106 protein-coding genes, 2 tRNA genes and 1 pseudogene (1 of these 109 only partly in view) are annotated in these 113625 nt (G+C 66.1%); 74 read left to right on the top strand and 35 right to left on the bottom strand.

All coding sequences use genetic code 11. The features are described 5' to 3' along the window. On the bottom strand, positions 1–822 hold the 5' portion of the coding sequence (locus MSP7336_RS21470; protein WP_069395023.1) for an acyl-CoA dehydrogenase family protein. It extends 327 nt beyond the left edge of the window; 822 of the gene's 1149 nt are visible here — the first part of the coding sequence; it begins with the start codon at positions 820–822; the stop codon falls past the left edge of the window. Between the two features lie 91 nt (positions 823–913). Between MSP7336_RS21470 and MSP7336_RS21465 the strand changes: the two genes are divergently transcribed. Next, complete coding sequence (locus MSP7336_RS21465; protein WP_069395179.1) at positions 914–1780, top strand: oxidoreductase; 867 nt, start codon at positions 914–916, stop codon at positions 1778–1780. A 5-nt stretch (positions 1781–1785) separates the two neighbouring features. On the opposite strand, the gene MSP7336_RS21460 is transcribed toward MSP7336_RS21465, so the two are convergent. The 3 genes from MSP7336_RS21460 to MSP7336_RS21450 form a co-directional block, all read right to left on the bottom strand. Next, positions 1786–3009 carry a glycosyltransferase family 4 protein gene (locus tag MSP7336_RS21460; protein ID WP_069395022.1) on the bottom strand — a complete coding sequence of 408 codons (1224 nt, stop codon included), beginning with the start codon at positions 3007–3009 and terminating at the stop codon, positions 1786–1788. Between the two features lie 94 nt (positions 3010–3103). Beyond that, the gene (locus MSP7336_RS21455) at positions 3104–4672 is read right to left on the bottom strand and encodes a 1,4-alpha-glucan branching protein domain-containing protein (protein ID WP_113964523.1); all 1569 of its coding nucleotides are present in this window, start codon (positions 4670–4672) and stop codon (positions 3104–3106) included. Next, complete coding sequence (locus tag MSP7336_RS21450; protein ID WP_069395020.1) at positions 4669–5460, bottom strand: class I SAM-dependent methyltransferase; 792 nt, start codon at positions 5458–5460, stop codon at positions 4669–4671. Before MSP7336_RS21450 ends, MSP7336_RS21455 begins: the two co-directional genes overlap by 4 nt. A 206-nt stretch (positions 5461–5666) precedes the next feature. Between MSP7336_RS21450 and MSP7336_RS21445 the strand changes: the two genes are divergently transcribed. From MSP7336_RS21445 to MSP7336_RS21435, 3 genes are all read left to right on the top strand, one after another. Beyond that, positions 5667–6467 (top strand): electron transfer flavoprotein subunit beta/FixA family protein, encoded by an 801-nt coding sequence (locus tag MSP7336_RS21445; protein ID WP_113964522.1) that lies wholly within the window; start codon positions 5667–5669, stop codon positions 6465–6467. A gap of 33 nt (positions 6468–6500) precedes the next feature. Next, on the top strand, positions 6501–7457 hold the full coding sequence (locus MSP7336_RS21440) for an electron transfer flavoprotein subunit alpha/FixB family protein (RefSeq protein WP_069395018.1): 957 nt from the start codon (positions 6501–6503) through the stop codon (positions 7455–7457). A 96-nt stretch (positions 7458–7553) separates the two neighbouring features. Beyond that, entirely contained in the window at positions 7554–8297 is a 744-nt protein-coding gene (locus MSP7336_RS21435) for an SDR family oxidoreductase (RefSeq protein WP_113964521.1), read from the top strand. A 7-nt stretch (positions 8298–8304) separates the two neighbouring features. Here MSP7336_RS21435 and MSP7336_RS21430 read toward each other — a convergent pair whose 3' ends face one another. Then, positions 8305–10095: a flavin-containing monooxygenase gene (locus MSP7336_RS21430; protein WP_113964520.1), complete on the bottom strand. Its 1791-nt coding sequence runs from the start codon at positions 10093–10095 to the stop codon at positions 8305–8307. A gap of 149 nt (positions 10096–10244) precedes the next feature. On the opposite strand from MSP7336_RS21430, the gene MSP7336_RS21425 reads away from it, so the two are divergent. Both MSP7336_RS21425 and mnmA read left to right on the top strand, forming a co-directional pair. After that, entirely contained in the window at positions 10245–11426 is a 1182-nt protein-coding gene (locus MSP7336_RS21425) for a cysteine desulfurase family protein (protein WP_113964519.1), read from the top strand. Next, complete coding sequence (mnmA, locus tag MSP7336_RS21420) at positions 11423–12496, top strand: tRNA 2-thiouridine(34) synthase MnmA (RefSeq protein WP_113964518.1); 1074 nt, start codon at positions 11423–11425, stop codon at positions 12494–12496. The genes MSP7336_RS21425 and mnmA overlap by 4 nt, the downstream gene beginning before the upstream one ends. A 13-nt stretch (positions 12497–12509) precedes the next feature. On the opposite strand, the gene MSP7336_RS21415 is transcribed toward mnmA, so the two are convergent. Next, complete coding sequence (locus tag MSP7336_RS21415; RefSeq protein WP_113964517.1) at positions 12510–13136, bottom strand: sensor domain-containing protein; 627 nt, start codon at positions 13134–13136, stop codon at positions 12510–12512. A gap of 205 nt (positions 13137–13341) precedes the next feature. Between MSP7336_RS21415 and MSP7336_RS21410 the strand changes: the two genes are divergently transcribed. The 4 genes from MSP7336_RS21410 (at position 13342) to ligA (ending at position 17336) form a co-directional block, all read left to right on the top strand. After that, positions 13342–14355: a uroporphyrinogen decarboxylase/cobalamine-independent methonine synthase family protein gene (locus MSP7336_RS21410; RefSeq protein ID WP_113965175.1), complete on the top strand. Its 1014-nt coding sequence runs from the start codon at positions 13342–13344 to the stop codon at positions 14353–14355. 66 nt (positions 14356–14421) lie between these two features. After that, positions 14422–14910: an SRPBCC family protein gene (locus tag MSP7336_RS21405; RefSeq protein ID WP_069395011.1), complete on the top strand. Its 489-nt coding sequence runs from the start codon at positions 14422–14424 to the stop codon at positions 14908–14910. Beyond that, positions 14907–15227 carry an ArsR/SmtB family transcription factor gene (locus MSP7336_RS21400; RefSeq protein WP_069395010.1) on the top strand — a complete coding sequence of 107 codons (321 nt, stop codon included), beginning with the start codon at positions 14907–14909 and terminating at the stop codon, positions 15225–15227. Before MSP7336_RS21405 ends, MSP7336_RS21400 begins: the two co-directional genes overlap by 4 nt. 30 nt (positions 15228–15257) lie before the next feature. Continuing rightward, positions 15258–17336, top strand: a complete 2079-nt coding sequence (ligA, locus tag MSP7336_RS21395) for an NAD-dependent DNA ligase LigA (RefSeq protein WP_113964516.1) — start codon at positions 15258–15260, stop codon at positions 17334–17336. On the opposite strand, the gene MSP7336_RS21390 is transcribed toward ligA, so the two are convergent. After that, a complete protein-coding gene (locus MSP7336_RS21390; protein ID WP_113965173.1) occupies positions 17337–17996 on the bottom strand; it encodes an ACT domain-containing protein in 660 nt (219 codons plus the stop codon). It lies immediately after the preceding gene. Positions 17997–18070: 74 nt separating this feature from the next. Here MSP7336_RS21390 and gatC point away from each other — a divergent pair, with 74 nt between their 5' ends. From gatC to gatB, 6 genes are all read left to right on the top strand, one after another. Next, positions 18071–18370: an Asp-tRNA(Asn)/Glu-tRNA(Gln) amidotransferase subunit GatC gene (gene gatC / locus MSP7336_RS21385; RefSeq protein WP_069395008.1), complete on the top strand. Its 300-nt coding sequence runs from the start codon at positions 18071–18073 to the stop codon at positions 18368–18370. Further along, on the top strand, positions 18367–19851 hold the full coding sequence (gatA, locus tag MSP7336_RS21380) for an Asp-tRNA(Asn)/Glu-tRNA(Gln) amidotransferase subunit GatA (protein WP_113964515.1): 1485 nt from the start codon (positions 18367–18369) through the stop codon (positions 19849–19851). The genes gatC and gatA overlap by 4 nt, the downstream gene beginning before the upstream one ends. Positions 19852–19947: 96 nt before the next feature. Beyond that, positions 19948–20979 (top strand): ATP-dependent 6-phosphofructokinase, encoded by a 1032-nt coding sequence (locus tag MSP7336_RS21375; protein WP_069395006.1) that lies wholly within the window; start codon positions 19948–19950, stop codon positions 20977–20979. Positions 20980–21241: 262 nt separating this feature from the next. After that, on the top strand, positions 21242–22249 hold the full coding sequence (locus MSP7336_RS21370) for a MinD/ParA family ATP-binding protein (protein ID WP_244917499.1): 1008 nt from the start codon (positions 21242–21244) through the stop codon (positions 22247–22249). A gap of 79 nt (positions 22250–22328) precedes the next feature. Further along, positions 22329–23045, top strand: a complete 717-nt coding sequence (locus MSP7336_RS21365) for a PAS and ANTAR domain-containing protein (RefSeq protein WP_113964514.1) — start codon at positions 22329–22331, stop codon at positions 23043–23045. Beyond that, on the top strand, positions 23042–24544 hold the full coding sequence (gene gatB, locus MSP7336_RS21360; protein WP_113964513.1) for an Asp-tRNA(Asn)/Glu-tRNA(Gln) amidotransferase subunit GatB: 1503 nt from the start codon (positions 23042–23044) through the stop codon (positions 24542–24544). Before MSP7336_RS21365 ends, gatB begins: the two co-directional genes overlap by 4 nt. Positions 24545–24548: 4 nt before the next feature. On the opposite strand, the gene MSP7336_RS21355 is transcribed toward gatB, so the two are convergent. Next, complete coding sequence (locus MSP7336_RS21355) at positions 24549–25712, bottom strand: hypothetical protein (RefSeq protein WP_113964512.1); 1164 nt, start codon at positions 25710–25712, stop codon at positions 24549–24551. 140 nt (positions 25713–25852) lie between these two features. Beyond that, positions 25853–26836 (bottom strand): outer membrane porin GjpA, encoded by a 984-nt coding sequence (gene gjpA / locus MSP7336_RS21350; RefSeq protein WP_113964511.1) that lies wholly within the window; start codon positions 26834–26836, stop codon positions 25853–25855. A gap of 322 nt (positions 26837–27158) precedes the next feature. On the opposite strand from gjpA, the gene hypF reads away from it, so the two are divergent. The 7 genes from hypF to MSP7336_RS21315 are packed head-to-tail and all read left to right on the top strand — an operon-like array spanning position 27159 to position 33960. After that, positions 27159–29516 carry a carbamoyltransferase HypF gene (gene hypF, locus MSP7336_RS21345; RefSeq protein WP_113965171.1) on the top strand — a complete coding sequence of 786 codons (2358 nt, stop codon included), beginning with the start codon at positions 27159–27161 and terminating at the stop codon, positions 29514–29516. Then, the gene (locus MSP7336_RS21340) at positions 29471–30238 is read left to right on the top strand and encodes a HypC/HybG/HupF family hydrogenase formation chaperone (protein ID WP_113964510.1); all 768 of its coding nucleotides are present in this window, start codon (positions 29471–29473) and stop codon (positions 30236–30238) included. Before hypF ends, MSP7336_RS21340 begins: the two co-directional genes overlap by 46 nt. Beyond that, positions 30231–30893, top strand: a complete 663-nt coding sequence (locus MSP7336_RS21335; protein ID WP_113964509.1) for a D-sedoheptulose-7-phosphate isomerase — start codon at positions 30231–30233, stop codon at positions 30891–30893. Before MSP7336_RS21340 ends, MSP7336_RS21335 begins: the two co-directional genes overlap by 8 nt. Then, positions 30893–32005 (top strand): hydrogenase expression/formation protein HypE, encoded by a 1113-nt coding sequence (gene hypE, locus MSP7336_RS21330; protein ID WP_113964508.1) that lies wholly within the window; start codon positions 30893–30895, stop codon positions 32003–32005. The genes MSP7336_RS21335 and hypE overlap by 1 nt, the downstream gene beginning before the upstream one ends. 18 nt (positions 32006–32023) lie before the next feature. Beyond that, positions 32024–32296, top strand: coding sequence for a HypC/HybG/HupF family hydrogenase formation chaperone (locus tag MSP7336_RS21325; protein ID WP_113964507.1), 273 nt, complete (start codon positions 32024–32026; stop codon positions 32294–32296). A gap of 12 nt (positions 32297–32308) precedes the next feature. Continuing rightward, complete coding sequence (gene hypD, locus MSP7336_RS21320) at positions 32309–33439, top strand: hydrogenase formation protein HypD (protein ID WP_113964506.1); 1131 nt, start codon at positions 32309–32311, stop codon at positions 33437–33439. Positions 33440–33471: 32 nt separating this feature from the next. Beyond that, positions 33472–33960: a flavin reductase family protein gene (locus tag MSP7336_RS21315; protein WP_069395174.1), complete on the top strand. Its 489-nt coding sequence runs from the start codon at positions 33472–33474 to the stop codon at positions 33958–33960. A gap of 4 nt (positions 33961–33964) precedes the next feature. Here MSP7336_RS21315 and MSP7336_RS21310 read toward each other — a convergent pair whose 3' ends face one another. After that, positions 33965–35086, bottom strand: coding sequence for a PQQ-dependent sugar dehydrogenase (locus tag MSP7336_RS21310; RefSeq protein WP_113964505.1), 1122 nt, complete (start codon positions 35084–35086; stop codon positions 33965–33967). Between the two features lie 137 nt (positions 35087–35223). Between MSP7336_RS21310 and MSP7336_RS21305 the strand changes: the two genes are divergently transcribed. After that, a complete protein-coding gene (locus MSP7336_RS21305) occupies positions 35224–36063 on the top strand; it encodes a DoxX family protein (RefSeq protein ID WP_113964504.1) in 840 nt (279 codons plus the stop codon). A 4-nt stretch (positions 36064–36067) separates the two neighbouring features. Here MSP7336_RS21305 and MSP7336_RS21300 read toward each other — a convergent pair whose 3' ends face one another. Continuing rightward, positions 36068–36406, bottom strand: a complete 339-nt coding sequence (locus MSP7336_RS21300; RefSeq protein ID WP_069395173.1) for a PH domain-containing protein — start codon at positions 36404–36406, stop codon at positions 36068–36070. A 356-nt stretch (positions 36407–36762) separates the two neighbouring features. On the opposite strand from MSP7336_RS21300, the gene MSP7336_RS21295 reads away from it, so the two are divergent. The 3 genes from MSP7336_RS21295 (at position 36763) to ilvC (ending at position 40199) form a co-directional block, all read left to right on the top strand. Beyond that, positions 36763–38592, top strand: a complete 1830-nt coding sequence (locus MSP7336_RS21295) for an acetolactate synthase large subunit (protein ID WP_113964503.1) — start codon at positions 36763–36765, stop codon at positions 38590–38592. Then, positions 38592–39110 (top strand): acetolactate synthase small subunit, encoded by a 519-nt coding sequence (gene ilvN, locus MSP7336_RS21290; protein WP_069394994.1) that lies wholly within the window; start codon positions 38592–38594, stop codon positions 39108–39110. Before MSP7336_RS21295 ends, ilvN begins: the two co-directional genes overlap by 1 nt. Before the next feature lie 87 nt (positions 39111–39197). Then, positions 39198–40199, top strand: coding sequence for a ketol-acid reductoisomerase (ilvC, locus tag MSP7336_RS21285; protein WP_113965169.1), 1002 nt, complete (start codon positions 39198–39200; stop codon positions 40197–40199). Positions 40200–40235: 36 nt separating this feature from the next. Here ilvC and MSP7336_RS21280 read toward each other — a convergent pair whose 3' ends face one another. Continuing rightward, positions 40236–41666, bottom strand: a complete 1431-nt coding sequence (locus tag MSP7336_RS21280; RefSeq protein ID WP_113964502.1) for a phytoene desaturase family protein — start codon at positions 41664–41666, stop codon at positions 40236–40238. A gap of 127 nt (positions 41667–41793) precedes the next feature. On the opposite strand from MSP7336_RS21280, the gene serA reads away from it, so the two are divergent. After that, complete coding sequence (serA, locus tag MSP7336_RS21275) at positions 41794–43380, top strand: phosphoglycerate dehydrogenase (protein WP_069394991.1); 1587 nt, start codon at positions 41794–41796, stop codon at positions 43378–43380. Further along, positions 43377–44387 (top strand): 3-isopropylmalate dehydrogenase, encoded by a 1011-nt coding sequence (locus tag MSP7336_RS21270; protein ID WP_113964501.1) that lies wholly within the window; start codon positions 43377–43379, stop codon positions 44385–44387. Before serA ends, MSP7336_RS21270 begins: the two co-directional genes overlap by 4 nt. Positions 44388–44520: 133 nt before the next feature. Here MSP7336_RS21270 and MSP7336_RS21265 read toward each other — a convergent pair. Together MSP7336_RS21265 and MSP7336_RS21260 are read right to left on the bottom strand one after the other, a co-directional pair. Continuing rightward, positions 44521–45537: pseudogene (locus MSP7336_RS21265) on the bottom strand (MFS transporter); the annotation flags it as partial. A 164-nt stretch (positions 45538–45701) separates the two neighbouring features. After that, positions 45702–46859, bottom strand: a complete 1158-nt coding sequence (locus MSP7336_RS21260; protein ID WP_113965167.1) for an oxygenase MpaB family protein — start codon at positions 46857–46859, stop codon at positions 45702–45704. 141 nt (positions 46860–47000) lie between these two features. Here MSP7336_RS21260 and MSP7336_RS21255 point away from each other — a divergent pair, with 141 nt between their 5' ends. The 5 genes from MSP7336_RS21255 (at position 47001) to MSP7336_RS21235 (ending at position 50300) form a co-directional block, all read left to right on the top strand. Further along, positions 47001–47624, top strand: a complete 624-nt coding sequence (locus MSP7336_RS21255; RefSeq protein WP_069394989.1) for a TetR/AcrR family transcriptional regulator — start codon at positions 47001–47003, stop codon at positions 47622–47624. 118 nt (positions 47625–47742) lie between these two features. Continuing rightward, positions 47743–48531 (top strand): fumarylacetoacetate hydrolase family protein, encoded by a 789-nt coding sequence (locus MSP7336_RS21250; RefSeq protein WP_069394988.1) that lies wholly within the window; start codon positions 47743–47745, stop codon positions 48529–48531. Further along, complete coding sequence (gene gltX, locus MSP7336_RS21245; protein WP_069394987.1) at positions 48528–49985, top strand: glutamate--tRNA ligase; 1458 nt, start codon at positions 48528–48530, stop codon at positions 49983–49985. Before MSP7336_RS21250 ends, gltX begins: the two co-directional genes overlap by 4 nt. Before the next feature lie 98 nt (positions 49986–50083). Beyond that, a tRNA-Gln gene (locus tag MSP7336_RS21240) sits at positions 50084–50155 on the top strand. A 72-nt stretch (positions 50156–50227) separates the two neighbouring features. Next, positions 50228–50300: transfer RNA gene (locus MSP7336_RS21235), tRNA-Glu, on the top strand. A gap of 43 nt (positions 50301–50343) precedes the next feature. On the opposite strand, the gene MSP7336_RS21230 is transcribed toward MSP7336_RS21235, so the two are convergent. The 3 genes from MSP7336_RS21230 to MSP7336_RS21220 all read right to left on the bottom strand — a co-directional run bounded on the left by MSP7336_RS21230 (position 50344) and on the right by MSP7336_RS21220 (position 52877). Then, entirely contained in the window at positions 50344–51534 is a 1191-nt protein-coding gene (locus MSP7336_RS21230) for an IS481 family transposase (protein WP_113963298.1), read from the bottom strand. A 94-nt stretch (positions 51535–51628) separates the two neighbouring features. Then, positions 51629–52141: a pyridoxamine 5'-phosphate oxidase family protein gene (locus MSP7336_RS21225; RefSeq protein ID WP_069394986.1), complete on the bottom strand. Its 513-nt coding sequence runs from the start codon at positions 52139–52141 to the stop codon at positions 51629–51631. A 34-nt stretch (positions 52142–52175) separates the two neighbouring features. Further along, positions 52176–52877, bottom strand: a complete 702-nt coding sequence (locus tag MSP7336_RS21220) for an IclR family transcriptional regulator (protein WP_069394985.1) — start codon at positions 52875–52877, stop codon at positions 52176–52178. A gap of 52 nt (positions 52878–52929) precedes the next feature. On the opposite strand from MSP7336_RS21220, the gene leuC reads away from it, so the two are divergent. The 3 genes from leuC (at position 52930) to MSP7336_RS21205 (ending at position 55795) form a co-directional block, all read left to right on the top strand. Continuing rightward, entirely contained in the window at positions 52930–54351 is a 1422-nt protein-coding gene (gene leuC / locus MSP7336_RS21215; RefSeq protein ID WP_069395171.1) for a 3-isopropylmalate dehydratase large subunit, read from the top strand. Positions 54352–54375: 24 nt separating this feature from the next. After that, positions 54376–54969, top strand: coding sequence for a 3-isopropylmalate dehydratase small subunit (leuD, locus tag MSP7336_RS21210; RefSeq protein ID WP_113964500.1), 594 nt, complete (start codon positions 54376–54378; stop codon positions 54967–54969). Positions 54970–55183: 214 nt separating this feature from the next. Then, positions 55184–55795, top strand: coding sequence for an HU family DNA-binding protein (locus tag MSP7336_RS21205; protein WP_069394983.1), 612 nt, complete (start codon positions 55184–55186; stop codon positions 55793–55795). Between the two features lie 66 nt (positions 55796–55861). Here the strand turns inward: MSP7336_RS21205 and mutT1 are convergent, their stop codons facing one another. The 3 genes from mutT1 to cofC all read right to left on the bottom strand — a co-directional run bounded on the left by mutT1 (position 55862) and on the right by cofC (position 59780). Beyond that, positions 55862–56794: an 8-oxo-(d)GTP phosphatase MutT1 gene (gene mutT1 / locus MSP7336_RS21200; protein WP_425325757.1), complete on the bottom strand. Its 933-nt coding sequence runs from the start codon at positions 56792–56794 to the stop codon at positions 55862–55864. A 78-nt stretch (positions 56795–56872) separates the two neighbouring features. Beyond that, on the bottom strand, positions 56873–59083 hold the full coding sequence (locus MSP7336_RS21195; protein WP_113965164.1) for an RNA degradosome polyphosphate kinase: 2211 nt from the start codon (positions 59081–59083) through the stop codon (positions 56873–56875). Positions 59084–59135: 52 nt separating this feature from the next. Further along, on the bottom strand, positions 59136–59780 hold the full coding sequence (cofC, locus tag MSP7336_RS21190) for a 2-phospho-L-lactate guanylyltransferase (RefSeq protein ID WP_069395169.1): 645 nt from the start codon (positions 59778–59780) through the stop codon (positions 59136–59138). A 99-nt stretch (positions 59781–59879) separates the two neighbouring features. On the opposite strand from cofC, the gene MSP7336_RS21185 reads away from it, so the two are divergent. Then, positions 59880–60863, top strand: a complete 984-nt coding sequence (locus tag MSP7336_RS21185) for an NAD(P)H-dependent glycerol-3-phosphate dehydrogenase (RefSeq protein WP_069394981.1) — start codon at positions 59880–59882, stop codon at positions 60861–60863. Between the two features lie 76 nt (positions 60864–60939). Further along, complete coding sequence (locus tag MSP7336_RS21180) at positions 60940–62049, top strand: D-alanine--D-alanine ligase family protein (protein WP_069394980.1); 1110 nt, start codon at positions 60940–60942, stop codon at positions 62047–62049. On the opposite strand, the gene MSP7336_RS21175 is transcribed toward MSP7336_RS21180, so the two are convergent. After that, positions 62046–62573, bottom strand: coding sequence for a DUF3515 domain-containing protein (locus MSP7336_RS21175; RefSeq protein WP_069394979.1), 528 nt, complete (start codon positions 62571–62573; stop codon positions 62046–62048). The genes MSP7336_RS21180 and MSP7336_RS21175 overlap by 4 nt on opposite strands. A 60-nt stretch (positions 62574–62633) precedes the next feature. Between MSP7336_RS21175 and MSP7336_RS21170 the strand changes: the two genes are divergently transcribed. Beyond that, positions 62634–63596, top strand: coding sequence for a thiamine-phosphate kinase (locus tag MSP7336_RS21170; protein WP_069394978.1), 963 nt, complete (start codon positions 62634–62636; stop codon positions 63594–63596). Between the two features lie 58 nt (positions 63597–63654). Next, positions 63655–64338, top strand: coding sequence for a uracil-DNA glycosylase (locus MSP7336_RS21165; RefSeq protein WP_069394977.1), 684 nt, complete (start codon positions 63655–63657; stop codon positions 64336–64338). A gap of 224 nt (positions 64339–64562) precedes the next feature. On the opposite strand, the gene MSP7336_RS23915 is transcribed toward MSP7336_RS21165, so the two are convergent. After that, positions 64563–64757, bottom strand: coding sequence for a hypothetical protein (locus MSP7336_RS23915; RefSeq protein WP_069394976.1), 195 nt, complete (start codon positions 64755–64757; stop codon positions 64563–64565). Positions 64758–65377: 620 nt separating this feature from the next. After that, entirely contained in the window at positions 65378–65572 is a 195-nt protein-coding gene (gene rpmB, locus MSP7336_RS21155; RefSeq protein WP_069394975.1) for a 50S ribosomal protein L28, read from the bottom strand. 179 nt (positions 65573–65751) lie between these two features. On the opposite strand from rpmB, the gene MSP7336_RS21150 reads away from it, so the two are divergent. Genes MSP7336_RS21150 through MSP7336_RS21140 form a run of 3 tightly spaced genes read left to right on the top strand, consistent with a single transcriptional unit; the run spans position 65752 to position 70375 of the window. Then, entirely contained in the window at positions 65752–67440 is a 1689-nt protein-coding gene (locus MSP7336_RS21150) for a DAK2 domain-containing protein (RefSeq protein ID WP_069394974.1), read from the top strand. Positions 67441–67442: 2 nt separating this feature from the next. Continuing rightward, complete coding sequence (recG, locus tag MSP7336_RS21145) at positions 67443–69665, top strand: ATP-dependent DNA helicase RecG (protein WP_069394973.1); 2223 nt, start codon at positions 67443–67445, stop codon at positions 69663–69665. After that, positions 69662–70375 (top strand): HNH endonuclease family protein, encoded by a 714-nt coding sequence (locus MSP7336_RS21140; protein ID WP_069394972.1) that lies wholly within the window; start codon positions 69662–69664, stop codon positions 70373–70375. Before recG ends, MSP7336_RS21140 begins: the two co-directional genes overlap by 4 nt. A gap of 19 nt (positions 70376–70394) precedes the next feature. On the opposite strand, the gene MSP7336_RS21135 is transcribed toward MSP7336_RS21140, so the two are convergent. Together MSP7336_RS21135 and MSP7336_RS21130 are read right to left on the bottom strand one after the other, a co-directional pair. Continuing rightward, positions 70395–71237 carry an aldo/keto reductase gene (locus tag MSP7336_RS21135; RefSeq protein WP_069395168.1) on the bottom strand — a complete coding sequence of 281 codons (843 nt, stop codon included), beginning with the start codon at positions 71235–71237 and terminating at the stop codon, positions 70395–70397. A gap of 5 nt (positions 71238–71242) precedes the next feature. Next, positions 71243–72085, bottom strand: coding sequence for an aldo/keto reductase (locus MSP7336_RS21130; protein WP_069394971.1), 843 nt, complete (start codon positions 72083–72085; stop codon positions 71243–71245). On the opposite strand from MSP7336_RS21130, the gene MSP7336_RS21125 reads away from it, so the two are divergent. The 6 genes from MSP7336_RS21125 to coaD all read left to right on the top strand — a co-directional run bounded on the left by MSP7336_RS21125 (position 72084) and on the right by coaD (position 79201). After that, positions 72084–73205 carry an alpha/beta hydrolase gene (locus MSP7336_RS21125; RefSeq protein ID WP_069394970.1) on the top strand — a complete coding sequence of 374 codons (1122 nt, stop codon included), beginning with the start codon at positions 72084–72086 and terminating at the stop codon, positions 73203–73205. The genes MSP7336_RS21130 and MSP7336_RS21125 overlap by 2 nt on opposite strands. A 55-nt stretch (positions 73206–73260) precedes the next feature. After that, the gene (locus MSP7336_RS21120; protein ID WP_069394969.1) at positions 73261–74016 is read left to right on the top strand and encodes a DsbA family protein; all 756 of its coding nucleotides are present in this window, start codon (positions 73261–73263) and stop codon (positions 74014–74016) included. Further along, complete coding sequence (locus MSP7336_RS21115; protein WP_069394968.1) at positions 74013–74639, top strand: vitamin K epoxide reductase family protein; 627 nt, start codon at positions 74013–74015, stop codon at positions 74637–74639. Before MSP7336_RS21120 ends, MSP7336_RS21115 begins: the two co-directional genes overlap by 4 nt. 19 nt (positions 74640–74658) lie before the next feature. Next, complete coding sequence (locus tag MSP7336_RS21110) at positions 74659–78042, top strand: pyruvate carboxylase (protein ID WP_113964498.1); 3384 nt, start codon at positions 74659–74661, stop codon at positions 78040–78042. A gap of 100 nt (positions 78043–78142) precedes the next feature. After that, positions 78143–78697 carry a 16S rRNA (guanine(966)-N(2))-methyltransferase RsmD gene (gene rsmD / locus MSP7336_RS21100; protein ID WP_069394966.1) on the top strand — a complete coding sequence of 185 codons (555 nt, stop codon included), beginning with the start codon at positions 78143–78145 and terminating at the stop codon, positions 78695–78697. A gap of 24 nt (positions 78698–78721) precedes the next feature. Continuing rightward, a complete protein-coding gene (gene coaD, locus MSP7336_RS21095) occupies positions 78722–79201 on the top strand; it encodes a pantetheine-phosphate adenylyltransferase (RefSeq protein WP_069394965.1) in 480 nt (159 codons plus the stop codon). Here coaD and purU read toward each other — a convergent pair. Together purU and MSP7336_RS21085 are read right to left on the bottom strand one after the other, a co-directional pair. After that, positions 79198–80115, bottom strand: coding sequence for a formyltetrahydrofolate deformylase (purU, locus tag MSP7336_RS21090; RefSeq protein WP_069394964.1), 918 nt, complete (start codon positions 80113–80115; stop codon positions 79198–79200). The genes coaD and purU overlap by 4 nt on opposite strands. Positions 80116–80132: 17 nt before the next feature. Then, the gene (locus tag MSP7336_RS21085) at positions 80133–81317 is read right to left on the bottom strand and encodes a permease (RefSeq protein WP_084226338.1); all 1185 of its coding nucleotides are present in this window, start codon (positions 81315–81317) and stop codon (positions 80133–80135) included. 181 nt (positions 81318–81498) lie between these two features. Between MSP7336_RS21085 and sepIVA the strand changes: the two genes are divergently transcribed. From sepIVA to MSP7336_RS21025, 11 genes are all read left to right on the top strand, one after another. Continuing rightward, on the top strand, positions 81499–82236 hold the full coding sequence (gene sepIVA / locus MSP7336_RS21080) for a cell division protein SepIVA (protein WP_069394962.1): 738 nt from the start codon (positions 81499–81501) through the stop codon (positions 82234–82236). A 137-nt stretch (positions 82237–82373) separates the two neighbouring features. Next, positions 82374–82958: a YceD family protein gene (locus MSP7336_RS21070; protein ID WP_069394961.1), complete on the top strand. Its 585-nt coding sequence runs from the start codon at positions 82374–82376 to the stop codon at positions 82956–82958. Beyond that, a complete protein-coding gene (gene rnc, locus MSP7336_RS21065; protein ID WP_232320952.1) occupies positions 82955–83653 on the top strand; it encodes a ribonuclease III in 699 nt (232 codons plus the stop codon). The genes MSP7336_RS21070 and rnc overlap by 4 nt, the downstream gene beginning before the upstream one ends. A 5-nt stretch (positions 83654–83658) precedes the next feature. Then, a complete protein-coding gene (gene mutM, locus MSP7336_RS21060; RefSeq protein WP_069394960.1) occupies positions 83659–84510 on the top strand; it encodes a DNA-formamidopyrimidine glycosylase in 852 nt (283 codons plus the stop codon). A gap of 138 nt (positions 84511–84648) precedes the next feature. Beyond that, a complete protein-coding gene (locus MSP7336_RS21055) occupies positions 84649–85062 on the top strand; it encodes an OsmC family protein (RefSeq protein ID WP_069394959.1) in 414 nt (137 codons plus the stop codon). Next, positions 85049–85354 (top strand): acylphosphatase, encoded by a 306-nt coding sequence (locus MSP7336_RS21050; RefSeq protein WP_113964497.1) that lies wholly within the window; start codon positions 85049–85051, stop codon positions 85352–85354. Before MSP7336_RS21055 ends, MSP7336_RS21050 begins: the two co-directional genes overlap by 14 nt. Before the next feature lie 10 nt (positions 85355–85364). Further along, positions 85365–88973 carry a chromosome segregation protein SMC gene (gene smc / locus MSP7336_RS21045; protein WP_069394957.1) on the top strand — a complete coding sequence of 1203 codons (3609 nt, stop codon included), beginning with the start codon at positions 85365–85367 and terminating at the stop codon, positions 88971–88973. A gap of 49 nt (positions 88974–89022) precedes the next feature. After that, the gene (gene ftsY, locus MSP7336_RS21040; protein WP_113965162.1) at positions 89023–90336 is read left to right on the top strand and encodes a signal recognition particle-docking protein FtsY; all 1314 of its coding nucleotides are present in this window, start codon (positions 89023–89025) and stop codon (positions 90334–90336) included. A gap of 155 nt (positions 90337–90491) precedes the next feature. Then, positions 90492–92015, top strand: coding sequence for an ammonium transporter (locus MSP7336_RS21035; protein WP_181786876.1), 1524 nt, complete (start codon positions 90492–90494; stop codon positions 92013–92015). Then, positions 91903–92223: a P-II family nitrogen regulator gene (locus MSP7336_RS21030; RefSeq protein WP_232320968.1), complete on the top strand. Its 321-nt coding sequence runs from the start codon at positions 91903–91905 to the stop codon at positions 92221–92223. Before MSP7336_RS21035 ends, MSP7336_RS21030 begins: the two co-directional genes overlap by 113 nt. A gap of 36 nt (positions 92224–92259) precedes the next feature. Further along, complete coding sequence (locus tag MSP7336_RS21025) at positions 92260–94674, top strand: [protein-PII] uridylyltransferase (RefSeq protein WP_113964496.1); 2415 nt, start codon at positions 92260–92262, stop codon at positions 94672–94674. Positions 94675–94689: 15 nt separating this feature from the next. Here MSP7336_RS21025 and MSP7336_RS23590 read toward each other — a convergent pair whose 3' ends face one another. Next, entirely contained in the window at positions 94690–95001 is a 312-nt protein-coding gene (locus MSP7336_RS23590; protein WP_142706824.1) for a hypothetical protein, read from the bottom strand. Between the two features lie 626 nt (positions 95002–95627). Between MSP7336_RS23590 and MSP7336_RS21010 the strand changes: the two genes are divergently transcribed. After that, positions 95628–95936 (top strand): hypothetical protein, encoded by a 309-nt coding sequence (locus MSP7336_RS21010; protein WP_069394954.1) that lies wholly within the window; start codon positions 95628–95630, stop codon positions 95934–95936. 26 nt (positions 95937–95962) lie between these two features. Next, a complete protein-coding gene (locus MSP7336_RS21005) occupies positions 95963–96697 on the top strand; it encodes a hypothetical protein (protein ID WP_069394953.1) in 735 nt (244 codons plus the stop codon). A 9-nt stretch (positions 96698–96706) separates the two neighbouring features. Here the strand turns inward: MSP7336_RS21005 and MSP7336_RS21000 are convergent, their stop codons facing one another. From MSP7336_RS21000 to MSP7336_RS20990, 3 genes are read right to left on the bottom strand one after another with little or no spacing between them, the layout of a single operon-like run. Continuing rightward, positions 96707–96976 (bottom strand): PE family protein, encoded by a 270-nt coding sequence (locus MSP7336_RS21000; RefSeq protein ID WP_069394952.1) that lies wholly within the window; start codon positions 96974–96976, stop codon positions 96707–96709. Continuing rightward, positions 96976–98175, bottom strand: a complete 1200-nt coding sequence (locus tag MSP7336_RS20995; RefSeq protein WP_069394951.1) for a PPE family protein — start codon at positions 98173–98175, stop codon at positions 96976–96978. The genes MSP7336_RS21000 and MSP7336_RS20995 overlap by 1 nt, the downstream gene beginning before the upstream one ends. Before the next feature lie 33 nt (positions 98176–98208). After that, positions 98209–99120, bottom strand: a complete 912-nt coding sequence (locus MSP7336_RS20990) for a PPE family protein, SVP subgroup (protein WP_069394950.1) — start codon at positions 99118–99120, stop codon at positions 98209–98211. Between the two features lie 454 nt (positions 99121–99574). On the opposite strand from MSP7336_RS20990, the gene MSP7336_RS20985 reads away from it, so the two are divergent. Beyond that, a complete protein-coding gene (locus tag MSP7336_RS20985; protein WP_069397821.1) occupies positions 99575–100798 on the top strand; it encodes a class I SAM-dependent methyltransferase in 1224 nt (407 codons plus the stop codon). On the opposite strand, the gene MSP7336_RS20980 is transcribed toward MSP7336_RS20985, so the two are convergent. Beyond that, complete coding sequence (locus tag MSP7336_RS20980) at positions 100795–101598, bottom strand: alpha/beta hydrolase (protein WP_069397820.1); 804 nt, start codon at positions 101596–101598, stop codon at positions 100795–100797. The two genes, MSP7336_RS20985 and MSP7336_RS20980, sit on opposite strands and share 4 nt — an antisense overlap. 170 nt (positions 101599–101768) lie before the next feature. Between MSP7336_RS20980 and ffh the strand changes: the two genes are divergently transcribed. From ffh to MSP7336_RS20955, 5 genes are all read left to right on the top strand, one after another. Then, complete coding sequence (gene ffh / locus MSP7336_RS20975) at positions 101769–103346, top strand: signal recognition particle protein (RefSeq protein WP_113964494.1); 1578 nt, start codon at positions 101769–101771, stop codon at positions 103344–103346. A gap of 4 nt (positions 103347–103350) precedes the next feature. Beyond that, the gene (locus MSP7336_RS20970; RefSeq protein WP_069397818.1) at positions 103351–104418 is read left to right on the top strand and encodes a metal-dependent hydrolase family protein; all 1068 of its coding nucleotides are present in this window, start codon (positions 103351–103353) and stop codon (positions 104416–104418) included. A 39-nt stretch (positions 104419–104457) separates the two neighbouring features. Further along, positions 104458–106074: a serine/threonine-protein kinase gene (locus tag MSP7336_RS20965; protein ID WP_069397817.1), complete on the top strand. Its 1617-nt coding sequence runs from the start codon at positions 104458–104460 to the stop codon at positions 106072–106074. Between the two features lie 76 nt (positions 106075–106150). After that, the gene (locus MSP7336_RS20960; protein WP_113964493.1) at positions 106151–107932 is read left to right on the top strand and encodes an N-acyl-D-amino-acid deacylase family protein; all 1782 of its coding nucleotides are present in this window, start codon (positions 106151–106153) and stop codon (positions 107930–107932) included. 2 nt (positions 107933–107934) lie between these two features. Next, positions 107935–108543 (top strand): TetR/AcrR family transcriptional regulator, encoded by a 609-nt coding sequence (locus tag MSP7336_RS20955; RefSeq protein ID WP_069397815.1) that lies wholly within the window; start codon positions 107935–107937, stop codon positions 108541–108543. Here the strand turns inward: MSP7336_RS20955 and MSP7336_RS20950 are convergent. Both MSP7336_RS20950 and MSP7336_RS20945 read right to left on the bottom strand, forming a co-directional pair. Further along, positions 108540–108905 carry an STAS domain-containing protein gene (locus MSP7336_RS20950; RefSeq protein ID WP_069397827.1) on the bottom strand — a complete coding sequence of 122 codons (366 nt, stop codon included), beginning with the start codon at positions 108903–108905 and terminating at the stop codon, positions 108540–108542. The two genes, MSP7336_RS20955 and MSP7336_RS20950, sit on opposite strands and share 4 nt — an antisense overlap. A gap of 207 nt (positions 108906–109112) precedes the next feature. After that, positions 109113–109982 carry a D-alanyl-D-alanine carboxypeptidase family protein gene (locus MSP7336_RS20945; protein ID WP_069397814.1) on the bottom strand — a complete coding sequence of 290 codons (870 nt, stop codon included), beginning with the start codon at positions 109980–109982 and terminating at the stop codon, positions 109113–109115. A 46-nt stretch (positions 109983–110028) separates the two neighbouring features. Between MSP7336_RS20945 and MSP7336_RS20940 the strand changes: the two genes are divergently transcribed. The 5 genes from MSP7336_RS20940 (at position 110029) to trmD (ending at position 112648) form a co-directional block, all read left to right on the top strand. After that, entirely contained in the window at positions 110029–110448 is a 420-nt protein-coding gene (locus MSP7336_RS20940) for a nuclear transport factor 2 family protein (protein WP_069397813.1), read from the top strand. A 133-nt stretch (positions 110449–110581) separates the two neighbouring features. Then, positions 110582–111145: a 30S ribosomal protein S16 gene (gene rpsP / locus MSP7336_RS20935; RefSeq protein WP_069397812.1), complete on the top strand. Its 564-nt coding sequence runs from the start codon at positions 110582–110584 to the stop codon at positions 111143–111145. 8 nt (positions 111146–111153) lie between these two features. Further along, positions 111154–111396, top strand: a complete 243-nt coding sequence (locus MSP7336_RS20930; RefSeq protein ID WP_003881089.1) for an RNA-binding protein — start codon at positions 111154–111156, stop codon at positions 111394–111396. Between the two features lie 5 nt (positions 111397–111401). Continuing rightward, positions 111402–111938, top strand: a complete 537-nt coding sequence (gene rimM / locus MSP7336_RS20925) for a ribosome maturation factor RimM (protein WP_113964492.1) — start codon at positions 111402–111404, stop codon at positions 111936–111938. Next, on the top strand, positions 111935–112648 hold the full coding sequence (gene trmD, locus MSP7336_RS20920) for a tRNA (guanosine(37)-N1)-methyltransferase TrmD (protein ID WP_069397811.1): 714 nt from the start codon (positions 111935–111937) through the stop codon (positions 112646–112648). The genes rimM and trmD overlap by 4 nt, the downstream gene beginning before the upstream one ends. Here trmD and MSP7336_RS20915 read toward each other — a convergent pair. Then, entirely contained in the window at positions 112645–113589 is a 945-nt protein-coding gene (locus MSP7336_RS20915; RefSeq protein WP_069397810.1) for a serine hydrolase, read from the bottom strand. The genes trmD and MSP7336_RS20915 overlap by 4 nt on opposite strands. Positions 113590–113625: the final 36 nt, after the last annotated feature.

Below are 113625 nucleotides of genomic sequence, written 5' to 3'. Positions count from 1 at the left end.
CGCCGGGCTGGCAGCAAGATCCGGTTCGCTACGCATGAACTCCTGAACGAGCAGGAAGGTGGAGATCCAGCGGTCCGGGCCACCGCGCTCGAACGCGAGCTCGCTGGTGTTCTGCGCCCACCCCTGTCCGATCTCGCCGATCACCCGGTCATCGGGGACGAACACGTCGTCGAGTGTCACTTCGGCGAAGTGGTCGGTGCTGCCGTCCAGATAGGGGATCGGGTTGATCTTTACGCCGGGGCTGCGCATATCGATCAGCAAGCGGCTCAGCCCCTCATGGCGGGCGCCACCGCCGGTGCGGCACAACGCGATCATGAAGTCGGCGCGCATGGCGTTGCTCGTCCACACCTTGGTGCCCGACACGCGCCAACCGCCGTCGTCGGCTACCGCTTTCGTGCGCACCGACGCGAGGTCGCTTCCGGCGTCGGGCTCGCTCATGCCAATGCAAAAGCACAACTTCCCCCGGCAGATCTCAGGCAGCAACCACCGCTTCTGTTCCTCGGTGCCGAAACGCAGCAGCACCGGTGCGATCTGGCGGTCTGCCACCCAGTGGTGCCCAACGGGTGCTCCCCAGCGCAGCAACTCCTCGACGACCACAAACCGGTCCACGGCAGTGGCGTCGCGGCCGCCGTAGCGCGCGGGCACACCCATGCCGACCCATCCGCGTTCGGCGAGCAAGGCCGAAAAATCGGGATCGGCTTGGCTACTCATCCCGAGCCCCGGCTCGAATGTGCGGGCGGGCAGCTCTGTGGACAGGAAAGTGCGCACCTGGTCGCGCAGATTCAATTCCGCGGCGGTCAGCTCAGCAGAGTTAGCGAGCATGCTGGAAGACTACTCACCGGGTTTTGGGTCGCACGCGGGCGAGTTGTCTGATGGGAGCCCCTTTCAGCAAAAAGCGTCTAACGTGCTGAGCATGTCCGAGATCTCGAAAGCGATCCTCGTGACCGGCTGCTCGACAGGAATCGGCCGCGCCACGGCGCAGCGATTGGCCAAGGCCGGCCACGTTGTTTACGCCACTGCGCGCCGCGAGGAGTCCGTCGCGGACCTGCGTGAGCTTGGCGCGCGCACCCTTGCGCTCGATGTCACCGACGAAGCGTCCATGCAGGCAGCGGTGGAGCGCGTCGTCGCCGAACAAGGCGCCGTCGGCGCGCTGGTGAACAATGCCGGCTACTCGCAGTCGGGAGCGCTGGAAACCGTTCCGATGGCCGATCTGCGCCGCCAGTTCGAAACCAATGTTTTCGGTCTGGTGCGGATGTGTCAGCTCGTACTGCCCGGGATGCGTGCACAGCGGTGGGGTCGCATCGTCAATATCAGCTCCATGGGCGGCAACTTCACGTTTCCCGGCGGGGGCGCCTACCACGCCACCAAGTACGCGGTCGAAGCGCTCAGCGACGCGCTGCGTTTCGAGGTCAAAGGCTTCGGGATCGACGTGGTGATCATCCAGCCCGGGCTGATCCACACGGAGTTTGCGGCCACCGCGACTCACGGGCTCAGCGCGCCCAGTGCTACCGAGGGGCCGTACGCGGCGTTCAACGCCGCTGTCGGCACGGCCACCGAAGAGGTTTACAACAATCGTGCACTCGCCAAGCTCGGCGGCGGACCCGACACCGTCGCCAAGGCGGTCGAGAAAGCCATTACCGCGAAACGCCCGCCGGTACGCATGCGGGTCACCCCGTCGGCGCGTCTGCTGATAGGCACGCGGAAGTTGATGAGCGATCGGATGTGGGACCGCTTGATGGCCACCCAGTTCCCGCGCCCGGACGCCAAATCGGCTGTGTGAGCCGCCTACCGATCCGGCAGCGCGTGCTCGACGATCGGCAACCGCGGAAGCGGCTGGCGCTCACGACGTTTGGCGGCAAGATAAACCTGCGCGGTCTCGTCGGCCACAGTGTGCCAGTCGAAGTCGGCGGTGAGCCGTTCTCGTGCGGCGTGCGCGCGAGTTTGGGCGGCCGCGGGATCGTCGAGCACGGCGCAGACGGCCTTGGCAAGCGCGGCCACGTCGCGGGGAGGGCAGGACATCCCGGTCTGACCGTCGATGACCGCTTCGCCCAGCCCGCCGATGTTGGAGGTCACCAGCGGCGTGCCGGCCGCGGCGGCTTCCAGCGCGACGATCCCGAATGGTTCGTAGTGGCTGGGCAGTACCACCACGTCGGCGCGGTGCAGGGCGGCCAACAGTTCCGCGTGGTCGAGGTGACCCACAAACTTCGTGGCCCTGACCACCCGGTGCTTACGGGCTTGCGCGACAAGCCAATCCTGCTGGGTGCCGTCGCCGGCAATGGTCAGTGTGGCGCCCGGGTGGGCTCGCCTGATCCGCGGCAGCGCCGCGATCGCCTCGTGTACACCCTTCTCGTATTCCAACCGGCCCACATACAGCAAATCCGGCGGCCCGGTACGGGTTTGGCGGGCGGCGAAAGGCCAACGGGCCGCGTCGATCCCGTTGCGGATCACCGTGATCTCGGCCAGCCCCGGACCGAACAGTTCGGTGATCTCGTCGCGCATCGACGCCGAACAGGTGATCAACGAATCGGATTCGCGCACCAACCAGGACTCGATGGCGTGCACCTGGCGGCTGAGCCGGCCGGAAATCCAACCGGAGTGACGACCGGCCTCGGTCGCGTGGATGGTGGAAACCATTGGGACGTCGTAAAACTCAGACAGCGCGATGGCGGGATGTGCGACCAGCCAGTCGTGGGCGTGCACGACATCCGGGGTGAAGTCCAGCGCCAGCCCGGCCCGGATCATGGCGTGGCCCATCGCCAGCGTCCAGGCCATCATGTCGTCGGCGAAGTTGAATTCGTGCGGGTCATGCGCGGCCGCGACCACCCGTACGCCCTCCCTGACCTCGTCGCAGGACGGGTGCGTGCTCGGGTCGGTGTCCGACGGGCGGCGGGACAAAACCACAACCTCGTGGCCGGCCGCGGCCAGCGCCGTCGACAAGTGGTGGACATGGCGGCCCAGCCCGCCGACCACGACCGGCGGGTACTCCCACGACACCATCAGGATCTTCATGCGCGCGCCCACCTTTGGCGCGAGCGGGCGCAAAATGCCGCGAGCGGCGGCGTGTCGGCGTGCCGACGCGCCCGCTCGTGGGGGAGGACGGCGGTCATCGGGGCAGCCTCCGTGCGTCGAGCGCGCCGAACAGCCCGTCCGCGCGGTTCCAGCCGTCGGCGAGTCGTTGGGCGGCTTCGCGACGCCCGGACGCCAAGGCGTCGGCGATCTCCCGGGTCGCGTGGGCATGCAGATGCGCGCGGTAGCGCGCGTAGTCGGCCGCGGAGTCCTTGCTCACCATGAACGGCCAATCGCTGGACACCGTCAGCAGCGTCTCGCGTAGAATCTGGTCGGCGACCTGATCACGCGGTATCGGTCCATCCAACGACGCGGTCTGCGTCAGTGCCTTGTCGACGGCACTTAGTGCCGTGTCGACGACTTCGGTGTTGAGCTGCACCAAGTCGGCCACTTTATCACCGGCCCACACCTGCCAGTCCTTCCCCGAACCCCAAGAGCTGGGCGGCAATTCGACCGCGGAGCCGACGAACCCGTCGGTGACCGCATCGCTCAGGGTGCCGATCCGCACACCGGCCTGCGGCAGCGCGCGCAGCACCCGCTTCAGCCACACCGGCCCCTCGTACCACCAGTGCCCGAACAACTCGGTATCGAACGCGGCGACCACATGCGCCGGCCGCCCGATCCGCTCGGATTCGCTGATCAGCCGGTTGCGCACGGTGTCGACGAAATCGGCGACGTGAACATCGACCGCGCGATCGGCACGCTCGGGATCGTAGGGCGCTTTGGCCTCCGGCGGCACATTGCGGCCGGTGACCCGCGCCGGTTTCAGCCCGGTGCGGTGATCGTAGGTGTGGAAGTCGCGGTAGGCGGCGTGACCCGGATAGCCGGATTTCGGCGACCACACCCGGTAGCTCACCTGCAGGTCGCGTCCGAAGGCCACCACGTCGGTGTCGCCCACTGGCCGGCCCAGCGCGGTGTCGCCGTGCAGCGACGGCCCGTCCACCATGAAATGACCGACTCCTGCTGCGGCATAGTCGTTTTCCAAGCCGGGGGCGTAGGCGCACTCCGGCGCCCAGATCCCGGTCGGCGTGTGCGCCAACCGCTGCCGGGCGTCGGCCAGCCCTTCGCGCAGCGCGAATTCGCGTAGGCGCGGCGCCAGCAACGGCTGGAACGGGTGGGCCAGCGGGCCGCCGAGCAGTTCGACGGTGCCGGCGTCGATCAGCGAGCGCAGCAGTGGGCTGGCACCGTGATGCCACAGCGTGGCGAACTCTTCAAGCGCTCGATCTGCTTCGGCGAGTTCTCGAATTCCAAAGGTGCGCAATGCTTCTGGTGTGCATGCCGGCGAGGACGTCACACCGGTGCGCACGTTGGCGGCTTCGGTGGCCCGCAACTGCCAATTGGCCAGCCAGTGATACATGCCGTCCAGGCAATAGGGGTCGTCGAGCTGCGCGGTCACCACCGGCGTCATCCCGAGCGTGATCACCCCGCGCCGGTTCTCGCCGGCAAGCGCCGAGAGCACCCGCAGTAGCGGCAGGTAGGCCGCCGACCACGACTGATAAAGCCATTCCTCGCCGACCGGCCAGCGGCCGTGGTGGGCCAGCCACGGCAAGTGCGTGTGCAACACCAGCGTGAACAGCCCCGGCACGCGAGTCACGGCGCCGCTCACGGGCGTACCGCGATCGCGACGAGGTCAAGACTGCTGTCGATATCCCGCTTCTGCGCATCGATGATGTCGAAATCCGCGGCGGTGACCGCGGCGACGTCGGCCAGCAGCTCGGCCGGCCAGGGCGCGTCGGCCATCGCGCGGGCCACCTGGGCATCGATGATCGAGCCGCCGTGGCGAGCATCCATCTCGGTCAGCCGGGGCCCATGAAAAACCCCGTAGATCCCGTCCATGGTGAAACCCGCCCCGACGAGCAGTTGGGTCAACTCGTCGGCGTTGAGCTCGCGGGTGTGGAACGGGTTGATCGGGGTGTCGCGGCCGGGTGAAAAGGTGATTCGGTTCGGAGTCGACATCATCAGCAGCCCGGCGGGCCGTAACACTCGCGCGCACTCCCGCACGAATTGTGGCTGATCCCACAAATGCTCGATCACCTGGAAGTTGACCACAACATCCACCGATGCGTCTGGGAGCGGCAGCGAGAACAAATTGCCATGCACGACCTGCACGCGGGGGTAGCGCGCGCGGACATGAGCGACGGTGGCCTCGTCGTAATCCAGCGCGATTACCCGGCGTGCCACGCCGGCGATCAGGTCGGCACCGTACCCCTCGCCGCAGCCTGCTTCGAGCACCTCGCGGTCAGCGCAGCGCGACGCGAGCCGCTGGTAGACCACCTCGTGGCGGCGAAACCAGTAGTTCTCCACATCGAGACCGGGGACGGTGCGTTCGCCGGTCAGCGTCAACCCGGCATCGGCCGAAGCCGCGCCGGACACATCGGGCACGAATGCACTCATTGCATAGGCAGGCTAGCCCGCGCGCTCCGATCGCGAATGGTCAACCTGAGACGGGCACGGAGAACCCGCACTACGACCCGCTATTGTGTGAGAGCAAACCGCACAAAGTTACCGCCTAGTAACATCCGCGTGCAGTTTGATCAAGCGTGACCGAAGTCCTGCTGCCTCCGGCTGCGGGACTCCTTGGAGGAGGACGAACCACTCTCATGACGAACATCGTGGTCCTGATCAAGCAGGTCCCAGACACCTGGTCGGAGCGCAAGCTCAACGACGGCGACTTCACCCTGGACCGCGAGGCCGCCGACGCCGTGCTGGACGAGATTAATGAGCGTGCCGTCGAAGAGGCGTTGCTGATCCGGGAGAAAGAAGCCGCCGACGGTGTCGAGGGGTCGGTGACTGTGCTGACCGCCGGACCCGAGCGTGCCACCGAGGCGATCCGCAAGGCGTTGTCGATGGGCGCCGACAAGGCGGTGCATCTCAAAGACGACGGCATGCACGGCTCGGACGTGGTCCAGACCGGGTGGGCGCTGGCGCGGGCGCTGGGCACCATCGAGGGCACTGAGCTCGTCATCGCCGGCAACGAGTCCACCGACGGTGTCGGCGGTGCTGTGCCGGCCATCATCGCCGAATACCTGGGTCTGCCGCAGCTCACCCACCTGCGCAAGCTGTCGCTCGAGGGCGGCAAGATCATCGGTGAGCGGGAGACCGACGACGGCGTCTTCACCCTGGAGGCCTCGCTGCCCGCGGTGGTCAGCGTCAACGAGAAGATCAACGAGCCGCGCTTCCCGTCGTTCAAGGGGATCATGGCCGCCAAGAAGAAGGAAGTCACCGTCCTGACGCTGGCCGAAATTGGTGTCGAGCCCGACGAGGTCGGATTGGCGAACGCCGGATCGAAGGTGCTGGCGTCCAACCCCAAGCCGCCCAAGACCGCCGGCGAGAAGGTGGCCGACGAGGGCGATGGCGGCACCAAGATCGCCGAGTACCTGGTTAGTCAGAAGATCATCTAAAACTTCCCTTTCAAACACCAGAACGGATAAACCATGGCTGAAGTACTGGTGCTCGTCGAGCACGCTGAAGGTGCCCTGAAGAAGGTCACCTCCGAATTGATCACCGCCGCCCGGGTATTGGGTGAGCCGGCCGCCGTCGTGGTCGGCACGCCGGGCACCGCAGCGCCGCTGGTGGACGGGCTCAAGGCGGCCGGTGCCGCCAAGATCTACGTCGCCGAGTCGGACAGCGTCGAAAACTACCTGATCACTCCGCAGGTCGACGTGCTGGCCGCACTGGCCGAGTCGGCCGCCCCGGCCGCTGTGCTGCTGGCCGCCAGCGCCGACGGTAAGGAAATCGCCGGCCGGCTGGCCGCCCGGATCGGTTCCGGGCTGCTGGTCGACGTGGTCGAGGTGAAGGAAGGCGGCAAGGCAACCCACTCCATCTTCGGCGGCGCGTTCACCGTCGAGGCGCAGGCCGTCGGCGACACCCCGGTGATCACCGTGCGGGCCGGCGCGATCGACGCCGAACCGGCCGAGGGTGCGGGCGAGCAGGTCACCGTCGAGGTTCCCGAGCCTGCCGAAAACGCGGCCAAGGTCACCTCCCGTCAACCCGCGGTCGCCGGTGACCGTCCCGAGCTCACCGAGGCCAGCATCGTGGTCTCCGGTGGCCGTGGCGTGGGCAGTGCCGAGAACTTCCGCGTGGTCGAGGAATTGGCCGACTCATTGGGCGCCGCGGTCGGTGCGTCGCGCGCCGCGGTGGACTCCGGTTACTACCCGGGCCAGTTCCAGGTCGGACAGACCGGCAAGACGGTGTCGCCGCAGCTCTACATCGCGTTGGGCATCTCCGGCGCCATCCAGCACCGCGCCGGCATGCAGACCTCGAAGACCATCGTCGCCGTCAACAAGGACGAAGAGGCGCCGATCTTCGAGATCGCCGACTACGGCGTGGTGGGCGACCTGTTCAAGGTGGCCCCGCAATTGACCGAGGCGGTCAAGGCCCGCAAGGGCTGATGTTGTTTGGCGCGAGCAGTCGTAGAAGCCCCTCATTTCGTCCCGAAGTGAGGGGCTTTTGCGTCTGGTCGCCTACATGAGAAAGGTGCTGGCGCAATGAAAATCACGGTGATGGGAGCCACCGGCCTGATCGGCAGCGCGGTGGTCGCATCGCTGAACGAGGCGAGGCACCAATCTGTCGCCGCCTCGCGCAGCTCGGGTGTAGACGTGCTGACCGGGGCGGGCCTTGCGGAGGCGCTGTCCGGCGCCGACGTGCTCGTCGACGTACTCAACTCGCCGTCGTTCGACGATGACCCGGTGATGGAGTTTTTCACCACAGCAACGAACAACCTTGTGAATGCGGCCAAGTCGGCGAACGTGGGTCACTACGTCGCGCTGTCCATCGTGAATTGCGACGGGCTTCCCGAAAGCGGCTACATGCGCGCCAAAGCCGTTCAAGAACGGATCATCGCCGAATCCGGGCTGCCGTACACCATCGTTCGTGCCACCCAGTTTCACGAGTTCGCCGAAGGCATCGTCGGCTCGTTGACGGTCGGCGACGAGGTGCGGGCACCCGACGGCCCGATTCAGCCGATCGTCGCGGCCGAGGTGTCCGCGGAAGTGGCACGCGCCGCTGCGGGTGAGCCCGTCAACGGCGTGGTTGAAATCGGTGGACCCGAAAAGCTGCGGTTCGCCGACCTAGCGAATTTGGTTGTGGCCCACCAGGGTGCGAGCATTCCGGTGGTCGTCGATTCGTCGGCCCGCTACTTCGGCACGTCGATAGCGGAGGACAGCCTCGTCACCGGCGACGGTGCTGCGCTGGGATCGACCCGGTTCGAAGACTGGCTCGCCGCGCACTAAGGGGCTGTCAGGGGGTCGGCGCGGCCGGCGGGGTCAGCGCCGATGACTTGATCTCGAACCCGTCGAATGTGCCGGCGGCCCGCCAGGCTTCGAGGATATCGGCGTATTCGGTGGGACTGCCGAAGAAGAAGCTGTCCCGGTTCAGCCTGGCGTTCGCCTGGCCTTCGCGGTTGTAATACCCAGGGGTGCAGGCCTCGCGCCGTCCGGCGATCACGCTCGAGCGCGCCACGACTTGGTCGACCCACCCGGCTTCCGCATCCGCCGTCGCTTCCACCTCCGTGGCGCCGTTGCGCAACGCCCAGGCGATGATCCAGGCGACGTGGCGGGACTGGGTATCGATCAGGTAGGGGAAGTTCACCGTAAAGCCGGACTGGGCGATGCTTTCGATGAAGCAGTTCGGAAAGCCGTTGACGTGCAGTCCATGCATTGTGCGCACGCCGTCGGCCCAGTTGTCCGTGAGGGTGCGACCGCCCCGCCCGATGACCTCGAAACCCGTGCGCTGTCGGTAGTCGGTGCCGACCTCGAACCCGGTCGCGAAAATCAGGCAGTCCAACGGGTATTCGACACCGTCGACGACGACACCGTTGTGGTTGATCTGCTCGACGCCGCGGCCACGGGTGTCGACCAGCGTGACGTTGTCGCGGTTGAATGCCTGCAGATACTCGTCGTGGAAACACGGCCGCTTGCAGTAATACCCGTACCACGGCTTGAGCGCTTCGGCGGTGGCGGGGTCAGCTACCAACGCGTCGACGCGGGCGCGGATCTCCTCCATCTTCGCGAAGTCGGCCAGCTCAGCTGCGTTCGGCCCGTCGGCGTTCACGATCGGCATCTTCTTGGTGAGGCTGGTCCAGGCGTCGTCGACCAGGTCTTCGTCGGATTGCCCTCCGGCCGTGAGGATCTGGAAGTTCTCGATACGACGCTGCTGCCAGCCCGGTTCCAGCGCGGCCGCCCACTGTGGGTCGGTCGGCCGGTTGGCCCGCACGTCGACGGTCGAGGGCGTGCGCTGAAAGACGAACAAATGCTGCGCGGATTCGGCCAGCCGTGGCACGCACTGAATGGCGGTGGCACCGGTCCCGACGATGCCCACCCGCTTGTCGGCCAGCTTGGCCAAGTCATCGCCGGTGTACTGGTAATCCCAGCGGCTGGTGTGGAACGCATGTCCGCCGAAGCTGGTGATGCCCGGAATGCCGGGCAGCTTCGGCTTCTGCAGGTATCCGTTGGCCATCGCCACGAACCGGGCATGAATTGCATCACCGCGATCGGTGGAGATCAGCCACCGGGATTGATCAGCATCCCAGCGAATTTCGCGTACCTCGGTTTGTAGGCACGCGTTGCGGTAGAGGTCGTAGTGTTCGGCGATCCGGCGGCAATGCGCGAAGATCTCCTCGCCCTTGGCGTACTTCTCGGTCGGGATGTAACCGAGCTCTTCGAGCAACGGCATGTAGACGTAAGACTCGACATCGCAGGCGATTCCGGGATAGCGGTTCCAGTACCAGGTCCCACCGACGTCCGCGGCCTTGTCGATCAACCACACATCGTCGATGCCGAGTTGCTTCAATCGGGCGCCGATGAGCAGACCGCCGAAACCGGCACCCACCACCGCGACATCGACCATATCGGTGATGGGGTCGCGCTCAAAGTCGGGGTCGGCCCAGGGATCGTCGCCGAAGCGGGCGAATGCGCCGGCGATTTCCACATACTGATCGATCCCGTCCGGCCGCAACCGCCGCTGGCGTTCCCGGGCGTATCTGGCGCGCAGCGCGGCGGGATCGAATGCTGTGCCGTCGACATTAGCCACGGCTGAATACTGGACCAATTTTGCCGCCCAGGCAACGATGCGCCTGTTCGCTGCAGCATCGTCAGCTGCGGTGCATCGGCACGTGCCAGTTAGCTGACCAGCACCGCACCTGTGCTGGCATCGTCCAGCCCCGGTATCCTGGCCAGGTTATGGCCTACCTCGATCACGCCGCCACCACCCCGATGCACCCAGCTGCCGTCGAGGCGATGACGGCTGTGCTGCGCACCGTGGGCAATGCCTCCTCGCTGCACACCGCCGGCCGCGCCGCGCGGCGCCGGATGGAGGAGTCTCGCGAACTGATCGCGGCCAAGCTGGGGGCGCGGCCCTCCGAGGTGATCTTCACCGCGGGCGGCACCGAGAGCGACAACCTGGCCGTCAAGGGCATCTACTGGGCGCGCCGCGACGCCGAGCCGCGCCACCGCCGTATCGTCACCACCGCCGTCGAGCATCACGCGGTGCTGGATGCGGTCACCTGGCTTGCCGAGCACGAAAGCGCCGAGGTGACCTGGCTGCCCGTCGACGCCGACGGCTTCGTGTCGCCCAGCACATTGCGCGATGCGTTGCGCGAGCATGACGACGTCGCGCTGGTGTCGGTGATGTGGGCCAACAACGAAGTGGGCACCATCATGCCGATCGCCGAACTTGCCGCGATCGCAGCCGAATTCGACGTTCCGATGCACAGCGATGCTGTTCAGGCGGTGGGTCAGGTGCCGGTCGATTTCGCTGCCAGCGGACTGTCGGCGATGAGTGTGACGGCCCACAAGTTCGGCGGACCGCCTGGTGTGGGCGCATTGCTGCTACGGCGTGACGTCGACTGTGTCCCCATCTCACACGGTGGTGGGCAGGAACGCGACATCCGTTCCGGCACACCGGATGTTGCTGGTGCAGTCGGCATGGCCACGGCGATACAGATCGCCGTCGACGCACTGGAGGCCAACAGCACGCGTCTGCGTGCCCTGCGTGACCGGCTGATCACCGGTGTGCTGGCAGAGATCGACGATGTTCGGCTCAACGGGCCACGGGGCGCTGCGCGACTGCCCGGCAACGCGCACTTCACCTTCGCCGGTTGTGAGGGTGATTCGCTGTTGATGTTGTTGGACGCCAATGAAATCGAATGCTCTACCGGCTCGGCGTGCACGGCCGGCGTGGCCCAGCCGTCGCACGTGCTGATCGCGATGGGATCGGACGCGGCCAGCGCCCGGGGGTCGTTGCGACTGTCGTTGGGGCACACCAGCGTTGAGGCTGACGTTGACGCGGCACTGCGGGTGCTGCCGGGCGCGGTCGCCCGTGCCCGACAGGCAGCGCTGGCCGCCGCGGGGGTGGCCCGATGAAGGTCCTGGCCGCCATGAGCGGAGGCGTCGACTCGTCGGTGGCCGCGGCAAGGATGGTCGACGCGGGGCACGACGTGGTCGGCGTTCACTTGGCGCTGTCGACCGCACCCGGCACGTTGCGCACGGGCTCGCGGGGCTGCTGCTCCAAGGAGGACGCCGCCGACGCTCGCCGGGTCGCCGATGTACTCGGGATTCCGTTCTACGTCTGGGATTTCGCTGATAAGTTCAAAGAGGACGTGATCGACGACTTCGTGTCGTCCTATGCGCGCGGTGAAACGCCCAACCCGTGCGTGCGCTGCAACGAGCGGATCAAGTTCTCCGCGCTGGCTGCGCGTGCGCTCGCGCTGGGCTTCGACACGGTCGCAACTGGCCACTATGCCCGGCTGTCGGATGGGCGGCTGCGCCGCGCGGTGGACCGGGACAAGGATCAGTCCTATGTGCTGGCGGTGCTGACCGCCGAACAGCTGCGGCATGCCGCGTTCCCGATCGGCGACACCCCCAAGCCGCAGATCCGTGCCGAAGCGTCCCGCCGTGGGCTGGCCGTGGCGGACAAGCCGGACAGCCACGACATCTGCTTCATTCCGTCCGGCGATACCCGGGCGTTTCTGGGCAGTCGCATCGGCGTGCGCAGGGGCACCGTGGTCGACGCCGGGGGAACCGTGCTGGCCGAGCACGACGGTGTGCACGGCTTCACCATCGGGCAGCGCAAAGGCCTGGGTATCGCCGGTCCTGGCCCCGACGGTCTGCCCCGCTATGTGACGGGCATTGACGCTGAGACCGGCACCGTGCGGGTGGGCACCGCGGCCGATCTGGACGTGTGGGAACTGACGGGGCACACGCCGGTGTTCACCGCGGGCGAACCGTTCCCCGGGCCCGTCGAGTGCACGGTACAGGTGCGCGCGCACGGCGAAGCCGTCGACGCCGTCGCGGAATCGGTGGACGACGAGCTGGTGGTGCGGTTGCGCACTCCGCTGCGCGGTGTGGCACCCGGACAGACCCTGGTGCTGTATCGCCCGGATCGCGACGGCGATGAGGTGATCGGCAGCGCCACCATCGCCGCCGCGTCCTAGCGCCGAACGTGCGTTACGGGATATTCGCGGCGATGTTGGCAATCACGGTGTCGGACACCGACTCTGGGAAGCCGCAGAACGTGACCTCCATCAACACCACCGACTTGAGCCGGTAATCGCGCCCGCAGTTGCCGGGGCGGGTGTGCAGCGACTGCGCGTCCGCGTACCAGTCGCCGACATAGATTGACCCGTCGGGCGTGTTCGAGCAGCTCTCGACCGTCGACACCAGGACATCGAAGGCGTGCCGGGCGGTATCGGCGTCACGATAGGCGGCGGCGCCCTCCGAGATCAGCCCGCCGCGCGGCGGGTACTGAAAGGTGGTCTTGTGGAATCGTTCGATGTCGGGTCCGAACGTGACAGTTTCGGCGTAGACGAACCGGCATTGCGGCGGCGCATTCTCGGCGAGCGCGTCGATGTCCACCGGTGACTTTCCGTCCATCGACGGGATGATCGTCAGGCGCTCGCCGCCACCGGTGATTGCTTGCATCCGCGACTGGTCGAGCAAAATCGCGTCGACATCCAGACCGGACAACAGCGTCCCGGGAAATGCGGGCACACCCGCGCCGTCGACCACCCGGGTGCATGCCACGCTCACCAACACCGCGCACCACACCAGCAGCGCGCGCGGCGGTATCCGCATCCTTCGAGGCTAGTCCGGTGACGATGCAGAGTGCGTAGTGCGATGGGGAGGAGCCGGACGATGAAGGGGAGTCCGGTGACGATGCAGAGTGCGTAGTGCGATGGGGAGGAGCCGGACGATGAAGGGGAGTCCGGTGACGATGCAGAGCGCGCGCGATGGGGAGGAGCCGGACAATCAAGAGGAGTCGGACCCGTACGGTTGGCGGGTGAGCGCTTTCGCAACGGCCAGCGGCACCGGGTCGTGGCCCGGAACCGCCGCCCGGCAGGCGGCGAAGGTCGTGGTCGGGGAACTGGCTGGTGCGCTGGCCCACATCGTCGAGCTGCCCGGCAGGGGAGTGGGCGCCGATACGATCGGCCGCGCCGGCGCACTACTGATCGACGTGGCCATCGACACGGTGCCGCGCGGCTATCGGGTCGCGGCCCGGCCTGGCGCGGTCACCCGTCGCGCGATCAGCCTGCTCGACGAGGACATCGACGCCCTGGAAGAAGCCTGGGAGACATCGGGCCTGCGCGGCAGCGGGCGCGCGGTCAAGGTGCAAGCGCCCGGGCCCGTCACCTTGGCCGCGGAGCTGGAACTGGGCAACGGCCATCGCGCCATCACCGACCTCGGCGCGGTGCGCGACCTGGCCGCGTCACTGGCCGAAGGGGTCGCTGCACACCGCGTCGAGGTGTCGCGGCGGCTCGACACACCGGTCGTCGTGCAGTTCGACGAACCGTCGTTGCCCGCGGCGCTGGCGGGGCGGCTGACCGGGGTGACGGCATTGTCCCCGGTGCACCCGATCGACGAGGCGCTGGCCATCACACTGCTCGACAGCTGCGTGGCCGCTGTGGGCACCGAGGTGGTGGTGCATAGCTGTGCATCCGAGCTGCCATGGAAGATCTTGCAGCGCAGCAGTATTCACGCTATATCGGTGGACGCCGCGACGCTGCGCGGCGCTGATCTGGACGGTGTCGCGGAGTTCGTCGACTCCGGCCGAACCGTCATGCTGGGCGTGCTGGCAACGACCGCTCCCGCACGGCCGCCGTCGGCGGACGAGGTCGCCGGCGCCGCGGTTGCGGTGATCGACCGGCTCGGATTCGCCCGGTCGGAACTGCGGGACCGGATCGGAATCACCCCGGCCTGCGGCCTGGCCGGCGCGACGCCGGAGTGGGCCCGCACGGCCGTCGAGCTGGCGCGCAAGGCTGCGGAGATCTTCGCCCACGACCCGGACGCGATCTAAACGCAACCATTGGGTTGCGTATCCGACTCAGGCATGTTGTACTAACAGGCAACCAGGAGGTTGCATATGAATACTGATCGAATCGAAAAGCAAGTGCTGTTGCGTGCGCCGCTGGACCGGGTATGGCGGGCGATCAGCGACAGTGACCAGTTCGGACAATGGTTCGGGGCCCGCTTCGACGGACCGTTCGTGGCCGGCACGTCGGTCACCGCGACGATCACACCGACGACCGTCGACGACGAGGTTGCCAAACTTCAAGAACCACATGCCGGCACGACATCGACCTGGCAGATCGTCGCGGTTGAGCCGCGGACGAAATTGGCATACCGCTGGCATCCGTGCGCGGGCGAGCCCGATGCCGACCACGAGCCCACGACGCTGGTGGAATTCACCCTCGCCGAGACGTCCGACGGGGTGCTGCTCACCATCGTCGAGAGTGGGTTCGACGCGCTGGCTGAACCCCGACGGTCGTCGGCCTTCGAGGCCAACAGCGGTGGCTGGGGCCATCAGGTCGAACTGGTGCGAAAGTATCTGGGCGCGGAGCAACGAGTGTGACGGCGACACTCGCCGCGGCTCCGGTGTTCTATGCGCTCGGCGACCCCAACCGTCTACGCATCGTGATACGACTTTGTGACGGCGGGCCCAGTTCGACATCCCAAGTGACCCAAGCGCTTTCGGTCACCCGACAAGCGGCCACCAAGCACTTGGAGCTGCTGGAGACGGTCGGACTGGTCAGCAGCAGCCGGCGCGGTCGCGAACGCATCTGGACACTGCAGACCAAGCCGCTGACCCAGACCAGCGACTACCTGACCCAGTTGTCACGTCGCTGGGACGCCGCGATCGAGCGTTTGCGGGCATATGTCGAAGACTGAGCTGTCGGCGGGTTTCGATAGCCTGCGAAGGTGAGCTCAGCAGAAGCTGATCCGGTTCCGCCTGACGTGCGCCGGCAATGGCGCGACCTGGCCGACGAAGTACGCGAACACCAGTTCCGTTATTACGTGCGCGACGCGCCGATCATCTCCGACGCCGAGTTCGACGAACTGCTGCGGCGACTGGAAGCACTCGAGGAGCAATATCCCGAGTTGCGGACCCCCGATTCACCCACCCAGCTCGTCGGCGGCGCCGGGTTCGCCACCGACTTCGCGCCGGCCGAGCACCTGGAACGAATGTTGTCCCTGGACAACGTGTTCGGGGTCGACGAGCTCGATGCGTGGGCGGCGCGGGTGCGCGCCGAAATCGGCACCGACCCGCATTACCTGTGCGAGCTCAAGATCGACGGCGTCGCGCTGTCACTGGTGTACCGCGAGGGGCGCTTGGAGCGTGCGGCCACCCGCGGTGACGGTCGAATCGGCGAGGACGTCACGCTCAACGCCCGCACGATCGACGACATCCCGGAGCGCCTGGCCGCCACCGACGACTATCCGATTCCGGCCGTGCTCGAGGTGCGCGGTGAAGTGTTCTTCCGGCTGGCCGATTTCGAGGCGCTCAACGCCGCGCTGATCGACGACGGCAAGGCACCGTTCGCCAACCCGCGTAACAGCGCGGCGGGCTCACTGCGGCAGAAAGATCCCGCGGTGACCGCGCGCCGCAAACTGCGGATGATCTGTCACGGGGTAGGGCACACCGAGGGTTTCTCACCGCCCACCCTGCACGACGCCTACCTGGCGCTGCAGGCCTGGGGCCTGCCGGTCTCCGAGCACACCACCCGGGTGGACGGCCTGGCCGGCGTGCATGAGCGCATCACCTACTGGGGTGAGCACCGCTACGACGTCGACCACGAGATCGACGGTGTCGTCGTCAAAGTCGACGAGGTGTCGTTGCAGCGCCGGCTCGGGGCGACGTCGCGGGCGCCACGGTGGGCGATCGCCTACAAGTACCCGCCGCAGGAAGCGCAGACCAAGCTGCTCGACATCCGGGTGAACGTGGGACGGACCGGGCGGGTCACCCCGTTTGCGTTCATGACGCCGGTCAAGGTGGCCGGCTCGACGGTGGGGCTGGCCACCTTGCACAACGCCTCGGAGGTCAAGCGCAAGGGCGTGCTGATCGGCGACACCGTGGTGATCCGCAAGGCCGGCGACGTGATTCCCGAGGTGCTGGGCCCGGTCGTCGACCTGCGCGACGGTTCCGAACGCGAATTCGTCATGCCCACAGCATGTCCGGAGTGTGGCACCACGCTGGCCCCGGCCAAGGAGGGCGACGCCGACATCCGTTGCCCTAACTCGCGGTACTGCCCGGCGCAGTTGCGCGAGCGGGTGTTCTACGTCGCCAGCCGCGGCGCCTTCGACATCGAGGGGCTTGGTTACGAGGCTGCGGTCGCGCTGCTCAAAGCGCAGGTCATCAGCGACGAGGGCGACCTTTTCACGCTCACCGAGGACGACTTGCTGCGCACCGATTTGTTCCGGACCAAGACAGGTGGACTGTCAGCCAACGGTAAGCGGTTGCTGGCCAACCTGGAGAAGGCCAAAAGTCAGCCGCTGTGGCGGGTTTTGGTGGCGTTGTCGATTCGGCATGTCGGGCCGACAGCCGCCCGCGCGCTCGCCACCGAGTTCGGCAGCTTGGATGCGATCGCCTCGGCGTCGACCGAGCAGCTGGCCGCGGTCGAGGGCGTCGGGCCGACCATCGCGGCCGCCGTCACCGATTGGTTCACGGTCGACTGGCATCGCGACATCGTCGACAAATGGCGGGCCGCGGGGGTGTCGATGGCCGACGAGCGCGACACCAGCACGCCGCGCACCCTCGAAGGACTGACCATCGTCGTCACCGGCTCGCTCGCCGGCTTCTCCCGCGACGACGCCAAGGAGGCGATCGTGGCGCGCGGCGGCAAAGCGGCCGGATCGGTGTCAAAGAAGACCGACTATGTGGTCGCCGGCGACTCACCCGGATCGAAGTACGACAAGGCCGTCGAACTGGGTGTGCCGATCCTCGACGAGGACGGTTTCCGCAAGCTGTTGGAGGAAGGACCGCCGTCCTCGTCCGGGTAGTCAGTGCAGCAACGTCGCCACGATCCCGGCCAAATAACCCAGCCGCGCGACCTCTGAGGGCCGGAACTCCGGGCCGCCGGGCCGTCCGAGCAGCACCGCGGTGTCCGATGCGCCCAGCGGGGCGGCGGCCAGGGTGGTGTCCATATCGCGCCACACCTTCGGCACCCACTCGCCGGCGCCGTCCAGGGCAGTAGCCTGCGGGATCGGCATCCACGGCACGTCCTTCAGCCCGGTTTCCGGAGCGCCCGGGCTGCCGGCGACGCGCTTGATCTTGCCGTCGGTGCCGCGCAACACCGAGCACCAGCCGACCCGCAGCACCCGGGGGGCCTCGTTGACCAGCACCTTCAGCTTCGCCGTTATACCGCCGGCGGCGGCCACGCGGTCAATGAGTTCCAGTTCTCGGTGCGCTTCCAGCAGCCCGGTATGCGGTCGCAAGCTGTCCACCCGCACCCCGTTGAGGGCCTCGGCCGCGGTGATCAACGCGTCGGGCATCGCCTTCGGCGGCATTTCGACCACCAGGTCGTCGATCGCGTAGCCGGCTCCGCGCTCCACCACGTCCAGCGACAGGATGTCGGCGCCCACCGAGCCCAGCGCCACGGCCAGCGAGCCCAGGCTGCCCGGTCGGTCGGCGAGCTGGACTCGCAGCAGATATGAAGCCACGCGCATCACTTTTGCACAGCGGGCAGGCTGCGGCATTTCGACGGCCATTGGGCTGCCCATTAGGCTTTTGCCTCGTGTCCCAGATCTCCCGCGACGAGGTGGCCCACCTGGCCCGGCTGGCCCGGTTGGCATTGACCGACGCAGAATTGGACAACTTCGCCGGCCAACTCGACGCGATCTTGACCCACGTCAGCCAGATCCAGGCCGTCGACGTCACCGGGGTGGAAGCAACCGACAACCCGCTGAAGGACGTCAACGTCACCCGGCCCGACGAGATCGGGCCGTGCCTGACACAGCAACAGGCACTCGACCAGGCTCCCGAGGCCGTCGACGGCCGTTTTGCTGTCCCGCAGATCCTCGGGGAAGAGCAGTGAGCGACATCATTCGCCTCGATGCTGCGACGCTGGCCGCCAGGATCGCGTCAAAGGAGTTGTCTTCCACCGAGATCACTCAAGCTTGTCTGGACCAGATCGAGGCAACTGACCAGCACTACAACGCCTTCCTGTACGTCGCAGCCGACCAGGCGTTGGCGACGGCGGGCGCTGTCGACAAAGCGCTGGCCGCCGGCGAGCAGCCGCCGTCGCCGCTGGCCGGGGTGCCGCTGGCGCTCAAAGACGTGTTCACCAGTATCGACATGCCCACTACGTGCGGGTCGAAGATCCTCGAGGGCTGGCGTTCCCCGTACGACGCCACGGTCACCGCGCGGCTGCGTGAGGCCGGCATCCCGATCCTGGGCAAGACGAACATGGACGAGTTCGCGATGGGGTCCTCGACCGAGAACTCCGCCTACGGCCCGACCCGCAACCCGTGGGACACCGAGCGGGTACCGGGCGGTTCGGGCGGCGGCAGTGCCGCGGCGCTGGCGGCGTTTCAGGCGCCGCTGGCCATCGGCACCGACACCGGCGGCTCTATCCGCCAGCCCGCTGCACTGACTGCGACGGTCGGCGTGAAACCCACCTACGGCACGGTGTCGCGTTATGGGCTGGTGGCCTGCGCGTCGTCGCTGGATCAGGGCGGCCCATGTGCGCGCAGCGTGCTGGATACCGCGCTGTTGCACCAGGTGATCGCCGGGCACGACGCACGCGACTCCACATCGGTCCAGGCTGACGTGCCCGACGTCGTCGGCGCCGCCAAGGCCGGCGCGGCTGGCGATCTGCGCGGCGTGCGTGTCGGGGTGGTGCGCCAGCTGCACAGCGGGGAGGGCTATCAGCCCGGTGTGCTGGCGTCGTTCAACGAGGCCGTCGAGCAGCTGACCGCGCTCGGCGCCGAGGTGAGCGAAGTCGATTGTCCCCACTTCGATCACGCACTGGCGGCCTACTACCTGATCCTGCCGTCGGAGGTGTCGAGCAACCTGGCCCGCTTCGACGGGATGCGCTATGGGCTGCGGGTCGGCGACGACGGCACCCACAGCGCCGAGGAAGTCATGGCGCTGACCCGCGCTGCCGGGTTCGGGCCGGAGGTCAAGCGGCGCATCATGATCGGCACCTACGCATTGTCGGCGGGCTACTACGACGCCTACTACAACCAGGCTCAGAAGGTACGCACGCTGATCGCGCGCGACCTCGACGAGGCATACCGCTCGGTCGACGTGCTGGTGTCGCCGACCACCCCGGCCACCGCCTTCCGGCTCGGCGAGAAGGTCGACGATCCGCTGGCGATGTATCTGTTCGACTTGTGCACGCTGCCGCTGAACCTGGCGGGCCATTGCGGAATGTCGGTGCCGTCGGGCTTGTCGCCGGACAACAACCTGCCGGTGGGTCTGCAGATCATGGCGCCGGCGCTGGCGGACGACCGGCTCTACCGGGTGGGCGCGGCCTACGAGGCCGCCCGCGGCCCGCTGCCGACCGCGATCTAGGGATTTGCACGGCGAGATCGACGTCAGCGCGGAAAAATTCGACTGGACGGCCCGCTAACGTCGATCTCGGCGCCCACCACCCGGCAAGATGGGGCTATGCGGATCGGAGTTCTCACCGGAGGCGGCGACTGCCCCGGCCTCAACGCCGTCATCAGGGCGGTGGTGCGCACGTGCGACGCCCGGTACGGCTCGTCGGTGGTCGGCTTCCAGGACGGCTGGCGTGGACTTCTGGAGAACCGCCGTGTCCAACTGCACAACGACGACCGCAACGATCGGCTGCTGGCCAAGGGCGGAACCATGCTCGGCACCGCCCGCGTGCACCCGGACAAACTGCGTGCCGGGCTGGACCAGATCAAACAGACGCTGGACGACAACGGCATCGATGTGCTGATCCCGATCGGCGGCGAGGGCACGCTGACCGCTGCCCACTGGCTCTCTGAGGAAAACGTGCCCGTCGTCGGCGTACCGAAGACCATCGACAACGACATCGATTGCACCGATGTCACTTTCGGCCACGACACCGCATTGACGGTCGCCACTGAAGCCATCGACCGGTTGCACAGCACCGCCGAATCACACCAACGGGTGATGTTGGTGGAGGTGATGGGCCGGCATGCGGGCTGGATTGCGCTCAATGCCGGACTGGCCTCCGGCGCCCACATGACGCTGATCCCTGAGCAGCCCTTCGACGTCGAAGAGGTGTGCCGACTGGTCAAACGGCGCTTCCAGCGCGGTGACTCCCATTTCATCTGCGTGGTGGCCGAGGGTGCCAAACCCATGCCGGGTTCGATGACGCTGCGCGAGGGCGGGGTCGACGAATTCGGACACGAGCGGTTCACCGGGGTTGCCGCGCAACTTGCCACCGAGGTCGAGAAGCGGATCAACAAAGAGGTCCGGGTGACAGTGCTGGGCCACGTTCAGCGTGGCGGCACCCCGACCGCGTACGACCGCGTGCTGGCGACGCGGTTCGGGGTGAACGCGGCCGACGCCGCGCACGCCGGCGAATACGGCCAGATGGTCTCGCTGCGTGGCCAGGACATCGGCCGCGTGCCGCTGGCCGATGCGGTGCGCCAACTCAAGCTGGTCCCGCAGAGCCGCTACGACGACGCCGCCGCGTTCTTCGGGTGACGCTTGGCGTTTACTTGCCGGCCATTAATCTTTCACGAGATTCGTCCTGTGAACAGGGTTTTCGGCGACAAAGCTCACTGCTACCGTCAAGAGTATGAACCGCCGCGGTCGCGATCTCGGGGTCACGGGACAGCGGACAGAGCCAACCGTCCCGGCCTCACCGCACCGCTCTTCCTCCAAATCTTCCTCCAAAGCCGCGCCCCGGCCGGGAGAACGCCGCTTTCAGCCCCCCTCACCGGCAGACCTCCGTGCGACAGTTCCGGTGACAGGCATCCCCGTGCCGCCACCACCGGGCGTCACCGAACCGGTACCCATCGTCACCGAACCGGTACCCATCGTCACCGAGCCGGCACCCGTCACCGAACCGGAGCACCCGAATCCCCAGGACGCCGAGGTTTCGGCCCGACCCCGTTGGCGAGATTTATTTGCCCGGGTGCCCCGGCCCAGCCGCGGCCCCAGTAAACAGCGGGCCTACGAGCTTGGCCTGCGACAGCGGGTGAGCGCGCCGGTGGACAGCACCTTCACCATCGCCGTCGTCAACCTCAAAGGTGGTGTCGGCAAAACCGCGGTTGTCGAGGCGCTGGGCTCCACCTTCGCCGACGCCCGTGACGATCGGGTGATCGCCGTCGACGTCGACGCCGGTGACCTCATTGACCGGCATGGCCAGCGCAATTCGCTGCGTATCGCCGAGTTGCTCTCGCAGCGTTCGGTCGTGCGATACCTGGACTTGCGTGCCCAGGCCCACCGGAATAGCTCGGGGTTGGAAGTTCTCTGGCACGCTGACAGCGATCGGCCGCTGGAAGGCGACGACGTCGTGCAAGCGATCTCGCTGCTGGAGAATCGCTATTCGGTGGTGTTAGTGGATTGCGGCAAGGAGCTCAAATCGAGTGCGGCGGAAGCAGTTCTGACGAAGTCGCACGCGCTGGCCGTAGTCACCGATACCTCATTGAATGCTATTCGTCAGACACGAATTACGTTGGATTGGCTGGCTGACAACGGGTATGGCGACCTACTCAGGTCCACCATCTTGGTGATCAACCACACCGAACAACAGAAGCCGAATGCCTTGGCGGACAAGGAACTCAGGCAGTTAGTGCGGCACTTCGCCGCCAAGCGGGTCGTGGCGCTGCCGTTTGATCCTCATCTGCGCGAAGGCAAGGAGATCGTCCTGGCGCGATTGAGTAGGCAGAGCCGACACCGCTATCTGGAAATGGCTGCCGTACTGGCCGACATGTTCCCCCGCAGCGACGGCGCAAACTCAACGGGCTGAGCCGACGGAATCGCGGTAATCTGACGGCTATGGCTGCGACAGCCGAGTCGGGAATCGCCCGCAGCGGAAGCCGTGCGCCGTGAATGCCGACTTCCACGAGCAGAGCGCCGACGCCAAGCAGGCACTTGCCGGCGGATCTCCACAGCGAGTCGGATGGTTCCGGTTCTACTTTGCAGACCAGCGCTGGGAATGGTCCGAACAGGTGCAGCGGATGCACGGCTACGAGCCGGGTACGGTGACGCCGAATACCGACCTGGTGTTGTCTCACAAACACCCTGATGACCGGCATCAGGTGGCGGCCACCATCGACGAAGTACTCCAGACTCGCCAGCCGTTCAGCACCCGGCATCGCATCGTCGACACCGAGGGAACCGTGCATCAGGTTGTCGTCGTGGGCGACCAGCTCACCGACGACAGCGGCGCGGTGATCGGAACGCAGGGCTACTACGTGGATATCACCGCGGCGTCGCTGCGACTGCGCGACGACGTGATCACCGCGGAGGTCGCCGAGATCGCCGAGAAGCGTGCTGCGATCGAACAGGCGAAGGGCATGTTGATGCTGGTGTACGGCATCGACGCCGACGCGGCATTCGCTCTGCTCAAGTGGCGATCCCAAGAATCCAACGTCAAGTTGCGGCTGCTGGCCGAACAAATCACCGAGGACTTCCGCGCCATGGACGGTAGCGGTATCAAGTCGCGCGCCCCCTTCGATCATTTGCTGCTGACGGCCGACCAGCGCCTTGCCGACCGCACCGGCACCTCAGCGGAGCAGGCACAACTACGATCGACTACATGACGGTTGCTACGCCCGAACTGCTCGATTACGACGAGGTCATTGCACGCTACGAGCCGGTGCTCGGCCTGGAAGTGCACGTCGAGCTGTCCACCGCGACCAAGATGTTCTGCAGCTGCGCTACCACGTTCGGCGCCGAACCCAACACCCAGGTGTGCCCGGTGTGTCTGGGCCTGCCGGGATCGCTGCCGGTGCTCAACGAGGCCGCGGTCGAGTCGGCGATCCGGATCGGGTTGGCACTCAACTGCGAAATCGTCCCGTGGTGCCGGTTTGCCCGGAAGAACTACTTCTATCCGGACATGCCCAAGAACTACCAGATCTCGCAGTACGACGAGCCGATCGCCGTCAACGGCCACCTCAACGTGCCGCTGGAGGATGGCAGCACCTGGCGCGTCGACATCGAGCGTGCGCATATGGAGGAGGACACCGGCAAGCTGACTCACATCGGTAGCGAGACCGGCCGCATTCATGGCGCGACGACGTCGCTGATCGACTACAACCGGTCCGGAGTGCCGTTGATCGAGATCGTCACCAAGCCGATCGTGGGGGCCGGCGAGCGGGCACCGCAGATCGCCCGGGCTTACGTAACGGCACTACGGGATCTGTTGCGCGTGTTGGATGTTTCCGATGTGCGGATGGATCAGGGCTCGATGCGATGCGACGCAAACGTATCGCTCAAACCGATCGGGGCCGAGCAATTCGGCACTCGCACCGAGACCAAGAACGTCAACTCGCTGCGAAGCGTCGAGGTCGCCATTCGCTACGAGATGCAGCGGCAGGGTGCCGTTTTGGCCGCTGGCGGCCGAATCACGCAGGAGACCAGACATTTCCACGAATCGGGTTACACCAGCCCGGGGCGCAGTAAGGAAACCGCTGAGGACTACCGTTATTTCCCGGAACCCGACCTGGAGCCGGTCGCGCCCAGCCGCGAGCTCGTCGAGCGGCTACGTCAGACCATTCCTGAGCTGCCATGGTTGCGCCGCAAGCAGATTCAGCAGGAATGGGGTGTATCCGACGAGGTCATGCGCGACCTGGTCAATGCCGGCGCCGTCGACCTGGTCATGGCGACCGTCGAATATGGCGCTCCCAGTGAGGCCGCCCGCGCGTGGTGGGGCAACTTCCTGGTGCAAAAGGCCAACGAAGCAGGTGTGACGCTCGACGAACTGGCGATCACGCCCAAACAGGTCGCCGAGGTCGTGGCGCTGGTAGACGAGGGCAAGCTGTCCAACAAGCTGGCCCGCCAAGTCGTCGAGGGCGTGCTGGCCGGCGAGGGTGAACCCGAGCAGGTGATGACGGCGCGCGGACTCGCCGTGGTGCGCGACGATTCGCTGATCCAGGCCGCGGTCGACGAAGCCCTGGCCGCCAATCCCGATGTGGCCGAGAAGATTCGCGGCGGCAAGGTGCAAGCGGCCGGTGCGATCGTGGGTGCGGTGATGAAGGCGACCAAGGGTCAGGCCGACGCCGCGAGAGTGCGCGAACTGGTGCTGAAGGCCTGCAGCTAGCGGCTCAGAATAGGTCCGCCAGGGTGGCGAACTGGCTACCGTCCCAGCCTATCGACTGCGCGATAGCCTGCGCCATCTCGAGCATCGAGGCGATCGGCCCGACCATCGTGGCCGGATCCCTCAAGAACGCGCTGGCCGTCAAACTGAGTTCGCCGAGTATTCCGAGGTCGAAGGTAGTGGTGCCGCCAACTTCGATGTCGAAGCCGAGGGCGTTGAAGAACGAACCGGCCGGGCTGAACAACCCGCCCAGGTTGAGCTCGGGGGTGGTCCCCAGGATGGGGGGTATCCCGAAATCCTCGAGCAAGTTGTAGATATTGCCGTACCCCTCGAAGAACGCGTTGGTGGAATTGATGGGCATATTCAGCAGCTCGTTGAACGCCGTTTGGAGATCGCCGGTCTCGAGCGCATTGCTGATGTGGATGGTGTCTTCCAAGGTTTGTGCTATCGGGCTGAAGAAGGTGCCGAAGGATCCCCACGCGATGCCGCTGGCCGGTGACCCGATGAATTCGAGCAACGGCCGAATCTGGTCTTCCAGTTGGTCATTGCCCAGGACAAGCAGATTAAGGAGGTCAAGGGTGCCGAAGTCGATCGAGCCGAGGTCGATTGTGCCGAGGAAGCCTAGGTCGATTGAGCCCAGGTTCAGCACCAGCGGGAAGCCGTTTATCAGCCAGTTGAGCATGTCGGAATGGCCGCCCAGCGTAATTGTCGGGTCTATGTCGATACAGCCGATCGGGCTGTAGCAAACACCGACGTCGAAGCCCGTGGTAATGGGGGTGTTGCTGAGCGAGGGAAGAAGGTATGGCGCCGAGCCGATGGGGTGGAACGGCTCGAACGGCGCATTGAGCGCATGGGTCAGGTTGTTCTGGATCTCGGTCGGGATGTCACCGATGTGCGAGGGGTCGGTGAAGATGGTGTCGAGATACCCGAGCCAGTTTTCACCCACCTGCTGGAGCGCCGGGAACGGCGCACCGAGAAATGGATTCAGGATGTTGTTGGTGAAGCTGGTCGATGCGTTGGCGAAGAGCTCCTCGAACGAGACATCGTCGCTCGCGGCCAGCTGCACCTGCGGGATTTCGGATACGGACGTCACCACAGGGGTGACGGTGACCAAACTGCCGCTGGCAAACACAACGGCCGCGGTAAGCAGAGGGCGGGTGATGATGTGCATGCTCGGCTCCTTCAACGCATGCCTAATAGAGAGCTAGACCGTAACTGAGGAGCATCTGAGAAAGACGGTTTTGGCAATAAATGTTCAGGCAGGTCGGCCCCCTCCGCAGTGGAGGGGGCCGACCGCTACTGCGGGATCACTCAGAAGAGGCTGGCGAAATCGGTAGCCAGATCAGCGGCGCTGTTGGCGCCCATGTCAAACAGGGCGGCCAGCGGGTCACCGGTGCCGCTCCACCCGATGGATTCGGCGATGACCTGAGCCAGCTCCACCATCGAGCCGAGCATGCCCGGCGCCTCGCCCGGTGACAGTGTCAGGGTCACACCGGAAAGATCGATGCCCAGACCCAGAGCGTTGAACAGCGACCCGCCCTCGCTGAGCAGTCCACCCATCGCGACCTCGATCGACGAGAGCGAGACGCCCGAGAACAGGTCGGAGGGCAGCAACGGCAGCAACGCGCTGAGATCGACGTCGCCGTACCCGTTGAGGAAGGCGCCGGTGAGGCTGGCCGGAATGTTCACCAAGTCGTCGAACGCGGTCGTCAGATCCGGGGTGGCGCCGCTCAGCGCGGTCCCGATGTCGGTGATGTCATCGTTCAACGCCAGCATCGGGCTGATCAGCGGGCCCACCGCGCCGAGCAGGATGCCGCTCAGCGGTGAGGCAGCAAAATCCAGCAGCGGCTGAAGTTGGGCAGCGTTGTCGCCCTCGAACAAGGGGAGAAGCCCGAAGATGCCGTCGTGGGCAACGTCGAGGGTGCCCGGGTCCGCAGCGAACGGCGCGGCGCCCGCCGCCATGAGGTTGTCCTGAATGTCGGTGAGGACCGTCGAGATGCTGCTCGGATCGCCGATGAGGTCTTGCAGGTACCCAGCCTGGTTGACGATCTCCTGCTGCAGTACCGGGAACGGGGCGGCCGCAAACTGGTCGAAAATGCCGGTGGCGTTCGCCTGCGCAGCCTGCAAGACGTCTGCCCACTCGGTGAGCGGGTCGACGCCGGACGTCAGGTTGACGGCGCGGGTCTGCAGGTCAGGAAGGGTGGGCGACGACATTGCCATCGGGGTTGCGACGATGGCGCCGGCCCCGGCGAGTGCGATCCCCGCGGTGATCCACGGGCGGGTCGCGAGTTCCATCCAAACTCCTTCAACATGTGTATAACGGGGGGACGGCTCGCAACCTTACCGACGAGTAGCTTAGTAGTCCATTGCTTTGGGAAACAATCTTTTTTGGTGGCGGTCCGGCCGGCCGACCGCGGCGGCGGCCGTGGTCGATGGGATGGCAAATCGCTGACCCGACGGGCCCGTTCGCGCCTACGATTGAGAATGTCGGGGAGCCGTCATTGACGAACGGTGTGATCACGTGTGCTGAGTGGGGACCCTGCCGAAGTGGCGATGGCCGCGAGTTGTCACGTGTCCCGATGCGCCTCGTCCATGAGTGGGTCCATGGGTGGCCACGATGACCGACACCAACCTGATGTTGCGGGCCGACGACGTTCGGCAACGCTTGAGCGTGACCGGGGTCGTCCAGGGTGTCGGCTTTCGTCCGTTCGTGCATCGCGTAGCCACCGAACTCGGGTTGGCCGGATTTGTGGGCAACGACTCCGGTGCAGTGTTCATCGAAGTGCAGGGTCCGGCGTTTCGTATCGAGGATTTCAGGCACCGGCTGTGCGCCGAGGCACCGCCACTGGCGCGGATCGACGCCGTGTCCGTTGTCGATATCGGCGCGATAACCTTGGCCGACAAAGGTTTTCGGATCGTCGAAAGCCGGGAGGTGCCGGGAGCCGCCACGCCCATTCCGCCCGACATCGCCGTGTGTGACGACTGCGTCGTCGAACTGTTCGAACCTACCGACCGCCGATACCGGCACCCGTTCATCACCTGCACCAACTGCGGCCCGCGGTTCACCATCATCCGCGAGCTGCCCTATGACCGCCCCGCCACCACCATGTCCGCGTTCGCCATGTGTGAGCGCTGCGACGCCGAATACCACGACCCGGGCAACCGGCGGTTCCATGCTCAGCCGATCGCCTGTCCGGACTGCGGGCCGTCGCTGTCGTTTCGCTACGAATCGCAGGTGGTATGCGGAGACGACGCCGCACTGGCTGCCGCGCAACAGAGGCTGGCCGCCGGCTGCGTCGTCGCGATCAAAGGCATCGGCGGGTATCACCTGGCCTGTCTCGCCGACGATGATGCGGCGGTGCATACAGTGCGGGTCCGAAAAGCCCGTGGGGCCAAGCCGTTTGCCGTCCTGGTGCGAGATCTCGACGTCGCCCGTCGATACGCGCATATCGACGACACCGAAGCCGCCATACTGTCCAGCCCGGCACGGCCGATCGTGCTGCTGCGGCGGCGCCCCGACGCGCCGGTGGCCGACGCCGTCGCGCCCGGCAGCCCGCTGCTCGGCCTGATGCTGCCGTATTCGCCGATCCACCACCTGCTGATGAACGCTGGACCCGATGCGTTGGTGTTCACCAGCGCCAACCGGTCCGACGAGCCCATCTGCTACACCGAAAACGATGCCGCACAACGGCTTCCGTCGCTCGCCGACGCGGTGCTCGACCACAACCGCCCGATCCACGTGCCGTGCGACGACTCGGTGGTTCGCGTCGTCGATGGTCGCGAGCTGCCGATCCGCCGCTCGCGCGGCTATGCTCCGCTGCCCGTCGACCTCGGATACGGCGGCCCGCCGGTGCTGGCCGTCGGCGGCGAATTGAAGAACACGTTCTGCCTCACCGACGGCCCACGCGCGTATGTGTCTGGGCACATCGGCGATATGGCAACGCTGGAAACATTGCGGGCCTTCGAGCGTGCGGTCGGCCAGCTCAGCGAAATCCGGCTGCAGCCAATGCGATTGGCTGCAGATCTGCATCCCGGCTACCAGACCCGCGATTGGGCCGAGCGGCATGCGGATGGCCGCCCGCTCGATTTCGTCCAGCATCACCATGCCCATGTGGTGTCGCTACTGGCCGATCACGGTCGGCTCGGTGAACCGATGATCGGGGTGTCCTTCGACGGCACCGGCTACGGCTGCGACGGAACTATCTGGGGTGGCGAGATCCTTGCCCTCGGACCGGACAGCCACCGCTTCCGGCGCGTTGGCCACCTCTTACCGGTGCCGCTGCCCGGCGGCGACGCTGCGGTGCGCAACCCATGGCGGATGGCGCTCGCCCAGCTATGGCTGGCCGGTGTCGAGTGGAGTCCTGATCTCGCGCCGGTTGCGGCCGCGACATCAGCCGAATTACGGCTGGTCCGTTCACAATTAGAATCCAATGTTAATTGTGTGCCGTGTTCGAGTGTGGGCCGGCTGTTCGACGCCGTCGCCTCGCTGCTCGGTGTGCGGCACCGAATCGACTACGAGGCGCAGGCCGCCATTGAACTAGAGGTACTTGCCGACTCGGCCGCCCACAAGCCGGCGCCACTGTCCATGGTCGTGCGCGACGACGGGATCATCGACCCGATCCCAATGATCCGCACCATGGCCTCGGGACTGTCCGCTGGCATCAAACCCGCAGAGCTGGCGGCCGGATTCCATCAGGCGGTGGCGGCCGCGGTCGCCGAGGTGGTGGGCCTGGTTGCCGGCGACGTGCGGCTGGTGGGACTCACCGGCGGGGTCTTCCAGAATGTGCTGCTGCTACGGGCATGCCGTGAACTCCTGCAGCACGAGGGTTTTGAGGTGCTGACCCACCGGACCGTTCCGCCCAATGATGGCGGGCTGGCGCTCGGCCAGGCGGCGGTTTCGGTGCTGACGGCGTTGGAGGAAGGTGATTCATGTCAACGAGCACCGCGATCGACCGCGGGCTGGGCGCTGAGCTGATGGCCGATTTGGCCGCCACCGCGTTCGCCTTGGCCAAACGGTTCGCGGCCGGTGCCACGATGTGGTCGATCGCGCCGGGTTGGGAGCCGCACGCGCTTCATATCGCGGTCGAGTTCATCCATCCGGTCATCGTCGGGAAGCGCGCGTTGCCCGCGGTGGCCATCACCGGGCCCGAACTGGTCGATTTGGTTCGAGTATCGGTGCGACCGGGCGACATCGTGATTGCCGTCGCCGGCGCCGATCAGCCGGACGTGCGGGCGGTGATGCGCCGAAGCCCGGCGTGGGGCGCAACGACCGTCTGGATCGGCAACGGTGAGCGGCCCGCCGCTGGCATGGCCGATCACGTGTTGTGGATCGACGACCCGGATCCGCGCATCCCGGCGACCGGCGGCTTCGTGCTGTTCTTCCACCTGCTGTGGGAGCTGACGCACGTCTGTTTCGAGCATCCGGGCCTGCTCAAGCCGGAGTGCGACGACGACGTCTGCGTCACGTGTAGTGACGAAGGCCGGCTCGGTGAGGTGGTGGCCGCCTCGACCGACGGCACGGCCACCGTCCGCACCGCGCGCGGTGTCGAGACGATCGCCACCACCCTGGTCGACCCGGTAGCCGCGGGGGAGCTGGTGCTGGTACACGCCGGCACCGCGATCAGCCGCGTCGGCGACGATGCAGAGCGAAGCGATGAGGAGGAGCGACGCATGAATGTGATGGACGCAGATGACTGACGAACCCACCAACTTCCTCTATCCGTTCATCGACGCGCAGGAACACGATCCCCAGTCACTGCTCGCCGACCTGACCGCCTCCGCCCAGGCCAAGTCCTCGCAAAGCTTGGCGTTGCGCCGCGCCACGGTCGCGGAAAACTCCGAGTTGCTGGCGAGTGCCGCCGCGGAGATGGCGCGCCGGTTCGCCGCCGGGGGGCGGATGTTCACCTTCGGCAACGGCGGCAGCTGCACCGACTGCACCACGCTGGCCCGCTTGTTCGCCAGACCACCGATCGGCGACCCGTTGCCCGCGTGGTCGCTCACCGCCGATCAGGCGATCATCACCGCGCTCGGCAACGACGTCGGCTTCGAGCTGGTATTCGCGCGGCAGTTAATTGCCCGCGCCAAACCGGGCGACATCGCCATCGCCATGTCGACCAGCGGCAGCTCGCCCAACTTGATGGCCGCGCTGGCCGAAGCCCGCAAGCGCGACATGTACACGGTCGGTTTCGCCGGATACGACGGCGGCCAGTTCGCCAAGAGCGACGACGTCGACGCGTGCTTTGTCGTTCGCTCCCAAAGCGTGCACCGGATTCAGGAGGCCCAGGCGCTGGTCGGCTACGAGCTGTGGCGCGCGGTACACGAACAGTTGGCGCACGAACAGATGGGGGTCTGATGCCGAAATCAGCGAACGAATACCTGGCCTCGGGTCCGCGCTTCGCCGAAGGCGAGGTGATCGAACGGATCGAGACCTTCCGTCGGCGTCGGCCCCGGTTGCTCGACGAGCACGTGACACTCGCCCACGGCGCTGGCGGGAAGGCGTCGGCGGCCCTGGTCGACGCGGTGTTCATGGAGGCGTTCCGCAACCCGGTGCTGGAATGCCTGGGTGACGGCGCGGTGCTCGCCCTGCCCGGCGGCGAGCGGATGGTGATGTCCACCGATTCCTTTGTGGTGCAGCCCAGACGCTTTCCGGGCGGCTCGATCGGGCAACTCGCCGTTCATGGCACGGCAAATGACCTTGCAGTGGCCGGCGCTGTGCCGCAATGGATGTCGGCTGCCTTCGTGCTGGAAGAGGGTTTTGCGATCGCCGAGCTGAAAGAGATCGTCGCCGACATGGCGGCGGCAGCCGCGGCCACCGGGATCCAATTAGTCACCGGAGACACCAAGGTGGTGCCCAACGGCGCGGCCGACGGCGTCTTCATCACCACCACCGGCACCGGCATCATCCCTGAAGGGCGTCAGCTCTCGCCGGCTTCGGTGCGTCCCGGTGACAAGGTGCTGTTGAGCGGATCGATGGGCGATCACGGGATGGCGGTGATGCTGGCCCGCGGCGATCTGGCCATCGAAGCCGACATCCGTTCTGACACCGCTTCGGTGAGCCCGTTGGTGGAAGCATTGCTGGCCGCCGCCCCATCCACCCGCTGGCTGCGTGACCCGACTCGCGGCGGTGTCGGCACCGTCTGCAACGAACTCGCTCAGGCGTGCGGCCTGGCGGTCCTGCTGGAAGAGGACCGGCTTCCGGTCCAGCCGATGGTCAGCGGCGCGTGCGAACTGCTCGGCATCGACCCGCTCTACGTCGCCAACGAAGGCAAGTTCGTCGCCGTCGTCGCACCCGAGGAGGCGCAGGCCGCACTGGCGGTGATCCGGTCACACCCATTGGGCGCCCAGGCGGCCGTAATAGGAGAAATCATGGCGGAACCGGCCGAAACCGTCATAGTGCGAACCGGATTCGGCGGCACCCGGATTGTCGACATGCTCGTCGATGACCCGCTGCCGCGGATCTGCTGAGAGAGAGAGCGAAGCGATATGTGTCTTGGCATTCCGGGGCGGATCGTCGAAATCACCGACGCGGAGAACTATTTGGCCAAGGTCGACGTCAGTGGTGTGCAGCGCACGATCTCGGTGCGGCTGCTCGAAGACGACATGCCCGAGCCTGACGATTGGGTGCTGGTGCACGTCGGCTTCGCGATGGCCAAGATCGACGAATCCGAGGCGCTGCTCACCTTGGCTGCCGTCCAGAAGCTCGGCGAGGCTTATACCACCGAAATGGACGCGTTCGATTCGTCGTCCATTCTCTGAAAGGCATTCGGGATGAAATTCGTTGACGAGTTCCGTGATCCGGCCGCCGCCCGGAAATTGATCGGCGTCATCGAGCGCCTGGCCGGCGACAAGGAGCATTTCAAGTTCATGGAGGTCTGCGGCGGGCACACGCACACGATCTACCGGCACGGCATCGAACATCTGCTGCCCGAAAACGTCGAGTTGGTACACGGTCCGGGCTGCCCGGTGTGCGTCATCCCGATGGGCCGCGTCGACGACGCGATGTGGTTGGCCGAACAACCGGACGTGATCTTCACCTGTTTCGGCGACATGATGCGGGTGCCCGGATCCAACGGCAGCTTGCTCGACGCCAAAGCGCGCGGCGCCGACGTGCGTTTCGTCTACTCGCCGCTGGACGCCCTGAAGATCGCGGCGGACAAACCGGACAAGCAAGTGGTGTTCTTCGCGATCGGGTTCGAGACCACCGCGCCGTCCACCGCCGTCACCCTGGTACGAGCCCGCGAGCTGGGTCTGACCAACTTCAGCGTGTTCTGCAACCACGTCACGATCGTCCCGCCGATCAAGGCCATCCTGGAATCCCCGGACTTGCGGCTGTCCGGCTTCATCGGGCCGGGGCACGTGTCGACGGTGGTCGGCAATCGTCCGTACCGATTTGTCCCGGAGGTGTACGGAAAACCGTTGGTGGTGTCGGGGTTTGAGCCGCTGGACATTCTGGCATCGGTGGCGATGCTGCTCACCCAGATCCGCGAGGGTCGCTGCGAAGTGGAGAACCAGTACTCGCGGGTGGTGCCCGAACACGGCAACCCCGCGGCGCTGGCGTTGATGGGCAAGGTGTTCGCGTTGCGTCCGCACTTCGAATGGCGCGGGCTGGGCTTCATCTCGCAAAGTGCGTTGCGCCTGTCCGACGATTTCGCCGACTTCGACGCCGAACTGCGCTACGCGATGCCTGGCCTGCGCGTCGCGGATCCGAAAGCATGCCAGTGCGGTGAGGTACTCAAGGGTGTGCTCAAGCCTTGGGAATGCAAGGTTTTCGGCACCGCCTGCACCCCCGAGACACCGATCGGAACCTGCATGGTGTCGCCGGAGGGGGCGTGCGCGGCGTATTACAACTTTGGTCGCATCCATCGCGACGCCGTCAATCGGCGGTTGGCGCGGGTTTAGAGGTGCGCGGCGCCAGCGGTCATCATGACGTGATGAGCGATGACGGTTTCGAGCGGCTGGTCGCGATGCTGGACTACACGATGTTCGTGGTCACCACCCAGGCCGACGGTCATCCGTCAGGTTGCCTGGTGGGCTTCGCCACCCAGACCAGCCTGCGGCCACCGAGATTCTTCGTCGGGATATCCAGGAAGAACCACACTTTCCGGGTGGCCGGCCAATCCGAGCACCTGGCGGTGCATGTGTTGTCGCGCCGCGACATCGGCCTGGCCCGCCTCTTCGGGGGCGAAACCGGAGACCGCATCGACAAATTCGCGCGCTGCGCCTGGCACCGCGGTCCAGAAGGCATGCCGATCCTCGACGATGCGGTCGGCTGGTTCGTCGGAAAGACCTTGAGCCGCATCGACGTCGGCGACCACGTCGGTCACCTTTTGGAACCCGTCGCCGCCTACGCCCCTTCGACTGACGAGGATCTGGTCAGCTTCGCCGATGTCGCCGACCTGGAGCCCGGCCACGAAGCCTAAATCGCTACGTCTTGTCCTCGTTGGCCCGCGGGAACCCGCCGCCCTGCGGGAAGAGCGGGAAGACCACGTCGTCAAGCTTCTCGGCGTCACCGGCCGTCTTGTTGACCGTCGCGCCCCAGACATTTCCGTCCGGGGACATCCGCACCGCCCAGGCGTGCGCGTGGGTGTCTTGGCGGACCACGTCGGGTTCGCCGGTGACCGCTCCGGTGGCCGGCGCCAAATGCACGGCCACAGTCTGTTTGGTGTTGATCAGGTTAACCAGCACGGTGCCGTCCAGGGCTGCGCAGCCCGCCACGCCGGGCCGGTCGGGCCAAGTCCAGACCGTGGAGATCTTCGAGTCCTTGGTGATGCGTTGCAAGCGGTCCGCGGTCGGAGCGCGGTCGACGACATACATGGACTCGTCGACCGGATCCCGGCACAGGCCGCCGCCGGCGCCCACTCCGGTCAGCGCGGTCGTCGGCGGGGCCTGGTTGAGGGTGGTCGGCTGTTCGATGCGGATCACTTTGCCGGCCAGCGACCCGGGATCGGCGGCCATCGCGGGATTGCCCGCGTCGCCGGTCAGCACGACCAGCGTGGTCGGGCTGGTGAACAACAGCGCGCCGGTGTTCCCGGTGGCGCCCTTCGGTATTCCGGTCAGGATGTCTTTCGGAATGTCGCCGTCGGCGATGCGGATCACCCGGTTGTCGCTGGGGGTGCTGATGTAGGCGTACATCAGCCGGTCCTGGGAGTAGGTCGGCGACAGCGCGATGTCCATCAGGCCGCCGTCCCCGGACGGGTCGACCGGGATAACGACTTTCACCTTGGGTTCGGCGCTGACGGAAACCTCTTTGACCGCGCCGGTGGTGCGCTCGGCGACCAGCGCCGACTTGCTGTCCGGGAGCATGATCAGGCCGCTGGTGCTCTCCAGGCAGCCCTGCATCACGCCCGGTGCGGGGCACTCCTTGGGGAACGGCTTGGCGGGCAGCGGCGGTGGTGGAGGAGGCGTCGACGTCGACGGCGCATGGCGCTCCGGCTCGGTGGTGAACGGCTGCGACTGGGCATCGTTGAACCGGGCGCATCCGCTCACCACCAGCAGCGCCACGGACAACGCGGCGAACCCGCCCCGAGCCGATCGCCGAAACCGCATGTCCGCAAGGTTACGGATAAGGCAGCCGCGCCCGCTATGCCGGCCTGGGGACGCGTGTCGCGAGCCGCGTGCATCAGTTGGGTAAAAGGGCACCTCAAATCCCCAATTTCGGGCGAAGTGCCCTTACCCTGACACGCGTGACCAGTCAATCGCATGACACAGGTTGGCGACGGCCGGAGGATTCCGCGGCGCCAGCCGCGGGACGCCCGGCCACCGCGAGCCTGGTTGACCCGGAAGACGACCTGCCGTCAGCCACCTATGCAGGCGATTTCGAGACGACAACGATCCCGCACTACGACAGCGGGAGTGCGCAAGCGTCTGGGCCCGGATTCGGCCCGATCGGCTCTTCACAGCCTTTGCCCTACGTCCAGCCGCCCGAGAGCGGCCGCCATGCGATGTTTATGCCTCCGGGCATGGACGCCGAGGAAGACGACCCGCGGATCCGGGCCGCGGGGCGGCGTGGCACCCAGGATCTCGGTCAACTGGTCCTGCGGGCGGGGTTGGGCGCAGTGCTGATCGCCCACGGGTTGCAGAAGCTGTTCGGTTGGTGGGGCGGGCAGGGTCTGGCCGGGTTCAAGGACTCACTGTCCGACGTCGGCTATCAGCACGCCGACATCCTCACCTACGTCGCCGCGGGCGGTGAGATTCTCGCCGGCGTGCTGCTGGTCTTGGGGCTGTTTACCCCGCTGGCCGCCGCCGGGGCGCTGGCCTACCTGATCAACGGCCTGTTGGCCGGGCTATCGGGCCACGACCCGCGGTCTTTCCCGTATTTCTTGCCCCACGGCCACGAGTACGAAATCACCCTGATCGTGGCGGCGGCCGCGGTCATCCTGATCGGCCCTGGTCGCTACGGCTTCGACGCGGGCCGGGGCTGGGCACGACGACCGTTTATCGGCTCGTTCGGGGCGCTGCTGGTGGGCATCGGCGGCGGCGTCGCGGTGTGGATCTTGCTCAACGGCGCCAATCCGCTTTCGTAGGCGACTAGCTGTAAGGGTTGGGCACCCGCCCGCCGCTTGCCTCGGTCAGCAACGGAAGGGTCGCGAATGTGACCGCGGGCAGCCGCAGCTCGCCGTCCTCCTTTAGGTGTGCGCGCGCCCATTGACCCTTGCTGAACCGCAGCCCGTCGATGTCGTCCCAGCGCACGGCTCGGCTGCCCAGCAGCGTCCGAACGGTCACGCCGGTTTCGTCGGCAACGGTGCGCAGCCGAACGATCAACGCCGACAACACAATCGGAATTACCAGCAGCGGCGCGGTGATCGGCCAGCTCAATACCGGCACCAGCAGGCCTAACGTCAAGAAACCGACCGCGAAATGTGCCATCGGCGAAACCTTGATCACCACCGGCTGTTGGGCCACGTAGGCATCATGTCATTGCCCCTTGCCTGTTGAAATTGCGTGTAGGGCTGTGCCGCGAGCGAAACCACGACCCTGTGCGCAATCTCGACGGAAGGGCTTAACCGAAGGGCTTATGGGACCGGGATTTGACGGCTGACCTGTGCAGAGACTACCGTCAACCGTTATGGACAGCCGCGGAATGCTCGTAGTAATCGGTCGGCGCGTTGGTGGCTGACTAGGTATAGAGCACCAACGCGCAACCCTCGTGCAGCAGCTGAGCTGGCGAGGGTTTTTTGTTGCCACCGTCTCGAGACCACCGAACAGAACTCAAAGAGGAACCAGTGAGCGCACCCACCACGCGACCGCCGCACACCGCCAACGGCGTGCCGGCGGCCGCAACCCCATCAAAACACGTTGCGCCGCAACGGCTTACCGGAGCACAGGCGGTGATCCGGTCGTTGGAGGAACTCGACGTCGAGGTCATCTTCGGGATTCCCGGCGGTGCTGTGCTGCCGGTGTATGACCCGCTGTTCGACTCGAAGAAGCTGCGCCACGTGCTGGTCCGCCACGAGCAGGGAGCCGGGCACGCGGCCAGCGGCTACGCGCACGCCACCGGCAAAGTCGGGGTTTGCATGGCGACCTCGGGTCCCGGCGCCACCAACCTGGTGACGCCCCTGGCGGACGCGCAGATGGACTCGGTGCCCGTGGTCGCGATCACGGGGCAGGTCGGAAGGTCGCTGATCGGCACCGACGCCTTCCAGGAAGCCGATATCTCCGGTGTCACCATGCCGATCACCAAGCACAATTTCCTGGTCCGCAGCGGTGACGAGATTCCCCGGGTGCTGGCTGAGGCCTTCCACATCGCAGCCACCGGACGCCCGGGTGCGGTGCTCGTCGACATCCCCAAGGACATCTTGCAGGGCGAGTGCACGTTCGCCTGGCCGCCGCGGATGCACCTGCCCGGCTACAAACCGAACACCAAACCGCACAATCGACAGGTCCGGGCGGCCGCCAAGCTGATCGCCGCGTCCCGCAAACCGGTGCTCTACGTCGGCGGCGGGATCATCCGCGGCGAGGCATGGGAGCAGCTGCGCGACCTCGCTGAGCTAACCGGTATCCCGGTCGTCACCACGCTGATGGCCCGCGGCGCCTTCCCTGACAGCCACCCCCAGCACCTGGGCATGCCGGGCATGCACGGCACCGTGGCCGCGGTGGCGGGGCTGCAGCGCAGTGACCTGCTGATCGCGCTGGGCACCCGCTTCGATGACCGGGTGACTGGAAAGCTCGACTCGTTCGCGCCCGAGGCCAAGGTCATCCACGCCGACATCGACCCCGCCGAGATCGGCAAGAATCGCAACGCCGACGTACCGATCGTCGGCGACGTCAAGGCCGTCATCACCGATTTGATTGCCGCGTTGCGCCGTGACGCGGTCAGCCTCGACCTCCACGACTGGTGGGAGTACCTGCGCGGCGTGCAGGCCACCTACCCGTTGAGCTATGGGCCGCAAAGCGACGCCAGCCTGAGCCCCGAGTACGTGATCGAAACGTTGGGCCGCTTGGCCGGACCCGACGCGGTATATGTCGCCGGGGTGGGCCAGCACCAGATGTGGGCCGCGCAGTTCATCAAGTATGAGAAGCCGCGCACCTGGCTGAATTCCGGTGGCCTGGGAACCATGGGCTTCGCCATCCCGGCGGCCATGGGCGCCAAGATCGCCCGCCCGGACGCCGAGGTGTGGGCCGTCGACGGCGACGGTTGCTTCCAGATGACCAACCAGGAGCTGGCCACCTGCGCCATCGAAGGTGCGCCGATCAAGGTGGCGCTGATCAACAACGGCAACCTGGGCATGGTGCGGCAATGGCAGTCGCTGTTCTATGCCGAGCGGTATTCGCAAACCGATCTGGCCACCCACTCACACCGAATCCCGGACTTCGTCAAGCTGGCCGAGGCGTTGGGCTGCGTCGGATTGCGTTGCGAGCGTGCCGAAGACGTGGAGGACGTGATCAAGCAGGCGCAGGCGATCAACGACCGCCCGGTGGTGATCGACTTCATTGTGGGCGCCGACGCGCAGGTGTGGCCGATGGTCGCCGCAGGCACCAGCAATGACGAGATCCAGGCCGCTCGCGGGATTCGTCCGCTGTTCGACGACGAAGGCAACGAGGGGCACGCCTGATGAGCTCCGCGGAACCGGTGAAGACTCATACACTTTCGGTGCTCGTCGAAGACAAGCCCGGTGTGCTGGCGCGGGTCGCGGCGCTGTTTTCCCGGCGAGGCTTCAACATCGAGTCGCTGGCGGTGGGCGCCACCGAACAAAAAGACATGTCCCGGATGACGATCGTCGTGACCGCCGAGGACACGGTGCTCGAGCAGATCACCAAGCAGCTCAACAAGCTGATCAACGTCATCAAGATCGTCGAGCAGGACGACGACAACGCGGTGGCCCGGGAATTGGCGCTGATCAAAGTTCGCGCCGATGCCGGTACTCGAAGTCAAGTCATCGAAGCGGTGAACCTGTTTCGCGCCAAGGTAGTTGACGTCTCCCCAGAGTCGTTGACCATCGAGGCGACCGGCGCGCCGGGAAAGCTCGACGCGCTGCTGCGCGTGCTGGAGCCGTTCGGTGTGCGCGAAATTGTCCAATCCGGAGTGGTGTCATTGTCCCGCGGTCCGCGTGGCATCGGCACCGCCAAATAATTCATCGAAAACCGTGGCGACCGCCAGCGCGGCGAAGCCGGGCGCAGCGGGTTGGCACAGATAAGGAGCAACACAGTGGCAGTGCAGATGTTCTACGACGACGACGCGGATCTGTCGATCATCCAGGGCCGCAAAGTCGGCGTCATCGGATACGGCAGCCAAGGGCACGCGCACTCGCTGAGCCTGCGCGACTCCGGGGTTCAGGTGAAGGTCGGTCTCAAGGAGGGCTCCAAGTCGCGGGTCAAGGTCGCCGAGCAGGGGCTCGAAGTCGACACACCGGCCGAGGTGGCCAAGTGGGCTGATGTCATCATGCTGCTGGCGCCCGACACCGCGCAGGCCGACATCTTCAAAAACGAGATCGAGCCCAATCTGCAGCCGGGCAATGCGCTGTTCTTCGGTCACGGACTCAACATCCATTTCGAGCTGATCAAGCCGGCCGCCGATATCACCGTGGCGATGGTGGCGCCGAAAGGCCCGGGGCACTTGGTGCGTCGGCAGTTCGTCGACGGCAAGGGCGTGCCCTGTCTGATCGCGGTGGCCCAGGACCCCAACGGCGAAGGGGAGGCGTTGGCGCTGTCCTACGCCAAGGGCATCGGCGGCACCCGGGCCGGGGTCATCAAGACCACGTTCAAAGAAGAGACCGAGACCGACCTGTTCGGTGAGCAGGCTGTGTTATGCGGCGGCACCGAGGAATTGGTCAAGGCCGGCTTCGACGTGATGGTCGAGGCGGGCTACGCCCCGGAGATGGCGTACTTCGAGGTCCTGCACGAGCTCAAGCTGATCGTCGACCTGATGTATGAAGGCGGGATCGCGCGGATGAACTACTCGGTGTCCGACACCGCGGAGTTCGGCGGCTACCTGTCGGGCCCGCGGGTCATCGACGCGGACACCAAGGAGCGCATGCGCGCGATCCTGCGCGACATCCAGGACGGCAGCTTCGTCAAGAAGCTGGTCGCCGACGTTGAAAGCGGCGGCAAGGAACTCGCCCGGCTGCGTAAGGAGAACGCCGAGCATCCCATCGAGGTGACCGGCAAAAAGCTGCGCGACCTGATGAGCTGGGTGGACCGCCCGATCACGGAAACGGCCTAGCCCCTCCTCGGCGGTCGCCACCTACCGACAGTTTCGTCAGGGCGTCATCGCAGGCAGCTCGCGGATACCGAACTCACGCTTGAGCACCGTTCGTGCCGCGTAGTAGCCGCACATGCCGTGCACGCCGCCGCCAGGTGGGGTCGCCGCCGAGCACAGGTATGTCTTGGGAATCGGCGTCGTCCAAGGGTTGAGCCGTGGCGTCGGGCCGAGGATGGCCCGCCGCGCGGAGTTGCCGCCTACCCCGATGTCGCCGCCGACGTAGTTCGCATTGTGGTCGGCCAGCCGCGCCGCAGGCACGCTGCGAACCGCCACCACAATGTCGCGGAAGCCCGGCGCGAACCGCTCGAAAATCGCTGTGACAGCCTCAGTTTGGTCCACTGTCGAGCCCGAAGGCACGTGCGCGTAGGTCCACAACGGACGGTGGCCGTCGGCATCGATCCGATCCGGGTCGCAGACGTAGGGGGTGGCGGCCAGCACCATCGGCCACTCGGCGTGCCGGCCCGCGGCCACCTCCGCTTCGGCCTGCGCCATCTGCGCCCGGGTGCCGCCGAGGTGAAAGGTCGGCACCTGCGCCAGCCGCTCATCTGTCCAGGGAATGTCGTCGCTGAGCACGAAGTCGACCTTGGCTACGCCAGGCCCGAATCGGTATCGGCGCAACGCTTTCGCGTAACCAGGCGGCAGCGCGTCCCCGAAAATTCCCAACAGCGCGGTGGGTGCGGTGTCGTAGAGCACGACACCGCCCGGTGGCTCGGTGATCTCGACACCGCAGGTCAGTTCGCCGCCGTGTGAACGCAGATCGGCGATCAATGCATCGGCGATCGCCTGGCTGCCACCTACTGGAATGGGCCAGCCCACCGAGTGGGCCAGCGTCGCGAGCATCAATCCGGCGGCCGCTGACACCAGCGAGGGCATACGCGAAATCGTGTGAGCGGCAACGCCGCTGAACAGGGCCCGGGCGTCCTCACCGGCCAGCGACCGCCAGGCGGGGGTGGCCTGTGCAAGCATCCGCATCCCCAAACGGAGGGCGGGTAGCACGGCCGTCGGCACGGAGCGTTTGTCGCCGAGCAGCAATCCGACCACCGCATCTGAATTCTCGACCAACGGGCCCAGCAGGCGTCGCCACGATGCGCCGTGTTCCAAGCCGTCACAGGTCCGCTCGAGATCGTGATAGGCGATCGCCGCTGGACGGTCCGGCAACGGGTTGGCGTAGGCCAGCTCTGGCACCATCAGTTTCACGCCGCGCGCGGACAGGTCGAACTGCGCCATGAACGGCGACGCCAGCGCCAGCGGATGCACCGCCGAACAGATGTCGTGCGGCACCCCGGGAAACTCCGGGTCGGCCATGGTTCGCGAACCGCCGCCAAAGGTCGACTGGGCTTCGATCACTTGCACGGAGAGCCCCGCACGGGCGCAGATGACGGCGGCGGTCAGTCCGTTGGGTCCGCTGCCGACGACGGTGACGTCCATCCCGTGATGGTAGGGACCCTGCGGTCGCCCCGTTTCGTCGAGATCGACATCAGCGCGGAAAAGGCCGACTGCGCCGCACGCTAACGTCGATCTCGGCGTAGTTTTCCGCCCGGCTAGGCTGACCCGCGTGAGCCTGCCTGTTGTCTTGATCGCTGACAAACTTGCCGAATCGACCGTCGAGGCCCTGGGTGACCAGGTAGAAGTCCGCTGGGTGGACGGCCCGGACCGGTCGAAGCTGCTGGCCGCGGTGCCCGACGCCGACGCGCTGCTGGTGCGCTCGGCCACCACCGTGGACGCTGAGGTGCTGGCCGCGGCGCCCAAGCTCAAGATCGTCGCGCGCGCCGGCGTTGGGCTGGACAACGTCGACGTCGAGGCCGCCACGGCCCGTGGCGTGCTGGTGGTCAACGCCCCGACGTCGAACATCCACAGCGCGGCCGAGCACGCGCTGGCGCTGCTGCTGGCCGCCGCCCGACAGATCACCGCGGCCGACGCATCGCTGCGTGAGCGCCAATGGAAGCGTTCGTCGTTCTCGGGCACCGAGATCTTCGGCAAGACCGTCGGCGTGGTGGGCCTGGGCCGTATCGGGCAGCTGGTCGCCCAGCGGCTGGCCGCCTTCGGCGCCCACATCGTCGCGTACGACCCCTACGTGTCGCCCGCGCGGGCCGCGCAGCTCGGCATCGAGCTGCTGACCTTCGACGAACTGCTGGCACGCTCCGACTTCATCTCGGTGCACCTGCCCAAGACGCCCGAAACCGCCGGCCTGATCGACAAAGAGGCGCTGGCCAAGACCAAGCCCGGGGTCATCATCGTCAACGCCGCGCGGGGCGGACTTGTCGACGAGGCGGCGCTGGCCCAAGCCGTGTCCAGTGGGCACGTGCGCGCCGCGGGCATCGACGTGTTCGCCACCGAGCCGTGCACCGACAGCCCGCTGTTCGACCTTCCGCAAGTGGTGGTGACCCCGCACCTTGGGGCGTCGACCGCTGAGGCGCAAGATCGGGCGGGTACCGATGTCGCGGAAAGCGTGAAGCTGGCACTGGCAGGAGAGTTCGTCCCCGACGCGGTCAATGTCGGCGCCGGAGTGGTCAACGAAGAAGTGGCGCCCTGGCTGGATCTGGTGCGCAAGCTCGGCTTGCTGGCCGGCGCGCTCTCCGACGAGCTGCCCACCTCGCTGTTGGTGCAAGTGCGCGGTGAGCTGGCTGCCGAAGATGTTGGGGTGCTGCGGCTTTCAGCTCTGCGCGGCTTGTTCTCGGCGGTGATCGAGGATCCGGTGACGTTCGTCAACGCCCCGGCGATCGCCGAGGAGCGCGGAGTTGTAGCCGAAATCAGCACGGCCACCGAAAGTCCCAACCATCGCAGTATGGTCGACGTCCGCGCAGTCGCCTCCGATGGCTCGGTTGTCAACGTGGCCGGCACGTTGTCCGGGCCGCAACAGGTCGAGAAGATCGTGCAAATCAACGGGCGCAACTTCGATTTGCGTGCGCAGGGGATCAACTTGGTGATCAACTACGTCGACCGGCCCGGAGCGCTGGGCAAGATCGGCACCTTGCTCGGCGCGGCGGAAGTGAACATCCAGGCCGCACAGCTGTCCGAGGATGCCGAAGGCCCCAGCGCGACGATCCTGTTGCGCCTGGACCGCGACGTGCCTGAAGACGTGCGCTCGGCGATCGCCGTCGCCGTCGACGCGAACAAGCTGGAAGTGGTTGACCTCTCGTGAAACTGGCGGTCATTGGCGGCGACGGGATCGGGCCCGAGGTGGTGGCCGAAGCGGTCCGCGTGCTCGACGCGGTGCTGCCCGGCGTGGAGAAGACCGACTACGACTTGGGAGCCCGACGCTTTCACGCCACCGGCGAGGTACTGCCCGACTCGGTGCTCGACGAGCTTCGCGCGCACGATGCAATCCTGCTCGGCGCCATCGGTGATCCGTCGGTGCCCAGCGGGGTGCTCGAGCGTGGTCTGCTGCTGCGCTTGCGTTTTGCCCTGGATCACCACATCAACCTGCGGCCGGCGCGACTGTATCCGGGGGTAAGAAGCCCGCTCGCCGCGAATCCGCAGATCGATTTCGTCGTCGTCCGTGAAGGTACCGAAGGGCCCTACACCGGCACTGGCGGCGCGATCCGGGTGGGTACTGCCCAGGAGGTGGCCACTGAGGTCAGCATCAACACCGCCTTCGGTGTGCGTCGAGTCGTCCAGTACGCATTCGACTGCGCTCAGCAGCGGCGCAAGCGGCTGACCCTGGTGCACAAGACCAATGTCCTCACCTTCGCCGGAGATCTGTGGTCGCGTAGCGTTCAAGACGTCGGCGAGAAGTATCCCGATGTCGAAGTTTCGTATCAGCACGTCGACGCCGCGACCATCCATCTGGTCACCGATCCGGGCCGCTTCGACGTGATCGTCACCGACAACTTGTTCGGGGACATCATCACTGACCTGGCCGCCGCGGTATGCGGCGGAATCGGGTTGGCCGCCAGCGGCAACATCGACGCCACTCGGACAAATCCGTCGATGTTCGAGCCGGTGCACGGAAGCGCACCGGACATCGCCGGTCAGGGGATCGCCGATCCGACCGCAGCGATCATGTCGGTGGCGCTGTTGCTGTCCCACCTGGGTGAGGATGCTGCCGCTGCTCGGGTGGACCGGGCGGTGGAGTCGCATCTGGCCAACCGCCCGCCCGAACCGCTTGCCACCACTGAAGTCGGCGAACGGATTGCGGCCGCGCTCTAGGCTCCAGGCCCGGCGGCAGTACGCGCGTCGGGACGAACGGGATCGCCGCGAGCGGGAACAACCCGCATACCAGCCATGCGGTGGGATAACCGGCCGCGGTGATCAGGGCGCCGAACAGGGGCGGCCCGGCCGCGGCGGTAAGTCGTTGCGTGGTGTTCTGGATGCCCAGCGCGCGCCCGCTCCAATACGGCCCGGCGTATTCGGTGATCGCGGTCGACTCCAACCCGTTGTCCAGCACCGCGATTACCGACGCGGCGACCATGACTGCCACCTCGAGTCGCCAACCCACGCGGTCGATGACGCCCAGCAGGAACATCGCCAGCGCTGCGGCTACGGCGATGGTCCGCAGCGGCCGCATCCGCGAGCCGACTCGATCCGACCATCGTCCGGCCAGGACCCGCCCCGCGGCGCCGATCAATTGCGAAACAGTGACCAGTGCGCCGGCCGACTTGGTCGACCAGTTGTGGTCGTCGATCAACCAGACCAGCATGAAGGTCACCGTCACCGTCTGCGGCATCATCAGCAGCGACGACGTGATGTGAATGCGCCGCAACACTTTCGGACCGCGATACGGATTGGCCAGCTCCTGCTTGGTCGCCGAAGCGCGCGGCTTGCGCGGCGGATCGATCACGCCGATTGCACTGGCCACCGCTGAGACCGTGCACATCAATGCGGGAAACATCAGACCTGCCACTGGACCGCGTTCGGCGAGTTCGGGAATTACCATGGCGCCCATGGCAATTCCCAGCGGCTGTGCGGTTTGCCGAATCCCCATCGCCAGGCCGCGATGATGCGGCGGAAACCAGCCGGACACCAGCCGGCCACCGGCGGTGTTGCAACTGGCTGCGGCCATACCACCGACGAAGAGAAGAGCCCCGATGGCAATCAGGGAATGCACCGTCGTTGCGGCGTAGGCCGCGGCCGCCGTCAGCGCCGAGCCCACCGTGAGCACGACTCGTTCGCCCACCCGGTCCAGCAATGCGCCCCAGGCGATTAGCGTGACCACCATTCCGAAGCTCGGCATGGCTGCCAACAAGCCGGCCTCGGCAAGCGCGGTGCCGCGCTCGGCTTCCAGCGCGGGAATCAGGAATGCGACGCCGTTGATGAAAATGAAGGCACTCGCGGTCACGGCCAGCGAGATGGCGACCATCGACCAGCGAGCTCCAGTACCGAGCGACTCCGGCGCCATTCGAACTATGGTCCCACACCGAATCCGGCGACGGTGCTGATGAGACTATGCGCGGTTGTGCGTGTACCGCTACCAGCGGCGCGTCGCGCTGAGTGTGGCTACCGGCACACCTTTATATTCCAGCGTCAGCCAGCGACGGCCAACGCGTCGTGACGACGATAGGTGCGGTCACCGCCGGTGGCGGCAAATCCGCGCTCCACGAAACGCCGCCGCGACCATTGCCCGAGCTCCTCGCTGAGCCGGGTGGCGCCCGGGATAAACCGGCGAAGCTCGAACATCCGGTTGATCGCCGAAGTGGCCAGCACCGCCGCCTGCAGCGGCTTGTTGTCCGGCAAGCCGAGTTGGTCGGCATGCGAGCGCCCCAGTACCAGCCGGCTGTAGGACGATAAGTAGGTCCGGGCCAATGCCGTGAGCGGATCTTCGTCGGGCGGACCGGAGTGCAGCGCCTGGGCCAACCGGTAGGAGTCCTGATCGGGCAGGAACTCGGTGTCGGCTTCCAGCCAGAACAATCGCCAGGTGTCGTCTTCGGTTGCCGGGATCAGTTCGGGGTGAACGCCCATCAGCAGCCCGACGTAGCGCCAGAAGTGAAAGACAGCGTCGCGTTCGCGCCGGGAGAACTTGACACCCATGGCCTGACACCCGGCCAGGTTCGCGAGCGAGAACAGCATCAGCGTGCCGGCAAGCTGCACCTGGTTGACGGGGTGATCCCAGGCGGCAAAGTCCCAGTCGTCGCGGCGGGCCATGGCGGCACGCACCATTGCGTGCATCAAGCGCACTCGCAACGTGCCGGTGAACCCGGGAGCGAACCGGTCCAGGCCGTCGGGGGAGGTCACGTCGATGAACCAAGTCGCCGTCTCGTTGAGCCGGCGCGGCGCCATCCGGCGCAGATCGCCGGTGCCGACCAGTGGTTTGTCGGCTTTGGACGCCAGGTAGCCACCAGTGAGCGCCAGGCCGGGCAGCGCCAGCGCGATGCCCCACAGCCCCGTGCGCATCGTCACCCGTACCGCGAGGTCGAGTTTGGCCTGGTCCAGCCAATACGGACGGTCGTCGACCTGGGCGAAGAATGCCACCAACTCCTCGGGTGGGTCCTCGACCGCATCGATGCCCTGGTCGACAGCTGTTTCGAACATGCGCCGCCCCTCGCCGGTGGGCAATCGCTGCATCATCGCCACAACGGCGTCGGCGAGCGGGTCACCCATGTTGGCGAAGCGGCGGAACGACTCTCGTTGCGCGACGGTGGCGCGCACGTCCCCGGGCGCCAACAAACGCATGAACACGTTCATCGGAAACCCGGACAGGAACGGCGGATCCGGCAATTTTTCATTGCGAGGGTTCACCGGCGGGCCTCCCACATCGACAGACGAAAATCTGGTGACAGTGTTCACCAGACACTCCTGGGGGTCAAGGGTGCCACAATCGACACCATGGCGGGCACGGCACGCACCTACGGCGGTGCCACCCAAAGCGAACGGCGGTCCCGGCGGCAGGCCGTGCTCCTCGACGCCGCACTGGATCTGGTCGCCGACGTCGGCGTCGGTGCCCTGACCGTGCGGGGGGTCTGCTCCCGGGCGCGGCTCAACGACCGGTATTTCTACGAGAGCTACCGCAACGTCGACGAGCTGGTGCTGGCCATGCTCGACGACCAGATCGGCCGCGCATTCGACAAGCTGCTGCCCGCGATCGAAGCGACCCCACCCGACCCGGTGCTGCGCGCCCGGGCCGCGATCGGCAGCGGGCTGGATTTTCTGGCCGACGATCCCCGCCGCGGGCGGCTGCTGATCCAATCGCAGGCGACCGATGGTTTGCGGGCGCGTCGCCTCGACCTGATCAGGATGCTGGCGAAGGTCATGGCCGATCAGGGTCGCGCACTGCTGAGCGAGCAGGACTCGCTCGACCCCGACATCGACCTGGCGGCGTTCACCTTGGTCGCCGGTGGCTTCGATCTGGTGACGCTGTGGCTGCGCGACGAACTCGACGTCGGGCGCGAGCACCTGGAGGACTTCTTGGTCACGATGGTCACCGGCGGTCGCCGCGACTCCAATCACTAAATACTCGTGCCGGCCCGTTGCGCCCGGCTTCGCCGCGCTTACGACCGGCTCTGCCTTTTCGTGCCGGCCCGTTGCGCCCGGCTTCGCCGCGCTTACGACCGTCACTAAGCTTCCACGAATGCGCCTAGGCCGAATCGCGAGCCCGGACGGCGTCGCCTTCGTCAGCATCGACGGCGACCCGAACGACCCCGGCGGGATGACTGCCCGAGAAATCGCCGAACACCCATTCGGCACACCGACGTTCACCGGCCGCTCCTGGCAACTGGCCGATGTGCGGCTGCTGGCGCCCATGCTGGCCAGCAAGGTGGTCTGCGTCGGAAAGAATTACGCCGCACATATCGCGGAAATGGGGGGAGCCGCCGCGCCCGATCCGGTGATCTTCCTCAAACCCAACACCGCGATTATCGGACCGAATGTTCCGATCCGCTTACCCGCCAACGCATCACCGGTTCACTTCGAGGGCGAGCTGGCTGCGGTGATCAGCCGGCCCTGCAAAGACATTGCTGCCGAACAGGCCGCCGACAACATCCTCGGGTACACCATTGCCAACGATGTGACAGCCCGCGATCAGCAGCAAGCCGACGGGCAGTGGACACGGGCCAAAGGGCACGACACCTTCTGCCCGGTGGGACCATGGATCGTCACTGACCTCGACCCGTCCGACGTCGAGTTGTGCACCGAGGTCAACGGCCAGATCAAGCAGCGCAGCCGCACTTCGATGATGATTCACGACGTCGGCGCGATCGTAGAGTGGATCTCGAGCGTGATGACACTCTTGCCGGGCGATCTCATCCTGACCGGCACACCGGAAGGGGTCGGGCCGATCGAAGACGGCGACACCGTCAGTGTGATGATCGAGGGGATCGGAACGTTGAGCAATCCCGTTGTGCGCAAGGACAAGTCATGAGCGGCGTGCGGGTCCGATTCAGTCCGTCGCCGACTGGGGTTCCACATGTCGGATTGATGCGCTCCGCGCTGTTCAACTGGGCTTACGCCCGGCACACCGGCGGCACTTTCGTCTTTCGCATCGAGGACACTGACCCCGAACGTGACAGCGAGGAAAGCTATTTGGCGCTGCTCGACGCGCTGCGCTGGCTGGGACTCAATTGGGACGAGGGCCCTGAAGTGGGTGGCCCCTACGGCCCGTACCGGCAATCGGAGCGAACCGAGATCTACCGCGACGTGCTGAACCGACTGCTGGCTGCGGGCGAGGTGTACGAAGCCTTCTCGACGCCGCAGGAAGTCGAAGCCCGTCATCTGGCGGCCGGCCGCAGTCCCAAGCTGGGCTATGACAACTTCGACCGCAACCTCAGCGACGAGCAGCGCGCGGCCTACCTGGCCGAGGGCCGTAAGCCCGTGCTGCGCTTGCGGATGCCCGATGAGGACCTCGGCTGGGACGACCTGGTGCGTGGGCCCACCACGTTCGCAGCGGGCGTGGTGCCCGACTTCGCGTTGACCCGGGCGAGCGGAGATCCGCTGTACACGTTGGTCAACCCGGTCGACGACGCGTTGATGAAGATCACCCACGTGCTGCGCGGTGAGGACCTGCTGCCTTCGACGCCACGACAGATCGCCCTGTACCAGGCCCTGATTCGGATCGGGGTGGCCGAACGGGTGCCCGAATTCGCGCACCTGCCGATGGTGCTGGGAGAGGGGACCAAAAAGCTCTCCAAGCGCGACCCCCAATCGAACCTGTTCGCCCATCGCGATCGTGGCTTCATTCCCGAGGGCTTGCTGAATTACCTTGCGCTGCTCGGCTGGTCGATCTCCGGAGACCGCGACGTTTTCAGCCTCGATGAGATGGTGGCCGCATTCGACGTTCGCGACGTCAACCCCAATCCCGCCAGGTTCGACCAGAAAAAGGCCGACGCAATCAACGCCGAACACATCCGGCTACTCGACGCCGACGATTTCACCGGCAGGCTGCGGGAATATTTCGAGGCGCACGGACATTCCACGGGCTTGGACGACGCCGGTTTTGCCACCGCCGCGCGGCTCGTGCAGACTCGCATCGTCGTGCTCGGGGACGCCTGGGCGCTGCTGAAGTTTCTCAACGACGACGAGTACACGATCGACCCCAAGGCGGCCGGCAAGGAGCTCGGCGCGGACGCGGCCCCCGTTCTGGACGCCGCCATCGCGGCGCTGGACGGGGCGACGGACTGGACAGCCGCGGCCATCGAGGGCGCCCTCAAGGCCGCACTGCTCGAGGGTCTCGAACTCAAACCGAGGAAAGCCTTCGGTCCGATCCGCGTCGCCGCAACCGGTGCGCTGGTCAGCCCGCCGCTGTTCGAATCGCTGGAACTACTGGGGCGCGAGCGGACTCTGCAACGGCTGCGATCCGCGCGGGCCGGACTGGCGTGAACATGGCTACAGTGATATTTGGTAGTCTGCACGTCGGCCCTCGAGCGGCTGGGGGCAACGGCAGCGCAAGGCCGTGACCAGCAGTTTCGGGCCTTCAATGGGGTATGGTGTAATTGGCAACACAGCTGATTCTGGTTCAGCCGTTCTAGGTTCGAGTCCTGGTACCCCAGCAAAGTTCGCCCGCTGCAAGCAATTAGGTGGGCATACCGTGGTGAGCTATGCTGACACCTCGGATCAGTTCTGGCCCCGTCGTCTAGCGGCCTAGGACGCCGCCCTCTCACGGCGGTAGCGTGGGTTCGAATCCCATCGGGGCTACAAATGTGATGTCTCAAGACATACGAATAGCCCGAACCCTCGTTTAGGGTTTGGGCTTTTTTGTTGGTCGACCGCTGGGCATGCCGCGGGGTTGGTAGTCGCGGGTGGGGTCGAGTGTTAGCTGGCGGAGGAGTTCGCCGGTGGTGGCGTTGATGATGCGGATGTTGAGGTCTTGGACGAGGACGAGTACACGGGTGCGAGCGTGGGTTCGTCCGACGCCGATGTGGTGTAGGCGTCCGGCGTGGCGCAGGGTGAGTTTTCCGAATTGGTCGATGCGGTCGGTGCGTACCCGGTTGTGGGTGTCGATGGATGTTGCTGGGTTGGCTTTGGGTCGGGCGGTGTAGGCGGTGGCGGGGGTGGCGTGATGGGGCAGGGATCGGTGTGGGCGGCGGTGGTTGTATTCCTCGGCGAAGGTGTCGAGTTGGGTTTGTAGCTCGGCGAGGGTGGTGGCGCGGGGTTGTCCGGTGAGCCATTTTTTGAGGGTCTGGTGGAAGCGTTCGACTTTTCCGCAGGTGGTGGGGTGGTTGGGGGTGGAGTTGATCTGGGTGACGCCCAGGCGGTGTAGCTCGTTTTCGAATGCGTTGCGGCCACCTTTGCCGCCGGAAAGGCGGGTGGTGAAGACCATGCCGTTGTCGGTCAGGGTTGAGGCTGGAATGCCATGAGTTGCATAGGCTTTGCGGAATGTGTCGAGCACGATGGGTCCGGTGATGCGCAGGTGGGCGGTCAGCGAGAGGACGTAGCGGGCATGGTCGTCGAGCCAGTCGAGGATCTCCACGTGAGAGTGGTCGGCTAGCCACCAGTGGGTGAAGTCGGCTTGCCAGCGTTCGTTGGGTTGTTCAGCGGCAAAGCGGATGTAAGAGGACTTGGGCCGCTTGTGCGGGTGGGGTGCGATCAGCCCGGCCGCGCGCAGATGCCGGTAGATCGAGGCGGCCGAGACGATGCACCCATGGCGGTGTTGCAGATGCCAGGCGATCGTGTACGGCCCATTGTCGAGGCCTTTGCTCGCCAGCTTTTCCCGAAGCTCAATGATCAGCTCGATGGTGTCTTGCGCCAGCCGGGTGGGGGTGGTGTGCGGCCGGCGTGAGCGCGGCTGGAATGCGGCCTCGCCCTCCAGACGGTAGCGGGCCACCAGCCGGCTGACCCAGCCCTGGGAGACCCCATACTCGAAGGCCACCTCAGATTGGCTGCGGCCCTCAACGACAACGGCAGTGATGACTAGACGAGCCTTCGACACCCGCCGACAGTCGGGCGCTCACCTTATTCCGATGTCTTGCGACACGCTATTCGCATGTCCTGAAACCACACACCATCGGGGCTACAAAACGAATTTATTGTTCGGCGCCCAGTACCGCTGGCGCGGTCGAGCCGCCCACCGGCATGTGCGGCAGGCCGAGTTTGCGGTGATCCCAGGATCGCGTGCGGTGCGTCACGATGCGCACGCAGACCCGCTTGTTCATCATCTGGTCGATGACGGGCTTCATTTCATCGCTGTAGGGCCCGGTGTAGCGCTCGTACACACTGACCCCCACCCGGTGCGACACCTCAGGGTCGTCGACGATCTCGGCGACGCCCTCGAAGGAAACCCCGCGCAGGGTGTCGTAGGTGTTGCCGTCCTCGATCAAGAAGCTCACCCTCGGATCACGTTTGAGGTTGACCGCCTTCTGCGACTTGACCTTGGTCTCGAGCCAGATCTCGCCGTCGATCACGCCGTACCACATTGCGGTCAGGTGGGGGTGACCGTTGGGGCCCATGGTGGCCAGCGTCCCGGTGCGGCTCTTGGCAACGAAATCGGCGATCTCGTCGGACGACATCACGATGCTCGCGCGCTGATTGATTCCCATGGCGTCAGTGTGTCAAACGTCGATTCCGGTGCTGCTATAGCCGGCCAGTCATGGCATCGGCGGCCGCCAACAGATCGGCCGCCCATCGCGCACCGGGTCGTCGCCCCATCCGGTCGATCGGCCCGGACACCGAGATCGCCGCGATCACCGTGCCACGCGTATCGCGCACCGGCGCCGACACACTCGCCACACCGGGCTCTCGTTCGGCCACGCTCTGCGCCCACCCGCGCCGACGCACTTCGGCCAGCGCGCGTTCGGTGAACTTCGCGGTCGGCAGGATGGCCTGCTGGGTGGCGGCATCGCTGTAAGCCAACAACACCTTGGCGCCCGATCCGGCGGTCAGCGGCAGCCGCGCACCGACCGGAACGGTATCGCGAAGGCCCGCAGGGGGTTCCAGTGCGGCGATGCAGATTCGCCAGCTTCCCTCGCGGCGGTACACCTGCACGCTTTCGCCGGTGGTCTCCCGCAGCGACGGAAGCACCGCTGCGCTGGCCGCCAGCAGCGGATCGTGGACCTGCGCCGCCAGCTCGCTGACCGCGGGCCCGAGCCGCCAGCGTCCCTCGCCGTCGCGCGAGAGCAGCCGGTGAGTCTCCAGGCCGGCGGCCAGCCGATGCGCGGTGGCTCGAGGCAGGCCGGTGCGCTCACACAATTCGGCAAGGCCGCATGGCGATTCCGCGATCGTGTACAGCACACCCACGGCTTTGTCGAGAACGCCGATACCGCTATCCTGTCTCACATAGGAATACTAACGTCTCATATAGTGAGAACCAAGTGAATCGAGACGAATGATGACCACAGCTGCCGAGAGGCCGCGCACTCTTGCCGAGAAGGTTTGGGACGACCATGTGGTGTCGTCCGGCGGCGGCACGGAACCGGATTTGATCTACATCGACCTGCACCTGGTTCACGAGGTCACCAGCCCGCAGGCCTTTGATGGTTTGCGTCTGGCCAATCGAAGGGTGCGACGTCCCGATCTGACGCTTGCCACCGAAGACCACAACGTGCCGACTGTCGACATCGACAAACCGATCGCCGATCCGGTGTCCCGAAACCAGGTGGAGACGCTGCGGCGAAATTGTGATGAATTCGGAATCCGCCTTTACCCGATGGGCAACATCGAACAGGGCATCGTGCATGTCGTCGGCCCGCAGTTGGGCCTGACTCAGCCCGGTATGACGATCGTGTGCGGTGACAGCCACACCTCGACACATGGCGCATTCGGCGCATTGGCAATGGGCATCGGCACTTCCGAGGTCGAGCATGTGCTGGCCACCCAGACGCTGCCGTTGCGGCCGTTCAAAACGATGGCCATCAATGTCGACGGTCAGCTGCCGGCCGGCGTGACCGCCAAGGACATCATCTTGGCAGTCATCGCCAAGATCGGGACCGGCGGCGGTCAGGGGCATGTCATCGAATACCGCGGCAGCACCATCGAATCGCTGTCGATGGAGGCCCGGATGACCATTTGCAATATGAGCATCGAGGCCGGCGCCCGGGCGGGAATGGTGGCGCCTGACGCGACGACATACGAGTTTTTGCGTGGCCGACCGCACGCCCCGGTGGGTGCCGACTGGGATGCCGCGGTGGCGTACTGGGACGGGCTGCGCACCGACCCTGGTGCCGAATTCGACACCGAGGTCTATGTGGACGCCGCCTCGTTGAGTCCGTTCGTCACCTGGGGGACAAATCCCGGCCAGGGCGTGCCACTGGCGGCGAGCGTGCCGGACCCGCAACTGATGGCCGATGACGCCGAGCGGCAGGCCGCGGAGAAGGCGTTGGCATACATGGACCTTGCGCCCGGTACCCCGATGCGGGACATCGCCGTGGACGCCGTCTTCGTCGGGTCATGTACCAACGGTCGTATCGAGGATCTGCGCGCGGTGGCTGAGGTGTTGCGTGGCCGAAAAGTCGCCGACGGTGTGCGGATGCTCATCGTTCCCGGTTCGATGCGTGTGCGCGCACAGGCCGATGCCGAAGGGCTGGCCGAGATCTTCACTGCGGCAGGGGCCGAGTGGCGCCAGGCGGGCTGCTCGATGTGTCTGGGGATGAACCCGGATCAGCTTTCACCGGGAGAGCGCTGCGCAGCGACGTCCAACCGCAATTTCGAAGGGCGGCAGGGCAAGGGCGGTCGCACCCATCTGGTGTCGCCGGCGGTGGCCGCGGCGACGGCGGTGCGCGGGAAGCTGTCGGCCCCGGCTGACTTGGACTGACACCACAAGAAACGGAGACCGAACATGGAGGCCTTTCACACCCACACCGGTATCGGAGTGCCATTGCGGCGATCCAATGTGGACACCGATCAGATCATTCCGGCGGCCTATTTGAAGCGGGTAACCCGAACGGGTTTCGAAGACGGATTGTTCGCCGCCTGGCGCACAGATCCTTCTTTCGTGCTAAATCTCAGTCCGTTCGACAGGGGTTCAGTACTGGTCGCAGGTCCGGATTTCGGCACCGGATCTTCACGTGAGCATGCGGTGTGGGCGCTGATGGACTACGGATTCCGGGTGGTGATCTCGTCGCGCTTCGCCGACATTTTCCGCGGCAACGCGGGCAAGGCGGGCTTGTTGGCGGCCGAAGTCGCCCAAGATGATGTCGAGCTGCTCTGGAAGCTGATCGAGCAGAGTCCGGGGTTGGAAATCACTGTCAATCTTCAAGATCGGAATGTGACCGCAGGAACGGTGGTGGTGCCGTTCAACATTGACGACTACACCGCCTGGCGGCTGGCGGAAGGACTCGACGATATAGGCCTTACGCTGCGAAAACTCGACAGGATAGAGACTTTCGAGGCGACTCGGCCCGGGTGGAAACCACGCACCCTCACCGCTTAGTCAGACCCTCGATTCGCCCCGAATTCCGGAGCGCCGGACAGCCTATTTGACACCCCGGTACGCGCCAGTCCACCGACCAAGGGCGGCAACCGGATTCCAAAAAAGTCCGCTACACGCCATTGAAATTGCGCGTGGCTCTTGGAAATTTGCCGGGTTAGGGTTTACCGTGTGTTCTAGTCGGTCCAACAAGGGCCACTAACCTCGGAGGGTTTGCATGAACAAAGCAGAGCTCATCGACGTACTCACAGAGAAATTGGGCTCGGATCGTCGGTCGGCTACTGCCGCCGTGGAGAACGTCGTCGACACCATTGTGCGCGCGGTGCACAAGGGTGACAGCGTCACCATTACCGGGTTCGGTGTATTCGAACAGCGGCGTCGGGCTGCGCGCGTAGCTCGCAATCCGCGCACGGGCGAGACCGTAAAGGTGAAGCCCACGTCGGTGCCGGCGTTTCGTCCGGGTGCTCAGTTTAAAGCGGTTGTCTCTGGCGCACAGCGCCTCCCAGCGGAAGGACCTGCGGTGAAGCGTGGTGTCACAGCGTCCGGTGCCAGGAAGTCACCGGCGAAGAAAGCGGCCAAGCGGACAGCCGCGAAGAAAACTACGGCTCGCAAAGCTGCCAAGAAAGCACCGGCCAAGAAGGCGACGAAGCGCACGGCAGCCAAGAAGGCGACCAAGCGCACAGCGGCCAAGAAGGCCACCAAGCGCGCACCCGCCAAGAAGGCGACCAAGCGCACAGCGGCCAAGAAGGCCACCAAGCGCGCACCCGCCAAGAAGGCGACCAAGCGCACAGCAGCCAAGAAGACGGCTGCTCGCCGCGGTCGTCGGTAAGGCCAGCCAAAACACGGATTCGTCGCGGTCGCCGCTACTGTGTGGCGTCCGCGGCGAATCTGTGTGTTAAATCAGCGAATTCTTGGCCAGCGCGCTGCCGATGTGATCGGCGGCTACCATGCGCCCGCCCGAAAGGGACAGCACCCAGGTGCTGCCCTTGCGGTTGCGGGATTTATCCGGGCGCACGCCGTCGCGAGCACACCACCAGGTGATCAGGTCTGGAATGACTTTGCCCTGCGTGCAGATCACCGACGTGCGGCCCAGTTTGGCGATCTGGAGGATCCGCCGCCGCGCGCGCTTGGGATTTTCGGCGTAAGCCTCCTCGGTCAATGTGGGCTCGTTGCAGATCTGAACACCCAGTTCCTCGGCGAGCGGTTCGACAGTCTGGTGGCAGCGCACCCGATCGGCGGCATGGACATCCTCGGCACCGAAAGCCAATAGCTGACCGACTAACGCCTCGGCTTGCGCACGACCCTTTTTATCCAATGGTCGCTTGGTGTCGTCGCCTTTGAAGCGGGACTTACTGCCCGCGGTACCGTGCCGAACCACCAAAATGGTTTGCGTATCGGCGGGGTATCTGCCGAACCGACGCAGAATCTTTCGGTCTTGCGGATAGGACACTTTTTTCATGGCCGCGGAAACCGGCAGCCACAAAAGCTCGTCTACCTCGCGGCTCGGGCGGAATTTCCCCCCGAGACTGCGCGCCGCCCAGTACCGCACCTTCTTGGTCCCCTGCTCGATTGGATAGGTCACGGTCCCAACCCGCCTGCCCAGGTGCGCCCGGTGGCCGGTCTCCTCGAACACCTCTCGCACTGCGGTCACCGGTTCGGTTTCGCCGGGGTCGACTTTGCCTTTGGGTAGCGACCAGTCGTCATAGCGTGGTCGGTGGATCAATGCGACCTCGGTCGTGGAGTCGTCGTGCCCGGGCCGCCAAAGCACCGCACCGGCGGCCCACACGGTCTTGCCCGCCGCGTCCTCCGGCGAGGTTTGTGCTGACAACCTAACTCCTGCAGGTCGATTCGGGCCGCGCAGACGGCGCATCGCCCGTTGGCCGAGGGGGCGAGATGTGAATTTCGATCACGGACTGCGGTGTCGCTCCATCAGTGATACCTGATGATCGCGGACGGTATGGCCAGCCCGTGGTGACGCCGTCCATTGTCCGTCCGCTCCCAGCTCCCAGCACCGGGTTGCCGGGTCTAGCGCCGAGGTGAAAATGTCGTCGAGTTGCGCCGTGAGCCTGGGGTCTTTGACTTGAACCATCACCTCGACGCGCCGGTCGAGGTTGCGGTGCATCATGTCGGCGCTCCCGATCCAGAACTCGTTGATGGAGCGGAAGTGGATGATTCGCGAGTGCTCCAAAAAGCGACCGAGAATTGACCGCACTGTGATGTTTTCGGAGAACCCCTCCATACCGGGCCGCAGCGCACAGATGCCACGCACCACCACCTCGACACGCACGCCGGCTTGCGATGCGCGGTAGAGCGCGTCGATGACCTGTTCGTCGACGAGTGCATTCATCTTCAATCGGATGCGCCCGTCGCCGCTTTGGCGGTGCGCGGCGATCTCACGCTCAACACGCTCGATGATGCCGGTGCGGATGCCCTGCGGCGCCACCAGAAGGTTGCGGTAGGACAGCTTGCGCGAATAACCGGTCAGCGAGTTGAACAGGTCGGTGAGATCAGCGCCGATGTCGGGGTCGGCGGTAAGCAGGCCGATGTCTTCATAGAGTCGGGCGGTCTTGCTGTTGTAGTTGCCGGTGCCGACGTGGCAGTAACGACGAATCGTCGAACCTTCGCGCCGCACCACCAAACAGGTCTTGCAATGTGTTTTCAAGCCCACCAGCCCGTACACCACATGCACGCCCGCCTGCTCGAGTGCACGTGCCCAACGAATGTTGGCCTGTTCGTCGAAGCGTGCCTTGATCTCGACCAGCGCTACCACCTGCTTGCCGGCTTCGGCAGCGTCGATGAGTGCGGTGACGATCGGTGAATCACCCGAGGTGCGATACAGCGTTTGCTTGATTGCCAGCACGCCCGGGTCGGCGGCCGCTTGCTCGATGAATCGCTGCACGCTGGTGGAAAACGAATCGTACGGGTGATGCACCAGCACATCGCCCTCCCGCAGTGTGGCGAAGATGCTTTTGGGAGTTTCCTTCTCGGCGAACGCCGGGTGCGTGGCCGGAACGAATGCCGGGTCCTTCAGCGCCGGACGGTCGAGATCGTAGATCTGCCACAGCGAGGACAGGTCGAGCAGCCCCGGCACCTCGATGACGTCGCCAGGATGCACATCGAGTTCGCGCAGCAGCAACTCCAACATGCTCTCGGTCATGTCGTCGGCCACCTCGAGCCGCACCGGTGACCCGAACCGCCGCCGCGCCAGTTCCCGCTCCAGCGCTTGCAGCAGATCCTCGTCGCGGTCCTCCTCGACTTCGAAATCGGCGTTGCGGGTAATGCGGAACACGTGGTGCTCGACAATCTCCAACCCGGGGAAGAGCACCGGAAGGAAGGCCGCGATCAGTTCCTCCATTGGCAGGAACCGGACCTGCACCTTGCCATCGCGATCCTCACTCGCTTTGAGTTCGACGAAGCGATCGACGTTGTCGGGCACCTTGACCCGGGCGAAGTGAGTGCCGCCATCGTCGGGTCGCTTCACGGTGACCGCGAGATTGAGGCTCAGCCCGCTGACGAACGGGAATGGGTGGGCCGGGTCGACCGCCAACGGCGTGAGGACGGGGAACACCTGCTCGTGGAAGTACTCGGAAAGTCGGTCGCGTTCGTCGTCGTTCAGGTCGGCCCAGGTGACAACGTGGATGCCCTCGTCGGCGAGCGCGGGCCGCACGGAGTCGAGGAACACGCGCGCGTGCCGGCTGGCGATCTGTTGGGTCTGCTCTCCGATGCGTCGCAATTGCTCTCGCGGGGTCAATCCGTCCGCGGAGCGCACCGACAAGCCCATCTCATCGCGGCGTTTGAGGCCCGCGACGCGAACCATGTAGAACTCGTCGAGGTTGGAGGCGAAGATCGCCAGGAATTTAGCCCGCTCGAGCAACGGCAGCGAGGTGTCGGCCGCGAGCGCGAGCACGCGCGCATTGAAGTCCAGCCAGCTCAGTTCCCGGTTGAGGTAGCGGTGCTCGGGAAGCTCATCTTCGACGGAGGCCGCGGCCGCCGTCGCGGCAGGTGGTGCGCCCGGCGCGGAGTCACCCGGATGCCACATCCGCTGGTCAGGCCGCTCCTCGGCGGCCGTGGCTGCCCTGGCTTCGGTTTCGGTCACACTTTGATCATTGCCCATCAGCGGGTGGTGTTGCCACCGAGCGGCCGACTTCGATGCGCAGTTGGTGCATAGCTCACCGGGCGGTCCCAATCGCGCGGGCCGTCGCAGGACCCACTCCGAGGCGGCGCGCGACGGCCAGGTCGGCGGGGGTGTCGATATCGCAGCGCAGGCCGGGCCATGCCCCGGTCAGCTCGATCGCCCCCGAACGCCGGTGCCGCGCGGCAGAGTCCGCGCCGAACTGTGGGTTGAGTGCATCGCCGAACGCGCAGAGTACCGAGGTTCCGGTACCAAGCCGGTCGGAGACGAAACTGCGCCGGTAGGCGCGCGCCGCACGGATCGCTTCAGTGAGTTCCTGTGTCTGCAGCGCCGGTAAATCTCCTTGCAGCACAACGATATTGGGCGTTGATTGGCTCACCACCTCTTCGGCCGCGGCAATGGCGCTGTTCAGGGGGTCGGGATGACCTTCAGGCGTGGGGTCGGCGAGCACATCGGCGCCGTGTTCCCTCGCTGCCGCGGCTGCGGCGTCGTCGGGTGTGATGACGGTGATCGAGCGCAGCGCCGTAACGCCGCCGGCTGCGGTGAGGGTGTCGACCAGCATGGCCAGCACCACATTTTCCCGGGTCGACGCTGAGAACACCGGCGCCAGGCGGCTCTTCGCGGCGGCCAGCCGCTTGACGGCAATGATCAGGCCGACATCACCAGCTCGTATGCCGCCCATACGGTAATCCTGCCAGCGTCGGGTGCCGGCCTGTGCGGGCTGCGCCCACTGCATCGTCGCCAGGTTAGGGTTGCACAGGTGACTGGCACGACTGCAGTGATGGGGGCCGGTGCGTGGGGCACCGCGCTGGCGAAGGTGCTGGCCGACGCGGGCGTCGTCGACGTCATCTTGTGGGCGCGCCGATCCGAGGTCGCCGAAGAGATCAACGCCACCCGGTGCAACTCCGCCTACCTGCCCGGGGTTGTGCTGCCGTCATCGATCCGCGCCACCAACGACGCCGCTGAGGCGCTCAGCTCAGCCTCGACGGTCCTGCTGGGAGTGCCCGCGCAGACGATGCGGGCCAATCTCGAGCAGTGGACGGGGTTGTTCCGCGAGGGTGCGACGCTGGTCAGCCTCGCCAAAGGCATCGAATTGGGCACGCTGATGCGGATGAGCCAGGTCATCGTCGCGGTGACCGGCGTCGACCCTGCGCAGGTCGCGGTGATCTCCGGACCGAACCTGGCCAGCGAGATCGCCGAGGGCCAGCCCGCCGCCACCGTGGTGGCCTGCAGCGACTCCGGTCGTGCGGTGGCAGTGCAGCGAATGCTGAACACCGGCTACTTCCGTCCCTACACCAACGCCGACGTGATCGGCACCGAGATCGGCGGTGCGTGCAAGAACGTCATCGCGCTGGCCTGCGGAATGGCAGCCGGTGTCGGCCTTGGCGAGAACACCGCGGCGGCGATCGTCACCCGCGGCTTGGCCGAGATCATGCGGCTCGGAATTGCCTTGGGGGCCAAAGGAACAACGCTGGCCGGCCTGGCCGGAGTGGGGGACCTGGTGGCCACCTGCATCTCGCCGCATTCGCGCAACCGGTCGTTCGGCGAGTGCCTGGGCCGGGGCGGGACGATGGATTCAGCGCTGCAAGCGCGCGAGGGCCACGTGGTGGAGGGGGTGACGTCGTGCCAGTCGGTGCTGGCGCTGGCATCCAGCTACGACGTCGAAATGCCGCTCACCGACGCGGTACACCGGGTGTGCCATAAGGGACTGTCGGTCGGCGAAGCGGTGTTGTTGCTGCTCGGGCGTAGCACCAAGCCGGAGTGACGATCGCGGGCGCTAGCCGGTCGCCACGGGTCGTCACCTGATATCCCGGCACGATGCCCGGTAGCCTCTCTAGGTTGTGAGTGCCCGTGGCCGTGTCCGCGTCGCCGTTGTGTTCGGCGGACGCAGCAACGAGCACGCCATTTCCTGTGTCTCGGCCGGCAGCATCCTGCGCAATCTGGATCCGGAGCGGTTCGATGTCGTTGCGGTCGGGATCACCCCGGACGGCTCGTGGGTGCTCACCGATAACGACCCCGACGCATTGGCGATCACCAATCGGCAACTGCCCGGAGTCGCTGCTAGTTCGGGGACGGAGCTGGCTTTGCCCGCCGACCCACAGCGAGCCGGTCAGCTGGTGTCGCTGGCGCCCGGCGGAGCTGACGTGCTGGCGTCGGTCGACGTCGTGTTTCCGGTGCTGCATGGCCCGTACGGCGAAGACGGCACGATCCAGGGGCTGTTGGAGATGGCCGGTGTGCCCTATGTGGGTGCCGGAGTGCTGGCCAGCGCCACAGGGATGGACAAGGAATTCACCAAAAAGCTGCTGATTGCCGAAGGGCTTCCGGTCGGGGCGCACGCGGTGCTGCGGGCCGCGCAACCGACTTTGGATGCCGCGCAACGTGAACGGCTGGGACTACCGGTCTTCGTCAAGCCTGCCCGCGGCGGGTCGTCGATCGGAGTCAGTCGGATAGCCGACTGGGAGTCGTTGCCAGCCGCGATTTCCCAAGCACGGCAACATGATCCGAAGGTCATCATCGAGGCCGCGGTCGTCGGCCGGGAACTCGAATGCGGTGTGCTCGAATTCCCGGATGGCACAGTTCAAGCGAGCACGGTCGGGGAGATCCGGGTGGCCGGTGTGCGCGGACGCGAAGACCCGTTCTATGACTTTGCGACCAAATATCTCGACGACGGCGCGGAATTGGACGTGCCGGCCAAGCTCGACGACGACATCAGCGAAGCCGTTCGTGAGCTGGCCATCCGGGCGTTCCGGGCGATCGACTGCCAGGGGCTGGCCCGGGTGGACTTCTTCCTCACCGACGATGGGCCGCTGATCAACGAAGTCAACACCATGCCCGGCTTCACCACGATCTCGATGTATCCGCGGATGTGGGCGGCCAGCGGCGTGGATTATCCGACCTTGCTGGCCACCATGGTCGACACGGCGTTGGCACGCGGGACGGGCCTGCGCTAAGTACCTCGGCCCGGGTTGATCGGCACGGCCGGCATCACCTGGTCGATCAGATCCGACAGCTGCTGGATGGGCGTCGGACCCGAGCCGGGCGGCAGCGTCAGCGCCACATACACCGGGCGGTCGACGGTGTACCAGGTGGAGCGATCATCCTGGCGCAGCGCAAACCACTGCACCCCGTCGACGACCTGGATGGGCGCGCCCACCACGAAATCGGCCGGCCGGTCGAGTCCGCACCGCAGCACAACCGGTTCGCCGTCGCCCCCGGCGCGCCACGCGGCGGCGCCTGGGGGCGTCGGCTGCGCGATCGGCGCCCGCTGGTAGTCGCCGAGCCGCTGCGGCAATGCGTCAAAAAGTGCCCGGCATGCCGCGTTGTCCGTATGCGGCGCCGGCACGGCGGCCACGACGACCGGTTGCCGCGGCGGATGACGGGTGGCCGCGACCGCCAGCACGACACCGATGGCGCCAACGGCCAACACCAGCGCAGCGATCAGCGCCGCGCGTGGCGGCCCCTCGTAGTTGTCCATCGCGCTTACACTCCCGAAGTCGGCGGAGTAAAGCTACCTGCCAATCGGCCAGGAGGTGGCGTGACACCTGATCGAACGCTCGGCGAGATCGGCGAGTTCGCCACGATCCACCAGGTGGTGCGAGGTCGACGCCAGCCGGCCGCAGTCGAGTTGGGCCCCGGCGATGACGCCGCGGTCGTGGCCGCGGGGGACGGCCGGGTCCTGGTCTCGACCGACATGTTGGTCGAGGGTCGACACTTCCGGCTGGATTGGTCGACGCCCCACGACGTCGGCCGGAAAGCTATCGCACAGAACGCCGCCGACATCGAGGCGATGGGCGGTCACCCCACCGCGTTCGTGGTCGGCTTCGGGGCGCCGGCCCACACCTCGGCCCGGCACGTCAACGCGCTGGCCGACGGTATGTGGGCGGAGGCCGAACGGGTCGGTGCGGGTATCGCCGGCGGAGACCTGGTGGACTGCCCGCAATGGGTGGTGTCGGTGACGGTGTTGGGTGATCTGGACGGCCGAGCGCCCGTGCTGCGCTCCGGCGCGCGGCCGGGTTCGGCCGTCGCCGTCGTTGGCGAGCTCGGCTATTCTGCAGCCGGATATACGTTGTGGCGTAAAGATGTTCAGATGTTCGACGACTTGCGGCGACGCCATCTGGTGCCGCAGCCGCCATACGGGCAGGGCCTGGCCGCCGCCGAGGCGGGCGCGCAGGCGATGATCGACGTGTCCGACGGCCTGGTTGGCGATCTGCGGCACATCGCCCAGGCATCCGGTGTGGGCATCGATCTGGCCACCGACGCGTTGGCCGCTGATCATGATGCGCTGGTGGCCGCCGGCGAGGCCGTGGACACCGACCCCTGGTCGTGGGTGCTCGGCGGGGGAGAGGATCATGCCCTGCTCGCGGCGTTCACCGGGCCGGTCCCGCCGGGCTGGCGTGTCATCGGGCGGGTCCTCGACGGGCCGGCGCGGGTGCTCATCGACGGCAAGGAGTGGCAGGGATATGCGGGCTGGGAGGCGTTCAGCCCGGCAGATAACTAAGGGACAAAGGAGAGCAACAGTGACCGTGCAGCGTGGTGTTGTTGGCGAAGGAGCTGGCGTGACCCCACGGCCGCTGCGTGAACTGATCGAAGAAGGCTGGGCGCGGGCATTGGAGCCGGTCGGCGAGAAGGTCGCCGAGATGGGACAGTTCCTGCGCGCCGAAATCGCCGCGGGCCGAAGCTATTTGCCCTCAGGTGCGAATGTGTTGCGCGCCTTTACATTTCCCTTCGATCAGGTGCGCGTGTTGATCGTGGGACAGGACCCGTATCCGACGCCGGGGCATGCGGTGGGTTTGAGCTTCTCGGTGGGCGCGGGAGTACGCCCGCTGCCGCGCAGCCTGGAGAACATTTTCGCCGAATACACAAGTGATCTGGGATACCCCGTGCCGTCGTGTGGTGACCTGACGCCGTGGGCGCAGCGTGGGGTGATGCTGCTCAACAGGGTGCTCACCGTGCAGCCGGGCAACCCTGCGTCACATCGGGGCAAGGGCTGGGAGGTCGTCACCGAGTGTGCGATCCGCGCCCTGGTCAATCGCGGCAAGCCGATCGTGGCAATCCTGTGGGGCCGCGACGCATCGACGCTCAAACCCATGCTGGTCGGTCAAGACTGTGTCGCGATCGAATCGCCACACCCTTCGCCGCTGTCGGCGTCGCGGGGTTTCTTCGGCTCGCGGCCGTTCAGCCGCGCCAACGAGCTGTTGGTGGGGATGGGTGCCGAGCCCATCGACTGGCGTCTGCCGTAGGTGGCCGACAGCGCGGCGCACCTCCACAAGACCATCGGAGGCCAATGGCTGGAACATGCCCAGGTCGTGGTTTGAGCGTCTTCACTAGTCCCTTAGCCTTTCGCGATTTCGGGACCATCGGTTGGGTCGAGACCGCACGGGGCGGTCGTCGAGCAGAAATAGGCAAATTTACCCATGCTGTGGCACCAGCAAAACGCACATCGGTCCAAATGTGGGCGTAATGCCTAATTGCCTCCGGCGACCGCCCGCTCACCGGCATAATTGCACAGCATCACGCCGGAAAGGAACCAACCATGAACACCAGCCACGCCCTGACACGGATCGCAGCCGGTGCGCTGCTGTCCGGCGTCGCGGTAGCGGGGTTGGCACTGGCCGCGGGTAGCGCCCAGGCCGAGCCCCGTGTTGCGCCGCAATATCATGGCCCGTTCCTCGAAGGCGGGCCCTACCATTGGTGCCCAGGGGATGATCCGGGGGGAGGCCCCGGCGGCCCCTTCGTTACAAGTCCACCAAACTGGAACTGGGATGTCTGCCACACCTACTACGTAGTACCGGCCGGTCAGGGCAATGTATCTCCGGGTATTTGGGATGGCGATAATCCTCCGGCGCCTCCGCATTGGCCCCCTCCCTTATGGGTTCCGTGAGAGCAAATCAGGACGCTATTCCGGCTAATATCGCGAGCCGTATCTGCTGCGCGGGCGAAATTGGCCGTTGATGCCGTGGCGGGCCAGCTCATGGCGAAACCCAACCGCTGCGCCGTCGGCGACAACCGTCCCAGCCGACCCGACGCCCCCGTTAATGGATCTTCCCCGTTACCCGCGAACCCGTATCAATGGTGCCCAGGTGACGACCAGCGCGGTGACGGCGGAGCGTTTGTGGACCTTCCCGATGAATTGGGACTGGCGCGTCTGCCACGCCTACTAGATCCTCCCGGCGGCACAGCGGAATGTTTCTCCGGGTCTATGGGAAAGGGACGCTGCGCCGGCGATCCCGCCGTCCTGCGAGCTATTTCCCAGCGGCCGGACTCAGCTCGCGGGAGCGCCTAGCCGCGCACAACCTTTCCGGCCTTGATGCACGAGGCGCACACGTTGAGCCGCTGCTTGTTGCCGCCGGGACGGGTCACGGCGTGCACCGTCTGGATGTTGGGATCCCAGCGACGGCTGGTCCGGCGATGCGAGTGCGACACCGACTTGCCGAAGCCGGGGCCTTTACCGCAGATGTCGCAGACGGCGGCCATAGCTGAAACTCCTCAAATCTCTGGGGCCAACGACCAGGTTACGGGTGGCCAGAACAACCCGACCAGGATAGCCGCCGGTAAGCGGAACCACCAAAACGCTCAACACGGCCGAATGCCTTATGACCAGTCCTGTCGGCGTCACTGGATAGGCTGGCGCCCACTACAGGAGGCGCAAGGAGGTGGGCCAGCTGTCTCGACGGGACACACCGGATCGCCTGCTGGACGCGTCCGCGTTGCGTGATTGGGCGCACACCGCCGTCAGCGACCTGATCACCCACATCGACGAGATCAACCGGCTTAATGTGTTCCCCGTCGCCGACGCCGACACCGGGACGAACATGCTGTTCACCATGCGTTCGGCGCTGGCCGAGGCCAAAACCGGCGCCGACACCGACGACGTCGCCCAGGTGGCGGCCGCGCTGTCGATGGGCGCTCTACACGGTGCCCGCGGCAATTCCGGGGTGATCCTGTCCCAGATCCTGCGCGGTATCGCCGACGTCACCGCCGACGCGGCCGCAACAGCGGGTGGACAGTTGCCCAGCATCGACGCCGCGCTGCTGGGGGCGGCGTTGTGGCATGGTGTCGACTTGGTCGTGGCCTCGATGGGCGGCCGGGAGGTTCCCGGCACGATCGTGTCGGTGCTGCAGGCCGCCGCGGGCGCCGTCGAGGAGTGCGCCGACGCCGGCGAGGAGCTGGCCCGGGCGATCACCGCTGCCGGCGATGCCGCCGCGATTGCGCTGGAAAAAACCCCTGAGCAGCTCGACGTGCTCAGCGAAGCCGGAGTGGTGGACGCCGGAGGACGCGGCCTGTTGGTGCTGCTCGACGCACTGCGTTCGACCATCAGCGGCCATGCACCGGCCCGCACCGTCTACGAGCCGTCACCGCGGCGTGAACCGGCAGAGCCGGGTCCCGAACCCGCGGCACCGCAGTTCGAGGTGATGTATCTGCTGGATGGCTGCGATAGTGCGGGCGCGGACGCGCTGCGCGAACGGCTCGGCCAACTGGGTGACTCGGTGGCCATCGCTACATCCGCCTCCGAGGGTGCCGGCGCCGGCGGCTACTCGGTCCACGTCCACACCGACGACGCCGGCGCCGCCGTCGAGGCAGGCCTGATCTTCGGCAAACCCCGCCGGATCCAGATCTCGGCGCTGACCGCTGGCGCTACCGGCCTGCCGCCGGGTAGCTGGACTCGCGAGCGGGCCGTGCTGGCCGTTGTCGACGGCGACGGCGCGGCCGAGTTGTTCGCCAGTGAAGGCGCCTGTGTGCTGCTGCCCGACCCGGACGCCCCCGACCCGACGACGGCGCTCACCGCGCGCCAGCTGCTGCGCGGTGTCGTGGACACCGGCGCCGCGCAGGTGATGGTGTTGCCCAACGGCTATGTGACGGCCGAAGAACTGGTAGCCGGTTGCACGGCCGCCATCGGATGGGGCATCGACGTGGTGCCACTGCCCACCGGATCGATGGTGCAGGGGTTGGCGGCGCTCGCGGTGCACGATCCGGGACGCCAAGCCGTCGACGACGGCTACACCATGGCGCAGGCTGTCGGCACCGCCCGGCACGGATCAGTGCGTGTGGCAACCGAAAAAGCGCTGACGTTCGCCGGCACCTGCGAGCCCGGCGATGGATTGGGCATCGCCGGCGATGAGGTGCTGATCGTGGCCCCCGATATCACCCGGGCTGCCATCGGCCTGCTCGATCTGATGCTGGCGCCCGGAGGTGAATTGGTAACGGTCTTGGTAGGGGCGAACATCCAAGTGGATGTGGCCGACGCACTGCAACAACACGTGCACGACAACCATCCGGGAATCGAATTGGTGACGTATTACACCGGGCATCGCGGTGACGCGTTGTTGATCGGGGTCGAGTAGCGATGGCCACGCTGGGCGACCGGCTCGATTCCGTCCTGGGCGGCAAGTCCGCCAAACCGCTCGAGCGGGCATTCGGGTTCCGCACCGTCGACGACCTGTTGCGCCATTACCCGCGCAGCTACGTCGAGGGAGCCACGGTGCGTGGTGCCGCCGACGAACGGCCGCCGCAGGGCGAGCACGTCACGCTCGTCGACACCATCACCGGGGTCGAGTTGAAGCCGATGAAGAAACGCCCCAACGAGAGGTTCCTGGTGGTCACCCTCGGCTCGGGTGGGAGCAAGGTAACCGCTACGTTCTTTCATCCCAAGAAGTGGTTCCGCGACCAGCTCAGCAAAGGAACCCGCATCATGCTCTCCGGGGAGGTGGGCTACTACCGGGGCGTCATGCAGCTGACCCACCCCGACTTTTTGGTGCTGGACTCCCCGGACGGCATGGAGCATGGCAGCAGATCGCTGCGCAAGATCGCCGAGGCGTCCCAGGCCGTCAGCGGTGACGTGTTGCAGGAGGCTTTCGAACGGGCCTTCTACCCGATCTATCCCGCGAGCACGAAAGTGCAGAGCTGGGACATCTATTCGTGCGTGCGCCAGGTGCTCGCGGTGCTCGACCCGATACCCGACCCGCTACCCGAGGCGGTGATCGCCGAGCACGACCTGATCTCGGAGGACCGGGCGCTGCGTGCCATCCATCTCACCGAAGACGAAGCCGAGCGCCGACGCGCTCGAAAACGGCTGACCTTCGACGAAGCCGTCGGTCTGCAGTGGGCGCTGGTGGTGCGTCGGCACGGTGAACTCTCCGAGTCCGGCCCGGCAGCACCGCCGCGGTCTGACGGCCTGGCACGAAAATTGTTGCAACAGTTGCCGTTTGAGCTGACCAACGGACAGCGCGAAGTGCTGGGCACCCTGGAACGCGAAATTGCCGGTAATCGCCCGATGAACCGGCTGCTCCAAGGCGAAGTCGGCTCGGGCAAGACGATCTTGTCGGTGCTGGCAATGCTGCAGATGGTCGATGCCGGCTATCAGTGCGCATTGCTGGCGCCGACGGAAGTCCTAGCGGCCCAACATGTCCGATCGATCCGTGATGTGCTCGGGCCACTGGCCATGGCGGGCCAACTCGGCGGTGCGGATGACGGCACCCGGGTCGCTCTGCTGACCGGCTCGATGTCGGCCGGACAGAAGAACCAGGTCCGCGACGAGATCAGCAGTGGCCAGGTCGGCATCGTCGTCGGCACCCACGCGCTGCTGCAGGACGCCGTCGAATTTCACCGGCTGGGCATGGTGGTCGTCGACGAGCAGCACCGGTTTGGCGTCGAACAGCGAGATCAATTGCGGGCCAAGGCTCCCGCCGGTATCACACCGCACCTGCTGGTGATGACCGCGACCCCGATACCGCGTACTGTCGCGCTGACCGTCTACGGCGATCTGGAGACGTCGACGCTGCGCGAGCTTCCGCGAGGACGACAACCAATCACTACCAACGTCATCTTCGTGCGCGACAAGCCGACGTGGCTGGACCGCGCATGGCAGCGCATCCGTGAGGAAGTCGCCGCCGGTCGGCAGGCCTACGTCGTGGCGCCGCGCATCGACGAGACCGACACCACCGGCCAAACCGAAGAGGGCGGACGGCCTTCGGCGACAGCGGTCGGGTTGTTCGACCAATTGCGTGGTCATCAGCTGGCCGGGCTGCGTTTGGGTCTCATGCACGGAAGGCTGCCCGCCGAGGAGAAGGATGCGGTGATGGCGGCATTTCGCGCCGGGGATGTCGATGTGTTGGTGTGCACCACAGTGATCGAGGTCGGTGTCGATGTGCCGAATGCGACCGTGATGCTGGTCCTCGATGCCGACCGGTTCGGCATCAGCCAGTTGCATCAGCTGCGGGGCCGCATCGGCCGCGGAGCCCACGCCAGCCTGTGTCTGTTGGCGACGTGGGCGGCACCAGATTCCGCGGCGGGCCGGCGACTGTGTGCAGTAGCAGAAACGCTCGACGGGTTCGCGCTGGCCGACCTCGACCTCGAAGAGCGTCACGAAGGAGATGTCCTTGGCCGCAGTCAATCCGGGCGTCCTATCACCTTGCGGCTACTGTCGCTTTCGCGACACCGCCAGGTCATCGAGGCCGCGCGCGAGATTTGTGAACGCGTCTACGCCGAGGATCCGGCACACTCCGGGTTAGCGCTGCTGGCTGCCCCGTTCACCGGGACCGAACGTATTGAGTATCTTGACAAATCATGACCCGTAAGACGCTGCTCGGGCTGCTCGCGGTCGCTGTGCTGGCACTGGTGGTCGCCTACCAGGTGATGACCGCGTCGGTCAACGATCGCGCCCGGGACTTCGCGGCGCGTGCCGATGTCCCGACCGTACAGCCGGGCATCGACGTACTGGCCGGAATCACAGTGGTGCCAAACAGGATTCATCGCTTCGACTATCGGCGCGCCGCGTTCGGCGATGCCTGGACCGACGACAACGACGCGCCCGGAGGCCACAACGGATGCGACACCCGCAACGACATCCTCAACCGTGATCTCGTCGACAAGACATATGTGGCGATCAAACGCTGCCCCGATGCGGTGGCCACCGGCACACTGCACGACCCGTACACCAACGCCACCATCGCGTTTCAGCGTGGCGCCCGGGTCGGCGCCTCGGTGCAGATCGATCACATCGTCCCGCTGGCTCTGGCCTGGGATATGGGGGCCTACGACTGGCCGACGCCCAAACGGGTGCGCTTCGCCAACGATCCCGCGAACCTGTTGGCCGTGTCCGGTCAGGCCAACGAGGACAAGGGCGATTCCCAACCCGCGCTGTGGATGCCGCCGAACACCGCGTTCTGGTGTCAATACGGCATGCAGTTCATCGAAGTGCTGCGCGGCTATCAGCTCTCCGTCGACGAAGCGTCGGCCCAGGTCCTGCGCAACGCTGCGGCGAGTTGCCCGACGGGTTAGCTAGCGCGCACAAGCCAAGTCAGGCACCGGTGTAGGTCAACGGATCTTCACGCACCCGGGTGCCGTCGTTGAGCCCGTTGAGCGCGTCCATGTGCTCGGCGGCGAGCTCGAAATCGAAGACGTCGAAATTGCTGGCGATCCGTTCGGCCTTGCCCGATTTGAAGACGACCGCGTTACCGAGCTGCAGGTTCCACCGGATCAAAACCTGTGCCGCTGTGCGGTTGTATTCGGCGGCCACGGAGTTCACCACCGGGTGGTCGAGCAGCCGGCCGACGGCCAGTGGGCTGTAGGCCTGGGTGACGATGTTGTGTCGCGCGTTGACGCTGCGCAGTTCGGCCTGATTGAGCAGGGGGTGTAGCTCGATCTGGTTGACCGCGGGCGTCACGAAGGTCAATTCGCTGACTATCGACAGGTGCTCCTCAGTAAAGTTGCACACCCCGATTGAGCGGGCGTAGCCGTTGCCGCGCAGCTGGATCAGGCCACCGAAACTGTCCACATACTTACCCAGCTGCGGGGCCGGCCAGTGGATCAAGTAAAGGTCGACGTAGTCGAGGCCGAGCTTTTCCAGGCTGACCTTGAGGGCCTCCTGCGCGCTGGTGAATCCCTGGTCGGCAGTGGCGAGTTTGGTGGTGACGAACAACTCCGCGCGCGGAATTCCGGACGCCGCGATCGCGCGGCCCACCGCTGCTTCATTGCCGTAGACCGCCGCGGTGTCGATCAGCCGGCAGCCGATCTCCAGCGCCGCAGAGACCGCTTGTTCGGTTTCGGCGTCGGACAGTTCCGCGACACCGAGGCCGAGCACCGGCATCGTGTTTTCGTCATTGAGCCCGATCGAAGGGACGGCGCCCGACTCGCCAGTCACGTCATTCACCTGCCTGTGAAATCGAAGGTGCGTGGATCAGGACCAAGCCGGTTTCCGTCGTCGAGCGAAGAGATCGACGCCATGTCCTGTTCGCTGAGTTCGAAATCGAACACGTCGAAGTTGCTCGCAATCCGCTCGGGGTTCACCGACTTGGGGATCACGATATTACCCAGCTGGATATGCCACCTAATCAATACCTGAGCCGGAGTCCGGCCGCATGCCTGCGCCACGGCGGTGATGGTCGGATGGCTCAGCAACGAACCCTGGCCCAGCGGAGCCCAGGCCTCGGTGGCGATGCCCAGACGCGCGTGGACCTCGCGCAGCGCGCTCTGCGGCAGCCGGGGGTGCAGCTCGATCTGGTTGACGGCGGGCACGATGCCCGTGGCGTCGATCAGGACCTTCAGGTGCTCGGGCTCGAAGTTGCTGACCCCGATCGAGCGGACCCGCCCCTGGTCACGCAGGTGAGCGAACGCCTTGAAGGTGTCGACGAACTTGCCCTGCTGCGGAAGCGGCCAGTGCACCAAGTAAAGGTCCAGGTATTCCAGCCCGAGGCGCTCCATGCTGGCGTCGAAGGCGGCCAGCGTGCTGTCGTAACCTTGGTCGGCGTTCCACAGCTTGGTGACGACGTACAGTTCGTCTCTGGGCACGCCGGAACCGGCTATCGCACGCCCGGTCTGACGTTCATTACGATAGGCCGCCGCAGTGTCGAAATGCCGGTACCCCGCCTGCAGCGCCGCGCCCACCGCCTGCTCGGTGTCCGCCGGTGGAATCTGAAATACACCGAATCCCACGGCGGGGATGGCATTACCGTCGTTGAGCGTGAGCACGGGACTAAAGGAACTAGCCATGACACGAAGTCTGCCAGGCATCTCAAATTCCCCGCTGGGAGCATTGCGCGGCTCATCGGGGCTGACCGGCCGCCTGCAGGCCAATGCCGCCAGCGCTGCGATGAAGGTCATTCCGTATATCCCAAGCGGAGCCAAGCGATTGCTCTCGGGCGGACGCTCGATCACCATCGACGGCAACACCTTGGACGCCACGCTTCAGTTGACGCTGGCCGGCCTGCGGGTCATGGGGCTCAGTGGGCTCGCGGCCGACAACGATCCCGCCACCGCCCGTGCCCAGATGCGGCAGCTGACCGAGTTTCCCGGGCCCCAGATCCACGTTGCGGTCGACGACGTGTCGATACCGGGCCCGGCCGGCGACATCCCGGCCCGGCACTACCGGCCCGCGTGCCCCGACCCTGCGCCGCTGCTGGTCTTCTATCACGGCGGCGGCTGGGTGATCGGTGATCTGGACACCCATGACCAGTTGTGCAGGCTGACCTGCCGTGATGCGGACGTCCAGGTGCTGTCGATCGACTACCGGCTGGCCCCTGAGCACCCGGCCCCGGCCGCAGTCGACGACGCGTACGCGGCGTTTCGCTGGGCGTGCGAACATGCCGCTGATCTGGGCGCGCAGCCCGGCCGGGTGGCGGTCGGCGGCGACAGTGCCGGTGGCAACCTCGCGGCCGTCGTGTCGCTGCTGGCTCGCGACGAAGCCCCCCAGGGTCCCAAGCCGGCGCTGCAGTGGTTGATTTACCCGAGAACCGACTTCACCGCGCAGACCCGGTCGCTGTCGCTGTTCGCCAATGGTTTTTTGCTCACCAGGGACGACATCGACTGGTTCGAGTCGCATTATCTGGGCGGTTCGGGCGTGGACCCCGCCGATACACGGGTTTCCCCGTTGCTGGCCGAATCGCTGTCCGGATTGCCGCCCGCGTTGATCACCGTCGCGGGTTTCGACCCCCTACGAGACGAGGGTGAGCGGTACGCCGCGGCGCTGCGAGCGGCGGGCAATGCCGTCGACTTTCGCTGCATGGGGTCACTGACGCACGGTTTCGCGAATCTGTTTCCGCTCGGGGGCGGCTGCGCGGCCGCCACCGCCGAGATGGTCTCTGCGCTGCGCGCCCACCTCAGCCGCATCTGAGTCGACGTCGATACGCTAAGGCCCAACTACCGACAACCAAAGGATCAGCGAACCCGTGGCCGAAAAACGTAAACGCCCCACCTATGACCTGAAAGCCGCCGGTCGCCGGCGCGATCTGGCGTTCAGGATCGGTTTCACCGCGGTCTTCGTGATCTTCGCCGTTGCGCTCATCGGCTACATCGTCATCTCGCATGAGAAAAAGGACACTGAGAGCGGTGCCCGGGCGGTGCGGGTGACGTCGAGCAAGCTGGTCACCAAGGAGGGCACCAAGGAGCCCAAGGCGGTCGTGTCGTTCTACGAAGATTTCCTGTGCCCGGCCTGCGGCAACTTCGAACGGACCTTCGGGCCCACGGTCTCCAAGCTGATCGACAGCGGCGCCATCGCGGCCGACTATTACATGGTCGGCATCCTGAGCAGTCCGCGCAATGACGACTATTCAAGCCGCGCCGGGGCCGCCGCCTACTGTGTGGCCGACGAGTCGATAGATGCCTTCCGCCGCTTCCACACCGCGCTGTTCACCCCGCAACTGCAGCCCGCCGAAATCGGCACGTCCTTCCCCGATAACGCGCGGCTGATCGAGACTGCCCGCCAGGCCGGCGTCGTTGGCAAGGTGCCCGATTGCATCAACAGCGGCAAGTACGTTCCCTTGGTCGATGGCATGGCGGCCGCAGTCGGCATCCATGCCACCCCGACGATCCGCATCAACGGTCAGGACTATGACCCGTCCACACCCGACGCGCTGGTGGCCAAGATCAAAGAGATCGTCGGGGACGTACCGGGCATCGACACGGCGGCCACGCCGGCGTCGTGACCGCCGAAGGCTCAGCGCAACCGGCCGAACCAGATTCGCAATCGCCGGCAGTAGCGCCGGGCAGTGCCTGGTGGGTCCTGATTGCCGGAGTGCTCGGTTTGCTTGCGTCGGGCGCGCTGACGGTGGAGAAGATCAATATCCTGCTCAACCCGTCGTATGTGCCGTCTTGCAATATCAATCCGGTGGTGTCGTGCGGGTCGGTGATGGTGACGCCGCAGGCCTCGGTGCTGGGTTTCCCCAACCCGCTGATTGGCATCGCCGCCTTCACCGTCGTCGTGGTCACCGGCGTGCTCGCGGTTGCGAAAGTTACTTTACCGCAATGGTATTGGGTCGGCCTAGGCGTTGGAACGTTGGTTGGGGCGGCGTTCGTGCACTGGCTGATCTTCCAAAGCCTCTACCGCATCGGGGCGTTGTGCCCGTACTGCATGGTGGTATGGGCGGTCACCATCCCCCTGCTGGTGGTGGTCGGCGGGATCGTGTCGCGCCCGGTCCTGGAAAACCGGGGCGGCGCAGTGGCGTTCCAGCTTTACCGTTGGCGGTGGTCGATCACCGCGCTGTGGTTCACCGCGGTCGTGTTGCTTATCTTGGTGCGATTCCGGGAATACTGGGCGACGCTGTTCTAAGCAACCTGAAGGGACGCACGTGATTACCAAGGTGCTGGTGGCCAATCGCGGTGAGATCGCGATCCGCGCGTTCCGCGCTGCCTACGAGCTGGGTATCGGCACCGTCGCGGTGTATCCCTACGAGGACCGAAATTCGGTGCACCGGCTCAAGGCCGACGAGTCGTACCAGATCGGCGAGGAAGGCCACCCGGTGCGGGCCTACCTGTCGGTCCACGAGATCGTCGAAACTGCCCGCCGCGCCGGCGCCGACGCCGTCTATCCCGGATACGGATTCCTCTCGGAGAACCCGGAATTGGCGGCGGCCTGCGCGCAGGCGGGTATCACCTTCGTCGGCCCCAGCGCTGCGGTGCTCGAGCTGACCGGCAACAAGTTCCGGGCCATCGCGACCGCACGCGAAGCGGGCCTACCGGTGCTGATGTCCTCGTCGCCGTCGGCGTCGGTCGACGAGCTGGTGGCCTTCGCCGACAACATGCGATTCCCGTTGTTCGTCAAGGCGGTCGCCGGCGGCGGGGGCCGCGGCATGCGTCGCGTCGACGACCCCGCCGCACTGCCCGAGGCGATCGAAGCCGCCAGCCGGGAGGCCGAATCGGCGTTCGGGGATCCGACCGTCTACCTCGAGCAGGCGGTGCTGAATCCTCGCCACATCGAGGTGCAGATCCTGGCCGACACGTACGGCAACTTGATCCACCTCTACGAACGCGACTGCAGCGTGCAGCGCCGCCACCAGAAGGTCATCGAACTGGCGCCCGCCCCGAACCTGGATCCGCAGGTGCGCGAGAAGATCTGCGCCGACGCGGTGGCATTCGCCCGCCACATCGGATACAGCTGCGCAGGCACGGTGGAGTTTTTGCTCGACGAGCGCGGCGAGCACGTGTTCATCGAGATGAACCCGCGCATCCAGGTCGAGCACACCGTCACCGAGGAGATCACCGACGTCGACCTGGTTTCCAGCCAGCTCCGTATCGCCGCCGGGGAATCCCTCGACGATCTGGGCCTGCGCCAGGACGCGGTCCAGCCGCATGGCGCGGCGCTGCAATGCCGCATCACCACCGAAGACCCGACCAACGGTTTTCGGCCCGACACCGGCCGGGTCAGCGCCTACCGCAGCCCGGGCGGGGCGGGAATCCGGCTGGACGGCGGCACGCACCTGGGCGCGGAGATCAGCGCGCACTTCGACTCCATGCTGGTCAAGCTGACCTGCCGGGGCCGCGACTTGCACGCGGCGGTGCGTCGCGCCCGGCGCGCGATCGCCGAATTCCGGATCCGTGGTGTGTCCACGAATATCCCTTTCCTGCAAGCTGTTTTGGACGATCCCGACTTCCAGGCCGGCCGGGTGACCACGTCGTTCATCGACGAGCGCCCACAGCTGCTGACCGCGCGATCCTCGGCCGACCGCGGCACCAAGATCTTGAATTATCTGGCCGACGTCACGGTGAACAAGCCGCACGGCTCGCGGCCGTCGACGGTATACCCGCATGACAAGCTGCCCGAAGTCGACCTGGAGGCCGATCCGCCGCCGGGCTCCAAGCAGCGGCTAATCGAGTTGGGGCCGGAGGGATTCGCGCGCTGGATGCGGCAGTCGCCGGCGGTGGGGCTGACCGAAACCACGTTCCGCGACGCGCATCAGTCGTTGCTCGCCACCCGGGTGCGCACCAGTGGACTGCTGAAGGTGGCGCCCTACGTCGCCCGGCTCACACCGCAATTGCTGTCGATGGAATGCTGGGGCGGAGCGACTTACGATGTGGCACTGCGGTTTTTGAAGGAAGATCCCTGGGAGCGGCTCGCTGCGCTGCGTGAGACGATGCCCAACATCTGCCTGCAGATGTTGCTGCGGGGCCGCAACACGGTGGGCTACACGCCCTATCCGGAAATTGTGACCTCAGCCTTCGTCGAGGAGGCAACTGCGACGGGCATCGACATCTTCCGCATCTTCGATGCGCTCAACAACCTCGAGTCAATGCGCCCCGCGATCGACGCAGTGCGCGAAACCGGTTCTGCGATAGCCGAAGTCGCCATGTGTTACACCGGTAACCTGTCCGACCCGGGTGAGCAGATTTACACTCTGGACTACTACCTGAAGCTGGCCGAGCAGATCGTGGACGCCGGCGCCCATGTGCTGGGGATCAAGGACATGGCCGGCCTGCTGCGACCCGCGGCCGCCGGCCGACTGGTCAGCGCGCTGCGCAGTCGGTTCGACCTGCCTGTGCACGTGCATACCCACGACACTCCGGGTGGCCAGCTGGCCAGCTATATCGCGGCCTGGCACGCCGGCGCCGACGCGGTCGACGGTGCCGCGGCCCCGCTAGCGGGAACAACGAGCCAGCCTGCGCTGAGCTCGATCGTCGCGGCCGCCGCACACACCGAGTACGACACAGGCCTGTCGCTGGGTGCGGTGTGCTCGTTGGAGCCGTATTGGGAGGCGCTGCGAAAGGTCTACGCGCCCTTCGAATCCGGGCTGCCGGGACCGACCGGCCGGGTTTACCACCATGAGATTCCGGGCGGGCAACTATCGAATCTTCGCCAGCAGGCCATTGCGCTCGGGCTGGGGGACCGGTTCGAGGAGGTCGAGGAGGCCTACGCCGGCGCCGACCGCGTTCTGGGCAGGCTGATCAAGGTCACCCCATCATCGAAGGTGGTGGGCGATCTGGCGCTGGCGCTGGTCGGCGCGGGGATCAGCGCCGACGAATTCGCCTCGGATCCGGCAAAATTCGATATTCCCGAGTCCGTGCTGGGGTTCCTGCGGGGAGAATTGGGTGATCCACCCGGTGGCTGGCCGGAACCACTGCGTAGCGCCGCGCTAGCCGGACGAGCGCCGGCTAAGCCCGCTCCGGATTTGACGCCCGAAGACGAGGCCACCCTGGCGTTAGCCGGGCCCAAACGGCAGGCCACTCTTAACCGGCTGCTGTTCCCCGGTCCAACAAAAGAATTCGAATCGCACCGGGAGACCTACGGTGACACCTCGTCGTTGTCGGCCAACCAGTTCTTCTACGGCCTGCGCCACAACGAGGAGCACCGGGTGCGGTTGGAACCAGGCGTGGAGTTGCTGATCGGCCTGGAGGCCATTTCCGAACCCGACGAACGCGGCGTGCGCACGGTGGTGTGCATCATCAACGGTCAGCTGCGGCCGATCGAGGTACGCGACCGCAGCATCGCCAGCACGATTCCGACCCTGGAAAAGGCCGACCCGAGCAATGCCGGGCATATCGCGGCGCCATTCGCCGGCGTTGTCACCGTTGCGGTTTCCGAGGGCGATCAGGTCAGTGCCGGACAGATGATCGCCACCATCGAAGCCATGAAGATGGAGGCCCCGATCACCGCGCCCACCGACGCGACCGTGCAGCGGGTCGCGCTACCGCCCACCGCTCAGGTCGAGGGCGGCGATCTGCTGGTGGTGCTGCGCTGACGCGTCGACGACGATGCGGAGCGTAGCGACGAGGAGGAGCGGCGCTTTTGGTCCGCGTCGACGACGATGCGGAGCGTAGCGACGAGGAGGAGCGGCGCTTTTGACAAGGATTGTCGGCGGGGTGGCCGGAGGGCGGCGTATCGCGGTCCCGCCGCGAGGTACCCGGCCCACCACCGATCAGGTGCGGGAGGCCCTGTTCAACGTGTTGACCGCCCGGCTGGATTTGACAGGATTCTTGGTGCTGGACCTTTATGCCGGGTCGGGCGCGCTGGGCCTGGAAGCGTTGTCGCGCGGGGCGGCGTCGGTGATCTTCGTCGAATCCGACTACCGCGCCGCAAAGGTGCTCAGCCGCAACATCGCGACGCTGGGGCTGCCTGGCGCGACATTGCGCCGTGAGCCGGTGGCCACCGTGCTGGCCGGTGGGGCCACGACGCCGGTCGATCTGATCCTGGCCGATCCGCCGTACGACGTGAGCGCCGCCGAGATCGAGGCGCTGCTCGTCGCGTTGGTGACGCATGGCTGGGCTCAGGGCGGCACCGTCGTCGCGGTGGAGCGGTCATCCGGCGGTGAGCCGCTGAGCTGGCCGGCCGGCTGGCAGCCCTGGCAGCAGCGGGTCTATGGCGACACTCGTTTGGAGCTGGCCGAACTTAGCTGACGCGCCCTGCTAGCGTCATCGCACATGAGCGGCGCCGTATGTCCGGGATCATTCGACCCGGTGACTTTGGGGCACGTCGACATCCTGGAGCGCGCGGCCGCGCAGTTCGACGAGGTGGTGGCCGCCGTCCTGGTCAACCCGAACAAACAGGGCATGTTCAGCCTCGACGAGCGCATCGCGATGATCGAGGAGTCGACCACGCATCTGCCCAACGTGCGAGTGGAGTCCGGCGAGGGCCTGGTGGTCGATTTCGTTCGGTCCCGCGGGCTGACCGCGATCGTGAAGGGGCTGCGCACCGGCACCGATTTCGAATACGAGCTGCAGATGGCGCAGATGAACAAACACATTGCAGGGGTGGACACCTTCTTCGTCGCGACGACCCCGCGGTATTCGTTCGTGTCGTCGTCGTTGGCCAAGGAAGTCGCGTCGATGGGCGGCGACGTCTCTGATCTGCTGCCCGAACCCGTGAACCGTCGGCTCACCGAAAAACTCCGCGACCGCTAAAAGACGACCGTCTGGTTGTCGTGGACGATAACGCGGTCCTGGCAGTGCCACTGCACGGCGCGTGACAGCACCGCCCGTTCGACGTCGGCGCCAAGGCGCGCGAGATCCTCGACGGTGTGGGTGTGGTTGACCCGCACCACATCCTGTTCGATGATCGGCCCCTCGTCGAGGACTTCGGTCACGTAGTGGGCAGTCGCGCCGACCAGCTTCACGCCGCGCTCTCGTGCCCGCTTGTAGGGGGCCGCGCCGATGAAGGCCGGCAGGAACGAGTGATGAATGTTGATCAGCGGACAGCCGACACCTCCCAGGAATTCGCCGCTGAGGACCTGCATATAGCGTGCCAGCACCACCAAATCCACATTGCCGCGCAGCAACTGAAGCTGACGCTCCTCGGCTTCGGCACGGATGTCGCGGGTGGCCGGTATGTGGAAGAACGGCACCCCGAATGGGCGCACGTGATCGGCCAGGTCGGGATGGTTGGAGATCACCATGACAACCGACATTTCGAGTTCGCCGCGGCGATTGCGCCACAACAGATCTAGTAGACAGTGGTCGTCTTTCGACGCCATGATTGCGACGCGCTTGGGCTTGACGGCCTCGGTGAAGCGGTAGTCGATGGAGAACTTCTCGGCCAGCGTGGCGGCGAATTGTCGTTCCAATTCGTCCATGGCAGCCGTCAAACCGGGCAGGTGAAAGATCGCCCGCTGCAGGAAGGTTCCGTCCTCCGGTGCGGTGGAGTGCTGGTCCAGCGAAATGATGTTGGCGCCGGCTTTGGCCAGGAAATCGCTCACTGCGGCAATCAGTCCGGGCCGGTCCGGGCAGCGAAGCAGGAGTCGACCGATGTCGGCCAGCGGCGGGCGCCCGGGCGGGGGCGGATAGTTCTCCGGCGGTGGCTTCGACGAACGCGCGGTCATGGGCCCCTCGTCTCCGGTCAGTGATGGTCGTGACTGTGATCGTGATGGTCGTGTTCTGCGTCCGGCGAGCCGCCCATCATGCGCAGCATCGGCATGCCGCCCGTCGCGAAGAACCGTACGACCAGCACCAGCGCCAGAACCAAGAACGCAATGTTGAGCCAGGTGGTGTAATTCCACGACAGCTCGGCGTGCATCACCGTGGCATTGCGTTCGCTGGGAATGAGATGCGCTGCGCCGAACAGTAATTCGACGACATACCCCGCGGCGATGATCGCCGCGTAGAACGTGCCCAGCAATGTCAGCATCATCGCGGTGCCGTAGTACTTGCGGTAGATATTCAGGATAGGAAGGATCAGCAGGTCGGCGAAGATGAACGCGATGACGCCGCCGAAGCTGATACCACCGTTCCACAGCACCGCGGCCAACGGCACGTTGCCGATGGAGCAGACGAACGACACGATGGCCACAATCGGCCCGACGATCGGCCCCCACAGCCCGCGCAGCACCGGATGCTCACTGAAAAAGAAGTTTTGCCAGAAGGATTCGGGAACCCAGGCCGCGATGGCGCCGGCGATCAACAGACCGAGAACCAGATCACGGAAGATGGCCGTCCATTCCATGACGAACACGTGCGACACCGAGGTGAACCCCCGCCGGGACAGCAGCCGCCGCCAGAACGAACCGTCGCCTTGCACCGACATGTCCATCGCTGCATGGCCTTCCATCGACCCGGCAACTCCGCGCTCGGCCTGCTCCCGGGCGGCGTCGATAAGCCGGGACCGAACGAACAGGCGGAACAGCACCGCCAGGAAGATGATCATCAACGGTCCGCCGACGAATTCGGCGGCGGTGAACTGCCAGCCGAGCAGCAGGGCCAAGATGATGCCCAGCTCGACCACCAGGTTCGTCGAACCGATCTCGAAGGCCATCGCCGCGGTGAAGTTGGCGCCCTTGCGGAACAGCGATCGGGCCAGCGCGACCGCGGCGTAGGAGCACGACGACGATGCGGCGCCGAGGCCGGCCGCCACGGCAAGCGTGCGTGGTCGGTCGTCGCCCATCAAACTGACGACCGTTGACCGGCGCACCACGGCCTGTACCACCGCCGACAACGCGAATCCGAGCACCAGCGCCCAGAGAATCTCCCAGGTCATCGACCCGGCCAGGGCTAGCGCATGTCCAAGGGCTTGCAACGCTCTATCCACCTGTTTACCCCTATCACGATTGCCGTCCGGATGGGTGCGTCGACATAATGACGGCAAGTGTGCAGGTGAAGAGCACCGTCACGATTCTGCTAAACCCCCCGACACACCGGGCATGCCAACGCAGTCACAGGCGCAACACCAGGCACACTGGTAACAACAACGACGCCGGAAGGGTGCTGCCGTGTACCGAGTGTTTGAAGCCCTGGACGAACTGGGCGCCATCGTCGAGGAGGCCCGTGGTGTGCCGATGACCGCGGGCTGTGTGGTGCCGCGCGGCGACGTGCTCGAATTGATCGACGACATCAAGGATGCGATCCCCGGCGAGCTCGACGACGCCCAGGACGTGCTTGACGCCCGCGATTCGCTCCTGCACGACGCCAAGACGCACGCCGATTCGATGGTGTCCTCGGCGACCACCGAATCGGAGTCGATGATCAACCACGCCCGCGCGGAGGCCGACCGGATCCTGGCCGACGCGAAGTCGCAGGCCGACCGCATGGTGGCCGAGGCGCGCCAGCACAGCGAGCGGATGGTCGTCGAGGCCCGTGAAGAGGCGGCCCGCATCGCCGCCTCGGCGAAACGCGAGTACGAGGCCGCCACCACCCGGGCCAAGGCGGAATGTGACCGGTTGGTGGAAGAGGGCAACATCTCCTACGAGAAGGCCGTCCAGGAGGGCATCAAAGAGCAGCAGCGGCTGGTGTCCCAGACCGAGGTGGTGGCGTCGGCTAACGCCGAGGCCAGCCGGCTCATCGACGCGGCGCACGCCGAAGCCGACCGGCTGCGCGGCGAATGCGACATCTACGTCGACAGCAAGCTCGCCGAATTCGAGGAGATGCTCAACGGCACCTTGCGTTCGGTCAACCGCGGCCGCCACCAGTTGCGGACCGCGGCCGGCATGCACGACTACGCGCAGCGCTAGCCCGGGCTGATTGGCGGCGACCCGCTGCGCCCGGCTTCGCCGCGCTTGCGATCGCCGGGGGCTGATGGCGGCGACCCGCTGCGCCCGGCTTCGCCGCGCTTGCGATCGCCGCGGGTACCGCTCGTAGGATTGCGGGCATGCCCAGGCAGCACAGTTCGACGCCGCAGCGGCATTCGACCTCGCCGCTGGCGATCAATATCACGCACTTGGGACGCCGGTCAGGAGCGATGTTCTCGCTGCATGACACGGTGGCCAGCCCGTCGCGCATCGGACTGGATCTGATCGCGATCGAGCGCGGCACCCCCCTGGAACTGGATCTGCGGGTCGAGTCGGTCTCCGAAGGCGTGTTGGTGACGGGAACGGTGAGCGCACAAACGGCCGGCGAGTGCTCACGTTGCCTGACCCAGATGGCCGGACAAGTGCAGGTCCGGCTGACCGAGCTCTTCGCCTACCCGGAAAGCGCCACCGACGAGACCACCGACGAGGACGAGGTCGGCCGGGTCGTCGACGACATGGTTGACCTCGAGCAGCCCATCATCGATGCCGTCGGGCTCGAGTTGCCGTTCTCGCCGGTATGCCGGGAGGACTGCCCGGGGCTGTGCCCGGATTGCGGCGTTGCGCTCGCGACCGCCGAGCCCGGCCATCACCACGACAAGATCGATCCGCGCTGGGCCAAGCTCGCCGACGTGGTCCGCTCCGACGACGATGCGGCGCAATCGTGAATGACCTGCTCGACGCGCTCGGGGTTGAGCTGCCCGAAGAGCTGCTGACCCTGGCGCTGACGCACCGCAGTTATGCCTACGAGAACGGCGGACTGCCCACCAATGAGCGCCTGGAGTTCCTCGGCGACGCGGTCTTGGGCCTGACCATTACCGACGAACTGTTTCGTCGCCACCCGGACCGGCCGGAAAGTGACCTGGCCAAAATGCGCTCCAGCGTGGTCAACACCCAAGCGCTCGCCGACGTAGCGCGCGGGCTGACCGACGACGGCCTGGGTGCCTACATCCTGCTTGGACGCGGCGAAATCAATAGCGGTGGATCCGACAAATCCAGCATTCTGGCCGACGGGATGGAGTCCCTGCTGGGGGCGGTGTACCTGCACCGCGGCTTCGAGGCGGCGCGAAAAGTGGTTCTGCGGTTGTTCGGGCCGCTGCTAGACGCGGCGCCCAAGCTGGGGGCAAGCCTGGACTGGAAGACCAGCCTGCAGGAACTGACGGCTGAACGCGGCCTGGGTGTGCCTTCCTACCGTGTCACCGCCACCGGACCAGACCATGACAGGGAATTCACCGCGACGGTGGTGCTGATGGACACCCAGTACGGATCGGGCGTGGGCCGCACCAAAAAAGAGGCGGAACAGAAAGCGGCGTCGGCGGCCTACAACGCACTCGATGCGCTCAACACTGCGGAAGACGCCTGATCTAGATGCCCGAACTGCCTGAAGTCGAGGTGGTGCGGCGCGGATTGCAAGACCACGTGGTCGACAAGACCATCACCGCGGTGCGGGTGCATCATCCCCGTGCCGTGCGCCGCCACGAGGCCGGACCTGCGGACCTGACGGCGCGGCTGCTCGATGCGCGCATCACCGGCACCGATCGGCGCGGCAAGTATTTGTGGTTGACCCTGGACGGGGGCGAGTCCGCGTTACTTGTCCATCTCGGCATGAGCGGGCAGATGCTGCTCGGTGCGGTCCCCAACGCGAGACATCTGCGCATTGCAGCGGTGCTCGACGACGGGACCACATTGAGCTTCGTCGACCAGCGGACATTCGGCGGGTGGATGCTGACCGACCTGGTGACAGTGGACGGCAGCGTGGTGCCGGCGCCTGTAGCCCATTTGGCGCGTGACCCGCTCGATCCGCGGTTCGACGTCGATGCAGTGGTTGACGTATTGCGGCGCAAGCAATCTGAGATCAAACGGCAACTGCTCGACCAGACCGTCGTGTCGGGCATCGGCAACATCTACGCCGACGAGGCGTTGTGGCGGGCCAAGGTGAACGGTACCCGGCTTGCCGGTGGTCTGACCCGCCCGAAGTTGACCGCGGTACTGGCCGCGGCCGCCGACGTGATGCGGGATGCCCTTGCGCAGGGCGGCACCTCGTTCGATTCGCTCTACGTCAATGTCAACGGCCAGTCCGGCTACTTCGACCGCGCGCTGGACGCCTACGGGCGCGACGGCAAACCGTGCCGGCGATGCGGCGCGGTGATCCGCCGGGAAAAGTTCATGAACCGCTCGTCGTTCTACTGCCCGCGCTGCCAGCCCCGCCCGCGACGCTAACCGTCCCCGTATTGCGCGAGTATTGCGCGAGATATTGCGCGAGATATTGCGCGAGCGGGCGTGTCTGTACACGACACGCCGCGCAGATGCGTACAACTGCGCCCGCTCGCGCCGAAGGGGGGCCGGTAGAAAGAACCCATGACAGAACTGTGGGTGGAACGCACCGGGACTCGCCGCTACACCGGGCACAGCTCGCGGGGCGCCCAAGTCCTGATCGGCTCGGAAGACGTCGACGGCGTGTTCACGCCCGGCGAGCTGCTCAAGATCGCTTTAGCCGCCTGCAGCGGCATGGCCAGCGACCAGCCGCTGGCCCGTCGGCTCGGCGACGATTACCGGGCGGTCGTGAAGGTCTCCGGTGAAGCCGACCGGGAACAGGAACGCTATCCACTGCTGGAGGAGACCATGGAGCTCGACCTGTCCGGGCTCGACGAGGCCGAGACAGCACGGGTGCTGACGGTGGTGCAGCGCGCGATCGACCAGGTGTGCACGGTCGGGCGCACACTGAAATCCGGCGCCAAAGTCAGTTTCGAGGTCGTCAATGTTCGAGCCTGAGGTTGAACCTGAATCCGAACCTGACGTCCGGCTCACCGCATGGGTGCACGGCCGCGTCCAGGGTGTGGGCTTCCGGTGGTGGACGCGCTGTCGCGCGCTGGAGCTGGGCCTGACCGGGTACGCCGCCAATCGGCCCGACGGGCGGGTACAAGTCGTCGCGCAGGGAACACGTGACGCTTGTGAACAGCTGTTGCAGCTGTTGCAGAGTGGCAAAACACCAGGCCGTGTCGACAAGGTTGTCGCCGACTGGTCACCGCGCGGCGAACCCATCAACGGCTTTAGCGAACGGTAGTCTGCACGCCGTGTACCTCAAGAGTCTGACGCTGAAGGGCTTCAAGTCGTTCGCCGCGTCGACGACTCTGCGCTTCGAGCCGGGCATCACCTGCGTGGTGGGGCCCAACGGCTCGGGCAAGTCCAACGTGGTCGACGCGCTGGCGTGGGTGATGGGCGAGCAGGGCGCCAAATCGCTGCGCGGCGGCAAGATGGAAGACGTCATCTTCGCCGGCACCTCGTCGCGCGCGCCGCTGGGCCGCGCCGAGGTCACCGTCACCATCGACAATTCCGACAACGCGCTGCCGATCGAGTACTCCGAGGTCTCGATCACCCGCCGGATGTTCCGTGACGGGGCCAGCGAGTACGAAATCAACGGCACCAGTTGCCGTTTGATGGATATCCAGGAACTGTTGAGCGACTCCGGCATCGGCCGTGAGATGCACGTCATCGTCGGGCAGGGCAAGCTCAACGAGATTCTGGAGTCGCGGCCGGAGGACCGCCGGGCGTTCATCGAGGAAGCCGCCGGGGTGCTCAAGCACCGCAAGCGCAAGGAAAAGGCGGTCCGCAAACTCGAGGCGATGTCGGCGAATCTGGCCCGGCTGACCGACTTGACCACCGAACTGCGCCGCCAGCTCAAGCCGCTGGGCCGCCAGGCCGAGGTAGCCCGACGCGCCCAGACCATCCAGGCCGACCTGCGCGACGCCCGGTTGAGGCTGGCCGCCGACGACGTGGTCACGCGCCGGGCCGAACTCAACGACACCAACGAAGCCGAGGCAGCGTTGCGCCGCGAGCACGACGAGGCAGCCGGCCGCATGGCGGTGGCGTCGGAGGAACTGGCCGCGCACGAGGCAGCGTCGGCCGCGCTGTCGCAGCGGGCGGAATCGGCTCAACAGACCTGGTTTCGGCTGTCCGCGTTGGCCGAACGCGTCAGCGCCACTGTGCGCATCGCACGCGAACGCGCCCAGCATCTCGACGTCGAACCGCCCGCCACGGGCGGCCCCGATCCCGACGCCCTGGAGGCCGAAGCCGACCAGGTGGCGACACAAGAGCAGCAGCTGCTGAGCGAGTTGGCCGCCGCACGGACCCGGCTGGAGGCCGCCCGCGCGGAATTGGCCGAACGGGAACGGCATGCGGCCGAGGCCGAAGCGGCGCACTTGGCGGCGGTGCGCGCGGAGGCCGATCGGCGCGAGGGCCTGGCCCGGCTGGCCGGTCAGGTGGAGACCATGCGCGCGCGGGTCGAGTCGATCGACGACAGCGTCAGCAAGTTGTCCGAACGCATCGAGCATGCCGCAGCCCGCGCACAGCAGGCCCAGGCGGAGTTCGAAACCGTACAGGGCCGAGTCGGCGAGCTGGACCAAGGCGAGGTCGGTCTCGACGAACACCACGACCAGATGGTGGCCACGCTGCGGTTGGCCGACGAGCGCGTCGCCGAACTGCAGGCCGCCGAGCGCGCCGCCGAGCGCAAGGTGGCCTCGCTGCGCGCCCGCATCGACGCGTTGGCCGTCGGCTTGGAGCGCAAGGACGGCGCCGCCTGGCTCACCGAAAACCGGAGTGGTGCCGGCATTTTCGGGACGCTTGCAAAGCTGGTCAAGGTGGCCTCGGGCTACGAGTCGGCGCTGGCGGCGGTTCTCGGCGCGGCCGCCGACGCGGTTGCCGCCGAGAGCTTCGGCGCCGCCCGTTCGGCAGTGACCGCGCTCAAACAGGCCGACGGGGGCCGGGCCGCGATCGTGCTGGGGGACTGGCCGGTCGAGTCACCCACACCGCCATCCGCACTGCCCGACGGCGCCCGCTGGGCATTGGACCTCATCGAGGTACCGCCGCGGCTGCGCGGGGCGATGACCGCCATGCTCTCCGGCGTCGCGGTGGTGGACGACCTGACCGCGGCACTGGACCTGGTGGCCGCCAACCCGCGGCTGCGCGCGGTCACCGTCGACGGCGACCTGGTCGGTGCCGGCTGGCTGGTCGGAGGTTCGGACCGCAAGCCCTCGACGCTGGAGATCACCAGCGAAATCGACAAGGCCCGCTCCGAGCTGGCCACCGCCGAGGCCCAGGTCAGTGAGCTGTCTGCAGCGCTGGCCGGCGCGCTCACCGAGCAGGCCGCCCGTCAGGACGCCGTCGATCAGGCGCTGGCCGCGCTCAACGAATCCGACGCCGCGATCTCGGCGATCTACGAGCAGCTGGGCCGTCTTGGCCAGGACGCGCGCAACGCTGACGAGGAATGGCGCCGGCTGCTGCACCAGCGTGAGGAGTTGGAAACCGGCCGTGCCCGAACCCTCGAGGAACTCGGCGAATTGGAGACCCGGCTTCGCAACGCCGAAGCGACCCAGCAAGTGTCGGCGGCGGAGCCCAGTCATGCGCAGGCCCGTCAGCAGATCGCTGCGGCCGCCGAGACCGCCCGGGCCGCCGAGGTGGAAGCGCGGTTGGCGGTGCGCACAGTCGAGGAGCGTGTCAATAGCGTTCGGGGAAGGGCGGATTCGTTGCGGCGCGCCGCCGCCACCGAACGCGAGGCACGGCTGCGGGCCCAGCAGGCCCGGGCCGCACGCGAGCACGCGGCTGCGGTGGCTGCCGCAGTGGCCGATGCCGGGCAATTACTCGCAGAAAAGCTTGACCAGGTGGTGCGGGCCGCCTCGCGCAACCGCGACGCGCTGGCCGCCGAACGTGAGCAGCGCTCGACCGCGATGAGCGCGGTCCGCGACGAAGTCAATGCGTTGGGCGCGCGGATCGCCGCGTTGACCGAGTCGCTGCATCGCGACGAGGTGGCCAAGGCGCAAGCGGCGCTGCGCATCGAGCAGCTCGAGCAGATGGTGCTCGAGCAGTTCGGGATGGCGCCCGACGACCTGGTCGCCGAATACGGTCCCCACGTAGCGCTGCCGCCGACCGAGCTGGAGATGGCCGAATACGAGCAGGCCCGCGAGCGCGGCGAGCAAGTCACCGCGCCGGCGCCGATGCCCTACGATCGCGCTACCCAGGAGCGCCGCGCCAAGCGTGCCGAACGAGACCTCGCCGAACTGGGCCGGGTCAATCCGCTGGCGCTGGAGGAGTTCGCCGCGCTGGAGGAGCGATACAACTTCTTGTCCACCCAGCTGGAGGACGTCAAGGCCGCCCGTAAGGATCTGCTCGACGTCGTCGCCGACGTCGACGCCCGCATCCTGCAGGTGTTCACTGAGGCCTACGCCGACGTGGAGCGCGAGTTCGAGCAGGTGTTCGCCGCGCTGTTTCCCGGCGGGGAGGGCCGGCTGCGGCTGACCGATCCCGACGACATGCTCACCACCGGCATCGAGGTGGAGGCCCGCCCGCCGGGCAAGAAGATCAAGCGGTTGTCGTTGCTGTCCGGTGGCGAGAAGGCGCTGACCGCGGTGGCGATGCTGGTCGCGATCTTCCGCGCTCGCCCGTCGCCGTTCTACGTCATGGACGAGGTGGAGGCCGCACTCGACGACACCAACCTGCACCGGTTGCTGCGGCTGTTCGAACAGCTGCGCACCCAGTCGCAGCTGATCGTGATCACCCACCAGAAGCCGACCATGGAAGTGGCGGATTCGCTGTATGGCGTGACGATGCGCGACGACGGTGTCACCGCGGTGATCTCGCAGCGGATGCGCGGCCAACAGGTCGATCAGCTGGTCGGCGCTTCGGGATAGCCGGACGGGGCCGCTCGGTTCGGCCGCGGGCCCCTGGAAGAATGACATGGTGTCCGAAGGTCTGTGGATCGCGATAGCGGTCGTCGTTGCACTGGTCGTCATCACCGCGCTGATCCTGGGTCTGGTCCGCTACCGGCGCCGGCAGATCAGACTGTCGGCCCCGCAGCCGACCCTTGATCGGTCCGGCGGCTACACCGCCTCGTCGGAGATCTCCTTCAGCCAAACCGCCCCGGTTGTCGAACCGGAGCGACCAGAACGAGTAGACACCACCGGGTTACCCGGTGTCGGCGACGACGCGGCCGTCCCCCGCGACGCCCCTAGACGCACGATCACCGACGTCGAACTGCCCCAGGCCGACACCCTGGCTCCGGCAGCCCCGGCGGCCCCGGCAGCTGAGGCGCCCGCGGCTGAGGCGCCTGAGGCGCCCGAAATCGATGCCATCGCACCGCCGGAAGGCCGGCTGGAACGCCTGCGCGGCCGGCTGGCCCGATCCCAGAACGCGTTGGGCCGCAGCATGCTGGGCCTGCTCGGCGGCGGGGACCTCGACGAAGACTCCTGGCAGGAAGTCGAGGACACCCTGCTGATCGCCGATCTGGGCCCGGTGGTCGCCACATCGGTGGTGGAACAGCTGCGCAGCCAGCTCGCCAGCAAGAACGTGCGCACTGAGGCGGATGCCCGCGCGGTGCTGCGGGAGGTTTTGATCGGTGAGCTGCGGCCCGACCTGGACCGCTCCATCCGCGCGTTGCCGCACGCCGACCATCCGTCGGTGCTGCTGGTCGTCGGCGTCAACGGCACCGGCAAAACCACCACGGTCGGCAAGCTGGCGCGCGTGTTGGTCGCCGACGGGCGCCGCGTCGTGCTGGGCGCGGCCGACACCTTCCGGGCTGCGGCGGCCGACCAACTGCAAACCTGGGCCGCCCGGGTAGGCGCCGAGGTGGTGCGCGGCGCCGAGGGCGCCGACCCGGCGTCGGTGGCGTTCGATGCCGTCGACAAGGGCATCAAGGCCGGCGCTGACGTTGTGCTCATCGACACCGCCGGGCGGTTGCACACCAAGACCGGCCTGATGGACGAACTCGGCAAGGTCAAACGGGTGGTCACCCGCCGCGCGGCCGTCGACGAGGTGCTGCTGGTGCTCGACGCCACCATTGGCCAAAACGGTCTGGCGCAGGCGCGGGTGTTCGCCGACGTCGTCGAGATCACCGGCGTTGTACTGACCAAGCTGGATGGTACGGCCAAGGGCGGCATAGTGTTTCGCGTCCAGCAGGAATTGGGTGTGCCAGTCAAGTTGGTGGGGCTCGGCGAGGGACCCGACGACCTGGCCCCCTTCGAGCCGGCTGCGTTCGTCGACGCCCTGCTCGGCTGACTCAGCCCGCGATCAGCCTCGCGCCCACCACCGTGTGAGCATGATGTAACGCCCGCGAAACCGGTCTGCGCCGCCTTTCGAAACAACCACCTCGCATTGTCTGAGCAGGTCATCTCCTCTATTGGCGGTGGTCTCGGTGAAGGAGGTTTGGGCGCGTGGATGAATTCCCGATGATGGGGGTGCCGAACACCGGCGACACCGCCTGGATGCTGGCCAGTTCTGCGCTGGTGCTGTTGATGACGCCGGGCCTGGCGTTCTTCTACGGCGGCATGGTCCGCGCCAAGAGCGTCCTGAACATGATCATGATGAGCATCAGCGCGATGGGCGTGGTCACCGTGCTGTGGGCGCTCTACGGCTTCTCGTTGGCGTTCGGCGACGACGTCGGCAACATCGCGGGCAATCCGACCCAATATTGGGGCTTGAAGGGCCTCATCGGCGGCGATGGTGCCGAGGCCGATCCCAGCGCGGCGACCGCGGCGGTCGACATCCCGCTGGTGGGCACCGTGCCGCAAACCGTTTTCGTCGCGTTCCAGCTGATGTTTGCGATCATCACAGTCGCACTGATCTCCGGGTCCGTGGCCGACCGGCTGAAATTCGGCAGCTGGACGCTGTTCGCCGCATTATGGGCGAGCGTCGTCTATTTCCCGGTCGCCCATTGGGTTTTCGCGTTCGACGAAGTCGCGGCCAAGCACGGCGGGTGGATCGCCAACAAGCTACATGCCATCGACTTCGCCGGGGGCACCGCCGTCCATATCAACGCCGGTACGGCCGGTTTGGTGCTGGCCATCATCCTCGGCAAACGCAAGGGCTGGCCGAAAACCCCGATGCGGCCGCACAACTTGCCGCTGGTGATGCTCGGTGCCGGGCTGCTGTGGTTCGGCTGGTACGGGTTCAACGCCGGCTCGGCCGTCAGCGCGAACGGCACCGCCGGGTCGACGTTCATCACCACCACCATCGCGACGGCCGCGGCCATGCTGGGCTGGCTGCTCACCGAGCGCATCCGCGACGGCCATGCGACCTCGCTGGGGGCGGCGTCAGGCATCGTCGCCGGGCTGGTAGCGATCACGCCGTCATGCTCGTCGGTCAACGTGGTGGGCGCATTGGTGATCGGTGCGCTGGCCGGCATTGCCTGCGCATTGGCGGTCGGCCTGAAATACCGTTTCGGGTACGACGATTCGCTCGACGTTGTGGGCGTACACCTGGTCGGAGGTCTGGTGGGCACGCTGCTGATAGGTCTGCTCGCTGCGCCGGAGACCAGCGCCATCGCCGGGGTGTCCGATGTGTCGCCCGGACTGTTTTATGGCGGCGGTTTGGATCAGCTGTGGCGACAGGCCATCGGCGCGGGCAGTGTCCTCGCTTATTCGGCTATCGGCACCGCTATCTTGGCTCTGGTCGTGAAATACACCATTGGGCTGCGGCTGCCGGCAGAAGACGAAGCTTCAGGTATCGACGAAGCGCAGCACGCCGAAGGCGGTTACGACTTCGCGGTTGTCGGCAGTTCGGTTCTTGCACATCACGACTTAGAGGCCGGAGCAAAGGAACACAGACATGAAGCTGATTACCGCGATCGTCAAGCCGTTCACGCTGGAGGACATCAAGACCAGCCTGGAACAGCTGGGTCTGTTGGGGATGACCGTCAGCGAAGTCAAGGGGTACGGACGGCAGAAGGGTCACACTGAGGTCTACCGCGGTGCTGAGTACTCCGTTGATTTCGTACCGAAGGTACGCATCGAGGTGTTGGTCGACGACGTCGCGGCCGACAAGGTCGTCGACAGCATCGTGCGGGCCGCGCGCACCGGCAAAATCGGCGACGGCAAAGTCTGGGTCAGCCCGGTGGAAACCGTCGTGCGGGTCCGGACCGGCGAGCGCGGCGTCGACGCGATATGAGCCACGTAATGGTTCGTTGACCCGATCCGAGCCGGGATGACGCGGCACGGCACAGCAGCTGACTTAGCGGCCGCCCGGGCCGCGCTGCTGTCCGACTCGCCGAATCACATGGATTCGGCGACATTACGTCAGGCGTGGCAAGAGCTGCACGAGTTCTGGCTGACCACTAAGGCAACCGAGATCGGTATCGGTGCCGACAGCGGTTTCGCCATCGTGGCAACCGGTTCGCTGGGCCGTGGCGAGCTGCTGCCGCACTCCGATTTGGACCTGTTGCTGGTGCACGACGACATGCCTGCCGATGCGGTCGCACAAGTCGCCGAGCTGTTGTGGTATCCGTTGTGGGACAGCAATATTCGCCTTGATCACAGCGTGCGGACGATTGGCGAGGCGTTGGGGGTTGCCGGCGCGGAGATTTCGGCGGGTCTGGGCATGCTCGATGCCCGCCATATCGCCGGGGACGAGCGGCTGTCCGCACGGCTCATCGACGGCGTGCGGAGGCAGTGGCGAGCCGAAATTCGGTCCCGTTTCGGCGAACTCATCGAAGCCACCCATTCCCGCTGGCAACTCAGCGGCGAGATCGCCCATCGTGCCGAACCCGACCTGAAATGCGGCCGCGGAGGCCTACGCGATGTTCAGTTGCTCGACGCCCTGGCGGTCGCACAGCTCGCCGACCGTCTCGATGTCCGCGGCCTGGACAACCCGACGGGACCGCTCGCCGACGCCTATCGCACCCTGCTCGACGTCCGCACCGAACTGCACCGGGTTTCCGGACGCGGACGTGACCTGCTGTTGGCCCAGTACGCCGACGAGATCAGCGCCGCCTTGCATATCGGCGACCGATATGATTTGGCGCGCACGTTATCTGACGTGGCTCGCACTATCAGCTACCGCGTTGACTCCGGGCTGCGAACCGCCGCCAACGCGCTGCCGCGGCGCGGGATGTCGGCCATGCGGCTGCGGCTTCGCCGGCCGCTAGACGAGGGAGTCATCGAGTACGGCGGGGAGGTGGTGCTGGCCCGCGATGCGCGGCCGGAACGCGACCCCGGTCTGGTGTTGCGTGTGGCTGCCGCATCGGCCGTCACCGGACTGCCCATTTCGGCGTCAACACTGCAACGGTTGGCCGACACCGCGCCCGAACTGCGCACGCCGTGGCCCCGCGAGGCGTTGGACAACCTGTTGGTTCTGCTTGCCGCCGGTCCCAACACCGTGACGACCATCGAGGCGCTCGACCGGACCGGGCTGTGGAGCCGGTTGTTCCCCGAATGGGAAGCGGTCCGCGACCTACCACCGCACGACATCGTCCACATCTGGACAGTGGACCGCCATCTGACCGAAACAGCTGCGCGGGCAAGGGTTTTCACTACCCGTGTGGCTCGTCCGGACTTGCTGGTGCTTGCCGCACTGCTGCACGATATCGGCAAGGGTCGAGGCGTTGACCACAGCGAAATCGGGGCCCAGCTGGCCACCCAGATCGGTACTCGGCTGGGCCTGTGGCCATCGGACGTCGAGATGCTGACGAAGCTGGTGTTTCACCATTTGTTGTTGGCAAAGACCGCTACCCGCCTCGACCTCAACGACCCGAAGACCATCACCACCGTCTCCGAGGCACTCGACGGGGATCCCGTGCTGCTCGACGTGCTGCACGCGTTGACTGAAGCCGACGCGCTGGCCACCGGTCCCGCGGTGTGGAGCGACTGGAAGGCGTCCTTGGTCAACGACCTGGTGCGGCGCTGCCACCTGGTGATGGCGGGCGAGCCGCTGCCGCATGCTGATCCCATTGACCCCGAATATCTTTCGCTGGCAGCAGACCACGGTGTGCATGTTCAGGTGCGGCAGGGGACCGGCCGGCGGACATATCACGTGGCCATGATCGCTCCCGACCAGCGAGGCCTGTTGTCGAAAGCTGCTGGAGTGCTGGCGCTGAACTCGCTGCGCGTGCATTCGGCATCGGTGAACATCCACGAGGGGTCCGCTATCAACGAATTCGTGGTGACGCCGCTCTTCGGTGCGCCCGCAGCGGCCAACCTGCTGCGTCAGCAATTCGCTGGCGCGCTGGCCGGTGAGCTCGACGTCTTGGACATGTTGAAGCGGCGCGACGAGGAGGCCCAACGCTCACCAGTCCGCGATGTCCCGACCGCGATCCCGGCCCACCACCCGAGCGCGCCGCCGTCCATCGTCTGGTCAGACGGCGCATCCGGCATGGTCACCATCCAAATCCGCGCCACCGACCGCGCCGGGCTGCTCGCGCAGCTCACCGGCATCATCGAGCGTGCCGGAGCAGACATCATCTGGGCGAAAGTCACCACTCGTGGCTCGATGGTCGACGACGTCTTTTGTGTCGTGCTGCCGACCGAGGACTCACCGGATCTGCGAACGGCCATCGAGCGCGACTTGTTCGCCGTGCTGGGCGCAGTCACGCCGGCCTCGATCGAACACACCGAGTCTGGCTAGCGCTCAGCAGCGCCGTTAACGCCGGAAGCAGAAGGCGCCGGTCTTGGCCGCCGGCACGCAGACGAGGCGATGTACGCGCGGTGGATGCTTGGCCTGAAGGCTCGGTTGCTCAGGCTGACTGGCAGCCGGCGCGCATGGATCTGTGGCGGTGACGACGCACTGCGGGTCGTCGTCCGCGCGGGCTTGTCCCAGCAGATCGGCGCCGCCAACGCCGCTCGCCAGAACCAGCGCACCAGCGCAGGCGATCGCCGCCCGGCGTGCAATGGCTCGTCCATATCGCTTGCGGGAGACCCGGTCAACGGCCTCAACGGGCGGGCGTGCAGGCATTGACTCTCCTCCCGACGGCTACAAGTCCACACTATAGTCCAAAAAAGTGAACTTGAGTCGTCGAGAAAGTCGCGTGGTTTACGAATCCGCACTCAATTCGTCAGACGAGCAATATTTCTGATCAGCGGCGTCGGCTGGCGTCGTCTGCAGCCTGTGGCGCTAGTCCGTCATCGGCGATAGCAGAACGCCCCGCTTTTTCCCGCTGGCTGACAAATAAGGTGGCCGTGGGGTCGATCCGCAGGCTGCGGACCGGCGTCGCGCACGGTGATCGACCTGTCCGGGACCGGCGGGCACGGGTCTGTGCTGGTGGCGGCGCATTGCGGGTTGTCTGCGCGGGCTTGTCCCATCAGGTCGGCACCGTCAATCGCACTCGCGATCAGCAGCGCGCCTGCGCCGGCGATCGCCGTGCGTTGCGCTAATTTCGCTGCATACCGGCGGATGTGCATTGGGCCGCTCCTTGGCAACAGTCGCCGATGAAGTTACATCGACATTACGCAAAAGCCGTCTAAGTTACGTCGACGTTACGTTAAACGCACTGTAGTCCTGAAAAGTAAACTTTGGTAGTTAAATTCCTTTTTACGTGCGTGTAATCGGTATGCCGTTCACCGAGAGCAGGCTCAATGCTTATGAACGACCACGAAAAGGACCCGACGGTTGTCCTGCCGTACTTGGTGGGTAGGCCGCTGGCTGCCAGCGAGGTCTACGAGGCATTCGGTTACCGCAAGTCCGCGTACTACAAGGCCGTGCGTGAGGGCAGGTTGGTCACCGCCGACAATCTGATCCGCGCAGCAAAGTATTTCGGACTCAACCCGGTCGACCTGCAGGTCCGCTTCGGGCTGATCGAGCCCGAAGCGGTCACCGAATATCTGGAATCAGCGCCGCCTCGCACCAGGCTGCGCGACCTTCAGCCGGACCCCGCCAAACCGCCAGTTTGACGCCAGCGCGGGTAAATTGACTATCAATGATGCCCGCACTGATCGTCGTGACGCTGGCTGCCGTCGTCTACAGCCTGTGGGTTCGTCGCGACACCTGGCGGTCGCGATGGGAAGCCGGCGCAAGCCTCAACATAGCCCTGCAAGGCTGCGCGGTGCTGCTGATGTCGCCATGGGCGTCGGCGACGCTGGGGCCACCGCTGCACCACGTGTTCCGGCGCTGGAATGTGGAAGACCTACTCGGCCACATCTGCCTGATCGTCGCGGTAACGGCCATCATCATGCACGGGATGGCGCGGCTGGGCGACGAACGTGAGCTGCGGGGACTGTTTCGCCGGCACATCGAAATCCCTTTGGGGCTGGGTATTCCGGTGCTTGTGACGGTGTTCATCCTCGCCGACGAGGGATATCACCCCGATCTGTTTCCGGCCCACGTCGGCACCCTGTGGTTTGGCGCCTACTGGCTGGTGCTCGGCGCGTTGCTGACCTACTTGTTCACCTACGCCGTCCGAGTGCTGTTGATCCTGCGCAAGGATCCCCGTTCGACGGCGACCGTGAACCTCTACCTGATTTCAGCCGGTTTCGGCGTGGCAGCGACGGTCATCCAGGTGGCCACGGCCGAGGTCGGAATCGACATCACGCTGCCGGTGTGGTTGTGCGCGTGCCTGGCCGCGATCGGTTTCGCCTACGGCTCAGCGCGATCCTGGCAGGCAAAGGTCGCCTGGTTCCGACCCGGCAGCAACTCGCGGCATCACGCTCGCTGAGCCGCGGCGCTAGTCCGAAGCAGCCTTCGCGGCGGCGCTCAGGATTCCGACGAACAGCTCATGCATCGCCGCGGCCTGCGCGCTCATCGCTTGATAATTCGCACTGTGCAAAGCAAATTGCGCCGCTGTGATCGCCGAGATTTCCTCAGCGCCGGCCGGAGCGATCCCGGTTACCGGGACGCCGACGGAGGCGTTCGTGGCGGCCATCGACGCCCCGGCGGCCTGCAGCTGCGTCAGGGCCGCCTCTAACGACTCCGGCCTTTCTGGTTCAACGGCCATCAGACGACCACCTGCTTGGGCATCACAGTTGGCTTGAAGCCGTAGCGTGGCGCACCGATGCCGAATCCTCCGCGCCCGGCACCGGCCCCCACCGGCATCCCCACCCCGGCGGGCACCGTGGACACTGCGCCGGCTTCCTCGGTGGCCGCGGTCCAGCCGCTGCCCGCCAACGTCGCAGGAGCCACCTCTGCCGGGGTGGCGGCAGACCAACCGGCCGGCACCGACAACCCGCCCACCGCGGACGCCGATCCCATCCCGGCCAGTACCGACCCCCCGCCCAAGCCACCGGCCGGGGCCGTCGCGCCTACCAGCGTCATGCCCATCCCCAAGCCTTCACCGACGGGGGTGACCTGGCCGATCGTGATGCCGGCTGGAGCTTGGGCCATGAAATGGCCCAGGGTCGCCATCGCGGCGATCGTCATCATCGTGCACCAGGACGCCGTCACGTCCATCCCGTTGATCGTGTTGACGACCATTGGAACCCCGGCGAGTCCGTCGATAGCGGCAACGAGGTCCTCCATCGGGGTGGCGGCCGCGGCGCCGGCCATCGGGTTGGCAAGCGAACCCAGTCCGTTCTGCAGGTTGCCCAGCAGCCCCGTGAGCCCCGACGACGTCGCATTGGTGTTGACGGCATTGCCGACCGCCGCGGCCTGCAATCCCGCGGCGGCCGGATTCGTGTTCTCGGCCGGCGGAGTCAACGGTGCCAGCTGCGCGGCGGTCGCCGACGCTGCGGCGTAGCCGTACATGGCGGCCGCGTCTTGCGCCCACATTTCGGCGTACATTGCTTCGTTGGCCGCGATGGCCGGGGTGTTTTGCCCCAGGATGTTGGTTGCGACAAGCATCGCCAGCTGAGCGCGATTGGCGGCGATCACCGGCGGCGGAACTGTCGCGGCAAACGCCGCCTCGTAGGCCGCCGCCGATGCAATGGCCTGCGAGGCGGCCTGCTGCAGTTCCCCGGAGGTGGTGTTCAGCCAGGCGATAAAGGGCTGGGCGGCGGCGGCCATCGCCGAAGCCGACGGCCCGATCCACTGCGAGCCGAGTTGGGAGATCACCGCCTCGTAGGCCGCTGCGTTTGCGCTCAGTTCCGAGCTCAAGCTGCTGAACGCTGATGCGGCCGCCATCATCGGTCCCGCACCGGCGCCGGAATACATCAGCGCCGAGTTGATCTCCGGAGGGCGGGCTGCGAAATCAAAAACCATTTTTGAACTCCCGTCTCGTGTATTCCGTCTGGGCTAGGTCAGCGTCGGCTTGGGCAGCAACGGCATGACTTTGGGTTTGACCCCATAGCGCGGGACGCCGTAGCCCATGCCTCCGCGACCGCCCGCCACGGCCGCCGGCACGCCGGCCGGCATGGTTGTCACGGCCCCTGCGTGCGGCGCCGCGGTGGTCCAGTTCTGAGCCGCGAACGTCACCGGCGCGCCCGCCCCGGGGGCTCCGGCGGCCCAGCTGGGCGGCACCGACAGTGCGCCGAGCGAGGCCGCCTGGCCGACCCCGGCCATCACCGGTGCCCCGCCGAGGCCGCCGGCGGCACCGACACCGCTCGCCGCGGCCGGAGCGACCGCGCCCATCAACCCGGCATCCATCGCCTCGGCGTCGATGGCGTCGGCGGCCAGCGCCGTCAACAGCCCACCGCCGCCCATCCCGATCAGGTCCGAACCTGCCGAAGCCCAGTTGCCGACCTGGATATTGCCGAGGTTCGCCAAGTTGCTGTTCATCGGCGAGCCGCTGAGGAACGCGGTGGTGTCGTTGATCATGGCTGCGAGCTGCTCTATCGGGCCCTCGGCCGCGGTCGACGCGGGCGAGGACGCCCCGCCCATCAGTGAACCGAGGCCGGACAACGGCGTCGAGGCGGCCGCCACCTGGTTGGCCGCTTCGGTGTCGCCGTAGGAGCCGGAGCTAAGCCCCAGCAAGTTCACGAACTGCTGATGGATGGCCTGCGCCTGGGCGCTGACCGTCTGGTAGAGCTGGCCGTAGGTCGTGAACACCCCCGCCTGCAGCACCGACACCTCGTCGGCGGCCGCGGGAATGATGTCTGTCGTCGGAGCTGCCGCGGCCGCGCTCTCGGCGGAAAACGAGTTGCCGATGCCCTCCAGTTGTGTTGCGGCGGCGGCGAGCGCTTCGGGCACCGTCTTCAAATACGACATGTATTACTCCTGAGGCCGGACCGACCCATTTAACGAGTCGCGATTGTCAGTGTGGCGGTATCTGGCAATGGATCCTGCTACACCATCGCGTAAACCCAGCTTCGACGCCCACTCGGTTAATGGCTTTTTAACGTTCGTGGGCAACTCTTAACACACAGCTTGCGCCGACCGAATCGAGGAATGTAACCGAGCTGTTAAGCAAAACTCACCGCAGCCAAGTTACATACGTTACGAAATCCTCACCGCCGATTAAAAGCAGCTCGAATTACCTTGCCTGCGTTAAAGTGACGTTACCGACTTTGTTCAGCCGGGTCCCCGCTACGTCTGGGTCCGCCCACATCCACCCCGACCGAGCGAGGTGCGGCGTCACCGCTGTCCAGGTCGGCCGGTTGGCACAACGTCAAGGCGCCCGCCATGCTGGGGCGGCAGCCCAGGAGGAGGAGGCACCGCCGCCATGAACGACGATCTGCACGACGACGCCGTCGGCGGCCAGTACGAGCGCTGGCGATATCCGCACCCCATAACCGACCTCGAAGAATGGACCATTAACAATTGGGAATGGTTCGACCCGGCGCATGCGCACCGCCTTTTATGGCCGGATCGGGAATATCAGCCGGATTTAGATATTCTCGTCGCGGGGTGTGGCACCAATCAGGCGGCGGTGTTTGCGTTCACGAATCCGGCGGCGAAAGTGCTGGCGATCGACATCAGTCGTTCGTCGTTGAAGCATCAGGAATATCTCAAAAACAAGCACGGGCTGAGCAATTTAGAGCTGCGGCGGATTTCGGTCGAAGAACTGCCGACATTGGGACTCGACTTCGACCTGGTCGTAGCGACCGGCGTATTGCATCATCTGGCGGATCCACTGGCCGGGATGAAGGCGCTCGCCAGTTGCCTGCGTCCGTGCGGGGTACTGGCGGTCATGCTTTATGCGAAATTCGGCCGGCTCGGCGTTGAGCTGCTGGAGTCGGTCTTTCGCGACTTGGGGCTCGGTCAAGACGAGCCGTCGCTGCGGATAGTCAAAGACACAATCTCGCTGCTTCCCTCGCACCACCCGGCGCGGGGCTATCTGCAACTCGCGCACGATTTGCAGTCCGATGCCGCACTGGTGGATACCTTCTTGCACGCTCGTGCACGGAATTATTCTGTGGCGGAGTGCATCGAGCTGGTCACCTCGGCCGGGCTGGTTTTCCAGGGCTGGTTCCACAAGTCGCCGTACTACCTGCACGATCTGTTCACGCCCGCCAGCGCGTTGCATGCGGCGGTAAATCGGTTGCCGGAACGGCAAATCTGGTCCGTGATGGAGCGGCTGCAGACGTCGAACGGATGCCATTTCTTCATGGCCTGTCACCCTGACCGACCGGCGCAGAGCTATACCATCGATTTCTCGACGGACGACTCACTTGAATACGTGCCGATGATGCGTACGCGCTGCGGAGTCAGCGGCGACGAGATCTTCTGGCCCGGGGCGCGCATGCGTCTGGCTCCGGCACAGATGCCGTACCTGCACCAGGTCGACGGCCGTCGCAGCATTCGCGAGATCGCACGCCGCGTGGCCCAGCAGCGCGAGTCCGCAGGCAGCACCGCTGACCACCAGAAGGTCGCCCGCAAGCTGTTGCAGTCGCTGTGGCGGCTCGATTTCGTCGCCGTGGCGCTGAATACAGAGCACCGCAGCTAGGAAACGTTCGCGAGGTCGCGGGTTTCCAGCCACGCGTGAATGCGTTGGGCGACGCGCGCCCACCCGGGCTCGAGCATCATGTTGTGTCCCATGCCACCGAAGAACTCCGGTTCGGTGTGATACGCCCGCGCCGTGGCGCGGACTTCTGCCTTGGTGACCAAGCCGTCGTCCTCGGCGCCGAGCACCAGCATCGGGGCAGATACCCGCTTGGTGCGCACGCGGCGGATCAGCGGGTCGATGAGGGAAGCCCGGAAGGCTTCGGTCTGCACGCTGGCCGCACACGAGTCGACGATGTCGTCCGGCGTGGTTGCGCAGAACAGATGCTCGCGGACCAGCGGCGCGGTCCCGATGAATCCCGCCAAGTTGCCGACCGGCAGCGACCGCATGGAGATCCATGGGTGCCGACTCCAAACGCGCATCGCCAATCCCAGCACGCCCTGCGGCGGCACGGAGGCCAGCAACACTGCAGCAGGGGTATCGTGCGTTTCGAGATAGCGCTGCACGACGAAGCCACCCAGCGAGTGGGCAATGAGCGCGGGCCTGCCGCCCAAGTCGGTGGCCGTGGCGCGGACATCGTCGACATAGTCGGCGATCGAGCACGCGTGAAAGCGCTTCGCGCATGCGCTGGCGCCGTGTCCGCGCAAGCTCATCGCGACCGCGCGGTAGCCGGCCTGAGCGAAGAAATCCAAGAAGTTGGCCCAGCACGACGCGGAATGCCAACCGCCGTGAACGAAGAGCAACGGCACTGGATGCGCGTCGCTCACGGATCCTTTGTCAATGATTTCGAGGGCTTCGAGCATGCCCCTCATCGTCGCCCATTGGCGCCGAGATCGACGCCAGCGCGGAAAAGGTCGAGTGGACTGCACGCTAACGTCGATCTCGGCGCAGTGACCGGCCCCTGCTCGGCTGATGGTGGCGGCCCGCCGCGCCCGGCTTCGCCGCGCTCGCGACCCCCACTAGGCTGGGCCGCGTGTTTGAATCGCTGTCCGACCGGCTCACCGGTGTCCTGCAGGGGCTGCGGGGCAAAGGCCGGCTGACCGACGCCGACATCGACGCCACCACGCGCGAAATCCGGCTGGCGCTGCTGGAAGCTGACGTGTCGCTGCCGGTGGTGCGGGCCTTCGTCAGCCGCGTCAAAGAGCGCGCCAAGGGCGCCGAGGTGTCCGCCGCCCTCAACCCGGCGCAGCAGGTCGTCAAGATCGTCAACGAAGAGCTCATCGGCATCCTCGGCGGGCAGACCCGCCAGCTGAACTTCGCGAAGACCCCGCCGACCGTGGTGATGCTGGCCGGGCTGCAAGGCTCCGGCAAGACGACGCTGGCCGGCAAGCTCGCCTTGTGGTTACGCGGCCAGGGGCACACACCACTCTTGGTGGCTTGCGACTTGCAGCGACCCGGCGCGGTCAACCAGTTGCGGATCGTGGGGGAGCGGGCCGGAGTCGCGGTGTTCGCCCCGCATCCGGGAACCTCTGCCGACGCGGATGCGTCGCAGCAGGCAGGTCCGGGCGACCCGGTCGCCGTCGCCTCGGCCGGGCTCGCCGAAGCTCAGAGCAAGCATTTCGACGTCGTGATCGTCGACACCGCCGGCCGGCTCGGCATCGACGAGGAGATGATGATCCAGGCCGCCGCCATCCGCGCGGCCATCGATCCCGACGAGGTGCTGTTCGTCGTGGACGCGATGATCGGCCAGGACGCCGTCACCACCGCGGAGGCGTTCCGCGAGGGCGTCGGCTTCACCGGTGTCGTGCTGACCAAGCTGGACGGCGACGCCCGCGGCGGCGCCGCACTGTCGGTCCGCGAAGTAACCGGTGTGCCAATACTTTTCGCGTCCACCGGCGAGAAACTGGAGGACTTCGACGTCTTCCACCCGGACCGGATGTCCAGCCGCATCCTGGGTATGGGCGACGTGCTGAGCCTCATCGAGCAGGCCGAGCAGGTCTTCGACGCGGAGCAGGCCGAGGCCGCCGCGGCCAAGATCGGCTCCGGTGAGCTGACGCTGGAGGACTTCCTCGAGCAGATGCTCGCCATCCGCAAGATGGGGCCCATCGGCAATCTGCTCGGGATGCTGCCCGGGGCCGGGCAGATGAAGGATGCTCTGGCCGCAGTCGACGACAAACAACTCGACCGGCTGCAGGCCATCATCCGCGGCATGACCCCCCAAGAGCGGGCCGACCCCAAGATCATCAACGCCTCGCGGCGGCTGCGCATCGCCAACGGCTCCGGAGTCACGGTCTCAGAGGTCAACCAGCTCGTCGACCGCTTCTTCGAGGCCCGCAAGATGATGTCGTCGATGGTCGGCACGATGGGCATACCTGGCCTCGGCCGCAAGTCGGCGACCCGCAAAGCGGCAAAAGGCAAGGGCGGCAAGGGCAAAAAGGGCAAGAAACGCGGCCCGACACCACCCAAGGCGCGCGGTCCGTTCGGGCCCGGAATGCCGGGCATGCCGGCGGGATTCCCGGACTTGTCCCAAATGCCCGAGGGACTCGACGAATTGCCACCCGGGCTGGCCGACTTCGATTTGTCCAAGCTGAAGTTCCCCGGCAAGAAATAGCCGCATGCGGTTACACGTTCGGGGCCGAGGGCTGCCCGACGAAGAACCCGTGCAGTGGTGGATCATCGACGGCAAGCTCAGCGCCGAACCGGTCGCCGGCGCCGAAACCGTCTTCGACGGCGGCTGGATTCTGCCCGGACTCGTCGACGCGCACTGCCATGTCGGTATCGGGCCCGGCGGTGCGGTCGAACTCGATGAAGCCGTCCGCCAGGCCGAAACCGAACGCGACGCGGGTGCACTGCTATTGCGCGACTGCGGCTCGCCGATCGACACCCGCAGCTTCGACAACCGCGACGACCTGCCGCGGATCATCCGCGCCGGCCGGCACCTGGCCCGGCCGAAGCGCTACATCCATGGTCTGCCAATAGATATCGACGACGAATCTCAGCTTCCGGCGGCGGTGGCCGAGCAAGCGCGGCGCGGCGATGGTTGGGTAAAGCTTGTCGGCGATTGGATCGACCGCAGCGTCGGCGATCTGGCACCGCTGTGGTCCGACGACGCGCTCAAGGCCGCTATCGACGCCGCGCACACGCACGGCGCCCGCGTCACCGCCCACGTGTTCGGCGAGGCCGCACTGCCCGGGCTGATCGGTGCCGGCATCGACTGCATCGAGCACGGCACGGGGCTCACCGACGACACCATCGAACTGATGGTCAAACACGGCACCGCGCTGGTACCCACTTTGATCAACATCGACAACTTCCCGCGCATCGCCGACTCTGCCGGGCGTTACCCGATCTACGCCGAGCACATGCGCGATCTGCATGCGCGTAGCCGGCAGCGGGTCGCCGCCGCGCACGATGCGGGGGTGCCGATTTATGCCGGTACCGACGCGGGCGGCAACATCACCCACGGACGCATCGCCGACGAGGTCGACGCGCTCAAGGGCATCGGGATGAGCTCCACCGAAGCGCTGGCCGCGGCGTCCTGGGAGGCCCGCCGGTGGCTGGGCCGGCCCGGGCTCGAGCACGGCGCCTCCGCAGATTTGTTGTGCTACAACGACGATCCGCGCGAAGGGGCCGCGGTGCTGAACCATCCGGAACTCGTCGTCCTGCGCGGCCGGGTGTTCTGACCCGAGTGCGCTCACTTCACGCCGACTAGGCTCTGTTCCATGTCGTTGGCCAGCGGCGCGACGTTTGCTGGATACACGATCCTGCGAATGCTGGGTTTTGGCGGGATGGGCGAGGTCTACCTTGCCGGGCACCCCGCGTTGACACGCCATGTCACCTTGAAGGTCCTGCCGGCGACGATGACCGGCGACGACGAGTTCCGCGAGAGGTTCCTGCGGGAAACCGACTCCATCACAGCGCTGTCCTACCCGAACATCGTCGACGTGCACGACCGGGGCGAATTCGACGGCCGGCTGTGGGTCGCCATGGACTACGTCGACGGAATCAACGCAGCGCAGCAGGTCGCAGAGCGGTATCCGAATGGAATGCCAGCCGGTGAAGTGCTGGCGATCGTCGCAGCAGTCGCCGGCGCACTCGACTACGCGCACCGGCAGGGGATCGTGCACGGTGCCGTCAAACCCAGCAATATCATGCTCAGCAAAGACCAGGGTGAGCAACGAATTCTGCTGACAGACTTCGGGATTGCCCGACGTCTCGGCCAGTCGGCATACGCCGCGCCAGAACAAACACGCGGCGACGATCCCGACGGGCGTGCTGACCAATACGGGCTGGCGGCCACCGCGGTTCACCTGTTCACCGGCGTGGCGCCAAGCTGGTCTGGCGGCCGCCCGCCCCAACTGAGCGAGCGGCACCCCGAACTGGCGCCGCTCGACGACGTATTCACCGTCGCGTTGGCCCAACGACCTGCCGATCGGTTCGGTCGGTGCAGCGACTTTTCCGCGGCGCTGAGCGAGCGCGCCGCCGGCTGGGTCAGCGACCGCGGCCCCGAAGCGTTCTCCACCGTCATCGACTATCCCGAAGACGCAGAGCCTCCGAAAGACTCCGAACCAGCGCAGCCCGCAGCCGCCAACCGGAAAAGGCTGTGGGTCGGCCTTGGCTCAGCGGCCGCTGCCGCGTTGCTGGTCTCCGTGGGTCTGGCGGTCGGCATCATGATCGGTCGCAACAACAACGCCTCGCCCAGCCAGGCCGGCCCTACACCGTCCGAGCGAGTACCGAGCGCCGCGCAGACGTCGACCGCGGCGGCCCTGCCTGCCCCCGGGCAGCTGCTCGACGGCACCTACCAAATCGACATCAACCGCGCCCAGCAGACCTTCAACGACATGCCGAACCCCCAACCGCCCAATGTGACGACGTGGTGGGCATTTCGCGCATCATGCACGGCCGCCGAATGCATCGCCACCGGTGTCCAGCTCGACGATGAAGACCACCAGACGGTGAGCCCGGCGGCGGCCAGTCGGCCGCTGGTGCTCGATTTCCGCGACGGTGCCTGGCACTCACGCCCGGAAATACTGCAGTTCCCGTGCGTAGGGCCGCACGGTGAACCCGACCAGGAGACCACAACGCAGGCGTTGTGGCTGCAACCGCAGGATCATGGTCCGCTGCGGGGGGTGATGACGGTGACCGTCGAAACCGACGAATGCGGCCAGCAAGGCGGCCACATCGTGATCCCGGCGGTGGCCGGGCGAGTCGGCGCCGCGCCGCCCGGGGTGACCGTACCCGGTCCTTCGGTCGCCCCCGCACCGCCGCCACCAGACACGTCGAGCCCCTCCACGCCGCCCGGCGAGACCCCGGCTGCACCTTCCACTCCGGGCCGCTGAATCACCGCGGAAAGATTGTGAGTACTCGCTATCTGTGCTAGCGTTGGGGCTTACCAGCAGCTTTTGGAGGCCCGCTATGACCTACGACGTGATCGTGCGCGACGGTCTGTGGTTCGACGGCAGCGGCAACCCGCCGCAGGTCCGCAGCCTGGGCATTCGTGACGGTCTGTTGGCCACGGTGTCGGCTGAGCCGCTCGACGAGACCGGCTGCCCCGAGGTGATCGATGCGGCCGGCAAGTGGGTGGTGCCGGGGTTCATCGACGTGCATACGCACTACGACGCCGAGGTGCTGCTCGATCCGGGCCTGCGGGAATCGGTACGGCATGGGGTGACCACCGTGCTGTTGGGCAACTGTTCGCTCTCGACGGTCTACGCCGACTCCGCCGATGCCGCCGACTTGTTCAGCCGCGTCGAGGCGGTGCCCCGACGCTTCGTCCTCGGCGCACTGGAAGCCAAGAAGACATGGTCGGGTCCGGCGGAATACGTTCGGGCGCTAGACGAACTTCCACTGGGCCCGAATGTCGGCTCCTTGCTGGGTCATTCGGATCTGCGCACCGCGGTACTGGGGTTGGGGCGCGCCACCGACGACACGGTCAGACCCACCGACGCCGAACTCGACCGCATGGCGGCCATGCTCGACGAGGCGCTCGACGCCGGCTTGCTGGGCATGTCCGGGATGGATGCGGCGATAGACAAACTCGACGGCGACCGTTACCGGTCGCGGGCGTTGCCCTCGACATTCGCGACGTGGCGTGAGCGTCGCAAGCTGATCGCGGTGCTGCGCGAGCGCGGTCGGATCCTGCAGAGCGCACCCGATGTCGCCAACATACTGTCAGGCCTGTTCTTCTTTTTGTCCAGCAGCCGAATCTTCGGGTGGCGCAGTGGTGTTCGGATGAGCCTGTTGGTGTCGGCCGACACGAAGTCGATGCCGGGCTCGGCAACTTTCTTCGGCCCGCTCACCCGACTGCTCAACGCCGTCCTGGGCGCCAGCGTGAGATTCCAGCATCTGCCGGTGCCATTCGAGGTCTATTCCGACGGGATCGATCTGCCGGTCTTCGAGGAGTTCGGTGCGGGCACCGCGGCGCTGCATTTGCGCGACCAAATCGAGCGCAACAAGCTATTGGCGGACACCGAATATCGTCGCGAGTTCCGCAGGGAGTTCGACCGGCGCAAGCTCGGCCCGACGTTGTGGCACCGCGACTTTCATGACGCCGTGATCGTCGAGTGCCCGGACAAGACGTTGATCGGCAAGAGTTTTGGGGCGATCGCCGACGAGCGCGGACTGCACCCGCTCGATGCCTTCCTCGATGTCCTGATCGAAAACGGCGAGCGCAATGTGCGGTGGACTACCGTGCTGGCCAACCACCGGCCCAAACAGCTCAACAAGCTCGCCGCCGACCCCAGCATTCACATGGGCTTTTCGGATGCCGGCGCGCATCTGCGCAACATGGCCTTCTACAACTATCCAGTGCGGCTGCTGCGACGGACCGTGGACGCCGAACGTGACGGCGCACCCTTTTTGACCGTCGAGCGCGCCGTGCATCGGCTGACCGCGGAGGTGGCCGACTGGTTCGGCCTTGACGCCGGCAACCTGCGGGAAGGCGACCGAGCCGATTTCGCCGTGATCGACCCGGCGGGACTCGACGAATCCGTGGACGCCTACCACGAGGAGAAGGTGCCCTTTTACGGCGGACTCAGCCGCATGGTGAACCGCAACGACCGCGCCGTCATCGCCACCGCAGTAGGCGGTGTGGTCGTCTTTCGCAATGGGCGCTTTTGCGACGGCTATGGCACAACGGTGAAGTCGGGCCGTTTCCTGCGGGCCGGGGCCCGCCAGCCGCACGGCGCGCGGGTCTAAAGATGGCGACCCAGCAGGAACGTCGCGAGGAGACAGTTGCGCGGCTACTTGACGCCAGCATCGCGACAATCGCCGAAGTCGGCTATGCGCGCGCGTCGGCAGCGGTAATCACCAAGCGCGCCAACGTTTCTGTCGGCGCGCTGTTTCGGCACTTCGACACCATGGGTGATTTCATGGCGGCCACCGCCTACGAAGTGATGCGCCGCCAGCTCGACGAATTCAACAAGAAGGTCGCCGAAATACCGGCAGATGAGCTGGTTCTCAAGGCCGCGCTGACCATCCTGCGCGATCTGACCGCGAACTCCACCAACACGGTGATGTATGAGCTCATGGTCGCTGCCCGCACCGACGAAAAGCTCAAGGACACATTGCAAATCGTTCTCGAGCAGTACAGCTCGAGGATCTACGAGGCCGCGCGGTCGCTGCCCGGCGCCGAGAGCATTCCCGAGGAAGTGTTCCCTGCCCTGGTGGCGGTGATGGCCAATACGTTCGACGGCGCCGCGCTGGTGCGCGCGGTGCTGCCACAACCGGAGCTCGAGGCACAGCGCATCGAGTTGCTGGTGACACTGTTGAACCAGATGTACGCCATCGACCCCCCGCCCCAGGCTTAGCGGTCGGAAAGTTCGCTGACCGCATCGTCGAGCGTGCGGTGCAGCGACATGATCTCGTTGAGACCCAGCAACGTGAGCGGCCGATGGGTGGCCGGCCCGTCGGCAACCACGGCAAACCGGCCTGAGTCACCCATGTTGCCGTGCGTGGTCATCAGCACGCTGATTCCGGCCGAACCGAGGAAGTCGACCCGAGAAAGGTCGACCACCAACCCGGCGGGACGTTTGGCGAGCGCGGCATCGATGGCTTCAGTCAGCCACGGTGCGCTGAGCATGTCCACATTCCCGCTCACCGACAGCACCACCAGCTCATCAACCCGCTTTTCCGAGACGTCGAAGTCGTTCTTCCCCGACTGAGACGGCATACCGGCTGCTGGGTGGTTGTCGGCCATCATCGATTCCTCGTTCCTTGCACGCATCTACCGGCCTGCTCACAACGTCGGCCGCTGGCAAGGGCTGTGACCTCAACCCGGTATGGGGCAGCGTCGACTATATCGGCGCTACGCCGCAGAAGCCCTTATGCAACACTTGCACAATAGAATGCTGCGGCATAGGCAGACTAGCCCACCGAGCTAAAGCGTGCCCACCGCCGACTGCGGATTGAGGGCGAAGCCCCAGTCCAGCAGGCTCGCCGCCTGATCCCAGTAGCTGGGACCGCCCTGGTGGACCAGCCCGTACATCATGGCGATCACCAGCCGCCTGCCGCCGCGGGCGGCGGCGCCGACGAACGTCTTGCGAGCGGCGTTGGTGAAGCCGGTCTTGCCGCCGATCGCACCCGGATACCGGGACAGCAGTTCGTCCTGGTTGATGATCGGGTGGTCACCGTCGTCGCCGGGAAACGTCGCCGAGGGCTGGGCGGTGATCTGCGCGAACACCGGATTGGCCAGCGCGGCCCGGAAGATCACGGCTAGATCGTGGGCGGTCGACACGCCCGGACCACCAGGCCCGTCCAGACCAGACGGGGTGGTCGCGTGGGTGTTCACCGCGCCCAGCGCGGCCGCCTTGGCGTTCATCTTTGCGACCGCGGCCGCCTCGCCGCCCAGCATCTGCGCCAACGTGTTGGCAGCGTCGTTGCCCGATACCAGCAGCACGGCGTCGAGCAGCTGACGGGCGGTGTAGGTGCGGCCGGGTTTGATGCCGACACAGTTGCACTCGACGTGGGTGGCGGCCTCGTCGGCGACGACGGTCGAGTCCAGGCTCAGCTCGTCGAGCGCGACCAGCGCCAACAGCACTTTGATGGTGCTGGCCGGCGGGTGACCCACATTCTCGTCCCGGGCGGCCAGCACCTGACCGGTATCGAGATCGGCGACGATCCAGGTCTGTGCTGGTCCGTCCGGGACGGGCACCGAGCCGACCGGCTGCACGACGTTGTCGGCCCACGCTGGTGCGCTGTATCCGATGACCGCGAGAAGGGCCGCGATCGCGGCGAAAAGCCTTCGCATGGGCGGTCAGCCTAACCGGCCGAGACATCGTGTTGAATCAGTTTCCATGTTGAGCCAGGCCGAAATCTCCGACCGGCTGGAGATCCAGCAACTGTTGGCGGACTACGCCGCCGCGATCGATTCACGCCAATTCGATGATCTGGACCGGGTTTTCACGCCGGACGCATTCATTGATTACAGCGCATTCGACGGCATCGTCGGGCACTACCCGGAGGTCAAGCCGTGGCTGGCCGAGGTGCTGCCGATCTTCGCCAACTATGCGCACATGCTCGGGCTGCCGACTATTCGGATCGACGGCGACGCGGCGACCGCGCGGACGTTTTGCTTCAACCCGATGGTGTTCGGCGGCGAGACTGGATCGACCACTTTGTTGGGGCTGTGGTACGACGACGAATTCGTGCGCACCCCGGATGGCTGGCGGATGAGTCGGCGCGTGGAAACCAAGTGCTTCGACCGGCAGCCGTGATTCTGAGGATTTTTTGTCGACGTGCGCGTTCTGGCACAATGGGCGGCTGCACACGCGAGGCAAAACCGGACCCGGGCAGCCCGCCCCGGTCGCTGAATTGCAGCGTGACACCCACAGGAGAAGTCGCAGAACCATGGCTGTGAAGATCAAGCTCACCCGGCTTGGCAAGATCCGCAACCCCCAGTACCGCATCGCCGTCGCCGACGCGCGGACCCGCCGCGACGGCCGCGCGATCGAGATCATCGGCCGTTACCACCCCAAGGAAGAGCCAAGCCTCATCGAGATCGACTCCGAGCGAGCCCAGTATTGGCTTTCGGTGGGTGCTCAGCCCACCGAACCTGTCCTCAAGCTGCTCAAGATCACCGGTGACTGGCAGAAGTTCAAAGGGCTGCCCGGCGCTGAGGGCAGGTTGAAGGTCCGCGAACCCAAGCCGAGCAAGCTCGAGCTGTTCAACGCGGCACTGGCCGCTGCCGAGGGCTCGCCCAGCACAGAAGCTGCGACCCCGAAGAAGAAGAAAGCGCCGGCCAAGAAGGCTGCTGACTCGAAGAAAGCCGAGAAAGCCGACGAATCCGACAAGGGCGCCAAAGCCGAGGAAGCCGCCAAAGCCGAGGAGCCGGCCGAGAGCGTCGAGCAGCCCGCCGAGGCCAGTGCGGGCGGCGAGCAGTCTGAACAGTCCGAGCCGACGACCGAAAGCTGATCACCGCGATGAGTAGCGTCGTCGTCGACGCCGTCGAGCATCTCGTCCGCGGAATCGTCGACAATCCCGATGACGTCCGGGTGGACATGGTTACCAGCCGGCGCGGCAGGACCGTGGAAGTGCATGTTCATCCCGACGATCTGGGCAAGGTGATCGGTCGTGGTGGCCGCACCGCGACCGCGTTGCGCACGTTGGTTGCCGGGATCGGTGGGCGCGGCATCCGTGTCGATGTGGTGGACACCGATCAGTAGCTCTGATGGAGCTGGCGGTCGGGCGTGTGGTCAAAGCGCACGGCATTAGCGGCGAGCTCGTGGTCGAGGTCCGCACCGACGACCCCGAGGACCGGTTCGCGCCGGGGGCGACGGTGTCGGTCAAAGATCGCGACGGACGACGCCGCGGCTACGTCGTCGAGACGGCCCGCGCGCACGGGGGACGCCTGCTGGTGCGCCTGGAAGGCGTCGGCGACCGCGACGCCGCCGACGCGCTGCGAGGCAACCTGATCGTCATCGACTCTGAGGACCTGCCTCCCATCGACGAGCCGGACACCTATTACGACCACCAGCTGGAGGGCCTTCGGGTACGAACTACGACGGGCCGCGATATCGGCACGATCGCCGAAGTGCTGCATACCGCCGCAGGCGAATTGTTATCGGTGCGGCGCGAGGATGCCGGCGATCTGCTGGTGCCATTCGTCGGCGCCATCGTGATATCGGTGTCCCTGGAGGACCGCGTGGTGGAAATCGATCCGCCGGACGGTCTGCTCGAGCTGGGTGGTGAGGGCGCATCAACATGAAAATTGATGTGGTAACCATCTTTCCGTCCTATCTGGATCCGCTGCGGCAATCGTTGCCGGGCAAGGCAATCGAGAGTGGTCTGGTCGAGCTCGAAGTGCACGACCTTCGGCGCTGGACCCACGATGTGCACCGCTCGGTGGACGACGCACCCTATGGTGGCGGTCCCGGAATGGTGATGCGAGCGCCGGTCTGGGGTGAGGCGTTGGATGAAATCTGCTCACCGGCTTCACTTCTCGTTGTCCCGACCCCCGCGGGCAGGCTGTTCACTCAGCGGACCGCACAGCGCTGGAGCGGCGAGGAGCATCTGGTGTTCGCGTGTGCGCGCTACGAGGGTATCGATCAACGAGTCGTCGACGACGCCGCGCGACGCATGCGGGTCGAAGAGGTCTCGATCGGGGACTACGTACTACCCGGAGGGGAATCGGCGGCACTGGTGATGATCGAGGCGGTGGTGCGGTTGCTGCCTGAGGTGATCGGCAATCCTGCATCGCACCAAGATGATTCGCATTCCCCCGAACGAGGGGGCCTGCTGGAGGGGCCGTCCTACACCAGACCGCCGAGCTGGCGGGGGCTCGAGGTGCCGGAGGTTCTGCTGTCCGGCGACCATGCCCGCATCGCCGAGTGGCGCCGCCAGGCGTCGCTGCAGCGTACCCGTGAACGCCGGCCGGATCTGTGGCGTCGTCACAACCCCGACAGCGAGGAAGGCTAGATCCGGCCCTGCGGGAACATCGTTTTGACCGCTTGGGTGATGGTCGTGCGCGCCGTCGCGTCATCGGAGGGCTGTAGCGACTCGATCACCATGATGTAGCGCTGGTCGGAGCCGATGATGCCGGTCGAAAGGTGCATCCAGTCGCTGCCGATGCAGCACATCCACCCCTGCTTGACGGCCACCGGCTCGGCGTCCAGCCCATCCGGAATGCCGAACCGTTGCGGGTAGCCGTCGACACCGGTAGCCGTGAACTGAGCCAGGTTTTGCACGATGATGTTGCCCCGCTCCCGCGAAAGTCCGCCGGATCCGCTGAGCAGCATGTCGTAGTAGCGGATCAGATCCGACGCCGAGCTCATGGTGTCCCACCAGCGCCCGCTGCTGGGCGGAGTGGTGGAGGTCAAGCCATAGCGACCCGCGACCTCGGTGATGATCGCGTCGGCGCCGTACTCGCTCCAGAAAATCTCCGCGGCGTTGTCGTCGGAAGAGCGCAGCATGGTCTCGATCGCCTGGCGGTCATCGGCTGACAACTGGATCAGACCCTGGGCATCACGCAACAGCAGGTCGTCGGCGATGAACAGTTTGGCCACCGACGCGATACCGATCAGCTGGTCGTTGCCGTTGGAGAACGTCTGCCTGGTGGCACGGTCGAATATCGAGACCGAGATCGTTGCGCCGTCGGCGGCGGCTTGCTCGGTAGCCTGCTGAATGCGGGCGGGCAAGCCGGTCTGTTCGGCGGCCTGCTCGAAGACCTGCTCGACGGGCGGCGAATCGGGCGGGGAATCGGGCGGCATGATCATTTGCACCAGCGGGGCGACACGGTCGGTCCGCTGTTCCGGTGACCTGCTGTGGGATGCCCCATACACCTTGGCTTCGCACCCTGTTATCAACATCGCCAGCACCGCCGCGATCACGACGAGCCGCTTCGGGTGCCGCGCGAGCATGCGTCTCCTCACGGTCTGCCAACCACTACCTCGGGC

The organism is Mycobacterium shimoidei (assembly GCF_900417275.1).
In the GTDB taxonomy this organism is placed as follows: Bacteria; Actinomycetota; Actinomycetes; order Mycobacteriales; family Mycobacteriaceae; genus Mycobacterium; species Mycobacterium shimoidei.
This window is presented reverse-complemented; position numbering and strand designations above follow the sequence as displayed.

What these genes read in the sequence shown, in the direction of transcription:
- ilvC (WP_113965169.1), top strand. Translation starts at nt 39,198, where the DNA reads ATGTTCTACGACGACGACGCGGATCTGTCGATCATCCAGGGCCGCAAA.
- MSP7336_RS21325 (WP_113964507.1), top strand. Translation starts at nt 32,024, where the DNA reads ATGTGTCTTGGCATTCCGGGGCGGATCGTCGAAATCACCGACGCGGAG.
- MSP7336_RS21460 (WP_069395022.1), bottom strand. Translation starts at nt 3,009, where the DNA reads ATGAAGATCCTGATGGTGTCGTGGGAGTACCCGCCGGTCGTGGTCGGC.
- coaD (WP_069394965.1), top strand. Translation starts at nt 78,722, where the DNA reads ATGAGCGGCGCCGTATGTCCGGGATCATTCGACCCGGTGACTTTGGGG.
- MSP7336_RS20950 (WP_069397827.1), bottom strand. Translation starts at nt 108,905, where the DNA reads ATGCCGTCTCAGTCGGGGAAGAACGACTTCGACGTCTCGGAAAAGCGG.
- MSP7336_RS21055 (WP_069394959.1), top strand. Translation starts at nt 84,649, where the DNA reads ATGACAGAACTGTGGGTGGAACGCACCGGGACTCGCCGCTACACCGGG.
- MSP7336_RS20980 (WP_069397820.1), bottom strand. Translation starts at nt 101,598, where the DNA reads ATGCTCGAAGCCCTCGAAATCATTGACAAAGGATCCGTGAGCGACGCG.
- MSP7336_RS21070 (WP_069394961.1), top strand. Translation starts at nt 82,374, where the DNA reads ATGCCCAGGCAGCACAGTTCGACGCCGCAGCGGCATTCGACCTCGCCG.
- MSP7336_RS21440 (WP_069395018.1), top strand. Translation starts at nt 6,501, where the DNA reads ATGGCTGAAGTACTGGTGCTCGTCGAGCACGCTGAAGGTGCCCTGAAG.
- MSP7336_RS21010 (WP_069394954.1), top strand. Translation starts at nt 95,628, where the DNA reads ATGAACGACCACGAAAAGGACCCGACGGTTGTCCTGCCGTACTTGGTG.
- MSP7336_RS21140 (WP_069394972.1), top strand. Translation starts at nt 69,662, where the DNA reads ATGACCCGTAAGACGCTGCTCGGGCTGCTCGCGGTCGCTGTGCTGGCA.
- MSP7336_RS21300 (WP_069395173.1), bottom strand. Translation starts at nt 36,406, where the DNA reads ATGGCACATTTCGCGGTCGGTTTCTTGACGTTAGGCCTGCTGGTGCCG.
- MSP7336_RS21130 (WP_069394971.1), bottom strand. Translation starts at nt 72,085, where the DNA reads ATGGCTAGTTCCTTTAGTCCCGTGCTCACGCTCAACGACGGTAATGCC.
- MSP7336_RS21185 (WP_069394981.1), top strand. Translation starts at nt 59,880, where the DNA reads ATGGGGGCCGGTGCGTGGGGCACCGCGCTGGCGAAGGTGCTGGCCGAC.
- MSP7336_RS21280 (WP_113964502.1), bottom strand. Translation starts at nt 41,666, where the DNA reads ATGGACGTCACCGTCGTCGGCAGCGGACCCAACGGACTGACCGCCGCC.
- MSP7336_RS20960 (WP_113964493.1), top strand. Translation starts at nt 106,151, where the DNA reads ATGACCTACGACGTGATCGTGCGCGACGGTCTGTGGTTCGACGGCAGC.
- leuC (WP_069395171.1), top strand. Translation starts at nt 52,930, where the DNA reads ATGACCACAGCTGCCGAGAGGCCGCGCACTCTTGCCGAGAAGGTTTGG.
- MSP7336_RS21225 (WP_069394986.1), bottom strand. Translation starts at nt 52,141, where the DNA reads ATGGGAATCAATCAGCGCGCGAGCATCGTGATGTCGTCCGACGAGATC.
- MSP7336_RS21260 (WP_113965167.1), bottom strand. Translation starts at nt 46,859, where the DNA reads ATGAACGTGTTCATGCGTTTGTTGGCGCCCGGGGACGTGCGCGCCACC.
- MSP7336_RS23590 (WP_142706824.1), bottom strand. Translation starts at nt 95,001, where the DNA reads ATGCCTGCACGCCCGCCCGTTGAGGCCGTTGACCGGGTCTCCCGCAAG.
- gatB (WP_113964513.1), top strand. Translation starts at nt 23,042, where the DNA reads ATGACGGTTGCTACGCCCGAACTGCTCGATTACGACGAGGTCATTGCA.
- trmD (WP_069397811.1), top strand. Translation starts at nt 111,935, where the DNA reads ATGAAAATTGATGTGGTAACCATCTTTCCGTCCTATCTGGATCCGCTG.
- purU (WP_069394964.1), bottom strand. Translation starts at nt 80,115, where the DNA reads ATGACCGCGCGTTCGTCGAAGCCACCGCCGGAGAACTATCCGCCCCCG.
- MSP7336_RS21000 (WP_069394952.1), bottom strand. Translation starts at nt 96,976, where the DNA reads ATGGCCGTTGAACCAGAAAGGCCGGAGTCGTTAGAGGCGGCCCTGACG.
- MSP7336_RS20995 (WP_069394951.1), bottom strand. Translation starts at nt 98,175, where the DNA reads ATGGTTTTTGATTTCGCAGCCCGCCCTCCGGAGATCAACTCGGCGCTG.
- MSP7336_RS20915 (WP_069397810.1), bottom strand. Translation starts at nt 113,589, where the DNA reads ATGCTCGCGCGGCACCCGAAGCGGCTCGTCGTGATCGCGGCGGTGCTG.
- MSP7336_RS21355 (WP_113964512.1), bottom strand. Translation starts at nt 25,712, where the DNA reads ATGCACATCATCACCCGCCCTCTGCTTACCGCGGCCGTTGTGTTTGCC.
- MSP7336_RS20965 (WP_069397817.1), top strand. Translation starts at nt 104,458, where the DNA reads ATGTCGTTGGCCAGCGGCGCGACGTTTGCTGGATACACGATCCTGCGA.
- MSP7336_RS23915 (WP_069394976.1), bottom strand. Translation starts at nt 64,757, where the DNA reads ATGATATTGCGGCGCAACACGGGGCTCGGCCTGGGCGCTACCCGCGGC.
- MSP7336_RS20985 (WP_069397821.1), top strand. Translation starts at nt 99,575, where the DNA reads ATGAACGACGATCTGCACGACGACGCCGTCGGCGGCCAGTACGAGCGC.
- MSP7336_RS21175 (WP_069394979.1), bottom strand. Translation starts at nt 62,573, where the DNA reads ATGGACAACTACGAGGGGCCGCCACGCGCGGCGCTGATCGCTGCGCTG.
- rimM (WP_113964492.1), top strand. Translation starts at nt 111,402, where the DNA reads ATGGAGCTGGCGGTCGGGCGTGTGGTCAAAGCGCACGGCATTAGCGGC.
- mutM (WP_069394960.1), top strand. Translation starts at nt 83,659, where the DNA reads ATGCCCGAACTGCCTGAAGTCGAGGTGGTGCGGCGCGGATTGCAAGAC.
- MSP7336_RS21340 (WP_113964510.1), top strand. Translation starts at nt 29,471, where the DNA reads ATGTCAACGAGCACCGCGATCGACCGCGGGCTGGGCGCTGAGCTGATG.
- MSP7336_RS21375 (WP_069395006.1), top strand. Translation starts at nt 19,948, where the DNA reads ATGCGGATCGGAGTTCTCACCGGAGGCGGCGACTGCCCCGGCCTCAAC.
- MSP7336_RS20930 (WP_003881089.1), top strand. Translation starts at nt 111,154, where the DNA reads ATGAGTAGCGTCGTCGTCGACGCCGTCGAGCATCTCGTCCGCGGAATC.
- MSP7336_RS21255 (WP_069394989.1), top strand. Translation starts at nt 47,001, where the DNA reads ATGGCGGGCACGGCACGCACCTACGGCGGTGCCACCCAAAGCGAACGG.
- rpmB (WP_069394975.1), bottom strand. Translation starts at nt 65,572, where the DNA reads ATGGCCGCCGTCTGCGACATCTGCGGTAAAGGCCCCGGCTTCGGCAAG.
- cofC (WP_069395169.1), bottom strand. Translation starts at nt 59,780, where the DNA reads ATGGGCGGCATACGAGCTGGTGATGTCGGCCTGATCATTGCCGTCAAG.
- MSP7336_RS21445 (WP_113964522.1), top strand. Translation starts at nt 5,667, where the DNA reads ATGACGAACATCGTGGTCCTGATCAAGCAGGTCCCAGACACCTGGTCG.
- MSP7336_RS21025 (WP_113964496.1), top strand. Translation starts at nt 92,260, where the DNA reads ATGACGCGGCACGGCACAGCAGCTGACTTAGCGGCCGCCCGGGCCGCG.
- MSP7336_RS21250 (WP_069394988.1), top strand. Translation starts at nt 47,743, where the DNA reads ATGCGCCTAGGCCGAATCGCGAGCCCGGACGGCGTCGCCTTCGTCAGC.
- MSP7336_RS20955 (WP_069397815.1), top strand. Translation starts at nt 107,935, where the DNA reads ATGGCGACCCAGCAGGAACGTCGCGAGGAGACAGTTGCGCGGCTACTT.
- MSP7336_RS20970 (WP_069397818.1), top strand. Translation starts at nt 103,351, where the DNA reads ATGCGGTTACACGTTCGGGGCCGAGGGCTGCCCGACGAAGAACCCGTG.
- MSP7336_RS20940 (WP_069397813.1), top strand. Translation starts at nt 110,029, where the DNA reads ATGTTGAGCCAGGCCGAAATCTCCGACCGGCTGGAGATCCAGCAACTG.
- hypF (WP_113965171.1), top strand. Translation starts at nt 27,159, where the DNA reads ATGACCGACACCAACCTGATGTTGCGGGCCGACGACGTTCGGCAACGC.
- MSP7336_RS21205 (WP_069394983.1), top strand. Translation starts at nt 55,184, where the DNA reads ATGAACAAAGCAGAGCTCATCGACGTACTCACAGAGAAATTGGGCTCG.
- MSP7336_RS21425 (WP_113964519.1), top strand. Translation starts at nt 10,245, where the DNA reads ATGGCCTACCTCGATCACGCCGCCACCACCCCGATGCACCCAGCTGCC.
- leuD (WP_113964500.1), top strand. Translation starts at nt 54,376, where the DNA reads ATGGAGGCCTTTCACACCCACACCGGTATCGGAGTGCCATTGCGGCGA.
- MSP7336_RS21310 (WP_113964505.1), bottom strand. Translation starts at nt 35,086, where the DNA reads ATGCGGTTTCGGCGATCGGCTCGGGGCGGGTTCGCCGCGTTGTCCGTG.
- MSP7336_RS21050 (WP_113964497.1), top strand. Translation starts at nt 85,049, where the DNA reads ATGTTCGAGCCTGAGGTTGAACCTGAATCCGAACCTGACGTCCGGCTC.
- gjpA (WP_113964511.1), bottom strand. Translation starts at nt 26,836, where the DNA reads ATGGAACTCGCGACCCGCCCGTGGATCACCGCGGGGATCGCACTCGCC.
- MSP7336_RS21465 (WP_069395179.1), top strand. Translation starts at nt 914, where the DNA reads ATGTCCGAGATCTCGAAAGCGATCCTCGTGACCGGCTGCTCGACAGGA.
- MSP7336_RS21005 (WP_069394953.1), top strand. Translation starts at nt 95,963, where the DNA reads ATGATGCCCGCACTGATCGTCGTGACGCTGGCTGCCGTCGTCTACAGC.
- hypE (WP_113964508.1), top strand. Translation starts at nt 30,893, where the DNA reads ATGCCGAAATCAGCGAACGAATACCTGGCCTCGGGTCCGCGCTTCGCC.
- MSP7336_RS21315 (WP_069395174.1), top strand. Translation starts at nt 33,472, where the DNA reads ATGAGCGATGACGGTTTCGAGCGGCTGGTCGCGATGCTGGACTACACG.
- hypD (WP_113964506.1), top strand. Translation starts at nt 32,309, where the DNA reads ATGAAATTCGTTGACGAGTTCCGTGATCCGGCCGCCGCCCGGAAATTG.
- MSP7336_RS21435 (WP_113964521.1), top strand. Translation starts at nt 7,554, where the DNA reads ATGAAAATCACGGTGATGGGAGCCACCGGCCTGATCGGCAGCGCGGTG.
- gltX (WP_069394987.1), top strand. Translation starts at nt 48,528, where the DNA reads ATGAGCGGCGTGCGGGTCCGATTCAGTCCGTCGCCGACTGGGGTTCCA.
- MSP7336_RS20990 (WP_069394950.1), bottom strand. Translation starts at nt 99,120, where the DNA reads ATGTCGTATTTGAAGACGGTGCCCGAAGCGCTCGCCGCCGCCGCAACA.
- recG (WP_069394973.1), top strand. Translation starts at nt 67,443, where the DNA reads ATGGCCACGCTGGGCGACCGGCTCGATTCCGTCCTGGGCGGCAAGTCC.
- MSP7336_RS20945 (WP_069397814.1), bottom strand. Translation starts at nt 109,982, where the DNA reads ATGCGAAGGCTTTTCGCCGCGATCGCGGCCCTTCTCGCGGTCATCGGA.
- ilvN (WP_069394994.1), top strand. Translation starts at nt 38,592, where the DNA reads ATGAGCTCCGCGGAACCGGTGAAGACTCATACACTTTCGGTGCTCGTC.
- MSP7336_RS21125 (WP_069394970.1), top strand. Translation starts at nt 72,084, where the DNA reads ATGACACGAAGTCTGCCAGGCATCTCAAATTCCCCGCTGGGAGCATTG.
- mnmA (WP_113964518.1), top strand. Translation starts at nt 11,423, where the DNA reads ATGAAGGTCCTGGCCGCCATGAGCGGAGGCGTCGACTCGTCGGTGGCC.
- MSP7336_RS21415 (WP_113964517.1), bottom strand. Translation starts at nt 13,136, where the DNA reads ATGCGGATACCGCCGCGCGCGCTGCTGGTGTGGTGCGCGGTGTTGGTG.
- MSP7336_RS21335 (WP_113964509.1), top strand. Translation starts at nt 30,231, where the DNA reads ATGACTGACGAACCCACCAACTTCCTCTATCCGTTCATCGACGCGCAG.
- MSP7336_RS21405 (WP_069395011.1), top strand. Translation starts at nt 14,422, where the DNA reads ATGAATACTGATCGAATCGAAAAGCAAGTGCTGTTGCGTGCGCCGCTG.
- rpsP (WP_069397812.1), top strand. Translation starts at nt 110,582, where the DNA reads ATGGCTGTGAAGATCAAGCTCACCCGGCTTGGCAAGATCCGCAACCCC.
- MSP7336_RS21450 (WP_069395020.1), bottom strand. Translation starts at nt 5,460, where the DNA reads ATGAGTGCATTCGTGCCCGATGTGTCCGGCGCGGCTTCGGCCGATGCC.